We start from the raw sequence: 115343 nt of genomic DNA on the forward strand, positions 1-115343 counted from the left end.
GATCTGCTCTTCCGTAAAACGCTGCCTCTTCATCGTCCGTCTCCCTTCCATAGGGCCGGACTCTAAATCCTTCTGGACGAAAATCTCAGTGGCACGTCAGCTGCTATCCTTCATCCTCGCGGCATGGGCGACCTACTACAAGCCCGTGGCGGCCTTCTATTGGCTTCCAACCCGCGCATGGGAACTGATGCTCGGCGCCTTGCTCGCGCTCGGCGTCGTCAAGCCTGCAAGGCGCCAATGGGCGGCAGAATGCGCGGCGGCGATCGGCATTGCGCTCATTCTTTTTGCGGCTCTTTCCTATGGAAAGACGACGCCCTTTCCGGGGCTCAGCGCGCTGCCGCCGACGCTGGGCGCGGCGCTTATTCTATATACGGGGCAGGAAGGGCGCATGACGTTGGTCGGACGCCTGCTCGGCCTATGGCCGCTTCATTTTGTTGGACTTATTTCCTATTCGCTCTATCTGTGGCATTGGCCCCTCATCGTCTTTGGAAAATTCTATTTTGGCGAAGAGGCCGGCAGCGTCGTCATGTCCAGCATCGTTATTGCCAGCTTCGTGCCCGCGGCGCTGTCGTGGCGCTTTATCGAGCAGCCATTCCGTGTGAAACGCGCGAGTCTCGCACGAGGTCGAATCTTCGTGCTTTCGGGGAGCGCCATCGCGGTTGCGGTTGTTTGTTCCATGGGCATTGTGGAGACGGCCGGCTTTCCCGCGCGCTTCCCTGCGGCGGTATTGAGTGTGCTGGACAGGCACCAATATGAAGAGGCTCGATATGGCGAATGTCACCTCGCTTCCGAGCGGCATCTGACGGCGCGGAACCTGTGCCTGAGAGGTGCTGAAGGGCAGAAGGCGAGCTTCGTGTTGATCGGCGACAGTCACGCGGCGGCATTGGCAGGTGGGATATTCAAGGCGGCAAGAGAGGTTGGACTTGCCGGTTATCAGTTGTCGGATTCGGGCTGGCGGCCGACCTTTCCATACATTCGTCTTTCACGGGACTGGCAGGATCGCTGGATGAACGACCAGCTCACGGAAATGCTGGAAAATCCGGCGATCTCGCGTGTGCTGATCGTTGTGAACTGGGGTTCCGCAATCGGCCAGCGCTACCTTGCGAGTGGAAAAGTCGTTGAGGGAACCAGGGCAGTTCCGGCGGGAATTGTGGCGCTCGTGCAGCGTTACCCGCAAAAGCACTTCATCCTGCTCGAAGATACGCCTGCCGCGCGCAGCTTTGGTGTCCGCAATCTTGCCTATTCCATGTTGTTCCACCGCACTTTCGATCCCAGAATTCCCGCAGACGATTATCGAAGGGAGCGGGACGCGCTGCACGAGGCACTTCGCCCGGTAAGCCGGCAGTCAAATGTTTCATGGGTGAGCATTTCCGATGCACTGTGTGATGAGCGGTATTGTTACGGCCAGCGTAACGGCCGGACGATCTACTACGATCTTGACCATCTGACGACGCAGTTTGCGGAGGAACATGCGAGCACTCTTGGCCGCTTGTTTCAGAATGTAAAAGTGGCTCGGTAGACGAACATCCAGTGGCGAGCTGCGGAGACCTTTGCCGTCGCTAACAGTCGAAGGCGTATGTTAGACTTGAAAAAACGCCTGCTTTTAGGAATTTACCTGTTGTCGCGGAGATGGCGATGATCGTTATGATGATCTGTCATTACGATGACAGCAACCCGAGCGGCGGGCTGGAGAAACAGGCGCGGATGCTTGCGCAGTCGCTGCGCGCAGCTGGCGAGGACATCGTGGTGCTCGGCAGTACCCGTAAATTCTCGCGCACCGGATGGTCGGACGACGAGGGTGTGCCCGTCCGTCTTTTCTGGACCTACACGACGCCCCAGATTTCCGGGCGATACCTGCCGGCGGCGCTTCTCTGGGCGGCGCAGTTGCTTTTCTGGGTATTTCGCAATCGCGCCCGGATCGACCTCATCCATGTCCATCAGCTGCGCATTCATGCCTTCGTCGCGGCCCTCGCGCGAAAGTTCTGGGGCATTCCGAACATATTGAAGTCCGCTACCGGCGGGTCAGGGGCGGATATTCGCGTCATCGGCACAAGGAAATATTTCGGCGCTGCCGGGCGGCGCTTCGTTATCGCGCATGGTGATCGCTTCGTCGCCACCACGCGCTCAATCGAAGAAGACCTGACTCGATGGGGCGTCCCTGCGGAAAAGATCGCCGTCATCCCGAATGGATTGAGGATCGGTCCGGCGGAGGCGGGCGATGCGCCGGAGGCGAGGGCGCACCGTTTCCTCTTTCTCGGGCGCCTCGATGCGGACAAGAACGTGGCGGCGTTGGCCGCCGCGGCGGCGGACATGCCACCAGAGGCGAAGTTCCAGCTCGACTTTTATGGCGCGGGCAATCTCGAGGCGGAGGTCGAGGCGATATCGCGCCGCGATCCGGCGGGGCGTGTCCGCCTCCACGGGTGGCACTCCGATCCCGACGATATTCTCGGTCGCTACGGATACCTTTTGCTTCCGTCGAATGCGGAGGGCCTTTCCAACGCCATGCTCGAAGCCATGGTTCGCGGCGTGGTGCCCGTCACCACGCGTGTAAGCGGATGCGTCGATCACATCACGCCGAATGAAAACGGCCTTTTCCTGGAGGGAACGGACCGCGCGAGCCTTCATGCCGGCCTGTCGATTATAACGTCCCTCCCCACGCAGGAGTGGTCGAGGCTCTCGTCCGCGACGAGCGATTATGCAACGCGGCATTTTGATATTCTGGCGGTGAGGGACCGCTACCTTGCGCTTTATGCCGAACTGGCGGCGCAGCCGATTCGTTTGAGACCGGTATGAAAATCTGTATCTCCACCTATACGTTTCTTCCCGAGATCGGTGGCGTCGCCACCACCGAATCCGTTCTTGCTGCGGGCTTTGTCCGTGCGGGACATGACGTGACTGTCGTCACCACCGCGCCCGGCCCGGCGACGGGATATGACTATCGTGTCCTGCGTAATCCGGGTTCGTTGGAGTTAACGCGGATCTATGCCGAGGCGGATATCCTCATCCTAGCGAACCTGTCGCTAAAGCTCTTCTATCCGCTGCTCTTCATGCGCAGACCGTTTGGGCTGCGGCATCATTCGGAGAGCGCGGCTCATCTTTCCCGCTCATGGTTCTCTGTCGATCTTTTGCGCCGCTGGATCATGCGCCGAGCCGTCAACTTCGTGACGAGCGCCTTCATCGGCCGCAAGATCGGTGTGCCGCATCATGTGGTACATCCCTTCGCCAATCCCGAACACATCACATCGGCTATGGTCATGCCCGTCGAGGCGCGCCGGGATGCGGTGTTTGTCGGCCGTCTCGAGGAGGAGAAGGGCATTCTCTATTTGCTCGACCGCTGGTCTCTGGTGCGCGAGGCGCTGGGGATCGAGGAACTGTGGATTGTCGGCGACGGCTCTCTGCGCCCTGAAATCGAGGCGCGCATCGCGGCAGGGCGGGTGCCGGGCGTAAGCTACCTCGGTCGGCTGAACCTGGAGGAGACGGCAAAGGAAATGGGCCGTGCCGCTTATTCCTTTGTGCCGTCGCTCTGGGAGGAGCCCTTTGGCGCGGTCGCCATAGAATCGTTGGCTGCCGGGGCGCTGGTCATATTGTCCGACCGCGGAGGCCTGCCAGAGACGACAGGCGATCTCGGTTTTGCCTTCGCGCCCGACGACTCGGGGAGCTTCGAGGCGGCCCTGGGGAGAGCGCGCCATTTCCGGGAAGATCTCCTTGTTTCTGCGGAGGCGCGGGCAGCCTATGCCGATGCCACCGCTCGCCGGCTCGCTAAATTCGCGCCGGAAGAGGCAGTGAGGAAAATAATCGGCGCATTTTGAATGCGATTCCTGCCGCTCGGAATAGACGAATTGCCAGGACGCTACAGATAATTGATATGTTTCCTATAGTATAATTATATGGAAAAAGTTCGGCTCGATCGATCCATCTGCGGGCAAGCGGAGCCTATGTCCAAGATTGTTCACATCATTACCCGCTTCGTTAACGGCGGGGCGGACGAGAACACGCTGCTGACCTGCAATGCGCAGGCTGCGTCGGGTCATGATGTGTCGCTGGTCTATGGTGCCGACAATACGAATCGGATGGTCGCGCAGCTCGATGCAAGAGTGCGCAGAGTTTGTCTTCCCTCACTTGTTCGCGAGATTGCGCTGGCGAAGGATGTGACCACGCTTTTCAGACTGGCGCGTCTCATGCGTCGCTTGCGGCCGGATGTCGTACATACGCATACGAGCAAGGCCGGCATTATCGGACGCGTGGCGGCGCTGGCCTCGCCCGGCGCCGTAATCGTGCATGGGGTTCATATTCTGCCTTTCACCGCGAAGAGGGGCGCGCAAAGGCTCATCTATCTCGGCCTCGAAAAACTCATGGCCCTGACGACGCATGCTTTCATCAATGTGAGCGACGGTATGCGCGATGAGTGTCTCGCCCACGGTATCGGTAGGCCCGAACGCCATTGGGTAATCGAGAGCGGAATGGATGTGGCGAAGTTTCGTGGCGCTTTGCCCGCCGGTGATATTCTTTCCGGCATTTCGGCGGCTGATGTGCCCATTCGCGTCGGCTATGTGGCGGCACTCGAGAGGCGCAAGCGTCACCGCGAATTGCTGGAAGCGGTCGTGCCGCTTCTGAAGCGCCACATGGCCATGCAGCTGGTTCTCGCCGGCGAAGGCCCTGAGAGGCAGGCGCTGGAGACGGCGGCCCGGGAAGCGGGCGTCGAGGCGCAGGTTCGTCTGCTGGGCTTCCGCGACGACGTCGAGGCCGTGCTCGCGGCCTGTGACGTCTGCGTCTTCGTCTCCGAGCGCGAAGGGTTGCCGCGCGCGCTTGTTCAATATGCGCTGGCCGGCAAGCCGATCGTCGCGACGCGGTTGCCGGGCATTGAGCGTGTTTTGCAACATGACCGTAACGGCTATCTTGTCGATACGGATTCATTCGACGAATTCACGCGCCGCCTCGAGGCCCTGATCGTCGATCCGGAATTGCGCGAAACGATGGCGGCGAGGAGCATGGTCATTGATCTTTCCGATTGGGATGCGGCTCGCATGACGGAACGGATCGATGGCGTCTATGAGGCGCTGCTTGCCAGACGCTCGCTGGCGGGTGGTCGGGCCGCATGGCGCAGCAGGCGGGGCAGACTCATATGACCTATCTTCTGCCGCTCGGGCTTCTGACGCTTTTTACGGCTCTCAAATTTCATGTGGGCGTCGTCCAGCTTCGGCCTTTTGACGCCGTCGTGGTGCTCATGATCGGCTGGGTGCTTGTAAACGGGGCATCATTCGGCCAAAAGCGGATGGTCGGGTTTCTCATGCTCCTGCCGTTCTTCCTGTGGCATGTATTGTCGGCGTTACTCGGTGGCGCCGACAACGGCTTGCGTGAGGGACTGCAGGTTTCGTTGATGATCGCCTTCGCGACCACGATCGTGCTGAGCCTCGACCTGATCGACTACAAGACGGCTGCGCGGGTGATGATCGCCGGCCTAGTCGTCGTTCTCGCCTACAACGTCATTTGGCATGTCTCGCAGGGCATGTGGGTTGGGTGGAAGAGGCTCAACAATCCAAAGGCCGTATTCGGCTTTCTGCCCATGGCGCTGGGCTGCCTCATGCTCTTCGCGGCGCCAGCGCAGCGCCGCCTTTATTGGCTCGTCTGGATTGGGCTGCTTGTCATCATCGTTCTATCGACCGAGCGTAAGGCTCTCATCATTTATGGCGTCATCACAGCAATGTTGCTTGCGCGCGGCCGGATGCTGGCGGCGCTTCCATTGGTCGGCGTCGGCATCATCGGCCTCTTCATCGTCATTAATCTGTTCGCAGCGGAGAGTTTTACCCGGCAGCTTCGGACATTGACAGACCCTATCGAGTCGGCGGGATCGGCGGCGATGGTTGCTCGAGGCGTGACGCCGGAGTCGCTCAGCAATGCCCAACGGAAGTTTGCCTTCAACGTCGCGACCACATATTTCAGTCAGTCGCCGCTGATCGGCATCGGTACAAATGAATATGCGAACCGGGTGAGGGAACAGTACGGTTATCTTCCGGAATATATGTTGCTCGGCATTCACGGAGAGTTTCTACGCGTCGCCGCTGAAAATGGCCTTGTCGGCCTTATCTTCTATGCGGCGATCTGGCTCTCCTCCGTTGTTCGGCTGCGTCGGGTGCTCCTCTTTTTTCTGCGTCGCCGTCAGATCACAAGGCCGCAAGCCGCTGTCACTCCCTTCCTGCTGCTGACCGCGCCCTTGATGTATCTCGGCCTTGACGCTTCCGGTACGCCTTCCTTCGCGGTGCTGGTTATCGTCTCGCTGATGCCCGAGCTCACTTATAGCGCGTTGAGGCAGCGTGCGACGGCCATGGAGGCGGCGCGGGAACGCAGGCGCCGCTCGGATGTGAATTTCGGCTCCGATCAGCTTGTGGCAGGTTAGGCATGCGCGTCTCGGTGATCATGACCTGCCACAATGAGGAGCGCTTCATCGAACAGGCGATCCGCAGCGTTGTGGCGCAGACGGCCTGTGACGGCGTCCTCGAAATTGCGGTCGTCAACGACGGATCGACAGACGGCTCGGCAGCGCTTCTGCTTCGTCTTGCGAGCGAAATCCCCGGACTGAAGATAATCGAGTCGAATGGCGTCGGGCTTCCCGCGGCGCGGAATCGCGCGATCCGGGAGACGACCGGAGACCTCATTGCGATCCTCGATGGCGACGATTTCTGGGCGCCGGAGAAGCTCGAGCGCCAGTGTTCCGCCTTCGATGCCGACGAGCGAGTTGGCCTTGTCTACAGCGACTACGTGGATTTCACACGCGATGATCTCGCAGACGCACAGCCAATCCGCGTACGCAGGTATGGCGTCGCAACGCGGGATACGCTTGCCGAATACTTTGTTAACGACGGACCGATTGTTCCCTCGACCACCATTATTCGGCGTACCGCTCTCGATGAGGTTGGGCTCTTTGATGAAGAGATACGCCTCGGCGAGGATACGGAGATGTTTCTGCGTCTCGCTGAAAAATGGAAATTCGTGCATGTGCCCGGCGATCTCTGCTTCAAGCGGCGTCACGGTTCCAATCTCACCAGGCGGCTCGACGCACTGCTGCCCATCGCAGAGCGGATGACGGAACGCTTTGTGGCGCGAAACCCGCGTCTCGCCCCGCTCGCGGCCCGGCGGATGGCGCGCCGCTATGCGCGAACCGGAAATGATTGTGTACAGAATGGAGAGCGGCCGAATGGTGTGCGCCTTCTCTTCAAAGCAATCCAGTCCGATCCATTTTTCTGGCGGCCATACGCCTATCTTGCATTTGCTCTCGTGCCGCATCGTCTGAGCGAATCTCTTCGGCGCTTGGCAAAGGCTCTTTTTCACCGCCGCATTCCGACCAAGGCCGACTCCGTTCTCTAGTCTCGTGATGACCTCATCTTCAACGGGTAGTTTCAATGCTGGTTGCCCTCGCCGACATAGAGATCATGCTGCGCAAGCCGGGCGCGCCATGGCTGCATGTCGCGCTCAGGCGCAAAGACGGCGTTGTTTCGGAGGTGACCGCGGGCGACGAGCAATTCCCGGTCGTGCATGGTCAGCCGGTCCTCATTGATTTTTCCGATAGTGTCGTGCGGCCCGAATGGTTCGCGACGGCGCAAGATACCTATTCGTTGGTAGGCGCCCGAAGGGGATTTCTGCGCGGGCTGAAGGGCCGCCTGTTCGGAACGGCCGATATCAGCACGAGCAATTTCTTTCTCCTGCGCGAGCATCTGAAGGCATTGCCGGTCAAACGCCCTCTGGTGCTTATGGTCGGCGCGGCGACGAAGGGCATGGGAACGGATCTGCTCTATAATGACGAGGCGATTGCCCAGGTGGCCTTCGATGTCTATCCCTCGCCGCTCACGAACTTCGTCGCGGATGGTCACAAGATTCCCCTCGCAGATGAGAGTGTCGACGCCGTTTGCATTCAGGCAGTTCTGGAGCATGTGCTCGATCCTCGCCAGGTGGCGATGGAGGTCGCTCGTGTGCTGAAGCCGGGCGGGCTCGTCTATGCGGAGACGCCCTTCATGCAACAGGTCCACGAGGGGGCGTATGACTTCACGCGCTTCAGTGAAGTCGGACACAGGTGGCTCTGGCGCGATTTCGAGACCGTCAAGCGCGGCGCGCTTGGTGGGCCCGGCCTGTCGCTCTATTGGGCTGTGAAATATTTCCTGCGCGGTCTGACGCGCAGCAAGGCATTGGCCGATATCGCCAGCATTCCGTTCGGCATCTTCTCGTTGTTCGATCGTTTCGTGCCGGAGCCGCACAGGGTGGACGGCGCGAGCGGCACTTATTTTATGGGGCGCAAGAGCGGTCGAAGCCTGACGGTTGGCGAGATTGTCGGCGAATACCGGGGCGCGCAACGATGAGGCCTCTCAAGTATATCGTGGATCACGCGAGGCGATACTGGCTGGAGACTGTGACATTTGCCGTCGCCAACGCCTTTCTTGTCGGCGTGCTTGGCGTCAATTCGCATCATGTCGGGCTGGAGGCATGGGCGATGAAGGCGGCCGAGCTTGCCGCCTTTACGTTGCCGCCAAGCAACTTCTATCCGATCGGCCCGGCCCTGCTCTATCTGCCATTCCAGATGCTCGGCATAAAGGCCGTCTGGGCGCTGTTCTTCTATTTCAACATCGGGCTCTTCTTCTATGCGCGGATTTGCCGGGGCATCGACAACAGGCTCGTCGGACGGATGGCTCTCCTTGCCGTTCTGCTCAATCCCTATTTTTACTGGATCGTGAAATCCTCGCAGGATGTCGTGCTTCAGTTTGCGGTCCTAACCGCGGCGCTGAGCTTCCTGATCGAGGGGCGCCTTGTCGTCTATAGTCTTGTCGCACTGCTCGGCTCCGTCGTTCGTTCGACGGATATATTTGTTTTTGCCGGACTTGCCTTTCTCATGTATCTGCGCGAACGCCGCGCGATATGGGCGCTTTTTCCGGCGCTGTATATCGTCGTCGCGGTTTTCAATTTTGCGCAGTATGGAAGCGTCTCACCGTCGCTCAATGGTGGCTACAACATCTTTCTCGGTCAGCACCCGCTTTATGCCGTCGCCCATCCTCATTACGACATAGATTACTTCTTCGAGCATGAGGGCCACAGCGACCCGAGAGTTCTCTTTGGCATTCCGCGGACGACGGAGAACGAGGGACAGGTGGACGTCAGATATCGCGATCTCGGCTTTTCTTTCCTGCGCGAGAACCCGCAGCGCTTTCTCTACACATCCGCGATCAAGCTGGAGAACTGGCTGTTCAACTTCGAGAAGGTGCCGAACCTGTCCGGAAAATTTTATCTCACGAAGGATCAGAGGGGAATCGTCGTGGAGTCCGTGCGGAGCAATATGCTCGCCGCCGATGCCGCCTATATTGCCTACAAGATCATCTACAATCTGCTCTTCGCGGTCGCCTTGTTCCTCGCTGCGCTGGCGCCTCGATATGCGCTGGGAAATCGCTACCTGCCGCTGCTATTGCCGATGTTTTTTGTTGCGCCGGTTATCCTCCTGACCTTTCCCGATACGCGGTTCAAGATTGTTTATGAAATGCTGGCCCTTCCGGCCATTCTGGTCTTTGCGGCCGAGGCCGGGAGCCGATTGACGGCGCCGCGGACCCCGGCGCAGGTCTGACCCCGATGGCACGCATCCTTTATGTGATCAATGGTTTCGATCGGGGTGGCGCGGAGCACGGGCTGCTCACCCTGATCCGGGGCGGATTTTTCTCGGGCCATGATTTGACCGTCCTTGGCTTCTGCCGGGGGCGGGGGGCATTGGCCGATGAGATTGGCAAAGAGCTCGGGCCGTCGAAGCTCGAGATCGTAACGCCGTCTGAAACGCTGACATTGCGTGGCTGCGCTGTGGGGGCACTCGCACTGTGGCGAAGACTCCGCCGGGAGAGGCCGGACATGGTGGTCCTGTCGCTGAAGCAGGCGAATGTGATCGGGCGCGCCGTGCTCTGCGCCTTTCCCGGTATTCGTTGCGTCTCCTTCGAACATATTGCGCGATATCGCGCGCGCCGCGCGGAGCGGATCTACCGTTATCTCCTGTGGCTCTTCTCGTTCCGCGTGAATGAAATCTGGGCCGATTGCGAAGAGACGTTGCAGGAGACCGGGCGCTATTTCATGCCCCGCCGCCGCAGGTCTGCCGTCGTTCCGCTCTTTCAGGCTGGCGATGGCGTGACAAAAACTGACTATCGGATCGGGGGGCCGATCCGTCTCGTCGGCGCCGGACGGCTCGTCGGCCGCAAGAATTTTGCGCTGGTCATCGATGCGGTCGCCCGTCTGCGCGACGAGGGGCTGGATGTGCGCCTCGATATCTATGGCGACGGTCCCGAGGGCGAGGTGCTGGCGAGCAAGATCGCGGGCGCGCGCCTTAGCGAAGCGGTCAGGCTCCGCGGCTATGTGAGCGACTGGTTTTCCGAAGCGACGGAATATGACGCGTTCGTGAATATGAGCGACACGGAGGGATTCTGCATCGTCGTCGCGGAAGCCATGTCAGTCGGTCTGCCTATCATCGCGACCAATGTGGGTGGAATTCGCGACTATGGCGTCGATGGTGTTAATATGTTGAAGCTTGATGTTGTCGATCCGGGACTTCTCGCGGCATCCATTCGGCAGCTTGCGGTGGACGAGATACTCAGACGGCGATTGGGCGAGGCCGGTCGGCTTGCCATACGGCGCGATTATTCGGAGGGGGCGGTGCGAGCACGTGGCGTACAGCTCATCAATATGGGAAGCGGCCTGGAAAAGGTGTGCTGACGGTAGTGCGTAACATCGGCGTGAGTGAGCGTCATGCTATGTTTTCTGGCCAGACGTTAGATGGTGGAGGTATCCGCGGATGATTGCGGTCGAGGCACAGGAGGGCGAGCGCATCAGGGTCGGCAAGGTTGTGCCGCGATTCCTTGTCCCGATGCTACGTCCGGAATGGGACATCCTGAGCATTGGCTGCGGCGCCGGTAACGATGTCCTTGAACTTCGGCGGCGGGGGTACGCGGCATGGGGCCTCGATCCCTCGCGGCTCACGCTGCAAGGTTTGCCGGAGGATCAGCGTGAGTATTTTCGTGCAGGCACGATGGAGGATCTGCCGTTTGGCGACCGGACGTTCGATTTCGCCTACGCACTTGATGTAATCGAGCATGTTGGTTGTATAGATTTCAAGACGATGCTTTGCGACGACGCTTGGGAGATCCGGCGTCAGTTCCTTGCGAGTTGCATGAGGGCGATTAAGCCAGGTGGCGTGCTTCTCCTCACCTCCTCGAACAAGCTATGCCCCGTCGACGTAGGGCACTGGCACAGGTATCACTGGCTTGGTCGGGTTCTGCAGAAGAAGGGGCGCAATAAGTTTGGCATTTCTCTACCGTGGAGCCGCCGCAACTTCCTTCTCTCGTTTCGCGACATCAAGCGCCTTGCCACGGAGGTTCTGGGCGAGGGTAGATTCACCATCGACTATGTCAAGACGGCGACTTATCCTGGCGTTTCGGAGCGTAGTGGTCTCCTGTCGCGATTGATCGCCGGCGCGCTCCGGTTGTCCGACCATCCTCTGCTAATCGGTTCGCCGCTCGCGCCCGTCCTGATTGTCCGAATCCGGAAGATCTCTGCGGCCTGAGCGGTCGTCTCTAAACGTCTACCGCCCGATGCTCACATAGGTGAAGCCCTGCCGCGCGACTTCTGCCGGATCGTAGATGTTGCGCAGGTCGACGAGGATCGGCGTCTTGAGCGACTGCTTCAGGCGCTGCAGGTCGAGCGCGCGATAGACGTTCCATTCCGTGATGATGACGACGGCGTCGGCGCCCTGGCTTGCCGCATAAGGTCCGTCGCAATAGGAAACCGTCTCCGGCAGCAGGTGCTTTGCTTCCTTCATGCCCTGCGGATCATGCGCGCGAACATTTGCACCCTTGGCGATGAGGCCTGGCACGATGTCGAGCGAGGGCGCGTCGCGCATGTCGTCGGTCTCGGGCTTGAAGGTGAGGCCTAGCACGGCGATGGTCTTGCCTTCGACCGAGCCGCCGCAGGCGTCGATCACCTTGTCGACCATCTTCAGCTTGCGCCGGGTGTTGACCTCGACAACCGTCTCCACAATGTGGACCGGTGCGTCGAATTGCTGGGCGGTGCGAACAAGCGCGAGCGTGTCCTTCGGGAAGCAGGAGCCGCCATAGCCGGGGCCTGCGTGAAGGAACTTCTTGCCGATGCGTCCGTCGAGCCCAATGCCGCGTGACACGTCCTGCACGTTCGCGCCGGTCTTTTCGCAAAGATCGGCGATCTCGTTGATGAAGGTGATCTTGGTCGCGAGAAAGGCGTTGGCCGCGTATTTGATCAGCTCCGACGTGCGGCGGTTCGTGAAGAGAATGGGTGTCTCGTTCAGGTAGAGCGGACGGTAGAGCTTGCGCATCACTTCCCGGGCGCGCTCCTCCTCGGCGCCGACGACGACGCGGTCGGGACGCTTGAAGTCGTCGATCGCGGCACCTTCGCGCAGGAATTCAGGGTTCGAGGCGACGGAGAAATCGCCATCCGGGCGAACGCGGCGGACGATGCGTTCGACTTCATCGGCGGTACCGACCGGCACGGTGGATTTTGTGACGATGACCGTATAGCCCGTCATGGCGCGGGCGATGTCCTCGGCCGCCGCGTAGACATAGGAGAGGTCGGCATGGCCGTCGCCGCGCCGCGTCGGCGTGCCCACGGCAATGAACACGGCATCGGCGCCAGCGACGCCTTCGGCGATGTCGGTGCTGAAGGACAGGCGGCCCGCGAAGCGATTGCCATTCACGAGAACGTCGAGCCCGGGTTCATAGATCGGAATTTCACCCCGGTTCAGGGCTTCGATCTTTGCCGCATTGGTGTCGATGCACACGACCTGGTGACCGAAGTCGGCAAAACAGGCACCCGAAACCAAACCGACATATCCGGCCCCGATCATCGCCACTTTCATAACGCGCCTTGTCCTTTCATCTTCCGTTTCGGATGGAACCCTTGGGTTCGTCTCCGTCTCTCTGCTGCGCGATCCCCGGCATTGTCGCCGCTATCGGACCAAAATCAGCAGTCGCGCCGCCGCCGGGCATATTGCCATGCCTTTGCGGTCAGGCGAATGTACAAATCGCTATCGCCGCTGTCATGAATTTGTCCGACGGGTCATGTAGTTCGCTCAGGTGCGGTCGACCAGCGGCAGATATTGGTAACTCAATACCGCCCATGATCGGGGTAAACTCGGTTCACGATGGATATCTATTGGGGGAAGCATGACGATCTTGGTTACGGGGGCCGCCGGTTTCATCGGTAGTCATGTCTGCAGGCTTCTGCTCGATCGTGGCGAGGAAATCGTGGGCATTGACGATCTCAATGCCTATTACGATCCGAAGCTCAAGGACGCGCGCCTTGAGCGGCTCGTTGGGTCAAAAGGCTTCGCCTTTCTCAAGGGCGACATTGCGGACACGGCGGCGCTCGCCGAGGCGGTTGGCGGGCGGAACATCTCCAAGGTGGTCCATCTTGCCGCACAAGCTGGTGTGCGCTATTCGCTCGAAAACCCGCGTGCCTATATCCGTTCGAACATTGCCGGCCAGCTCGAAATTCTCGAACTCTGCCGCCATCTGAAATCTTTCGAGCACCTGGTCTATGCCTCATCGAGTTCGGTTTATGGCGGGAATGAGAAGGTCCCATTCCATGAAAGTGACCCCGTCGACACGCCGGTGTCACTTTATGCGGCGACGAAGAAAGCCGATGAATTGATGGGACATGCCTATTCCCATCTCTTCGGCATTCCACAGACAGGCCTGCGCTATTTTACGGTCTACGGCCCGTGGGGGCGGCCGGATATGGCCTATTGGAAATTCACCAGGTCGATCCTCGAAGGCAAACCCATCGAGGTCTTCAACAATGGCGATATGTGGCGCGACTTCACCTATATCGACGACATTGTGCAGGGAACGGTGGCCGTTCTGGATCGCCCGCCGTCGGGTGAGGGCGTGCCGCACAGGGTCTACAATATCGGCAACAACAAGCCGGAAAACCTGTCGCGCTTCATCGATATTCTGGAAGAGATCATCGGCGCGAAGGCGGTGCGTGTCATGTCGCCCATGCAGCCCGGCGATGTGGTTCGCACCTATGCCGATATATCTGCGCTGGAGCGCGATTTTTCCTTCAAGCCGAGCACATCGCTTCAGGTAGGCTTGAGCCGGTTCGTCGAGTGGTACCGGGGCTATTTCAAGATCTGACCCCGCCCACGATCAAGGCCCTCCGCTCTTCCCGGAGAGGCAGGCGGAGACGCAATCCTTGTGCTATTTGTCAGGGCCAACGCCTGACCGAACTTCGCCTTGTGAAGGGATGATGAGATGAGCTTCCGGACCTATTGCCTCGACAGTGCCAGATTGCTGGAAGCAACGGCGACCCACGTCAGCGATGCGCGGGTCGAGGCAGCCATCGACGCAATGGTTGCGGCCCTTACGGCGAACAAGGCCCTTCTCGTCTGCGGCAATGGGGGTTCGGCTTCCGACGCCATGCACATTACGGGCGAGCTGGTCGGCCGCTTTCTGAAGGAGCGCCGGGCGCTCAAGGCGATCTGCCTCAGCTCGAATCCGGCAGTTCTGACCGCCTGGGCCAATGATTACAGCTATGAGACGGTTTTTTCGCGTCAGGTCGAAGCCTTCGGCGAGCCGGGCGGCGTTCTCCTCGGCCTTTCGACCTCCGGCAATTCGATGAACGTTGTGAAGGCCTTCGAGGAGGCGCGGAGGATCGGCATGACGAGCATCGCCATGACCGGGCAGGGGGGCGGCAAGCTTGCGGCCCAGGCCGACATTCTTCTCGATGTGCCTTCGCGCTCGACGCCCGCCATTCAGCAGGCGCATATCTGCCTTTATCACTATCTCTGCGAAATGGTGGAAGCACGCTGCGCCAACTGAACGCGCTCAGACGCCGGATGCGTAAACGTCTTTCGCCCGCCAGTGGTGCAGATAATTGTTGCCTGTCGAGACGCCGAGTTCGGAAATCGTTCCGGCCTTCGTCTTGCGCTTGACGGCGACCAGTTTGCCGTCGACTGCCTTGCAATGGACCTTGGGTTCGCCGGGGGCAGGCGAATCCATCCATAGGGCACGGCCCGTCAATATGTCTTCCGGCTCACAAGTGAGAGCGACGGCCTTTCCGAACAGCGTTGGCCCCGTGGGGCAAAACGATGTTGGGCCATAATAGTTTTTTCGAACATTGGCGCATACGAGCTCGATCGCCCTTGCCAGCGCCTTGTGCCCCGGGGGAGCGGCAATGATGCCGTTGCTCACATCCCAGGGCGTGGTCGCCATGAGGCCAGGAAAGACCAGAAGTCTCTTTCCGTCGAATGGCAAGGGATTGACGAAAAAGAATGAAAGATCGGCATAGATGCCGCCATGTTCGTGGAGCATGCAGTAGCGCGCCAGATCGGCCTTGAAGGCATAGGGCTTGAGGCTGTCGAATGCGGAGAGCACCTCGCGGCCGAACCGGGAAGACAGGAGTTCGCGAGCGATCTCGGTGTTGAAGAGCGAGTGCGCAAATTCCGGATGATGTTTCCGGAACGACGCGATGTTTGCCCGTATGGGTTCGGGCAGGGTCCGGTTTGCCGCGTCGTTGGCGGTGATGAGGATGCTCGCAAGGATCATGGTACCAGCCACTCCTGCCTGCACTCGGGGTATTTTCTGCCCTGATGTCGCTCGTTGGCCGTGTGCGGACCCAAGAGAACACCCCAAAAATCATGCGCCTTAAGGGTATGAACGGGCTTCACAAAGAGATATTTTCCGCCACAACCACTTTTGAAGTCAGAGGCTGAACAGTGTCACCCCTTTCGTCCAGTGCCGGCAACCCCTCCGCTCGCGTGGCCCTTATCACGGGCATCACCGGCCAGGACGGGGCCTATCTCGCGCGACTTCTTCTCGACAAGGGCTATGTGGTCCATGGTGTGAAGCGGCGGTCGTCGTCCTTCAATACGGCGCGCATCGACGATCTCTATCAAGACCCGCATATCGAGAGCGCGCGTCTCTTTCTCCACTATGGCGACCTGACGGACTCGACCAATCTCATCCGCATCGTCCAGGAGACGAAGCCCGACGAGATCTACAATCTCGCGGCTCAAAGCCATGTTCAGGTGAGCTTCGAGACGCCGGAATACACCGCCAATTCTGATGCCCTCGGAACGCTGCGCCTGCTTGAAGCGGTCCGTATCCTCGGCATGGAAAAGTCGACGCGCTTCTATCAGGCGTCGACCTCCGAGCTTTACGGGCTGGTACAGGAGACGCCGCAAAACGAGCGCACGCCCTTTTATCCGCGCTCACCCTATGCGGCAGCCAAGCTCTATGCCTATTGGATCACGGTGAACTACCGCGAGGCATATGACATGCACGCCTCGAACGGCATCCTCTTCAATCATGAAGGACCGACGCGCGGCGAAACCTTCGTTACGCGCAAGATCACACGCGCCGTGGCGGCCATCGAGCTGGGTCTTCAGGACACGCTTTATCTGGGCAATCTCGACGCGCGGCGTGACTGGGGTCATGCGCGCGATTATGTCGATGGCATGTGGCGTATTGTCCAGCAGGATGTGCCTGACGATTATGTGCTCGCCACGGGTGAAACCCATTCGGTGCGGGAGTTTGTGGAACTGGCCTTCGCGGAAACGGGCCGCAAGATCGCCTGGAAGGGTGAGGGCGTGGACGAGCAGGGCGTCGATGCGGGCAGCGGCAAGGTGCTGGTCAAGATCGACCCGCGCTACTTCCGTCCCACCGAAGTCGATTTGCTGCTTGGCGATCCGCGCAAGGCGCATCAAAAGCTCGGTTGGACCCACACCACGACCTTTGCGGAGCTGGTCGCTGAAATGGTCGCGTCGGACCTGAATGTTGTTGCTAGCGAAGAGAGCCGGAAAGGCCGACATGACTGAGCGGAAGAGCTACGCGCTTGAAGGCAAGAAGGTCTTTGTAGCGGGCCATCGCGGCATGGTCGGTTCGGCCATTCTGCGTCGGCTCGTCAGAGAATCCTGCGAAGTTTTGACGGTAGGGCGCGAAACCGTTGATCTGCGACGACAGGCCGAGGTCGAGGACTGGATGGCGGCATCGAAGCCGCAGGCGGTCTTCGTTCCGGCGGCGACGGTCGGCGGCATTCTCGCCAACGATACGCGGCCTGCCGAGTTTCTCTATGACAACCTGATGATCGAGGCGAACATCATCAATGCGGCCTGGCGCGTTGGCGTCGAGAAGCTGCTGTTCCTCGGCTCCTCCTGCATCTACCCGAAGCTCGCGCCGCAGCCGCTGCGCGAGGACTCACTGCTGACGGGGCCACTCGAACCCACGAACCAGTGGTATGCGGTGGCGAAGATCGCAGGCATCAAATTGTGTCAGGCTTATCGCCGCCAATATGGCTGCGATTTCATCTCGGCCATGCCTACCAATCTTTATGGCATCGGCGACAATTTCGATCTGCAATCCTCGCATGTCATGCCCGCGCTGATGGCGAAGATGCATGCCGCGAAGCTGGCGGGTGCATCTTCGGTCACCATCTGGGGGACCGGAACTCCGCGGCGCGAGTTTCTCTATGTAGAGGATTGCGCCGACGCGCTTGTCTTTCTGATGAAGAACTATTCCGAAGAAGAACATGTGAATGTCGGCTCCGGTGCGGATCTGACGATCCGCGAACTCGCGGAGATCATTCGGCGGATCGTGGGGTTCGAAGGTGAGATCGTGACTGACCCAAGCAAGCCGGACGGGACGCCGCGCAAGCTGCTTGATGTGTCGCGGCTTGCGAGCTGGGGTTGGCATCCAGGCGTTTCACTGGAGCAGGGGATTGCGGAGGTTTATCGCTGGTACTGCGAAACGCGAGAGACGGCTGGTGCGTAGAGGCACGCAGAAAGCCGCTACAGGGTTGGGGAGTGATGGTCTTGTCTTCCGTTGATCGGCAGGAAAGCCGGAAGAGACCGCCCGTTGCCATGATCACCGGCATCACGGGGCAGGATGGCGGATATCTTGCCGAGCTGCTGCTGCGAAAGGGCTATGTGGTGCATGGCCTGGGCCGCGATGTCGCGAAGATGGAGAGTGGCCGCCTCGCGGACATGGCGAGCAGAAATCCCGGCCTGTCTCTCCACGCATTCGACATGGTGCAGGGCGGCCGGATTCACGAGCTTGTTGAACAGATCGAGCCCGACGAAATCTATAATCTCGCCGCTCAAAGTCATGTCCAGAAGAGCTTCGAAGAGCCCGACTATACGATCGACGTCAACGCGACGGGAACCGTTCGGCTGCTGAACGCAATCGTCAAGCTGGGCATGGAGCGATCCACGCGCTTCTATCAGGCATCCAGCTCCGAGATGTTTGGTCATGCGACGGTTGGCGGTATGCAGAGCGAGGAGACGCCCTTCCATCCGCTGAACCCCTATGCAGTCGCCAAACATGCGGCTTTCGAAGCGACAAACAATTTCCGCGAGGCCTATGGGCTTCATGCGTCGAACGGCATTCTCTTCAACCATGAAAGCCCCTTTCGCGCGCCAACCTTCGTGACGCGCAAGATCTCCCTGGCCGTTGCCGCCGTCCATTTCGGTAGCGAGGAATGCCTGAAGCTCGGCAATCTCGATACGAGGCGCGACTGGGGCCATGCGCGCGACTATGTTGAAGGCATGTGGCTCATGCTGCAGCAGCCGGAACCGGGCGATTATGTTCTGGCAACCGGGGTCAATCGTTCCGTCCGCGAATTTGTGGAGATCGCTTTTCGTGAGATCGGGCGGGAAGTCGAATGGCGGGGCAGTGGCATCGGCGAAGAGGGCTTTGATGTTGCCTCGGGCCGACGTCTCGTTGCCGTCGATCCAAAGTTCTTTCGCCCGACCGATGTGAACGCGACACTTGGCAATGCGTCCAGGGCTCGGGCAGTCCTCGGCTGGACGGCGCGGACGAGCTTCGATCAGCTGGTGCGCGAGATGGTGGAGGCGGATATTCGCCGCATCGAGAGCTCAACTCGTTCCGGCGCTTCGCATTCAGTCTAGAGCCTTCCTCCGTCAGAAGATCATTTCGCCGTTTCAACTGTCTCCTTCGCCTCTCAGGTCCGGGCTTGCACGGGTTCCGATCCTATTCGGAGCAACTTGGAGAGGTGCGGGCACATGAAAGGTGGCATCGTCTCGCCGTATGCGACGAATTGTGCAACGCACAAAACTTTACTTGCGTTTTCTGGTTCTAAATGCCCCAATTCACCATGAGAGGTGGAGTGTTCCGGCGGGGCCAAGCGCCGACTTTTACGCTGATTCTGCGTGAAAAATAGGGCGGGGAACGGAGGCGGGAGGAGGCGATTGACCATGGATGGTAAGGCATGGACGGGCGGTGACATTTCGGGCCGCACATCTGTCGACCGTTCATCGTCCAACCGGGCAGAGCGAGCCCGGCGCACGTCCCGGCGCACGTCTATGAGCCCGTTCATTCATTCCAAGCGCGTCATCGCCGATTGCGTCGCTGCGTTCGATCTCTTCGCGGTCGTCGCGGCCTCGGCCATCGCCAAATGGGCTTACGTCGACCTGTTTCTCGGAAGTGACCAGCATATCGACATCTATCTCGCGGCGGGGCTGATCGGCGCGGCGATCGCCTTCATGTCGCTCAGAAATCAAAATTTCTATACCTTCGATATGCTGGCAAGTATGCGGGGACAGATCCGCCGCATTCTGGTCGGGCTTGCGATGACAGCACTGATCCTTATCGGCGCGGCCTACGCTTTCAAGATTTCCGCGCATTTTTCCCGGGGATGGTTCATCAGCTGGTTCGCGCTCTCGGCCGTTCTCCTTTTCTCGGGACATTTCGTTGTCGTGCGGCTGTTGCGTCGCTGGATGCGGGCTGGATTTTTCGGGCGCAACATCGCCATCTATGGGGGGGGTGAGATAGCGCGACGCCTGATCGAGCGGCTTACCTTCAAGAAGGATGGCCCTCGTCTTGTCGGCGTTTTCGACGATTTTCCGGCTGAGGGGGCGTCGCGCATCGTTATAGCGGGCGGACTTTCCGACCTCATCAGTCTCGCCCAGGCCGAGCGCGTGGATGAAGTGGTGATCGCCATTCCGCTTTCACAAGATCGTCGTATTGGCAGGCTCGTCGAAGAGCTTGCGGTCCTTCCAGCTGATATCCGCCTATGCCCGGATTTGACGGCCTTCCGCATGCGGCCGGTTGGGATCGTCAACTATGACGGAGTGCCGGTTCTGGAAATCGCCCGGCGACCGCTCGATCATTGGGGACCTGTCATCAAGGCGTTTGAAGACCGCGTGCTCGCTGCGCTTTTGCTCCTCATGGTCGCTCCGGTCCTGCTTCTTGTCGCCGCCGCAATCCGGCTCGATAGCGAGGGGCCGGTTCTGTTCCGGCAGCGCCGCCATGGCTTCAATCATCAGGTCATTACGGTATTGAAGTTCCGCACCATGCGGGTTGCTGAGGATGGGCCCATGGTGCAACAGGCCCGGCAGAACGACGCACGCGTGACGCGCGTCGGCCGGTTCCTCCGGCGTACGAGCCTCGATGAGCTGCCCCAGCTCATCAATGTTCTCCGGGGCGACATGTCGCTTGTGGGCCCCCGGCCTCATGCGCTCGCCCATAACGAGCATTTCTCAAGTCTCGTCGAGCATTATGCCAGGCGGCACAGGATGAAGCCCGGCATCACCGGCTGGGCGCAGGTTAACGGATTGCGCGGAGAAACCGATACGCCGGAGAAGATGCGCAGGCGTATCGAGCATGATCTTTACTATATCGAGAATTGGTCCCTCTGGTTCGACATCAGAATTCTGGCATTGACCCCGTTTCTTGGGCTATTCCACAAGAACGCCTATTGAAGTGCCGCGAGCCGAAGTGCGTGGCTGATCCGGAGTCGTTGGGATGAGTGTATTGGTGACGGGCGGCGCCGGCTATATCGGCAGTCACGCGGTGATTGACCTGCTGTCGGCGGGCGAAGAGGTCCTCGTTCTCGATGACCTGTCGACAGGTTTCGACTGGGCCGTGCAGGTGCCGGAGAATCTTTACGTCGGCGACATAGCGGACGAAACGCTGCTTGCCCGTATTATTGCCGAGCGTAAGGTCGAGGCGGTGATCCATTTTGCCGGCTCGGTCGTCGTACCGGAGTCGGTGGTCAACCCGCTCAAATATTATCTGAACAACACCGCCAAATCACGAAGCCTGATTGAGGCTTGCGTGAAGGGGGGGGTGAAGCATTTCATCTTTTCCTCGACCGCCGCCGTTTACGGAATGACGGGCGAGGCTGCCGTCAGCGAAGATGTGCCGCTCAACCCGATCTCGCCCTATGGCGTCTCGAAGCTCATGACCGAATGGATGCTGCGCGATACCGCCGCAGCCCATGAGCTGACCTATGTCGCGCTTCGCTATTTCAACGTCGCGGGCGGCGATCCCAAGGGCCGCATCGGCCAGTCAACCACCAATGCGACGCATCTCATCAAGGTCGCCTGCCAGACCGCGCTCGGTCAGCGGCCCTATATCGATGTGTTCGGCGAGGACTACCCGACAAAGGATGGAACCTGCATACGCGATTACATCCATGTGAGCGACCTTGCCGCCGCTCATACCTCGGCCCTGATCTACCTCAGAAACGGGGGTTCGAGCCTCGTCGCGAATTGCGGCTATGGCCACGGTTTCTCGGTGCGTGAGGTGCTGCGCTCGGTCGAGCGGGCGGCGGGACATTCGATCGAGATTCGTCAGGCACCGCGACGGTTGGGCGATCCTGCCTCGGTCGTCTCCAACCCGGCCCGCATCAAGGAAGCGCTGGGCTGGACGCCCAATTACGACGACCTCGACATGATCGTCAGCCACGCGCTCGCCTGGGAGACGAAGCTGCGGGAGCGAAACCGCTAGGCAATTTGCCGGGAGAGCTTCGCTCCGCGCAGCACTCCTCGTCAGAAGTTGGCGATGAAGGTCAGCCGGGCTTCGTTGTCGTGATAGTCGCGCGTGTCGTCGTTTGAGCGGTTCATCCGGTAGGTATAGTCGAGCTTGATGTCCGACTGGAACATGAGCGTGTCCTTGAAAACCAGGGACATGCCGGGCTCCAGATGGTTATCGGTCCGCGTATCGCCGTCCACCAGATGCTCCGAATAGTAGCGCTGCCAGCCGGTGAGGTTCGGGCCGACGATGATGTCGTCGGCGACGGGGATGTAATAGGCGATCTCCGCGCCCCATTCGCGATAGCGACCGGGCTGAATTTCTTCCTGTGAAATGTCCGTCACCGAGCCGTCGATGCCGCTCCACTTCAACCAGGGCGCAATGGAGATGACATCCGTCTCGGTCAGGACGGCGGGAATGGCAATCCTGCCTCTGGCCTCAGCGTAATAGCCGCTATCTGCCGTGAAATAGGGGCCGTAGCTGCGCGCGCCGCCGCGGATGCGCAGCGACTGATAGGCGCCGGCAAAGCTGCCTTCGAAGGTCGCGCCGATATTCGCTTCACGGTAGTAAAGCTTGTTCGACAGATTGGCGGCCGCGACGCCGACTGCCGTATGGACGGAGAGGCCAGGCGTCAGGTCGAAGACGGGACCTGTTGCGACACTGATGTGCTGATAGCTCAGGTCGCTGTGGTTGTTAACCAGGTCGAGCCCGATGGCGCCAAGCGTACGCCAGCCGAAGGTGCCGGCCGACCGGTCGTCACGGACGGCGAGGTTCGCGAAGATGCTGGGCGCGCTCTTCGCATCGCTCGACACGTTGGCGGGATTGGACTCCCAGGCCGTTCCGACCTCGAGCTTGAACTGGGTCGACGAAGGCTGGAGGATGCGACGCAGCCGCTGCAGACCTACACGCGCTTCGGCATTGTCCGGGTCGTTCAGGAGGATACGTTCATAGGCGGCCAGCGCGAGGCGCGGCTTGCCCTGCTGCTCCGCCAGTTTGGCGTATTGCAGATTTTTTGCCGCGTCCGTCGGATTGTTCAAGACCAGTTCGTAAGCGGAGGAAAGCTCATCCGCCCGCGCGCTGGTAAGGGCGCCGCCTGCCAGAACCAGAGCGCAAGCTGAAGCCAGGTAAAGTCGATTGAACACGGTTTGTAGCCCCACCTTCGATGTCCCCACGCCACACCTCTAATGGTTTTTGTGCGGAAAATACACGAAAAAAAGTGCCTCAATTTTGTGCGGGGTCGCTGGAATAAAACGCTCCATTTTTCGGTGGCGAAGGACGCGTAGCAACTTGAGAAAATTTATGGGTCGATCCGCTTAATGACGGCTTGTCATCCGGGGTGCGCCAATGAAATAGTGGCCCCGTCCCTGTGGGGCATTGGCATTGGGGCAATGTTGGGGACGGCGATCGCGCAAGCGGTGGCGGATAGGGGCGGGCATCAAGTCCGGCTACAGATGAAATATATGAACAGAGCGCTTTTCGCGGCAGGGTTAACGGCACAGGCGCTAGCGGTTATGCCGGCCTATGCCGATGCGCGAATTGGTGTCGCAGCTGCCGTTGCCTCGAAGGCGGAGGCAATCATCAACGGGAAGTCGAGCGCGCTGGTCGCGGGCAGCCAGCTTGTCACCAATGAGACGGTCCGTACCGGCACCAGCGACACGGCGCAGCTGCTCTTCCTCGATCAGACAAGTCTCAGCGTCGGCCCCAAATCGGAAGTAACTCTCGACAAATTTGTCTACGACCCCAATCGGAGCAAGGGCGATGTCGTGCTTCAGGCGACGAAGGGGGCGTTTCGTTTCGTTTCCGGCACACAGGATCCGCATAGCTATGCGCTCAACACGCCCGTCGCTTCGATCGGTGTGCGTGGCACGATCATCGACTTTCTCGTTCAGGGCGACCAGTTGGTCGTGATCCTCGTCGAGGGCTGGTCCGAGATCACATTGCCGGGCGGCCGGATTGTCAGGCTGACGACACCGGGCACCGCGATCCATATCTCCAAGGACGGCTCCGTTCAGGGCCCCAAGACCTGGGACGGCACCTACCGCAACATCGTGCAGGCCGCGTCGTTCCCGCTTTATGGCCACCGCTTCTCAAGCGAGAAGCCGGACTTTGACGGCGGCGACAGCAGCCATATCGACCTCACCGAAGAAACGATCACCCATACGATCGAACTCTATACCCCTCCGAACCCGTGCGAATATGAATGCGGGTGCGGCGAGGGTAACATCTACGGCGAATAACAAGCCGCGCTCTCCGCGCTGCCGCTCGGTGGCCGCGTGTTTCTTTCAGGGGGTGCTATCCTGCCCCGGCCGCCTTGTGCTCCATGATTGAGCGACGGCAATGCCGAGCATGAAGGCGTAGAGCATCGCTACGGCCGGGATTTGCAAGCTGAAATCGACAAGGGCGTGAAGCCCGACCAGCACCGTCGCAGCGACGCCGATGCCTGCGATGGCCCAGTCGCGCTTGCGCATCTGTACGCCGCGCAGGGCAATGCCCGCCAGGAGCAGGATTGCGGCATTCAATGCGATGGCCGCAGGGATGCCGAGTTCGAGCGCATTCTCTAGATAAGTATTATGTGCCTTGTCCCAGACGGGCTCGAGCTGCGGCGTCTTCGGCTGGAAGGCGGAAATGACATCGGGGAATGTCCCGAAGCCGCTTCCCGCCCAGGGCGACGCTTCGATCGCGTCGAGCGTCAGCAGGTAGATCTCTTCGCGGTTCCCGAGTTCCGCGCCACCGGCTTCATAGCGGTCGACGACCTTGCCACCGCCTGCGAGGAAGATGATGGTGAAGAAAGCCGCGCCAAGTGCCAGCGCCGGAAGAATGGTTCGCCGTGAGAGCATTCCCCGCGCATGGGCGAGAGCGAGCACAAGAAGGCCTGCGAGGCTCGAAATGAAACCGCCTCTCGATCCTGTGAGGAGCAGCGCGAGCGCCACGGCCAGAACGGACCCCGCGAGCCAGACCGTCGCGCCGGAACTCAGGCTTTCAAGGATCAGCACCGTCTTCTGGCGCCATTGCCGCTTTACGCCCAACACCGGCTCGATGCGTTTGAGGAAGAGCGAAAAACCCGCAAGCAGGCAAAGCCCCATGAAGGTTGCGAAGGAGTTGCGATTGACGAAGGTGCTCGCAAGTGCGTCGTGATAAGCCCATTTGCGGTAGAAGAGAATCCAGTCGTTACCCGTGACCCAGACGATGAGGCCATAAAGGGCATAGGCCGCTCCGATGGCGGCGACTGCGCCGAGCGAGAAATAGGCGCGCTCCGCCTTCGCATTGAGCTGAAGCGAAAGCCAGAAGACGGCTCCATATGAGAGAAGGTGCATGAGCCCCGTCAGGGTTGCATCCGGATTGACAGATATCCCGCCAGGTAGCGCTGTACCGAGCGCCGCGCTCGCTTCCGCCCATATGGGGTCGGCCCAGAGGCCGGGCAGCCATTGGAAGGCAATCCAGAGGCAAACGCCAAGATAGAGCGCAAACGGGCCAGCGATTTTCGAAGGGCTTATTGTAACGGACGCCCCGCGCCAGACCGCGAGCGACCAGCCGATCAACAGGAGCCCCGCGCCAAGCGCGAGCAGGGCGGCGGGCAGCGGCCTGTTGCTCGCAAGCGGCAAGGGCGCGAGCGCGACAAGGGCGAGCAGGCCTGCATTAACCCAGGCGAGCCCCGCGTTGGTTGCTTCCGGTTTCAAATCACAGCCCCCGTCGAAACATTCAGCCTGGCGGTCGAGAAGCGGGGCCGAGTGTGCAGCAAAGGCGGCGGCGGTCATGTGTGTCCGCCGCCCCCTGCCGGTCACCGTTTGATGATCTGTTCGGCGATCGGACGGAATTTCGGCGCGATGTCCGGACGGTCGAGCGCGAGAACCAGATTGGCGGTCAGATAACCGATCTTGTCGCCGCAGTCATAGGTCGTGCCGGTGAAGCGATAGGCGAAGAAATCCTGTTCGGAGCAAAGTGAGATCATGCTGTCGGTGAGCTGGATCTCGCCACCGGCGCCGGGCTTCTGTTTGGCAAGCTTATCGAAGATTTCGGGCTGGAGGATGTAGCGGCCGGAAATGATGAGATCCGACGGCGCGTCCTCGACCTTCGGCTTTTCCACCATGCCGGTGATGCGATGCGTGGCGGCATCGAAGCTCTCGCCGAGCGCCACGACGCCATAGCGGTTCACATGCTCATGCGGCACTTCCTCCACCGCGACGATGTTGCCGCCATGTCTTTCGTAGACGTCAACCATCTGGGCGAAGCAACCGGGCTTGCCATGGATCAGCATGTCGGGCAGTGCCAGCGCGAAAGGCTCATCGCCGATCACATCGCGCGCGCACCACACCGCATGGCCGAGACCGAGCGGTTCCTGCTGGCGCACGAAGCTTGCTGTGCCTGCCGCCGGGCGGCTCGTCGTCAGCATTTCGAATTCGGCCGTCTTGCCGCGCGCTTTAAGCGTCGCTTCGAGTTCATAGGCGAGGTCGAAATGATCCTCGATCGCGCCCTTGCCACGGCCGGTGATGAAAACGAAGTGCTCAATGCCAGCCTCGATCGCTTCCTCGACCGCGTATTGAATGACGGGCTTGTCGACGACGGTCAGCATTTCCTTCGGGATGACCTTGGTCGCGGGCAAAAAGCGCGTGCCGAGTCCGGCAACGGGAAAAACGACTTTACGCAGTTTCTTGGGGGCCATGCTGACGCCGATCCTTTCGCGCTCTCTATCCCTGGACGCCGGTCGGAGCTGAAACGCGCCGCTGGCCGGTCGTCGATGTTTTGCATCAATGCCGTCCGCCCTGCAAGGAATCGGCGAGCGGAACCGCGGCATTTTCCATGAGCGGTGCCCCGCTGGCGAGGCCCCACCTCTCCCGGATTTATCCATCGGGGATGATGCCGTGCGCGGCAAAACTGCTAAACTGACAAAAAGCCGCGACCGGGCGGCCGTGTCCTGCGGCGCGGGCCATTAACCCTGGCGGCGACGGGCGTCGGTCGGTCTTGTCGTGAGACCTCGGAGGATATGCTAGGTTCCGGCGCCAATTAACGAGGGTCGATGTGACGATATATCCGGTCATCCTGTCCGGCGGGGTGGGGTCGAGGCTCTGGCCGACCTCCCGCGCGCTCTATCCCAAGCAGCTGCTTCCGCTGGTGTCCGAGCGGGCCATGCTGCTGGAAACGGCCTTGCGCGTGACCGATCCGGAATTGTTCGCCCCCGCCATCATCGTTTCCAACGACGAACACCGGTTCATTATCGCCCAGCAGATGCGCGATGCGGGGCTTACGCCGCTTGCCCATCTGCTCGAACCGCAGGGCCGCAACACGGCGCCCGCTGCCGCTGCCGCTGCCGCCTATGTGCAGACCCACGACCCGCGGGGCATTCTGCTCCTGCTTCCTGCCGATCATCATATTCGTGATGTGGCGGCCTTCCACGAGGCCATCAAGCGGGGTGCGGAACTCGCGCGGGCTGGCAAACTCGTCACTTTCGGCATCGTGCCTTCGGCGCCTGAAACCGGCTATGGCTACATCAAGCGCGGTGCGGCGCTGGGCGAAGGCGCCTTCGCCGTCGAGCGATTCGTCGAGAAACCCAATCTCGAAACGGCGAAGACCTATCTCGATCAGGGCGGCTATGACTGGAACGCGGGCATCTTCATGTTTCGCGCCGACCGCATCCTCGATGAGATGCGCGTTCATTGCCACGCCATCGCGTCGCTCGCGACGGAGGCCGTGCACAAGGCGAGCCGCGACCTCGATTTCGTGCGCTTGCAGCCCGAAGCCTTCAACGCCTGTCCGTCGGACTCGATCGACTATGCCGTCATGGAGCATACGCGCGATGCCGTCGTCGTGCCGGTCGAAATGGGCTGGAGCGATATCGGCAGCTGGTCGGCGCTCTGGGAGATCGGCGAGAAGGACAAGGACGGCAATGTCCTGTCCGGTGACGTTCTGACGCTCGATACGAAGAACTGTTTCGTGCGGGCTGAGACGGGCCTCGTCGCCACGCTCGGTGTCGAAAACCTGATCGTGGTGGAGACGGGCGACGTTCTCTTCATCGCCTCGAAGGATCGCGTTCAGGACGTGAAGAAAATTGTCGAGCGCATTGCCGCCGAGGGACGCACCGAGCATCAGGCGCATAATCGCGTCTACAGGCCCTGGGGATTCTATGAAGCGCTTGATTCCGGCGAGCGCCATCAGGTCAAGCATCTGATGGTCCATCCCGGTGCGGCGCTGTCGCTCCAGATGCATCATCATCGTGCGGAGCATTGGGTCGTTGTGAGCGGCGAGGCGCGCGTCACTGTCGGCGACGAGATCCGGATTTTGCGCGAGAACGAGTCGACCTATATCCCCGTCGGCGTGAAGCATCGGCTCGAAAATCCGGGCGGCGAACCCCTCAGCATCATCGAAGTGCAGTCGGGCGACTATCTCGGCGAAGACGACATCGTGCGCTATGACGATGTTTATGGGCGCAGCTCCAAGGCCTCGGCCGCGGAATAGAACGACCGGGCAGGGCATGACGGGCAAGCAGCATCTGACGGGCAAGGTTGAGGCGCTCGAAGGGACGAAAATCCTTTGCGTTGGCGATGTCATGCTCGATCGCTATGTCTATGGCGATGTCGAGCGCATCTCGCCGGAGGCGCCGATCCCCGTGCTTCGTGTGAAGGACGAACGCTCGATGCTGGGCGGTGCGGGCAATGTCGCGCGGAACCTTGCGGCGCTCGGCGCGCATGTGGCTTTTGCCTCTGTCGTTGGCGCCGATGAGGTCGGTGAAGAGATAGAGCGGATGCTTGGAAACGTGCCGCATCTGCAGGCGAGCCTCGTGGTGGAGCCGCTGCGCCGTTCGACTGTCAAGACGCGCTTCGTGGCCATGGGCCAGCAGGTTCTGCGAGCTGACCATGAAACCAGTGCCGCGCTTACATCCGCGGCACAGACCGAGTTCATTGACCGTGTCCGGGGCCTCGTTCCCGATGTGCAGGTCGTTGTGCTTTCCGACTATGGCAAGGGCGTTCTGACACCTGAAGTCTGCCGCGCCATCATAGATGTGGCGCGCGCTGCGGGCGTTCCCGTCGTCGTCGATCCCAAGGGGCGCGACTACAGCCTCTATCGCGGCGCAAGTGTCGTGACGCCGAACCGCAAGGAACTTGCCGAGGCGACCGGAGAGAATGCGAGCGGCGACGAGGCCATCGTGGCGCTGGCACGAAAGCTGATTGGCGAAGCCGGTATCGACGCCATGATCGTGACGCGGAGCCAGGAAGGCATGAGCGTCGTAATGGCGTCGGGCGAGGTCGCGCATCTGCCGGCGGAGGCGCGCGAAGTCTTCGACGTGTCAGGCGCGGGCGATACGGTTATCTCGACGCTGGCGGCGTCGCTGGCGGGCGGGCTTTCGCTCGTTGAGGCGGCGAGCCTCGCCAATACGGCGGCGGGCATTGTCGTCGGCAAGGTGGGCACGGCAGTCGTCTATCTGGACGAGCTCGCCGCGAAGCTGCGCGAGAACGAACTTTCGTCGATCGAAAGCAAGGTTGCGACCTTGCAGGCGGCGCAGGACGTCGCGGCCTCCTGGCGCGCCAGGGGGCTCACGGTCGGCTTCACCAATGGCTGCTTCGATCTTCTGCATCCGGGCCATGTGGCGCTGCTTGCGCAATCGCGCGCGCTGTGCGACCGGCTGATCGTTGGGCTGAACAGCGACGCATCCGTGTCGCGGCTCAAGGGACCGACGCGGCCTGTCCAGCCCGACATCGCGCGGGCGACGGTGCTCGCCTCGCTCGCAAGCGTCGATCTCGTCGTGATCTTCGAGGAAGACACGCCGGAAAACCTGATCCGCAGCCTTCGCCCCGATGTTCTCATCAAGGGCGGGGACTACACGGTCGAAACGATCGTTGGCGCCGATTTCGTGCAGTCTCACGGCGGCAAAGTCGCCATCATCGATCTCGTGCCGGGCTTCAGCACGACGAAGACGGTCGAAAAGCTCAGCCGATAATGGCGGCCTTCGGCCCCCAATCTTCCGGAGTGTCCGCCGAGCGCATGGTCGGCTCCCAGGCGATAAGGTCGTATTCAGCGACGCCTTCCGTGATGAAAGGATCTGCCGCGGCCAGGGCGCGCGCTTCTTCCAGCGTTTCTGCCTTGATGAGAATGACACCGCCGATACGCGGATCGTGGCGCCTAGCCATCAGGAAATGGCCCGAGGCAAAGCCGCGCTTGAGCCAGTCGCGGTGCGGTTCGAGCTGCGCATCGACCTCTTCGACGGGGCGGACATATTTCAGTATATCGAGAAAGAGCATGTGATCCTCCTGGCGGTTAATCTTTCCTACCGCATCGGGGCCTTTCGCGCAGCAAGGCTTGCGGCATGGGAAAAAAATGCGGCAAGCTGGCCTTCTTACCCGGGTGGGGGCTTGGGGAGGGCGTGAACATGGCCGATCGCGGCTCGGCGAAAATCGGGGTCTGCTACTACCCGGAACATTGGCCCGAGGATATGTGGGCCGATGACGCGCGGCGCATGCACAAGGGGGGCATCCGCCGGGTTCGTATCGGCGAGTTCGCCTGGAGCCGGCTGGAGCCGGAGTTCGGCCGTTCCGATTTCGGCTGGCTCGCACGCGCCATCGACACGCTTCATGCCGAAGACCTTGGTGTCATTCTCGGAACGCCGACGGCGACGCCGCCCAAATGGCTGGTCGATCGGATGCCGGACATGTTCGCCATCGATCTTCATGGAAGGCCGCGCGGCTTCGGCTCGCGCCGGCATTACTGCTTTTCCCATGCGGGCTACCGGCGCGAGTGCGCGCGCATCGTAACGGCGCTGGGCGCGGCCTTCGGTCAGCATCCTGGCGTCGTCGGCTGGCAGATCGACAATGAATATGGTTGCCATGATACCGTGCGCTCCTACTCAGAATCCGCGCTACTCGGCTTTCGCCATTGGCTGAAAGAGCGCTACGGCACCGTCGCCGCGCTCAACGAGGCATGGGGCAATGTCTTCTGGAGCATGGAGTATCGGAACTTCGAAGAGATCGACCTTCCGGTCGGCGCCGTCACCGAGACCAATCCCGCGCATCGCACTGATTTCGACCGCTACTCCTCCGATCAGGTGCGCGAGTTAAACCGTGTGCAGACGGATATCCTGCGCGTCCTCTCGCCGGGGCGCGACATCGTTCACAATTTCATGACCTTCCATTCCGACTTCGATCACTACGATGTGATGGAAGATCTGGATGTTGCGACGTGGGATTCCTATCCGCTCGGAAGTCTCGACGTCTTTCCTGCAGATCCCGCACACAAGGCCGCTTTCGCCCGCACTGGCGATCCCGACATGCAGGCGTTTCACCACGATCTCTATCGCGGCGCCGGGCGAGGGCGTTTCGGCATCATGGAGCAGCAGCCCGGTCCGGTGAACTGGGCCGACTACAACGCCGATCCATTGCCCGGCCTCGTGCGGCTCTGGGGCCTGGAAGGCATCGCGCATGGCGCGGAACTCGTTTCCTATTTCCGCTGGCGACAGACGCCCTTCGCGCAGGAACAGTTCCATGCAGGGCTCATCCTCCCGAACAACGAGACGGACCGCGCCTATGCGGAGGTGCAGCAGCTCGCCCGCGATCTCATCAAACTGGGTGACCTTGGTGCGACAGCGCCCGCAAAGGTCGCCATCGTCAATTCCTATGAGGCGCGATGGTTTCTCGCCATCCAGCCGCAGGGAAAGAACTTCTCCTATGTCGAGCAGATCTTTTCGATCTACCGGGCGCTGCGCGCCATGGGGCTCGACATCGACATCGTTGGTCCCGAGGCCAATCTTTCCGGCTATGCGCTCGCCGTCCTGCCATCCATGCCCTATGTGCCGCCGCTTCTTGCAGCGTCGCTCGAAGGTTTCGAGGGGCAGTTGCTCGTCATGCCGCGCACCGGCAGCCGCACGGCATCGCATCGCATACCAACGAATCTCGCACCGGGTCCGCTCGCTGGCCTGCTCGGCATCAAGGTCACGCGCGTCGAAAGTTTCCGTCCGCATTCCGCGATCCGGCTCGTCTTCGAGGGCGAGCATTGCACTTTCGACCGCTGGCGCGAATTCGTGACCGTGACCGAGGCGGACATCGTGGCGCGGGTCGACGATGGTCGCCCGGCGCTGACGCGCAAGGGCAATGCCTGGTACCTCGCCGGATGGCCCGACGCGACGTTGCTTGCGTTGATTCTCCGTCGCCTCGCTGGCGAGGCGGGACTTGCACTCGAAAGCTTTGCGCCCGGTCTGCGCACACGTCGGCGTGGGCACTGGTGCTTCCTCTTCAACTATGGGCCGGAGGTTGCCGACATATCGGGGATCGTGCGGGGCGAGCTCGTTATCGGCGAGCATGTGCTGCCCGTGGGCGGCGCTGCCGTTTGGCGCGAAGGGCCGGGAAATTAACAAAGAGCCGCGGCCTGTTCTGCTAATCCATGCGGGCTCATGCTAATCTCGCCCGAGTTTTCGCGCAGGAGCCTTCGATACCGATGTCCCGTTCCTTTCGTTTTCCCCGTTTCGGCCTCCGCTCCGGCAGCCTAATCGTTCTGGGCGGGCTCGTTCTTGCCGGCTGCGCGGATGCGCGCACCCATGTCCGCGTGCCCGAGACGCGCATGCCGATGTCGCCGCCGGTCAACGCCAATAGCGAGCGTTTTGCCGACTGGCTGACGGCCTTTCGCCTCGACGCGATGAAAGCGGGGATCAGCGCAGCGACCTTCGACCGGGCCATGCGGGGCGTGACGCCAGATCCGGATGTGATGGAGGCCGACCAGAACCAGCCGGAATTCGTGAAGCCCGTTTGGGAATATCTGCGCGGCGCGCTGTCCGACAAGCGCGTGGCTCGCGGAAAGGCGCTGCTTGCCGAAAATCGCACGCTCTTCGACCGCATTGAAAAGACCTATGGCGTCGACCGCCATTTCGTCGCCGCCATCTGGGGGCTCGAGTCGAATTTCGGCGATCACATGGGGACGCAAAGCGTAGTCCGCTCGCTTGCGACGCTCGGCTTTGAAGGGCGCCGGCCGGATTTCGGCCGTACACAGCTCATCGCGGCGCTGCAGATCGTTCAGGCGGGCGACATTCCGCCGGAGGAAATGGTCGGCTCATGGGCAGGCGCCATGGGCCAGACTCAATTCATTCCGACAACCTATCTCGCCCATGCGATCGACTTCGATGGCGATGGGCGGCGCGACATATGGCGCTCGACCGCCGATACACTGGCCTCTACTGCGCATTATCTTCAGGTCTCGAAGTGGCAGACGGGCGGACATTGGGGCTTCGAAGTCGCAATGCCGAAGCATTTCGACTATGCGCTGGCCGACATGTCGCTGACGAAGACGGTGGCGGAGTGGAAAAAGCTCGGGCTGAAGCGTGCCGACGGCCGCGCCTTCCCGGCCACCGACGTGGAAGAAAAGGCGTCGCTGCTGCTGCCTGCCGGATACAAGGGGCCTGCCTTCCTTGTTCTGAACAATTTCCGCTCGATCCTCGTCTACAATGCTTCGACTTCCTATGCGCTGGCAGTCTCGCTGCTGGCCGATCGGTTTGTGGGGCGGGGCGAGATCAAGGGCGGCTGGCCCTATGACGAGCGGCCGCTCACCCGCTCCGAGCGCGAGGAGTTGCAAGCGCTTCTCACTGCCAAAGGTTATGACCATGGCAAGCCGGATGGCATCATCGGCTACAACACGCGCAAGGCGATCCGTGCCTATCAGCAATCGGTCGGCCTGCCGCCGGATGGCTACCCGACGGCATCCCTGCTCGAAAGGATGAGGGCAAACTGAGGCGATACAGACGCCGCAGTTTGGATATACTGCCGGCCCATGAACCTGCGCCAGATCAGATATTTCATCGCTGCCGCGGAGACGGAGTCCGTCTCCCGCGCCGCGCAGGAACTCGGCATATCCCAATCGGCTATCACCTCGGCGATCCAGGCGCTCGAATATGAGACTGGGGCGAGCCTTTTCGTGCGCCACGCCAAGGGTGTGCGCCTGACCCATGAGGGGCACCAGCTCGTGCTCCATGCGCGGCGCATCATGGCCGCGGTGGCGGATGCACGCCGCGCCGTCAGCGTCCGGCCCGAGGCTACGACCGGCGATCTCAATGTGGGCGTAACCCATATGGTGTCGGGCTATTACCTCGCCGATCTGCTTGCGCGCTTTCGCCGAGTCTTTCCGCAGGTCGATGTCCGCGTGGTGGAAGACGAGCGCACTTATCTCGAACACCTGCTCGTCAATGGCGAACTCGATGTCGGGCTGCTGCTGGTGTCGAACCTTCAGGACCGGCAAGCGCTCGAATCCGAAGTGCTGATCCGTTCGCCCTGGCGCATCTGGTTGCCTGCGGGCCATGCGCTTCTTTCACAGAATGTGCTGACGCTGGCCGACCTTGCCGCCGAGCCGCTCATCATGCTTTCCGTCGACGAACTGATCGAAACGACAACCGCCTATTGGCGCGAGGAGGGGCTCTCGCCCAACATCGTGCTCAAGACCGCGTCGGTGGAAGCGGTGCGTAGCCTCGTCGGCATGGGCGTTGGTCTCGCGACCTTGCCCGACATGGCCTATCGCCCCTGGTCGCTCGAAGGCGACAGGCTCGAAGCGCGCGAGCTTGCGAATCCCATTCCCACCGTCGATGTCGGCCTCGCCTGGCGTCGCGGTGCGCCCTTGCGCCCGACCGCGAGCCAGTTCCTCGACATGTGCCGCGAATACAGCCCGCCGAACACGCGCCGCCGCCTTCCTGGCAACTGACCCCCAATCCGGCCCGAACCCGGCTTGCCGCCCCCTCCTCGTTGAGGGGGGCCTCTCGTCGCGTCGCACCTAAAGGCCGATTTGATGGCGCAGATATCTGATTTTCAGAATGAGTGACGCGGATTTTCCGATTTTCAATTCCCATATTGCTGCCCTAACATTTTTGTGGCGTCGGGACGAGTGTTCGCCCGGTCGCTCCGGGGCTTTATTAAGGCTTTGATATCGAAGGATTTTCCTTCGAAAAAGGCGGATTTGAAACCTGCAATGCCGGGTAGGCGGGTGAAACCGCCGCGGTGGGGAGGGCAGCTACCATGCAGACCAAGCTTTTCATTGATGGCCAGTTCGTCGTTGGCGCGGGTGCCGAGGAAGAAATCCTCAATCCGGCGACAGGCGCACTGATCGCGAAGATTCCCTCCGCCTCCAAGGAGCAGATCGACCAGGCGGTCGCCGCCGCGACCCGGGCCTTCAAGACCTGGGGCCGGACGACGCCTGCGGAGCGCTCGGGCATGCTGCTGAAGCTCGCCGACCGGATCGAGGCGGAGGCGGAAGCCTTTGCGAAGCTCGAAAGCCTCAATTGCGGCAAGCCCTATCCCCGTGCCCTTGAAGACGAAATCCCGGCCATCGCCGATTGCTTCCGCTTTTTCGCGGGCGCGGCGCGCTGCATGTCGGGAAGTGCTGCGGGCGAATATCTCGCAGGCTATACCAGCATGATCCGCCGCGATCCCGTGGGCGTCGTCGCCTCGATCGCGCCCTGGAACTATCCATTGATGATGGTCGCCTGGAAGATCGCGCCCGCGCTCGCCGCCGGTAACGTCGTGGTGCTGAAGCCTTCCGAGCAGACGCCGCTGACGGCGTTGAAGCTTGCCGAGATCATGGCCGATATTTTTCCGGCCGGCGTCTGGAACCTCGTGCTCGGCCGCGGCGAGAATGTCGGCGCGCCGCTCGTTTCGCATCCGGGCGTCCATATGACTTCGCTTACCGGCGACATCGCGACGGGCCGCAAGGTGCTTGAGGCTGCGACCGGCACGTTGAAGCGCACCCATCTTGAGCTTGGCGGCAAGGCGCCCGTCATCGTTTTCGACGACGCCGACATCGCATCCGTCGTCGAGGGTGTCCGCACGTTCGGCTATTACAATGCCGGTCAGGATTGCACCGCCGCCTGCCGCATCTATGCGGCGCCCAAGGTTTACGAGAAGCTCGCCGCCGATCTCGCCAGCGCTGTTTCGACTATCAAACTCGGCACGCCCGAGGTTGACGGCGTCGAACTCGGGCCGCTTATCAGCGAGCGGCAGCGCGCGCGCGTGTCGAGTTTCGTGGAACGCGCCCGTGCGCAGAAGCATGTCGAAATCCTCACCGGTGGAAATCCCGGCGCGGGCAATGGCTTCTTCTACGAGCCGACCGTCGTCGCCGGCGCCTTGCAGGAAGACGAGATCGTTCAGCGCGAAGTCTTCGGCCCCGTCGTTTCGATCACACGCTTCACGGATGTCGAGCAGGCCATCGACTGGGCGAATGACAGCCAGTACGGGCTCGCTTCGTCTGTCTGGACACAAAATATTTCAAAAGCCATGCAGGCCGCCGCGCGGCTTCAATATGGCTGTACATGGATCAACACGCATTTCATGCTGGCAAGCGAAATGCCGCATGGCGGCATGAAGTCGTCGGGCTATGGCAAGGATCTCTCCGCCTATGCGCTCGAAGACTATTCGGTTGCTCGCCATGTGATGGTGAAGCTTTGATCCGCATCGCAACGGGAGAGGGAAGCCGTTGAACGGGATCGTGCAGCAGCAAGTTGGAACTGAAGAGGCGGGCCTTGCCGAGGAGCCGGTGATCGTCCGCGTTTCCGGCGTAAAGAAGAAGTATCGCGACGTTACCGCCGTTGATCACGTCGATCTCGAGGTCCGGCGCGGTGAGTTCTATACGCTGCTCGGCCCGTCCGGTTCCGGCAAGACGACGACGCTGCGCTTGATTGCCGGTTTCGAGAAGCCCGATCAGGGGCTCATCGAATTGAACGGCGCGGATGTCACGAAGCTTCCGCCCTACGACCGCGACATCAACACGGTTTTTCAGGACTACGCGCTTTTCCCGCATATGAGCGTTGCGGAAAATGTCGCCTATGGCCTGCAGACAAAGGGTGTTCCGAAAGACGAATGCAAGGAGCGCGTGATTGAAGCGCTTCGCATGGTGCGGCTGCAGAATTTCGGCGAGCGCAAGCCCGCCGAGCTTTCGGGCGGCCAGCGTCAGCGCGTCGGTCTTGCGCGCGCGATCGTCAATCGTCCGAAGGTGCTGCTGCTCGACGAGCCGCTCGGCGCGCTCGATCTGAAGCTGCGTCAGGAAATGCAGTCCGAGCTCAAGCGCATTCAGGCGGAAGTGAAGATCACCTTCCTCTATGTGACGCACGATCAGGAAGAAGCGCTCACCATGAGCGACCGCATCGCGATCTTCAATCATGGGCGCATCGTGCAGATCGGCACGCCGACTGATGTCTATGAGAAGCCGGCCGATGCCTTCATCGCGAGTTTCGTCGGGACGTCGAATATTCTTCACCGGCATGGCAAGCGCTTCGTGCTGCGTCCTGAAAAGATTCGCATCGCGCCTCTCGGCCAGCTTTTCGACGAGGCGGGCCTTCATGTCGAAGATGGGCGCATTCTCGAAGCGATCTATGTCGGCATGTTCACGCGCTATGTGGTGGCGCTGGCCGACGGCACGGAAGTGACCGCCGTGCGGCAGAATTTCGACCGTACTACAGCCCGCTTCCGCGACGCGGCGGGCACGACCGTTCAAGTGGCGTGGCGTCCGGACAATCTGTTCGAGCTTCAGTGAAACCGTTTCAGGAATGGAGGGCTGCAAGATGATGAATTTGACACGGACCTTGGCCGCGGGCATCAGCCTCGGCACAGCGATCGCGTTTTCCGCCTCGGCATTCGCCGCGCCGGCAGCGCCGAACTATCCGCAGACAATCGGTAAGGGCGAGGGTGCTCTCAACATCGTCGCCTGGGAAGGCTATGCCGAAGATTCGTGGATCAAGCCGTTCGAGAAAGAGACCGGCTGTGTGGTCAACCGCAAATATGCGGGCTCGTCCGACGAGATGGTGACGCTGATGCGCCAGGGTGGCGGCGGCGAATATGATCTCGTCTCGGCTTCGGGCGATGCGAGCCTTCGCCTCATCTATGGCGGCACGGTGCAGCCGATCGACGTCAAGCTCATTCCGGACTTCGAGAACTTCGTGCCGGATCTGAAAGCGCCGCCGCACAACACGGTGAAGGGCCTCCATTACGGTCTCTCCTATGAATGGGGTCCGAACGTCCTGCTCTATAACACCGACAAGATCGCGGCCGCGCCGACGAGCTGGAGTGCGATCTATGATGAGCAGTACAAGGGTAAGGTGACGGTTCCCGACAATCCGATCCAGATCGCCGACGCGGCGCTCTATCTTGCGGTGAAGGATCCAAGCCTCGGCATCAAGGACCCCTACGAGCTCACCGAGAAGCAGCTCGACGCGGTGGTCGCGCTTCTGAAGCAGCAGCGTTCGCTGGTGAAGAAGTACTGGGCGCTCGCCTCCGATGAGATCGAGCTCTTCAAGAATGGCGACGTCGTCATCGGCGCGGCATGGCCCTATCAGACGATCACGCTGAAGGCAGCCGGCGCCAAGGTGGCTGACACCATTCCCACCGAGGGCGCGACAGGTTGGGCTGACAGCTGGATGCTTTCCGCAAAGACGAAGCATCCGAACTGCGCCTACAAGTTCATGGCCTATGTCTCGACCCCGGCTGTGCAGGCACAGCAGGCTCTCTACTTCGGCGAGACGCCCGCGAATATGAAGGCCTGCGAGGAGATGGACAAGGCGGAGGCAGGTTCCTGCGCCAAGTATCACCTCGACGAGGCGACGACCTACATCAAGAAGATCAAGTTCTGGAAGACGCCGCAGAAGACCTGCAGCGACGGCTCCCAAACCTGCACGGACTACAGCGTCTGGCAGCGCAAGTGGCAAGAGGTCAAGGGTTGAACGACCGTCCACATACGGTGTCTGTTTCTACGTCGGACCGCCTTTCGGCGGTGCTCTCCGGGGCGGTCCGTCGCGTGTCCGTAATTCTGTGGCGGAAGCCCGGCCTCAGCGCCGGGCTTCTGCTCGCACCTCCGCTTGGCTGGTTTCTGCTTATCTATATCGCGGCGCTGGCCGCGCTCTTCATCTCGGCGTTCTGGACGACGGACAGCTTCACCGGCGAGATCGACCGGACATGGACGCTGTCGAACTTCCAGGCGATCTTCGGCAGCGAGACCTATCGCCTGATCGCACTGCGCACGATCTTCATGGCGGCCGCGGTGACGATCACCGATGTCATCCTCGCCTTTCCTTTCGCCTATTTCATGGTGCGGCTTGCGAGCCAGCGGCAGCGCGTGGCGCTTTTCACGCTGGTCCTGGTGCCGCTCTGGTCGAGCTATCTCGCACGCGTCTATGCATGGCGCCTGATCTTTGCCCATGAAGGTGTGCTCAACTGGGTTCTGCACGGGCTCGGTTTTCAGAGCATCGAGATCGGTTACACGAACTGGGCGATGTGGATCGTCTTCTCCTATATCTGGCTGCCTTTCATGATCATGCCGATCTATGCGGCGCTGGAACGCATTCCCTATTCGCTCTTCGAAGCCTCGCTCGATCTGGGCGCGAAGGCATGGCGCACTTTCTTCAAGGTGATCCTGCCGCTTGCCATGCCCGGCGTCGTCGCGGGTTCGATCTTCAGCTTTTCGCTGACGCTGGGCGACTACATCACGCCGGTGCTGGTCGGTGGGCCGGGCTCGGATTTCATCGGCAATGTCGTCTATGCGAATGTCGGCATTGCGAACAACGTGCCATTCGCCGCTGCCTATGCGTCGATCCCGCTTGTCGTCATGGGGCTTTATCTCATGGCCGCGCGGCGCAGCGGCGCCTTCGACGTGATGTGAGGAGGAAGGACGCATGGAAACGAAATTCGCCAGGATCGCACTCGCGGCATGGGTCATTTTCGTGCTGGCCTTTCTCTTCGTGCCGATCATTCTGATCTTCGTCTATGCGTTCAACGCCTCGAACATCCAGAGCTGGCCGATCCCCGGCCTGTCGCTGCGCTGGTTCGTCTCGGCGTGGGGAAATCAGGAAATCAGGACGGCGCTTGGCCTCTCGCTCAAGGCGGGCGTGCTGGCCACATCAATTGCCGTCTTCCTCGGCTCCTCGGCGGCCTTCGCCGTTCACCGTTTCGATTTCTTCGGCAAGGAGACAGTGTCCTTCATGGTTGTGCTGCCGATCGCGCTGCCCGGCATCATCACCGGCATGGCGCTCAATTCCTTTTTCGTCTTCTGGGGGCTTGGGCTCTCCTTCTGGACGATCGTGATCGGCCACGCGACCTTCTGCATCGTGATCGTTTACAACAACGTCATCGCGCGACTGCGGCGCGTCCCGCGTTCGCTTGAAGAAGCATCGATGGACCTCGGCGCCGATGCCTGGCAGACCTTCCGCCGCATCACGCTGCCGATGATTTCGACCTCGCTCGTCGCCGGTGCGCTTCTGGCCTTCGCGCTTTCCTTCGATGAAGTGATCGTTACGACATTCACGGCAGGCGCGCAGAACACTCTACCGCTCTGGATCTTCGGCGCGATCCGCCTCGGACAGCGCCTGCCCGAGGTCAATGTCGTTGTGCTTTTCGTGATGTCGCTGACTTTCCTGCCGGTTCTTCTCGCCTACAAGCTGACGAACCAGGCCGGCCCGATGGTCAAATAGTCGCCGAACTTATCCCCGCTCCTCGCGCATCCCCCATATTTCGCATGAGGCAAATGCGAAAGGAGGCCGGCCGTGTCCGTGGCGTCGAGATCGAGCGATATTCCAATTCAAGGGGAGGCGAGCTACGCACCCGATGAAGGCCGCTTCCGGACGAAGACTGGCTGGTGGCAGCCGAACGCGGCGCTGGCGGCTGATTTCTACAATGCGCGCTATGCCCGCAACGGTGTCGATCTGACGCTTGGCGATGCGCTGGCGACCGTCCGTTCATCTGCGCATTTTCTCGCAGGCCCCGATGGCGTCTATCAGTCATTCGCGACAAACACGCTCGCCCGGATCACCGCCGTCGGCGCCTATATCGGCAGGCAGGTGACGAACAAGTGCACCAACTACAACGCAAACCCGGCCAGCACCGCAGGCGTGACGAAGTACGGCACTGGTTCGGTGCTGTCGATCGTCGACGACCAGGCCGCGCTGGCTGCCGCCGGGTTGCAGAACATCGCGACGAGCGGAAAGGTCTACAAGCTGGACAACAGCGCCGGTGCCTCCGAAGGCGGCGTGATGTTCAGCGGCTCTGCCGGCAACGTCAACAAGCACACTGCCAGCGTCTATATGCGCACGGTTGGCGGCACCGCATGCGTCGCCATCAACAGTTCCATTGCGAGTGCCTTTGACACCTATGCCGCTTATTCGCGTGTCGCCGTCACCGGCACGCCCGTGGATACGGGGCGCGGCGCGCAGATCAAGGTTGCCGCAGGCGGGACCGCTTACTTCATTCTCAACCAGCTTGAAGAAAACACCTTCACCACGCCGCCGATCGCAACGGCGGGTGCAGCCGCAACGCGCTATGCGAGCGACGTTCAGGCGGCGAGCATGGGTTGGTTCAACGCGGCGGGACTCGCGAGCGGCGGGGCCGCGCTTATCGTCCCGAATTACGCGAGCGTCGGGCATGGCGTGAGCCGCACGCTCTTCGAGCTCAGCGACGGCACGGCGAACAATCTGGTGCGGGCTCATGTCGATGCGTCCGACAAGCCCGCGCTGGTCATCGTCGCGGGTGGCGTGACGCAGATCGACACTGCATTGTCCGCCGCGGTCGCGCTGGGCCGCAAACCGCTTGCGTTCGGCTGGGGCGCGGGCGGGGGCTATGTCGTAGACAGGACAGGAAATGTCGCGAGCTTTGGCGCAATCACTCTGCCGGGCGGCCTTTCGGTGTTGAGGCTCGGCTCGTCGGTTGCGGGCAATTATCTCAACGCGAAGCTTGAGCAAATTCACATCTGCGGCACGATTCAACAGACCGATGGCCAGACATGGGCGGTGACGGCATGAGTGCGATCAACACCTATCTCATTCGCGCGGCGAGCCCGGAAGAGCTTCATGCAGCGCTTGTCGCAGCCAGCGTCGGCAAAGCCCGTGCCTTCGCATGGGATGCCGACCGCTTCGACGATGCGCGCGTCCGGCTGCCCTATCCGGAAACGTCGCCGGGCGCGACGGACCCCGAAACGGGCGCGGCGACTGAGGCTCCCACCGGAATGTGGCTTTGCGAGGTCGTTCTCGTAAACGAGGAGGACGCGGCTCTGGTGGCGATGCAGGGGTAAGGGCATTGCAAGTGAGCTTACATGCATAATAGAGGGTGTCATTCCGACGGTGCGGTTCTGCTGTGTGAGCCAAATACATGGCGTTGCTCTCGTCCTGCGCCCCGCTCCCGGCATGCGCCTTGCAGGTCAAGCATGTCACGCCTATCGTTTCGTATAAGAACGAATATGGAGCGGGCTATGTCGTTAATGATGACTCTGAGAACGCAATATCTCCTTGTCGTATTTTTTCTGCTCTTTGCGTTTTATGTCGTCGGTAGCTCTTATGTCGGAATCAATGGAACCCATGATGGGCGGCAAGCCGACGTTTATGCGCAAATATTGGGTTTCTATGGGTACAAGGATTATCCGCCTCTAGAGGATTTTCGCGGACATATTGCCATCTACGATATTCCAATCTATGCCTTCGTGGTTGCAAAGCTTGCGCTCATTACAGGATCCGAGCCGCTAGTTGCCGCGAAATGCTTCAATCTTGGTTGGTTTCTTCTCTTGCTTTGGGGAGGGTGCTCGATTGCCGAGGGGTTTAAGTCGGGGGCGGGGGTCTATTTAGTCTTCCTGCTATGCACCTCCCCTGTCTTTCTTCATTATTTCTCGGCGCCAATGCCGGACGACATGGCGCTGGCACTGGCCGTGGCGGCATCGGCGATCTTGCTCAAAGCGGAGCAAACGAGAGCGACGCTTGTTGGGTCGGCGCTGCTCTTCCTCGCTGCCCTCATCAAGTCTCCGATCCCGTTTGTCTTCGTCGTCTTTTTCGCAGTTCAATCGCTGTTGAATCGTGACGGTCATCGGAACGCTTATGCCAACGCCAAGATGCTTATCCCCTTGGTGGTTGCTCTTGCTGGTGCGCTTCTGGCTGAGAAAATACGGAAATATGTGCTCGAAACGGATGTTGGAGGCTTTGCGCAAGACCCGACGTGGTATTTCGGCACCATCCATCAGAGGCTGTCGTTGGATTTTTGGTTGAAGATTCCCAAGCGCTTCGTGAAGTCGAATCCCTTGGTTGTCGTGCTCGCTTTCCCTGCTGCCTACTACTGCCTACGGACTGCGCCGAGGGAATATGCTGCTCTTGGGGTAGCCTTCCTCACCGGTTGGCTCGTCTTCGCGAACGTTTATCTCATCCACGATTATTACGAGATGCCGGTCGACGTTGTGGCTTATGTGTTGTTGGCTATAGGCGCCCAGACGACTTACGCTGCGTTCGTGGATGTGCGATGGGCGGAATCTGTCCTGCTTGTCAGAAACATCGGATTGGCGGTCATTGCGCTGCTCTGCATCATTTACATGCCCAAGCAGAGCAGTCTCTCAACAGTGTCGATCTATGACAGCATGACTTTTGCGCTTCGTGATGAGCGCAAGTTTCTCTGGGTGAACGATGATCACTACAGCGCCCCTGAGATTGGCGGTCGTGTAGGAACGCAGTTTGAACAGATGAGTCACGCTGCTATCGAGAAGAGCTGCGCGAGCGTTGTGGCGGCACATCGCGCTATTCTGGTGAGGGGGCATTCCGACTGTCTGACGTCGTACAAAGCCTCGGCCTCTACCTATATCGAGGATGGTGGTTTCCAGTTTTATCTGCGGAAGGACCGGTAACGCTTGAGCGAGACCGCTCGCGACGACTTGTGGAGGATCGCGAGCAGTCTGTTGTGTCGTGGTTCAAGCTGCCAGCGGATAGAGCGGCACATGACCGATGCCGTCGTAAAGATCGAAGCCCCGTGCGAGCCATTCGTTGAGCGGATCGCTCTTTTCGAGAATGGGCAGGGTGCAGATTGCGCCCGCCCAGAGAAAGCCGCCAAGCGCGATGTAATCGGCGTAGTTGGGTTGGTCGCCGCCGAGGAACGGTGCATTGGCGAGCGCCGCACGCATTGGACGCATCGCGTGGCGCAGTTCCGGGAGCTTCTGCTCGCGGCCTTCGACAAATTGCTCCAGCGTTTTTCCGCCAAGGCGCTTTTCGCGGCTTTCGCGGAAATAGGGCTGGTCCTCTGGCCGCGCATGATTATGGATGTCGAGCACGCAGATCTGGAACATCCGGTTCATCACTTCGAGGCCGAACCAGCCATCGAAGAACCGCACCATTGCGCGCTCCTGCGGGGAGGAGAAGAGGGGCCGCGCGGCATAGGTCTCGTCGAGATGATCGGCAATCGTCCAGCTGTCGCAGACGGTCTTGTCGCCATCCTCGATGATCGGCACGGTCTTGAACTTGCCGCCGCAGAGCTTCGGAATACCGATGAAACCGACAGGCGCCGTTTCATAAGCAAGGCCCTTATGCGCTAGCGCATATTTGATGCGCCAGACAAAGGGGCTGAGCGCGCGGCCATCCTTGTTGACGAGTTCATGCAGGCGGATGGTCATGGTCGGTTCTCCCTCGCGCTTCAGGCCAGAGCCTTCATATAGGTGCCCATGTCGAAATAGTCGCGCCAGGCCTTGATCTTGCCGTTCTCGATTTCAAAGACACCGCAGCAGGGAAGGTCTACCGGCTTGCCGCCGACCTTGAAATGATCGACGCGCTCGGCAAAGACGAGATTGCCGGCCGAGGCGATGTTGAGAATGTCCCACTTCACGTCGCTCCATCCATTGAGGAAAGCGCCGATGAAGGCGGTGAGGCCAGCGCGCCCCTGCACAGGGTCGATCATCATGTTGTGATAGATGCCGTCTTCGGTGAAGTAATCGACGATGGCATCGACGTCGAGGCGTGGCCACGCGTCGACGAAATTGCGGATGAGTTCTTCGTGTCTGTTCATGTGTCCCTCCCGAAACGAAAACGGGGCGGCCTGAGCCGCCCCGCTGTTGTGTTGGCCTTTAGAGGCTCTGGAACTTCTTGCCTTCGGCGACGAGCTTTTCCAGAAGGGCGGAGGGCTTGAAGTCGTCGCCCATCTGCGCCTGGAATTCCTTCATCTTCGCCAGCACCTTGTCGAGGCCGACGGTGTCGCCATAGAACATCGGGCCGCCGCGATAGACCGGCCAGCCATAACCGTTGATCCAGACGATATCGATGTCGGACGCGCGGATGGCCTTGCCCTCTTCGAGGATCTTCGCGCCTTCATTGATCATCGGATAGACGCAACGCTCGAGGATCTCCTGATCGGAAATCGTGCGGCGGTTGATACCCTGCTTCGCGGCGAAGTCGAGAATGATCTTCTCGACGACGGGCGACGGCTTCGCGTTGCGGTTCTCGTCATAGTCGTAGAAGCCGGAGCCCGTCTTCTGGCCGCGGCGATCCATCTCGCAGAGCACTTCGCGAATGGTCGAGCCGGTCGACTTCTCCTTCGACCAGCCGATGTCGAGACCGGCGAGGTCCGACATGGCGAACGGGCCCATGGGGAAGCCGAAGTCATAGAGAACGCGGTCCACATCCCAGGGCATCGCGCCTTCGAGGATAAGCTTCTGCGCTTCGCGCTGGCGCTGCGCGAGGATGCGGTTGCCGACGAAGCCGGGGCAGACGCCAACGAGTGCGGCGATCTTGCCGATCTTCTTGGCGATCTGCATCGAGGTCGCGATGACCGGTTTCGAGGTCTTGTCGGCGCGGACGACTTCGAGGAGCCTCATGACGTTTGCGGGCGAGAAGAAGTGGAGGCCGATGACGGCTTCGGGGCGTTTCACCGCGGTCGCGATCTCGTCAATGTTGAGCGCCGAGGTGTTGGTCGCGAGGATCGCACCCTGCTTCACGATCCGGTCGAGCTTGCCGAAGATGTCTTTCTTGATCTCCATGTTCTCGAAGACGGCTTCGATCACGAGGTCGCTGTCGGCGAGGTCTTCGAGCGCGAGAGTACCGGTGAGGAGCGCCATGCGCTTCTCGACGTCGTCCTGCGTCAGACGGCCCTTCTTCGCGGTGTTCTCGTAGTTCTTGCGAATCGTGGCGATGCCGCGATCAAGCGCTTCCTGCTTCGTCTCGACGATGGTGACGGGAATGCCCGCATTGAGGAAGTTCATCGAGATGCCGCCGCCCATGGTGCCGGCGCCGATGACGCCGACCCTGGCGACGGGGATCGTCGGCGTGTCGGCGGGAACGTCCGGCAGCTTCCAGACCTGACGTTCGGCAAAGAAGACATGGCGCTGGGCCGCGGACTGCGTGCCGGTGACGAGTTCGCGGAAAAGCTTCTGCTCGACCTTGATGCCGTCATCGAAAGGAAGGTTCACGGCCGCTTCGATGCACTGAATATTGTATTCCGGCGCGAGGAAGCCGCGGAACTTGCGGGCATTGGCCTTGCGGAAATTCGCGAAGATTTCCGGATGGCCGCGATCGGCTTCAACCTTGTCGTTGAGGTCTCGGACCTTCTTCAGCGGGCGCTTCTCGGCAACGATCTTGTTGGCAAAGGCGATGGCGCCCTCACGGAGCTTGCCTTCCTCGACCAGCTCATCGACGAGGCCCATTTCCTTGCAGGCCTTGGCACCGACATGGGTGCCGACCGTCACCATCTCGACGGCCTTCTGGGCACCGACGATGCGGGGAAGACGTTGTGTGCCGCCCGCGCCCGGCAGCAGGCCGAGATTGACCTCGGGAAGGCCGCACTTCGCCGAGGGGACGGCGACGCGGTAATGGCAGGTGAGGGCGACTTCGAGGCCGCCGCCGAGCGCCGTGCCGTGGATTGCGGCGATGACGGGCTTCGGTGCGTTCTCGATCATGGCCTGTGCGTCGAAGAGGCTCGGGCCCGAGGGCGCCTTGCCGAATTCGGTGATGTCGGCGCCGGCGATGAAGGTCTTGCCGTCGCAGATCAGGACGATGGCCTTGACGGCGGGATTGTCGATCGCTGCCTTGATGCCGTCATTGATGGCCGTGCGGACGGGGGCCGAAAGGGCGTTCACGGGCGGGGAATTCAGCGTCAGGACGCCGACATCTCCCTCGATGGTCAGATCGCCGACTTCGTTGATGGCTGTCATGGAGCTCTCCCTGGGACGTTTCTGGTGGTTGCTTCTGCGAGCAGATTTTCGGATGTGGTACCCTATAGCCCAATGACGGGGGGATAAAGCGGCAAGGGTGGGACTGACTGTGAGAGGCACGTTAGAAAATGCACAGGGTAGACCCCGGAGTGGCGCAGGCCGCCCAAGGACCAATGCCACGCCGCCCTCGGACGACGCGCGGCGCGACATCATAGAGGCCGCCGCGCGGCTATTCCGGGCCAAGGGTATCGCCGGGGCGTCGGTGCGCGAAATCGCGGCGGAGGCGGGGCTCCAGAAGGCCTCGCTCTACTACTACTTCGGATCGAAGGAAGAGATCGTCCACGCGATGATCGAGGGGGTGCTGACGCCTGCGCTGGCCATGCAGAGGCGCCTCGGGCGGGCGGCGCTGTCCGAGGCGGCGCGGCTCTATGCCTATCTGCGCTTCGACGTCGAGCAGCTCTGCGCGGCGCCCTACGACTGCACCTGGCTCATCAATCACGGCGACCTGAACGATCCACAGATGACGGCCTTCTGGGCGGACCGGAACAAGCTCGTCGCCTGGATCGAAGCCCGGCTGAAGCGGGGGGTGGACGCTGGGGAATTCCACGCCTGCGACAGGAATATGGTGGCAAAGGCCATGATTGCGGCGACCGAATATTCGGTCACATGGGCCGAGCGACAGGACGCGGCCCGCATTGTGGCGACGGCGGAGGAAGTTGCCTCGCTGCTCGTCCGGGGTGTGCTTGCGCCGGGCAGGAACCTCAACGCGCTGCGGCGGGAGGCCGCGGCCTTCAATCATCCGGTATAAGCCGTCCGCATTGACAGGTTGGGTTGGCCTCCCCATTATTTCGACCGATCGGTCGAAATAATGGGGAGGGAGCCATGCCGTCGAAAAATATCGAGGAGGCGCTGCTGGCCGGGCAGGCATCGGTGCTGAAGCCGCTTGCGGAAGCCTCGACGCTGCCGCCCGAGTTCTACACTTCGTCCGGGATATTCGAGGCCGAGATGGAGCGCGTTATGCGCCGCAACTGGTATTCGGTCGGCCATGTGGCGGAGATCCCCAATCCCGGCGACTACTTCCGTTTCGACCTTGCGGGCGAGCCGCTCGTGATCGTGCGCGGACGCGACGGCGCGGTGCGGGCGCTATCCGCCGTTTGCCGCCACCGCTGGATGATGGTGGCGGAGGGTGCGGGCAATGCCGGCACCTTCTCCTGCCCCTATCACAAATGGACCTATGCGCTCGACGGATCGCTGATGGCCGCGCCGTTGATGGACAAAGCAGCTGATTTCGACCGCAAGAATTGCTCGCTCCCCAATTTCGGCTGCGAGGTCTGGCAAGGCATCATCTTCGTCAATCTCGATGGCAAGGCCGCGCCTCTTGCGCCCCAGCTTCAGCCGCTCGCGGAGGAATTGGCGCCCTGGAAAATGGACGAAATGGAGATCGTCGGCCGCGTGGAATTCGATCAGGCGTTCAACTGGAAGACGCTGGTCGACAATTTCATGGAGGCCTATCACCACTTCGCCATCCATCCCGAGACCTTCGAACGCGACTATCCGGGCGCGGATACGAGCGTCGACACGGCAGCGGGGGCCTATGCGGTGCTTCGCATTCCGCACAGGGGAGACGAGCTTTCGGCGACGCTCTTCCCGCCGCTCGATGGCATTCCCGACAAGGCGCGGCGGGGCTTCTCCGTCTTCAATGTGTTCCCTGCGCATATTTTCGCGGTGCTGGCGGATTCGCTCATCTACTACCGGATGGAGCTGAAGAGCGTCGAAGAGTTCAAGCTCACGGCGTATCTGCTCGTCCATCCGAAATCGCTCGATGTGCCGGATGCCGAAGTGCTGAAGGATATTTTCCGGCAGGCGACTTTCGCGATCCATATGGAGGACATTGCGGCTTGCGAGGGCACGCAGAAGGGACTGCGTAGCCGGACGGCGGGGCCTGCGCGGTTGAGCCATCTCGAAGCGGCGATCCATCAGCATCAGATATGGCTGCTCGATCAACTGGCTCGCGGCTGAGCCCCTTTCCCTCGCGTCAGCCATCGGCGCAGGACGACTTGCATGCTTTCGGCTTGTCCTTGCTTTGCTGCCTTGTGGTAGGCTTGCCACCAACAGGAAACGCAAAAAGGGAAGGGGGCTGTTCGCCCCCTGGACAGTGTTGAACAAGGTAGTTCCAGACGTGAACGGCGATGCGCCGTCGCAGATCGCGGCCATTCGGCAGGGTTTCGAGCGCAGCGGCTATATCTGCAACAACCAGATCGCGACCTCGATCTTCCTCGCCGAGCGGTTGCAGAAGCCGCTGCTCGTCGAGGGCCCCCCCGGCGTCGGCAAGACCGAACTCGCCAAGGCGACGGCGGAGCTTCTCGGCAAGCCGCTGATCCGGCTGCAGTGCTATGAAGGTCTCGACGAGGCGAAGGCCCTTTATGAGTGGAAATATGGCAAGCAGCTTCTCTATACGCAGGTGCTGAAGGAGAAGCTCGGCGACCTCATGTCCGGCGCGCAGGGGCTGAAAGAGTCCATCTCGCGTCTGCACGAGTTCGACGACACGTTTTTCAACGAAGAGTTTCTGGAGCCGCGGCCGCTGCTGAAGGCCTTGTGGCAGCCGGGCGGCGCGGTGCTTCTCATCGACGAGCTCGACAAGTCGGATGACGAGTTCGAAGCTTTCCTGCTCGAAATTCTCTCCGACTATCAGATCTCGATTCCGGAACTTGGTACGATCAAGGCGCGGACGACGCCCATCGTCTTCCTGACCTCGAATAATTCGCGCGAGATCGGCGACGCGCTGAAGCGGCGCTGCCTGCATCTCTATATTCCGTTCCCGGACACGGAACTCGAACAGCGCATCATCCGCGCCCGCGTGCCGGAAGTGGAAGAACGTCTGCGCAATCAGCTCGTCGCCTTCGTGCAGGGCCTGCGCGCACTCGACCTCAAGAAGCTGCCGGCGGTGAGCGAGACGATCGACTGGGCGCGCACGCTGGTTCTGCTTCATGCGCGCGAACTCGATGCCGAACTCGTGCGCGACACGCTCAATGTGCTGCTGAAGTTCCAGGACGACATCGAGAATGTCGATTCCGAGATCAATGCGTTGACGACAAAGGCGCTGGCCGCGAGCTGACATGACCGAAGTCCTCGGCGATTTCATACGCGCGCTCAGGGCGGCCGATGTCCGGGTTTCGACCTCGGAATCGATCGATGCCGGGCGCGTGGTCGATCTCGTCGGGCTCGGCGAGCGCGAGATTTTGCGCCATGCGCTGAGCCAGGTGCTGGCGAAGACCGAGGACGAGAAGCAGGCTTTCCGCGACACGTTCGACCGCTACTTCGCCTTCGACCAATTCAAGGCGAAGTCCGAAACCTCGACGCAGCAACAGGGCGATGCGGAGCGGGAGCCGAATGCCGGTGAGACGCAAAACGGTTCGGGCGGAATGCCGGGGCCGGGCGGTGGCGGCACGGAAGGCCAGCCTTCGGGTGGGGCGCCCGCGCCGCAAGACCTCGTCGCCATGCTCGAAGGTGGCGATCAGGCCGCGCTGCAAATGGCGCTTGCCGAAGCGGCACGTCAGGCGCAGCTCAACCGCATCAGGCTTTTCACGCAGCGCGGCATGTATACGCGCCGCATGATGGAGATCATGGGGCTCGACGCGCTGAACGATGAGATCGAGCGGCGCGAGAGCGGCGATCCCAAGGGCGCCGAGCGTCTGAGCGATGCCCGCGACGCGCTGCGCGAGCAGGTGCGCGACTATGTGGAGAAGCAGCTCGAAATCTTCACCGCCAATGCCGGACGGCAATTGCGCGAGGAAGTGCTCTCGCAGGTTCGCCTCAGCAATGTCGACCGCAGCGACATGAAGATCATGCGGGCGCTGGTGGCGAAGATGGCCAAGCGCCTCGTCGCGCTCCATTCCCGCCGCAAGAAGGTGGAAAAGCGTGGCCAGCTCGACATGCGCCGCACCATCCGCGCCAATGTCGAGTTCGACGGGCTGTTCTTCCACACCATCTGGAAGCAGCAGAAGATCGACCGTCCCAAGGTCATGGCGATCTGCGACGTCTCGGGTTCGGTGGCGCAGGTGGCGCGGTTTCTGCTGATGTTCCTTTACAGCCTTCAGGAAGTGCTGCCGCGTGTGCGCTCTTTCGCATTCTCCGGCCAGCTCGGAGAAACGACGGAACTGTTCGAGCGCGAACGCGATATCGAAAAGGCGCTCGCCCGTGCGCTGATGGAGCATGGCGGGGGCTCGACCGACTACGGCCAGGCATTCCTCGATTTCGAACGGCTGGCGCTTGACGATGTGGACCACCGCACGACGGTCCTCATTCTCGGCGATGCACGGTCGAACTATGGCAATCCGCGCGGCGACATTCTGAAGAAAATCCATGCCCGCGCCCGCCGCGTTATCTGGCTGAACCCGGAGCCCAGGTCGCTATGGAACTCGGGCGACAGCGAGATGAAGCGCCTCGCTCCCTATTGCGACACGGCCAAGACCTGTGCCTCGCTGAAGGACCTCGAACGGGTCATTTCCGAGCTTCTGCGCCACGCCACCTGAGCGCCGCCGTCCGGCTGGACTGACTGTCCCGTTATGGTGCATATTTCACCGCCCGGACGGGCATGGGGCCTGCACGGGGCATCCATCTTTCCAATTTCCGGACGCGGGCGCTTGTTGTTGCCCCACGTCTCAGGCATTTGCGTATCGGGGGCAGGGTGGCTCGTTCCATCGCCAGTGGCTTATGTCTCGCGCTGATGCTCGGCGCGGGCTTTGCGCTGCCTGCACATGCCGAGCCGCGTCCGATCTCGCCGGTTCCGCCGGCCGACGCTTCCGTCACCAGCGCCGCGCTCACCGTCCCCCTGCGTAGCGAGTTGCCCGCGAAGCCGGAGGCAGGACCGGAGCAACCGCATTACAACGTGGTGATCTTCGGCGACTCGCTCGGCGATGGCGTGTGGGCGGGGCTCTATCACGTGTTCCACAAGGACAAGCGCTTCAGCGTCATCCGAAAGTCGCGCGTCGCCACGGGCTTTGTGCGCAAGGATTATTACGACTGGAACGACGCCGTGCGCGAAGCCGCCGCCGATACCAAGATCGACATCGCCGTTGTTGTCATGGGCACCAACGACCGTCAGACGATCATCGAGGGTAATGAGCGCCACGCTCTGTTCGAGCCGAAATGGCGCGAGGTCTATCAGGCGCGGGTGGATGATTTCACCGCGACGCTGAAGGCGGCGGGCGCGCGCATCTACTGGGTCGGCCTTCCCGTCATGCGCAGCCCCGGCTTCGAGGCCGACATGGAGACTTTCTCCTCGATCTTTGAAGGGCGGGCAAAAGCCAATGGCGTCGCCTTCATCCCGACCCATCAACTTGCCGCCGACAAGGATGGCAACTATCAGGCCTTTGGCACTGACGCAGCAGGCAAGAAGCGACAGCTGCGCACTGAAGACGGCATTCACTTCACGATGGCCGGATATGAGCTTCTCGCCCGGGGGATCGCGCAAGCTATCCGCACCGATGTCGATAAGGGGCTGGTGACGGCGCAGTCGACAGCGCCGGCGGCGGGCGCGGTTACCTCGGCGGCCCTGACCAGCGCGGGCAGCGAGACTCTACGCGGCAGCACGGATGCGGGCGGGCAGCCGAGCAGGGTCGCCGATATCCGACCCGGCCGCAGCGACGATTGGCGCTGGACCGGTGCCTCGCGGTGATCGCCTGAGCCCTGCGATACGCGGCGCGAAGTTCGCGATCGGCGCGCTTGTCGTTTTCGTTTCCGCCTGTGCGGCGGAGCCGCATTGCGCCGAGCGGCCCGCGTCGGCGGGGCTTGCCGATTTCCACGCGGCGCTCGGCGATCTCGAGGCGGGCAAACGCCGCACGATCAATATTCTCCATCTGGGCGACAGCCATATCGCGCTCGATCATCTGACGGGTGTGCTGCGCGGGGACTGGACGCGCACCTATGGCGATGCGGGGCGCGGCCTGCCGCCGGGCAATCCCTATCGTTACTATGCGCCGCAGGGCTACAAGGTCTCCATGACCGGGCCCTGGGTGGCGGCGTCGAGCCTCAAGGCCGGCGCAACGGGCCCCTTCGGCATTTCGGGCTACCGGATTTCCGCAACAAGCGCGGCGGCACGAACCTCGATCGAGAAAGAGGGCGGGGCCTTCGACGAAGTGGAGATCGAGGCGATGGGCGGGCCCTCCACCGGCTCGCTGATGGTCGCGCTCGACGGCGCCGTCTCGTTGCGCCTCTCCACGCGCGCGCCTCGGACGGGCCTTGTGCGGCTCCGTGTGCCCGCGGCCTCGGCGCATCGCGTGGAAATCCGCCCGGCGGGCGATGGCGAGATCGCGCTTCTTGGCTGGGCGCTCATCACGGGGCGCCCCGGTATTCGCTATGACAGCTATGGGATCAGCGGCGCGACGCTCGATGTCGTCGGTCATTGGGATCAAGGCGTGGTGGACGCGCAGATCGCGGCGCTCAGGCCAGATCTCGTCATTCTCGGCTACGGCACGAATGAGGGCTTCAATGATCGGCTTGATCTCCATGCCTATGCGGCAAAGCTCGGAACCTTGATCGCTCGTTTGAAACGCTTGTCGCCACATGCATCCATCGCCGTGCTCGGCCCGCTCGATGGCGCGCGCAAGGCAAAGTCCGGAGAAGCTGCGACATGCGGAGGCGGCTGGACCACGCCGCCGAAACTTGCCGCCTTGCGCGACGTACAAAAATCCGTGGCGGCGAAACAGGACGCCTTCTATTTCGATCTTTCGGGCGTCATGGATGGCGCATGCGGCATTGCGCGTTGGGCGGACGCACATCCCCCACTCGCCTGGCCGGACCGCGTTCATCTCCGTACGGACGGTGCGCGCCGCGCGGGAGCGGCCTTGCTCCGCGCGTTGATGCCGCACACGAAAACATGCGGCCAGCGCTGAACAAAAGTTTCAAACAATCGTGCAGAAAAAGATTGTTTAACTGTTTGTTTTTCCTCGCGACGGATTTGATTTTTCGCACCGTTTGAGTGGGGTCAATTCCTCACAGGGGGTCGGTCGCCTTGCCTTATTCACCCGTCCATGTGCGGCGCTCGCAGCGCCGCGCAACGAAGCTTTGCGCGCTCATTCTGCCGCTCTCTCTCTGGAGCGGGCTTGCGGGTGCGGATACGACGATTTCCTCGTCGACCACCGCGCAAACGACTTCGGCGGACGGCGATATAACCGTGACGGGGACGCTCTCCGTCGGCGCAGACACGGCGGTGACAATCGACAGCGACAATTCCTTCACGAATGAAGGATCGACCCTCGCGGCGAGCGCTGGCGGCATCGGCGTCAGCGTCACCACCGCGACCACCGGCTCCATCGCGAATACGGGCACGCTCAGGACCGGTACGGCAGCGTCGTCAGACACGGCGGATGACGGCGTGATTGGCGGTCCGGCAATCGAGGTTTATCAGAGCCTTGGCGGCGGCATTTCCAACGCCGCGGGCTATACGATCACCACCTATGGAAACAATACGATCTTTGTCGGTACCGATGCGACAAGTCCCGCCAATATCACGATCGGCAATGTCGGCACGGATGCCGAAGCCTATGGGATCTATAACGCCGGATATATCTATACCTACGGCAGCAATTCGGGCGAGGCGACCACCGCGATCCGTGTCGAGGCGGATAGCGGATATACGTCGGATCTGACAGGGGGCATCTCCAATGCCGGGACGAGTTCGATCATTCTCTCCCGCGCTATCGACGCCGATGCGACGGGCATCAGCATTGGCTCCGGCGGTATTGTCGACGAGATCGTCAACGAAGGTACGCTTGAGGCGTTGACGCTCGGCACCACGGGCGGCAAGGCGGTCGCGATTTCCGTCGAGGCGGGCGGCACACTGAACGGCATCACGAATTCGGGCACGATCGAGGCGTCCGCAAGTACCGTGGGCGACGCCGTCGCGATTGTCGATGCGTCTGGCACGCTTTCGAGCATCGTCAACTCGGGCACCATCGAGGCCATCGCGAACGATGGCGCGGCAACCGCAATCGATGTCTCGACATCGGCCTCGGCTTTCACCCTGACGAATAGCGGAACGATCACGGGTGCTATCTATCTCGGCAGCGGCGCCTCGACCATCACCTCCGATGACGGCACGATCACCGGCAATATCGACATTGCTTCAGGCGGTACGCTCGATATGAGCCTGTCGGGTGGCGCCGAGTTCACGGGCGGCACCAACACCGGCGCAACCGGCACTCTGGACGTGCAGGACGCGACTTTTCGCAGCGCGGGTTCGGGCTACTACGCGACGACGGCCGCCTTCGCGAGCGATTCCATCTTCGCCGTCACCTATGACGCAGTGGCCAACACGAGCGCGCTGCTGACGACGACGGGCACGACGAGCTTTGCCGCGGGCGCAACGGTGGATGTCACCTTCTCTTCCTATCTGAGCACGTCAGAAACCATCAATCTGGTCGATGCCGGGACGCTCTCACTGTCAGCTGGCGGCGTGGACGATCTCCTTATCGGTGGTGTGAGCGCAGGCTATAACGCGGTGCTGAGCACGAGCGGGAACGAGCTTTACATCACACTGGCGCGCAAGACGGCTGCGGAACTCGGCATCACCGGCAATGCGGCGACGATCTACAATGTCGCGCCGACGGCGTTTGCCCTGGACGACGAATTCGGCGCGGCTGTCGGCAATCTTTCGACGGTTGCGGCAATTCAGAAGCTCTACAAGGATCTGCTGCCCGATCTCAGCGGCGCGCGCGAGGAGCAGGCGCTGCGGGTGCAGGACATTTCTTCGGGCATCGTGTCGAGCCGTCTCGATCTTCTGCGCAGCGACGATCAGGATGGTCAGACGACAGGGTATCGCCGACGCCGGAATACCGGCCTTTGGGCGCAGGAGGCAGTCTCGGCCGAGTCGGGTGCCGGTGGAGAGAAGTCGGCCTCATATGATGGCACGCTTTACGCGCTTGCCGTCGGCTACGACACGCGCGACGGCGATGGCGACGTCTCGGGCGCCTCCTTCACCTATGCGGCGATGCAGTATGGCGCGAGCGATCCCGCACACGACAACGTCAATCAGACCTATCTCCTCCAGCTTTATCACGCGCTGAACCGCGGAGCTTTCTACTGGGACGCGATGGGCAGCCTGGGTCTCGACAGCTACAAGGGATACAGGCAGGTGACGGCGGGCGACGTTACGCGCAATCCCTATGCGAACTGGATGGGCTATCAGGCCGGGTTGTCGACTCAGGTCGGCTACGATCTGGCGCTTGGGCCGATCTCGATCCGGCCGGCGCTCGGGGCTTCCTATACCTATCTGCGTCAGGCCTCATATACGGAGGAGGGCGGTGGAGATGGTGTCGACCTTGCCATCAATGCAAACAGCTTCCAGTCGTTTCGGACGACCGCGGAACTGCGCGTCAGCGGCAAGACGGGCGGCAATCCCGACATCGACCCCTATCTGCGCGGTGGCATCACGCATGAGTTTCTCGATGCGACGCCGGTGGCCGACGGTCATTTCGTTGCCGGGGGCGCCTTCTCGGTTGAGGGCGATGCTCTGGACAAGGACATACCTTTCGCAGGCCTGGGGCTCGGCATCGGAAGTGGCTATGCGCGGCTCAATTTCGACTATACGGGCCAGTTCGGCGACAAGCTGACCTCGCATCAGGCGACGGCGACTTTCGTCATGAAGTTCTGAGTGAGGCCTTTCGGGTGTTAACCATAAGTCCAGCCTTTCATTGAGATTTCACCAACACTGTCCAATATTGGGACGCGCCGTCGGGGCTTCCGGGCGGCGCGTCTAGGCCGACGCCAGGCGGCGTGTGGGGCAACATTGGGCGCTGGCGGGCATGCTGTTTCCGACCCTCGAGTTCGGGATCTTCTTTCTGATCGTCTTCACGGTCGGATGGGGCCTGCGCGCGGCCCCGGCCTTGCGCAAATATTTTCTCGTCGCGGCGAGCTATGTCTTTTACGGCTGGTGGGACTGGCGTTTCACGGGGCTGCTCTTCGCGACGACGCTCATCAATTATCTGGGTGGCCTCGCGCTCGGCAAGGCAGAGCGTGTTGGCTTCCGCAAATTCATCGTCGGCGTGACGGTGGCTGTCGATCTGGGCGTACTGGCCTTCTTCAAATATTACGGCTTTTTCCTTACCTCGCTTGACGAGTTGCTGACGACGTTCGGACTTCATCGCGATCTGCCGTTCCTCGAAATCATCCTGCCTATCGGCATTTCCTTCTTCACCTTCCAGGGCATCTCCTACGTCGTCGACGTCTATCGCGGGCATATCGCAGCCGAGAAATCGCTGCTCGACGTCATGCTCTTCAAATCCTTCTTTCCGCAGCTCGTCGCGGGACCGATCGTGCGCGCGGCGGATTTCATCCCGCAGCTTCACGCGCCCGCCCGGTTGACGCGCGACCATATCGCGGTGGGCACTGTGCTCATTCTGACGGGTCTCGCCAAGAAGATGGTGATCGCGAACTATCTCGCGACGGAGCTTGTCGATCCGGTGTTCTTCGATCCGACGGCGGTGGGCGCGCTCGACCTGCTCATCGGAATTTATGGCTACGCCGTGCAGATCTATTGCGACTTCTCGGGCTATAGCGACATTGCCATCGGCGTTGCGGCGCTGCTCGGCTATCGCTTCCGTGAGAATTTCGACCAGCCCTATCGCGCCTCAAGCCTGCAGGACTTCTGGCGGCGCTGGCATATCTCGCTGTCGAGCTGGCTGCGCGACTATCTCTATATTCCGCTGGGCGGCAGCCGCGGCAGCGAGGCGAAGACCTATCGCAATCTCCTCATCACCATGTTCCTTGGCGGCGTCTGGCACGGCGCGGCATGGACATTCGTGATCTGGGGTGCATTTCACGGCGCGATGCTCGGCATAGAGCGGTTCGTCCGCACCAAGCTCAATGAACTCGCGCCGCCACAGGCGGGCGACGAGGCGCAGATCCTGTCGCGGCTAGGTAACTTCGCGCAGCATATGGTTGGCGTCGTCTGGACATTCCATCTCGTCTGCTTTGCCTGGATATTCTTCCGTGCCGACAGCTTCGGTACGGCGCAGGATTATCTGAAGGGCTTTGCAGACTGGACGGGCAGCCATGACCATGTGACGCCGTTTCTTGTGGGACTGGTTGCGCTCGGGATGATCTTCCAGTTTACGCCGCGCAATCTGGGCCGCGAGCTTGCGCTGGCGATCCGTGTGCTCCCCTCGCCGTTGCTCGGGCTACTGTTGGGGGCGGGGATCCTGGTCATATGGGCGGTGGCGCCCGAGGGCGTCGCGCCCTTCATCTATTTCCAGTTTTGAGGGCACGCCCCATGCTTGATCTGCTCGACGACGGGAACGTAGACGACGACAGGCTGGAAGCCGTGCGCGTCGCCGACATGGAGCGCGATGAGGTGACGCGGCGGAGCGTCGCGCGTTTTGCCCGCGCCATGTGGATCGTGGTCGCGTTGCTGCTGCTCTTCAACAGCGGCCAGCTCATCACCGTGGTCAATGGTTTCGGTGTAGGGCCGGTGCAGGACGCTGCTGTGGCGCTTTCCACGACCTGGAACGAACAGATGGAGAAGAACGGGCTCGCGAAGCCCGTGGCTGTCATTCGCGCCTTTGTGGAGCGCCTGCGTGGCGCAGGCTGGAGCGAGGTGCATGACGGCGCAGTCGAATTGCGCGGCACCTATGGCGAGGCGAAGGGTTGACGCCATATAAAAAGGCCCCACCGTTTCCGGCGGGGCCTTCTGAAGTGCTGCGCGTTGGCCGCGCTTAGCGGGGGAGCGTCGTCTCGCCCATCAGGAAGAGATCAACCTCGCGTGCGGCCTGACGGCCTTCGCGGATCGCCCAGACGACAAGCGACTGGCCACGGCGCATGTCGCCCGCAGAGAAGATCTTGTCCTTCGCTGTCTTGTAGGTCGCCGTGTCGGCGGCCACGTTGCCGCGCTTGTCGAGATCGACGGCCAGTTCTTTCAGCATACCCTCATGCACCGGCGAGACGAAGCCCATGGCCAGCAGCACGAGATCGGCCTTGAGCTGGAACTCGCTGCCGGGGATCGCCTGCATCTTGTCGTCGAGACGCGCGCATTCGATTGCGGTCACCTGACCGGCTTCGCCGATGATGCGCTTCGTCATGACGGCGAAGTCGCGAACGGCGCCTTCGGCCTGGCTCGACGAGGTGCGCATCTTGAGCGGCCAGTCGGGCCAGGTGAGCAGCTTGTTTTCCTTCTCGGGCGGCGCGGGCATGATTTCGAGCTGCGTCACCGAGACGGCGCCCTGACGGAGCGAGGTGCCGATGCAGTCGGAGCCCGTGTCGCCGCCGCCGATGACGATGACATGCTTGCCATCGGCAAGGATCGGCTCGGCATTGAGGAGCGGCTCGTCGGATACGCGGCGGTTCTGTTGCGGCAGGAATTCCATCGCGAAGTGAACGCCACGAAGATCGCGGCCTTCAACCGGAAGATCGCGCGGCTGCTCGGCGCCGCCAGTGAGAACGACTGCGTCGAACTCGTTGACGAGGTCGGCGGCCTTCTTCGTCACGCCGACATGGACGCCGTAATGGAAGGTCACGCCTTCGCCTTCCATCTGCTGGACGCGACGGTCGATCAGATGCTTTTCCATCTTGAAGTCGGGAATGCCGTAGCGGAGCAATCCACCGGCCTTCGCGTTCTTCTCGAAGAGATGAACATCATGGCCGGCGCGGGCAAGCTGCTGCGAGCAGGCGAGGCCCGCCGGGCCCGAACCGATGACGGCGACCTTCTTGCCGGTCTTGCGCGCGGGCACGTCCGGCTTCAGCCAGCCTTGTTCCCAAGCGCGGTCGACGATGGCGCATTCGATCGTCTTGATGGTGACGGGCGCTTCCTGGAGGTTCAGCGTGCAGGACGCCTCGCAAGGGGCGGGGCAGACGCGGCCGGTGAACTCGGGGAAGTTGTTCGTCGAATGGAGGTTGCGCGAGGCCTCTTCCCAGTCGCCGTGATAGACCAGATCGTTCCAGTCGGGGATCTGGTTGTTCACGGGACAGCCATTGTGGCAGTAGGGAATGCCGCAATCCATGCAGCGTGAGGCCTGATCCTGCGTCGACTTTTCGCCGAGCGGGATCACGAACTCGTTGTAGTTGCGGACGCGGTCCGCCGCCGGAAGGTACTTGCGATCCTGCCGGTCGATTTCCAGGAATCCTGTGATCTTTCCCACGTTACTCTCCTGCCACGGCGATTGCCTCGGCGGCGCTTTCCTGCGCGCGCGCCATTTCCTTCAGGGCGCGCCGATACTCGACCGGCATGACCTTGCGGAACCTGGGCAGCATTGCGGCCCAATTGGCGAGAATGTCCTTCGCACGCGACGAATTGGTGTAGCGCGCATGGTTCTCGATGAGGTGGCGAAGGCGCTCGGCATCGAAACGGGTCATGTCCGACATCACATCGACGCGGCCATGGGCTTCGAGGTCGCCACCCTGGTGATGCACCTTCTCCAGCAGATCGTCTTCGGCCTCGATGGGTTCGAGTTCGACCATGGCCATGTTGCAACGCTTCTCGAACATGCCGTCCTCGTCGAGGACATAGGCAATACCGCCCGACATGCCGGCCGCGAAGTTGCGGCCGGTCTGGCCGAGAACAACGACAACGCCGCCGGTCATGTATTCGCAGCCATGATCGCCCGTGCCTTCGACGACGGCGATGGCGCCTGAGTTACGAACGGCGAAGCGTTCGCCAGCGACGCCGCGGAAGTAGCTCTCGCCGGAAATCGCGCCGTAGAGCACGGTATTGCCGACGATGATCGACTTCTCGGGAACGATATGCGTGTTCTTCGGCGGGTAGACGATGAGCCGTCCGCCCGAAAGACCCTTGCCCACATAGTCGTTGGCCTGGCCTTCAAGTTCGAGCGTGACACCCTTCGCGACCCAGGCGCCGAAGCTCTGGCCCGAGGTGCCGTTGAACTTCACATGGATCGTGTCGTCAGGCAGTCCGGCATGGCCATAGGCCTTGGCGACGACGCCGGAGAGCATGGCGCCCGCCGCGCGGTCGACATTGGTGATCGGCATTTCGATCTGAACGGGCTTCTTCGTCTCGATGGCGGACCTCGCCTCGGCGATGAGCTTGCGGTCGAGCACCGTCTCGATCTGGTGGTGCTGATTCTCGCTCTTGAAGATGCCCACTTCGCCATCGACCTTCGGCGCGTGGAAGAGGCGCGAAAAGTCGAGGCCATGCGCCTTCCAATGCTCGACGACCTTGCGCTTGTCGAGCATGTGGAGCTGGCCGATCATCTCGTTGAACGAGCGATAGCCGAGCGAGGCCATGTATTCGCGCACTTCTTCGGCGACGAAGAAGAAGTAGTTGATGACGTGTTCGGGTGTGCCGACAAAACGCTTCCTGAGTTCCGGGTCCTGCGTCGCGACGCCGACCGGGCAGGTGTTGAGGTGGCACTTGCGCATCATGATGCAGCCAGCCGCGATGAGCGGCGCGGTGGCGAAGCCGAATTCGTCGGCGCCGAGCAGCGCGCCGATGACGACGTCGCGGCCCGTGCGCAGACCGCCATCGACCTGAACGGTGATGCGGCTACGTAGACGGTTCAGCACCAGCGTCTGATGCGTTTCGGCAAGGCCGATTTCCCAGGGGGAACCGGCATGCTTGATCGAAGTGAGCGGGGAAGCGCCCGTGCCGCCCTCGAAGCCCGAGATGGTCACATGGTCGGCGCGCGCCTTCGAAACGCCGGCGGCAACCGTGCCGACGCCGATTTCGGAGACGAGCTTCACCGACACCTGACCGTCGGGGTTGACGTTCTTGAGGTCGTAGATGAGCTGGGCCAGGTCTTCGATCGAATAGATGTCGTGATGCGGGGGCGGGGAGATAAGGCCCACGCCCGGCGTCGAGTGGCGCACCTTGGCGATCGTCGCATCGACCTTGTGGCCGGGCAGCTGCCCGCCTTCGCCGGGCTTCGCGCCCTGCGCCATCTTGATCTGCATCATGTCCGAGTTGACGAGATACTCGGTGGTGACGCCGAAACGGCCGGACGCCACCTGCTTGATGGAGGAGCGCATCGAGTCGCCATTCGCCATCGGCACGAAGCGGTCGGATTCCTCGCCGCCTTCGCCCGTGTTCGAGCGTCCGCCGATGCGGTTCATGGCGATGGCAAGCGTCGTATGCGCCTCGCGGCTGATCGAGCCGTAGGACATGGCGCCCGTGGCGAAGCGCTTGACGATATCTGCAGCCGGCTCGACCTCATCGAGCGGCACGGGCTTGCGCCCATCCTGCTCCGCCGTCTTCACCTCGAAGAGCCCACGGATCGTCAGCAGGCGCTCGCTCTGGTCGTTGATGCGCCTTGCGAAGTCGCGATACTTGTCCTGGCTGTTGCCGCGCACGGCGTGCTGAAGATCACGCACGCTATCGGCGTTCCAGGCATGTTCCTCGCCACGCATGCGTTGGGCGTATTCGCCGCCGACCTCGAGCATGTTGCGGAGATAGGGTGTATCGCCGAAAGCCGCCTGATGCCGACGGAAGGTCTCTTCCGCGATCTCGTTGCAGCCGACGCCTTCGATGACCGTCTGCGTGCCGGTGAAATACTTCTTCACGAAGGCGGAGTTGAGGCCGACGCCGTCAAAAATCTGCGCGCCGCAATAGGACTGGTAGGTCGAGATGCCCATCTTGGACATGACCTTGAGCAGCCCCTTGTCGACCGCCTTGATGAAGCGCTTGTTGACTTCATAGGCCGTCAGCTTCTCGTCGAGATCGGGGAGCATGGCTTCCAGCGTCTCGAAGGCGAGGTAGGGGTTGATCGCCTCCGCGCCATAGCCCGCAAGGCAGGCGAAGTGATGCACCTCGCGCGCCTCGCCGGTCTCGACGACGAGACCGACCGAAGTGCGAAGACCCTTGCGGATCAGATGGTGATGAACGGCAGACGTCGCGAGCAGCGCCGGTATCGCCATCCGTTCAGCCGAAACCGTGCGGTCCGACAGGATGATGATGTTGAAGCCCTGTGTGACCGCCGCTTCCGCGCGTTCGCACAGCCGGTCGAGCATCTCTTCCATCGCCTGCGCGCCGCGTTCGGCCTTGTAGGTGATGTCAAGCGTCTCGGAGCGGAAGTGATTGTCCGGCACCGCGCCGATCTGGCGGATCTTCTCGAGGTCTTCGTTGGTCAGGATCGGCTGGCGCACTTCGAGGCGCTTCACCTTCGACATGCCCTTGAGATCGAGCAGGTTCGGGCGCGGGCCGATGAAGGATACCAGCGACATGACGAGTTCTTCGCGGATCGGGTCGATCGGCGGGTTCGTCACCTGAGCGAAGTTCTGCTGGAAGTAGCTATAAAGCGTCTTCGACTTCGATGAGAGCGCGGAGATGGGCGTGTCCGTGCCCATCGAACCGATTGCTTCCTGTCCCTCGATCGCCATGGGTGACATCAGGAACTTGATGTCTTCCTGCGTGTAGCCGAAGGCCTGCTGCCGATCGAGCAGGTTTGCGGCGTCCGATGCGGCGGGCGGCGCCTTCTTCACAGGCGCAGGCATGTCCTCGAGCACGATCTGCGTGCGGTCGAGCCATGTCTGATAGGGATGAAGCGTCGCGAGCTTCGCCTTGATCTCGTCATCGGCGATGATGCGATGCTCTTCGAGGTCGATGAGCAGCATCTTGCCGGGCTGGAGACGCCACTTCTCGACGATGCGCTCCTCGGGAACAGGCAGCACACCCATTTCCGACGCCATGATGACGTTGCCTTCGTCGGTGACGAGGTAACGCGCAGGGCGAAGGCCGTTGCGGTCCAGCGTCGCGCCGATCTGGCGACCGTCCGTAAAGGCGACGGCTGCAGGGCCGTCCCACGGCTCCATCAGGGCGGCGTGATATTCGTAGAAAGCGCGGCGATCCTCGTCCATGAGCGGGTTGCCCGCCCAGGCTTCGGGGATGAGCATCATCATCGCCTGAGACAGCGAATAGCCGCCCATGACGAGAAGTTCGAGCGCGTTGTCGAAATAGGCCGAGTCGGACTGGCCATCGACGGCGATCGGCCAGAGCTTCTTCAGGTCGTCGCCCAGAATCTCCGACTGCATGGAGGAATAGCGCGCCTGGATCCAGTTGACGTTGCCGCGCACCGTGTTGATCTCGCCATTGTGGCAGATCATGCGGAACGGATGCGCGAGGCGCCAGGTCGGGAAGGTATTGGTCGAGAAACGCTGATGGACGAGCGCGAGCGCCGTCTCCATGCGCGGGTCGGTGAGGTCCTTGTAATAGGAGCCGACCTGAGCCGCGAGCAGCATGCCCTTATAGACGACGGTGCGCGAGGACAGCGAAGGAATATAGAAATCCTTCGGCATCTCACGCTTCTCGTGGAAGAGCGTGTTGAAGATGCGCTTGCGGATCACGAAGAGCTTGCGCTCGAAATGGTTCTGATCCGTCGTCGACGGGCCCTTCGCGATGAAGACCTGACGATGCACGGGCTCGGTCGGCTTCACCGAATAGCCGAGATCCGTGTTGTCGACGGGCACTTCGCGCCAGCCGAGGAAAATCTGGCCTTCCTCCGAGATGACGAGCTCGGCGAGGTCCATCACGCGCTTACGCTCGGCCTCGTCCTGCGGCAGGAAGAAATGGCCGATGCCATATTCGCCTTCCTTGGGCAGCGTGAAACCGAGGCGCGCCGCTTCCTCGCGGAAGAAGGCGTCCGGAATCTGAATGAGGATGCCAGCGCCGTCACCCGCCTTCGGGTCGGCGCCGACCGCACCGCGATGCTCGAGATTCTCGAGAATGTGCAGGCCGTCCTCAATGATCTTGTGCGATTTTCGGTTGTGGATATTCGCTACGAAGCCGATGCCGCAGGCATCGCGTTCGTTCCGGGGGTCATAGAGACCCTGCGCGTCGGGTAGACCGCCCGCAGGAAGCGCCACCATGGCTTGCTTCTCCGTCATATCCAAAATCCTCACCTGTCTGTCCCCATGTGCGCCTGGAGGCAAACCGTTCCCGTTGCCGTTTACGTTCTGATGCCTGCCGATGGCCCTGAAGGGGCACCCGGAGGCCGCGGAACGCTTATCGGATCGCACGCCTAATTGCAAAATCGACCCGTGGGGCGCTTATTGCCCCGTCGCTCAGTTCGCCGACAGACTCTAACTATTTGAAATTAAAGGTAAATCGACGTCCGTTGCGGATGGGTCCGCTGCTTTTCGCGCGAATGCCCCCTCCTAAGGAGGCAAAACCCACTTCAGCGAGGGGATCATGCCCAATGCGCCCGATTGAATCAAGCAAATATGGCAGGATTGCTGACCTAAAAATGGCCCGCTCCGGTTTCCCATTCCGGCGTTGCAAAATCGCCTCGCCCCGACCCGTCGGGAGGGCAAATCCCGCAGCCCCGTGACAGCGCGGGCTGGCTGGCCTATTTCTGGGGCACTCTACGAAATTCGCGCTTTCATCCCGCCAGACGGCATCCTGTATCGAGGTCTGCACCCGTGATCTTCACCAGCGACAATGCGTTCGGCGTGGCGCCTGAAATTCTCGACGCCATCGCGCGCGCCAATATGGGCGCGGTGCCTTCATATGGCGAGGACGAGATCACGAAGCGGCTGCAGGGCCGCTTTGCTGAAATCTTCGAGCATGAGGTGGCGGTCTTCCCCGTGGCGACCGGAACGGCGGCGAATGCGCTGGCGCTTGCGACGCTGACGCCGCCCTATGGCGCGGTCCTCTGCCATGAACATGCTCATGTGCATGTCGATGAATGCGGCGCGCCCGAGATGTTCACCGGCGGCGCGAAGCTCGTCGGGGTCTCCGGCGCCGCCGCCAAGCTCGATCCACAGGCGCTCGAGGCGGCGCTGGCGACTATGCCTGCAGGCAACGTCCATAATGTGCAGCCGACTACCCTCACCGTCACGCAGTCGACCGAGTCGGGTACCGTCTACACACTCGGCGAGTTGCGCCGGCTGACGGGCATTGCCGAGGGGCGCGGCCTCGCCGTCCACATGGACGGCGCGCGCTTCGCCAATGCGCTGGTGTCTCTCGGCTGCTCGCCCGCGGAGATGACGTGGAAGGCTGGCATCGACGTTCTCTCTTTCGGTGCAACGAAGAATGGCGCGCTCGCGGCCGAGGCGGTCGTCTTCTTCGATCCGGCACGCGCGGTTGACTTTGCGTTCCGCCGCAAGCGGGCCGGGCATCTCTTCTCCAAGATGCGTTTCGTCTCTGCGCAGCTCGAAGCCTATCTGGACGATGACCTCTGGCTTCGCAATGCCGCACATGCCAACGCGCTTGCAAAGCGGCTTGCGGACGGTCTGGCGCTGGTCAATTCGGCGCGGTTGCAGGCGCCTGTCGACGCCAACGAACTCTTCGTGCGTTTGCCGCGCGGGACACTGAAGCGGCTTCGGGAAGCGGGCGCGGGGTTTCACCCCTGGCCCATGGAAGGCGACGACGCCGAGAACCGCACGATCAGGCTCGTCACCTCATTTGCCACGCGGGGTGAGGACGTCGATCGCCTCCTTCAGGTTGTGAGCAGTTGAGCGCGGCTCCAACCCTATCCTTTATCCTTCATTAAGCCTGTTCCCTCTAACCTCGCGGGGCCGGAATCTCTCCGGCGACATCCGGGGTCTGGCATGGCGAATCCGAACTCTGCGCAGAGCTATGAAGAGATGATCGCGCAGGCGGAAGCAGCGGTTGCAAGCCTGCGCGGCGCCTATCGGCAGCAGTTGACGGAAGATGTCGCTGCCCTCGTCGACATCTGGGCGAAACTCGAACCGGAAGCCCCCGACGCGACGCTCGATGAGGTTCACTCCCTCGCCCATAACGTCAAGGGGCAGGGCGGCTCGTTCGGCTATGACCTCGTCACCTCGATCGGCGCCTCGCTTTGCGACTATCTGCGCAGCGGCCACCGCGTGTCGGCCAGGGAACTGGATATCGTTCACGCGCATCTCAAGCTGCTGAAGCTTGTCAGTGACAATGATGTTTCGGGAACAGGTGGCGAGATGGGAGAGCGCATCGTCGAGAAGCTGCGTGCTCTGACGAGCTGAGCCGAATTTCAGTCGAACAGACCTTCGAGATCGTCCAATGCATTTTCCAGCAGGGCCGCTTGATCGGTCTTGTCCTTATTGTCGTTTGTTGATGCCGCTTCTGGCACCATTGTCGCCTTGACCTGCGCCGTTGGCATGACGCGGGCCATCTCCGCGACGAGAATGTCGATCTTGAACGGCTTGGCGACGAAGCCATCCATGCCGGCAGTGAGATAATTCTGACGATGCCCCTCCGTCGCATGGGCGGTCAGCGCGATAATGGGGACCGTCCGCCACGGCTCGTCGGCGGCGCGGATGATCTGGGTCGCGAGAATGCCGTCGACCTCCGGCATCTGAATATCCATCAGCACCAGATCGAAGCGTGCTGCCCGCAAGGCACGCACCGCTTCGGCGCCGTTATTCGCGATGGTGAGACGATGGCCCAGCCGCTCCATGACGGCGCTGACGAGCTTCTGATTGACGGCCTGATCCTCGGCGAGCAACACATCGAGGGGCGTCCCGGTCTTCTCGCTTTGCTGCAATTCGGCCTGTGCGGGCGCGGACGGGAAGGGGGCGGCAAGGCGGCGCTCGGCGTCTCGCCTCGACTGCGCGAGTTCCAGCGTGGCTTGCGCAAGCTTCGCGCGTTCCCGTTCGAGCTCCACCTGCGTTTCCTGCAATTCGGTGACGCGGGCCGCAAGTTCGATCTCGCTTTTGCGTAGCGCGTATTTTGCGTCCTTCACATGCGTGATGTCGGTCTCGACCACGATGAAGTGCTCGATCTTTCCATTATCGCCACGAACGGGGCGCGCCTCGATAGACGCCCAGTAGGCGCGGCCGGACCTGGTCTGATTCCGCATTTCGATGTTGCGCAATTCGCCGCGGCGCCGGCTCTCGCTCAGCGCCCTGACGGCGCCGACGGGCCATGTGCGGCCCGCCAGAACCTCGTCCGGCATTCGTCCCTCAACATCTTGCCGGTCGAAGCCGGTCAGTGCGACGAAGCCCGCATTGCACCAGGCGATCCGCCCGGTTGCGTCAGCGATGAGCATGCCGGCTTGCGTACTGTTCGCCACCAGCGCTAGCATCTTGTTGGTACGAAGGTTTTCTCCGAGTTTCGACCATGTGTCGTCGAAGACACGAGCAAGCGCGCCGATCTCGTTCTCCGGGATATCCGCTGGCGCTTCGAAGCGTTCTCCGGGGCGACTGCTCCCGATCGCACGGGCAAGCTCCGTGATCGGCCGCACGACGCCGTGGCGAACAAGCGCGTAAATCGCACCCAGAAGCAGGATCAGGGCGGCGAAGCGCCGCAACGCCGAATGCCAGAGCGTTTGGCTCATCTCGCCGCGCACGGAATCAAAATCGATGGCTGCTACCATGACGCTGCCAATGCGCGGCAGTGGTGCGACGCGGATCCAGAGAGGTTTGCCTCTATGAGATAGTTCGAAGCCGAGGACAGTCTGTTCATCGAAGCTGCGCGATAATGCTGCACGGACGGGGGGCTCGTTCAGCAGCGCGCCTTCGTTGGCGCCGCGCCCGGTATCCGAAATCGCGTGGCCTTGCGGATCGACGACATAGAGGCCGAGAAGATCGGGCAAGGCACGCGCCTTGCGATCGAGCCATTGTCTGGTGTGGTTAAGCGTGAAGGACGGATTGGTTTCTGCGATCAGGCTGAACCCGTCGGTTACTGCGGTGGCGCGGAGCGATACCCGGTCGCGCAACCGGTCCATGCCATCGCGATAGTCGAGTGCGATCTGGACGCCGGTCAGAAGGAAGCTGACGATCAGAAACTTGATCGCGAATTCGCGCGACAACCGTCCGGTGTGAGCGCCGGTGATGCTCATGCCGTCCCGCCGGGAATCAGGTTGGGGCAGAGCGGCGGCTCCGACCAAGCGGTCGGCCGGGAGTCCCGGTTATCTTTGTGCTCATCGAGCGGCATGCTCATCGGCCCCATTTATCAGAATATGCTTTTAGCGCCGGAGGGGTTAAGGCCTTGCTAAAACGAGAAGTTCTCGATTAACGATTTCTGAATGCGCCACCTTTTGCTGCGATGCGGCAAAAGGTGGCGCATACGACCTGTCGATCCTTCATACTGTTAGGCCAATATGTTCGAGACGGTAATTCGCTGATCCCTCACGCTCTTCCGATGGAGATCTCCCCCGCATGACGATCCGCAATCTCGACAAGATGTTCGCCCCACGGTCGGTCGCGCTGATCGGCGCAAGCGCCAGAGAGGGCAGCGTCGGGCTGGTGGTGCTCAAGAATCTGACCGGCGCGGGCTTTGCGGGCCGCGTCATGGCGGTGAACCCCAAAGCGGCGTCGATGAACGGAAGTCTTGGTGGCGTCGAGTTGGTGGCCGATGTGGCGAGTCTGCCCGAGGCTCCGGACCTTGCGGTCGTCGCGACACCGGCACAAACCGTTCCCGGGCTTATTTCCGAGTTGGGCGCCAAGGGAACGCGCGCCGCTGTGGTCATCACGGCGGGCTTCGCCGAGTTGGGCGAAGAGGGCAAGGCGCTTCAGATGAAGATTCTGGAAGCGGCCCGACCGACCCTCATGCGTATCGTCGGGCCGAACTGCCTCGGCATCATGGTGCCGGGCGTGGGGCTCAACGCTTCCTTCGCGCATCTGACGCCGCTCAAGGGCGATATCGCCTTTGTCTCGCAGTCGGGCGCGATCGTCACTGCTGTGCTCGACTGGGCGACGACGCGCGGCATCGGCTTTTCGCATGTCGTCTCCTTCGGCGGCATGTCGGATGTCGATTTCGGCGACATGCTCGACTACCTCGCGCAGGACCCGAAGACGCGCAGCATTCTTCTCTATATCGAGTCCGTGCGCGAGGCGCGGAAATTCATGTCAGCCGGGCGGCAAGCTGCGCGCTTGAAGCCGGTCATCGTCATCAAATCGGGAAAGCACGCAGCGGCAGCCAAGGCGGCGGCCTCGCATACGGGCGCGCTTGCCGGATCGGACGCGGTTTATGAAGCGGCCTTCCAGCGCGCCGGCATGCTGCGCGTGGACGGTCTCGACGATCTTTTCGAGGCGATTGAAACGCTTTCGACGCGGCCCGAGCGAAAGCCGCTCGCGGGCACCAAGCTCAGCATTCTGACGAATGGCGGTGGCGTGGGCGTGCTCGCGACGGACTTTCTGCTCGACCTCGGCGGGCGGCTCGCCGAGATCACGCCGGAAACGGTGGAAGCCCTCGATGCCGTGTTGCCGCGCACATGGAGCCACGGCAATCCCGTCGATATCATCGGCGATGCGCCTGCCGAGCGCTACACGGCGGCGATAGACCTGTTGCTCAAGGACAAGAATACCGACGCGCTGCTGGTGATGAATTGCCCGACGGCGGTTGTCGACAATGTCGCGGCGGCCCATGTGGTGGCTGACGCGGCGCTCAAGAGCGGTAAGCCCGTTTTTACGAGCTGGCTCGGCGATGCCGGCGCGCGGGCGGGGCGTGAAGTGTTCCTCAACCGCAGGGTGCCGACTTTCGACACGCCGAACCAGGCGATCACGGCCTTCATGCATCAGGTGCGCTATCAGCGGAACCAGCGGCTGCTGATGGAAATTCCGCCAGCCGGCCCGGCCTGGCCCGACCGCGATCTCACAACCGCGCGACGCATCGTCGATACGGTTCTCGCCGAGAAGCGCGAATGGCTGAATGAGATGGAGTCGAAGACGCTGCTCGCGGCATACGGCATTCCCGTGGTGGACACGCGGATCGTGCGCGATGCGGAGGAGGCGGCGCGTATCGCCACCGAGATCGGTTTTCCCGCCGCAGTCAAAATCCTCTCGCCGCAGATCACGCACAAGACCGATGTGGGCGGCGTTGCGCTGGGGCTTGAAAATGCCGATGCCGTGCGCGCCGCAGCGACGAAGATGCTTGCCGATGTCGCCAAGGCTGCGCCCCATGCGACGATCGAAGGCTTCACGGTGGAAGCCATGGTCAGCCGGCCGAGCGCCTTTGAACTCATTCTCGGCGTGGTGGACGACGCAACTTTCGGGCCGGTCATCCTTTTCGGGCAGGGCGGTACGGCGGTCGAGGTCATTCGCGACAAGGCGATGGCGCTTCCGCCGCTCAATCGGGTGCTGGCGGAAGATCTCATTCGCCGCACCCGCATTTCGCATCTGCTCGAAGGCTATCGCGACCGGCCGGGCGCCGACTTCGACGCGATCTCCGGGACGCTGATGGCGCTGGGCGATCTCGTCGCCGATCTGCCGGAAGTCTATGAGCTCGACATCAATCCGCTCTGGGCCGATCACAGCGGCGTCATCGCGGTCGACGCGCGGGTGCGTGTACGCCCGCCGCTTCTGGCCGGCACACGCCGCCTTGCCGTGCGCCCCTACCCTTCCAGTCTCGAAGGCGAGTTGCATGACCGCAAGGGCAACGTCTTTCCCATGCGCCCCGTGCGGCCCGAGGATACGGCGCTGATCGACGATCTTCTGGAGCACACGGACCCCGACGATCTGCGCATGCGCTTTCTCTCGCCGCTGCGCCGCCTGCCGCGGCAGCTCGCCGCGCGTCTGACGCAGATCGACTATGACCGCGAGATGGCTTTCGTCGTCTATACCGATGAAAGCCGGAAGGAACTGGCGGCGGTCGGACGCCTGTCGGAAGATCCCGACCGCGAGCGCGCCGAATATGCGATCCTGGTGCGGACGGACAAGCAGGGTATCGGTCTTGGCCATTCGCTCATGAAACATCTCATCGCCTATGCGGAATATCGCGGCGTCGGAGAAATCTTCGGCCATGTGCTGCGCGAAAACGGCCACATGCTCGATCTCTGCGAGGCCCTGGGCTTTGCGCGCGAGCGCCTGGAAGGCGAGCCGGGCGTGGTCGAAATGCGCCTCGCGCTTCCCAAGGCGAAATAGACACAAAAATGGGAGCGCCCGTTACAGGCGCTCCCGGTATTCGTCGGGCTGTGTCGTCGCTTATTCGGCGGCGGCGAGGTTACCCTCGATAGTCTTCTGCGTCGGCGCGACGGCCGAGATTTCAATCTGGCGCGGCTTCATCTGCTCGGGGATCTGGCGGACCAGATCGACATGCAGCAGCCCGTTTTCGAGATGCGCGCCCTTTACCTCCACATGATCGGCAAGCTGGAAGCGGCGTTCGAAGCTGCGTCCGGCAATGCCCTGATAGAGGTAGTTCGCGGCCTCGGGCTCGGTGCGCTTGCCCGAAATGGTGAGCACGTTCTGCTTCACCTCGATCGAGAGGTCTTTTTCGGCAAAGCCGGCAACCGCCATGGTGATGCGGTAATCGCTCTCGCCGAGCCGCTCGATGTTATAGGGCGGATAGGTCGGCTGGCTGGCGTCGCGCGTCACGGAGTCGAGCAGCGACTGGAGCTGGTCAAAACCGACCGTGGAACGATAGAGCGGGGAAAAATCGAAGGCTCGCATGATGTCACATCCTCTTGAAGCGATGGCAAATCCATGGGCGAAAGGCTTTCTCGCCGCCATCTGGCCGGCCTTGCCTTCCGTCCCCCGAACCCGCTTCGGCGGCGTTCGGTCATCCTGAGGTAGGAACGGCCATGTGCGGATTCAAGGCGGGGCTGGGCCACCCCGCTACGGCCGAAAGCCGCAGAATCGGGCCCGTTTCCTCCTTCGTTCGTGAACGCAGCCTGAATACACGGCCCAGCCTTCGTTCAGGCCGGGGAGTGCATTGTCTGTCTCAAGGATCGATGTCCGGTCCATTTGCCAAGGAGGCAGACGATGAAAAAGCTATTCGCCCTTGCCGGTCTCGCGACGGCTCTTTTCGCGGCGGTTCCCATGGCGGCGCAGGCCGACAGCTACCGCCATGTAGAGCGCGACGGTCCGCGCGGCGGTCATTACGAACGTGATGTCTATCGCGACAATGACCGGCATGGAGATCGCGACTGGGGCCGTCATGGCCCGGATCGTCGCGATTACCACCGCATGGAGCGACGCGACTTCGGCTATTGGCGTCCGCATCTGGAACGCGCCCGCTACCATCATTTCGGCCGTCCGGTTTTCTATGACGACTATTACCGCGTTCCCTGCCGCGACGAGCGGGGCCGCATGGTGATGCTGACGCTGAGCGCCTATACGGGAGCGGTGCTCTCCGTCAGCTTCCGCTAGGTGCTCGGCGGACGAAGGCCCCGCTTCGGCGGGGCCTTTTGTTTGCGGTCTTGCCGCAGGGGTGCCCAAGGTGCTGATATGGTTGCAATCAGAAACGGCAGGCGCGCCCCGCATGAAAGCCACATCCATCCCCGCCGACGCAGTAGCGGCCGCAGCCGAGATCACGCTACTTCTACGCCGCGTGCTGGAAGGCGAGAATCTGGGTGCCAAACTCAAATTCGATTACGGCGCGGCAGGTTGCGTTGTGGTGGATGGGCGCAAGGTGCCCAACGAAGTTCACAACCGCAACGAAGAAGCCGACTGCACGGTGCAGATAGACCCGCTTCTTCACCTGCGCATTCTGCATTCCGAAGTTGATCTGACGACGGCTTTCCGGCAAGGCAAGATGCGCGTCATGGGCGATGTGGGCGTCGCGGTGGGGCTCACCCCCATCGTCGCCAGAAAAAATCAGGCCTGATCTTGGTTGTGCGGTCTCCAGCTCCCATCGTCAAAATCCCCGAAAATCCGACGCCTAAAGGTGCCGATGCCTTCTGGATCGAGGCGGGCGATGGCACACGCCTGCGCGCGCTCACATGGACGCCGGAGGCGGCCGGCATCGCGCATCCGCGCGGCACTGTTTTCGTATTCAATGGGCGCACGGAATTTGCCGAGAAATATTTCGAGGTGATTGGCGAGCTGATCGCCCGCGACTTCGCTGTGGCGACGCTCGACTGGCGGGGACAGGGGCTTTCGGACCGTGCGCTGCCCGACCCGCGCAAGGGCTATGTTGGCGACTTCAACGAGTTCGACGGCGATCTGGCGAGTTTCATGGGCAAGGTCGCGCCCGACTTTCCCAGGCCCTGGATCGCGCTCGCGCATTCCATGGGCGGCAATATTCTGACGCGCGGCGTGCACGACCATCCGGAATGGTTTTCTGCTCTGGTGCTTTCCGCGCCCATGCTGGGTCTGCGCCTCGGCAGAGCAATGGGCATGATCCGGATGCTCGCTTTCGTGGCGACACGCCTCGGCTTTGGCGACCGATATGTGCCTGGCGGCAACGCAAAGGCCGCGCATGAACTTCCTTTCGAGGAAACGGTGCTGACGCATGACGCGCGGCGTTATGCGATTTATCAGGCGCTGACCCGGAAGGAGCCGAAGCTCGGCCTCGGTTCGGCAACCTTCGGCTGGCTTGCCGCTTCCTTCCGCTCCATCGAGCGCATCATGACGCAAGCATGGCTCGGCGCGATCAAGCTGCCGGTTCTGATTTCGGTTGCGGGGCACGACCAGTTGATCGAGCGCTCGTCGCTGGAGGCAGCAGCAAAGATGTTGCCCGATGCGCAACTCGTCGCAGTAGAAGGCGCCGATCACGAAGTGCTGATCGAGACCGACGATCTGAGGGCGCAATTCTGGCGCGCCTTCGATGCGTTCGTCAGCCGGTGTCTAGGCTGACGGAACCTTCGAGAGGATTTCCAGAGCCGCTGCATGAAGCTCCGGCGTCGCGGCAGCAACGACCGAGCCGCCCATTTGCGGGTCGCCGCCAGTCCAGCTCGTCACGATACCGCCCGCATGTTCGATCACGGGTATCAGCGCCTGAACGTCATAGGGCTGGAGGCTCGACTCGATAACGAGGTCGAGAGTGCCTGCGGCGAGCAGGCAGTAGAAATAGCAATCGCCGCCGAAGCGACGGAGACGCACCTTGCTACTGATCTCGCGGAAGGCGGATTTGCTCGCCTCGTCCCTGAACATCGCGGGGTCCGTGTTCCCAAGCAGTGCGTCCTCGAGCTTCGTGCAGCGGCTTGTCTTGAGGACACGGTGCTCATGGCGGCTGATGAGTTCGGAGCCACCAGGCCGGCCGAGGAAGCGCTCGCCAATATAGGGCTGGTCCATCAGGCCGATGACGGGCTTCGAGCCGTCATTGAGCGCGATCAGCGTTCCCCAGAGCGGGACGCCGGAGATGAAGGAGCGCGTGCCGTCGATCGGGTCGATGACCCAGGTGAGAGGGCTCGTGCCTTCTTCCTTGCCATGCTCTTCGCCATGGATGCCGTGGGTAGGGTAATGGCTCTTGATGAGCGCGCGGATCGCCTGTTCCGCGTCGCGGTCCGCCGCCGTCACCGGATCGAAGACGAATTCGCCGCGTTTGTTGTCGACCGAAAGGCCGGAGCGGAAATGTGGAAGCGTCACTTTCGCCGCCGCGTCGGCGAGACGCTGAGCAAAGGTTGAGAGTTCGTCGATTTCGGCAGGGGAAAGCATGGACGGCTCTTTGCTATGGGCAGAAGCTTATACCGCGTTTTGCGGCCGGTCAGAAGGAAGATGGATGCCGGATCAGGTCCGGCATGACGAGGTGATGGGGCCGCGTTCACCACACAACAACCGTCACCCCGGACTTGATCCGGGGTCCATCTCGTCGCGCGGCTAACCCAGCCGGTAAACGCGCTTCGCCGTGTCATGGAACAGGGCGGCCTTTTCCTCGGCGTCGAAACCCTGCGCGATCTTCTTGAAGGCGTTCCAGAGCACGGGCGCGGAGCAGGAAAGTTTGTCGACCGGGAAATTGCTTTCGAACATGCAGCGGTTGGGGCCGAAAGCATCGATGGTGTGGAGGTAATAATCGCCGGTTGCGGCGACGAGTTCATCGGAGGTCGGCGGCGTGTCGCGCTTGTGCCAGTCGAAGCCGTTCACCGCCATGTTGATGCCGCCGATCTTTGCCACGACATTCGGGCATTCGGAAAGCTCGACAATGTCGGTCATCCATTGCGCGAAGACTTCGGAGCGCCGGCCCGCATGCTTGCCGATGCCGAGCGGCCCGCCGAAATGATCGAGAATGATCGGCGTTTCCGGGAAGGCGCGGGCAAGCTCGGTCAGTTCGGGGATCTGGTGGTGATAGAGCCAGGCATCGAAGCTGAGACCGTATTTCGCGAGCCGCGCGAAGCCTTCGCGGAATTTCGGCAGACCGAAGAGACCCGGAGGCGGATTGGTATGCGTCGGGCGCACTTCCGGACTGTCATCAAAGGCCGAGGCATGGCGGATGCCGCGAAAGCGCCGGGGCGCGGCGGCGATATGCGCTTCGAGCACCTCGTCCACGGCGGTGCCGAGCGTGAGATCGGCAAAGCCGACAATGCCTGCACAAGCGCGCATCTCGCCATAAAGCCCGCTTGCCGATTGCGCCGCGATGCCGTTGATGAATTCCGTTTCGCCGACCGGCTTCAGATGTTCCGGCCCCTCGGCGCGGTACATGGCCGTGCATTCGACGAAGACGGTGGCGCGGATATTGTGGCCGGTATTCTGCGTGTCCGCATTCAGCTCATCCAGCATGTAGCGCGAACCGGGAAAATCCCAGAGATGATGGTGCGGGTCGATGATCGGCAGATCGGGCGCGATGATTTCTTCGCGGACTTTTCCCAGCCATTCGTCATTGGTCGCCATGGTTTCTCCTCCCCATTATTTTGGGAGAGAGTGGCATTGCCGCAGCGATGACACAACGGGGGCGCAGAAACGAAAAGGCCGCGTCCCGAGGGGCGCGGCCTTTGCAATCAATGGAAGCGCTGGCGCTTCAGGCGACCGAGCGCGCGTATTTCTTGCGGTCGTTCGGGTCGAGCCAGCGCTTGCGCAGACGGATCGACTTCGGCGTCACCTCGACCAGCTCGTCGGCTTCGATATAGGCGATCGCCTGTTCGAGCGTCAGCGGGCGGGGCGGCGTCAGGCGGACGGCTTCGTCCTTCGACGTCGTACGGATGTTGGTGAGCTGCTTGGCCCTCATCGGATTGACTTCGAGATCGTCGGGGCGGGCATTTTCGCCGATGATCATGCCGCGATAGACCTTGTCGCCGGGCGAGATGAAGAGCGTACCGCGCTCTTCGATGTACCAGAGGCCGTAGGGCACTGCCTCGCCGTCGCTGGTCGAAATCAGGACGCCATTGCGACGGCCTTCGATTTCGCCGCGATAGGGTTCATAGGCCTTGAAGAGGCGGTTCATGACGCCTGTGCCGCGCGTGTCGGTCAGGAATTCGCCGTGATAGCCGATGAGGCCGCGCGAGGGGCAATGGAAGATGATGCGCGTCTTGCCGGCGCCCGTGGAACGCATGTCGACGAGTTCGCCCTTGCGCTGCGACATCTTCTCGATGACGACGCCGGTGAATTCATCGTCGACGTCGATGGTCGCTTCCTCGATGGGTTCGAGGCGGTTGCCTTTCTCGTCTTCGCGATAGAGCACGCGGGGACGCGAGATGCCGAGTTCGAAGCCGTCGCGGCGCATGGTTTCGATGAGCACGCCGAGCTGCAATTCGCCGCGGCCCGCCACGTCGAAAGCGTCGCCGCCTTCGCTGTCGCTGACGCGGATGGCGACGTTGCTTTCAGCTTCGCGCATCAGGCGGTCGCGGATGACGCGCGACTGCACCTTGGTGCCTTCGCGGCCCGCGAGCGGACTGTCATTGATGGCGACGGTGATCGAAAGCGTCGGCGGGTCGATCGGAAGCGCCTTCAGGGGCTCGGTCACGGCGGCATCGGCGATTGTGTCGGCAACCGTGCCCTGTACGAGACCGGCGATAGCGACGATGTCGCCCGCGCTCGCTTCCTCGACCGGAATGCGCTGAATGCCGCGATAGGCAAGCACCTTGCTGATGCGGCCTTTTTCGACGATGCCTTCATCCTTGCGGAGAACCTGAACGGCCTGGTTCGCCTTGACCACACCCTTTTCGATCTTGCCGGTCAGAATACGGCCGAGATAGGGGTCGGCTTCGATGGTCGTAACGAGCATCGCGAAGGGTTCTTCCGGCGAGCCGTCATGGAGCGCCGTCGGCTCCGGGAAATGCGAGATGATCTTGGAGAAGAGCGGCTTCAGCCCGTGTTCCTTGGCGTCCGGCGCCGAGAGGTCTTCACACGCCCAACCCTGACGGGCCGAGGCGAAGATGCAGGGGAAGTCGAGCTGTTCGTCGGTCGCGCCGAGCGCGGCGAAGAGGTCGAAGGCTTCGATGTGGACTTCGTCGGGGCGGCCGTCGGGGCGGTCGACCTTGTTGATAAGCACGATGGGCTTCAGGCCGAGCGCCAGCGCCTTCGAGGTCACGAACTTGGTCTGGGGAAGGGGGCCTTCCGCCGCGTCGACCAGCAGCACGACGCCGTCGACCATCGAGAGGATGCGTTCCACCTCGCCGCCGAAGTCGGCATGGCCGGGCGTGTCGATGATGTTGATGCGCGTATGGACGCCGGCCTCGTCGACCCAATCGACGCTGGTGGGCTTCGCCAGAATGGTGATGCCGCGCTCGCGCTCGAGATCGTTCGAGTCCATGACGCGTTCGGCCACCTGCTGGTTATCGCGGAACGTGCCGGACTGGCGCAGAAGCTGATCTACGAGTGTGGTTTTCCCATGGTCGACATGGGCGATGATCGCAATATTACGAAGAGACATGAATTACCGCCGGGTTTTTCGGGGCCCGGCCGGACGGATGATCGCGCACGGGGGCAGCCAAATCTGGCCGCCTTATAGCCCGGAGAGGGGCCTCGCGACAAGGATTCCTTCGCAGATGCGGCAGGTGGGGGCGGCTGGGTCGTTTGGCAGCCAGACCCCGTTCCCGTCAGTCTGCGGCCGTTTGGCGGTCCAGAGTGGCCCTTATGATTGTCGATCCGCGCTCGATCATGGCTCCGATCGGCCCTGCCGCCTCGTCTGGCAGCAGGTCGGTGACCCAGACCAGACGGCAGCTTTGGGGGCCTTCGGGGAAGACCTGCATCGAAGCGTTGTGATGGGTCATGGTCTCGCTCCTGACGGCGTAGGCGAAACGGCGGGCCTCGTCGTCGAGATCGACAAACAGTTCCTGTACCACCAACCCTGTCTCGAAGGTTACGATCCGGCTGCCCTCTTCGAGCTTTGTATCGATGACGAAACCGCGCACAAAGCGGGTGTGGATCGCGCCGAGGTCGCGCACGACGTCCCAGACTTCGGCGGCTGGCGCGGCGATATCGATCTCCTTGCGTATCGAAGCCATGGTTCCCTCCTATTTTACGCAGACCGCTTCGACATTGTTGCCGTCGGGGTCGATGAGGAAGGCGGCATAGTAGCCGGCGGCGTAATCGGGGCGGAGACCCGGCGCGCCGTTGTCGCGTCCGCCCGCAGCGAGACCTTCTTTATGGAAGCGGTCGACTGCGGCTCGGCTCGGCGCGGAGAAGGCGATATGGACACCCTTGCCCCCCGCGCCTGGCGAGAGATAGAAGGCCGGGCTTTTGGGCCCGAAGCCGCGCCACGTTTCATCCTTGTAGCAGAGTGCGTGGCCCAGCGGCGTAAGCGCCGCCTCGAAGAACCGGGCGGCTCTGTCGAGGTCTTTCACCTTCAGCCCGATATGGTCGTACATGATGTCCTCCTGTGTCGCGCATGTCGGCTGCGTGTTGTCGGAGGTCATCTTGCAGCGGGCGACGTTAGCCGATCTTGGAGGATTTTGCGCTTGCCCTTGGCCGCTTGACGGAATCGGCGCGGCGACATGCCGGCGGCGCGGTGGAAGGTCCGCACGAAGTTGGACAGATCGCCGAAGCCCACATCAAAGGCGATGTTGGTGATCGAGCGGTCATCGTCGGCGAGAAGCTGCGCCGCATGGCGCAAACGCGAGCGCATGAGATATTGGTGGGGTGTCACGCCGAGAACCCGGGTGAAAAGCCGGAGAAAATGAAAGAGACTGAGGCCTGCCTCTCGCGCCGCGCTTTCGAGGTCGATCTGCCGATGCGAATATTCCTCGATCCACATTGCGGCGCGCACCGCGCGGGCTCTGTCGCGCATGCTGGCGCCCGCGATATTGCGCGGCCGTCCTGAAGCGATCTCGGCAAAGCGCGAAGCCAATATCAGGCCTGCCTCGTCCAGACCGATATCGTTTGCGGCATTGGCGGCGGCCTGCGCGAGTTCACCAAGAATCATCATATCGGGCAGGGGCGGCAGGCTGCTGACCCGGCGAATTTCGGGCTTTCCGCCGATGGCGTCCGCAAGTTCAGGTGCGAACTGAAAGGAAAGGCATTCGTCGCCGCAGATATGGTGATCATGCGTACAGACATATTCGTTACCCGGATGGCCGATGAGAACGGAGCCGGGCACCATTTCGAAGGACTGTCCGCGCGTCTGGTAGCCGAAGCTACCCCTGCGGACATAGGAGATCGAAAAGACATCATGCCATTCGACATAGGGTGTCTCGCCGGGCCGCGCGCTGCACCGGTAGTCGAGTGCCGAAATGGCACCGCTCTGCAAGACTGTCGCTGTCACCATGGGGGAAGTCTACCGCCACATTGTTGGGGGTGCCATGATGACATTGAGGGGATGGCCGAAATTGGAAAAAATTGCTCTCCGCTCCAGCCGCCGGGCTTAATCGCAAACGGCTTTTTGGGCCTCATCCATCAAGGCGGCAGTGTCGGCAACTTCCGCGAGCGCCAGATTGGAGAGGAACTGTCGGGTGCAGGCCTCCCAGGAAAAGTTCATTGCGAAGGCGCGGCAGTCCGCAGGCGCGATGCCCAGCGCCTTGCGGCAGGCGGCGGCCAGATCTTTATCGAGGACGCCGACTGGCGCATCGCCGATGACGTCGAGCGGGCCCTGCACCGGATAGGCCGCAACAGGCGTGCCGGAAGCCAGCGCCTCGATAAGGACGAGGCCGAACGTGTCGGTCTTGCTCGGGAAGACGAAGCAGTCGGCCGCCGCATAGGCCTTGGCGAGTTCCTCGCCGAAGAGCGTGCCCGCGAAATGCACTTCCGGATGGTGCTTGCGGAGCACATCGAGCCGTGGACCGTCGCCGACCACCATTTTGGAGCCCGGCAGGTCGAGATCGAGGAAGGCCTCAATATTCTTTTCGACGGCGACGCGCCCGACATAGAGATAGACGGGGCGCGGAAGGTCCAGGTAGTGCTCACCCGCGAGCTTGGGCCGGGGACGGAAAAGCTCTGTGTCGACGCCGCGCGACCAGATGACCGGCTTGCCGAAGCCGCGGGCTTCGAGCTCCGCCTGAAGCGAGGGCGTCGCCACCATCACGCTCGTCGCCTTGGCGTGGAACCAGCGCAGGAAGGCATAGCTCCAGCTGAGCGGAAAGCCGGTCCGCGCATAGAGATATTCGCCGAAGCGGGTATGGAACGAGGTCGAGAAGGGAAGGCCGCGCTTCACGCAATAATTGCGCGCCGCAAGGCCGAGCGGCCCTTCCGTCGCGATGTGAATGGCGTTGGGATTTGCCTCTTCGATGAGCCGGGCAAGACGGCGCGCGGGGAAAAGTGCGAGGCGGATTTCCGGATAGCTCGGCATCGGAATGGTCGGGAAGCGATCGGGCGTGATCGAGATGACCTCATGCCCCATTAATTCGAGATTGCGCTTCAACTCGCCTAGTGTGCGCACGACACCATTCACCTGCGGCGGCGCCGCGTCGGAGACGATGACGAGCTTCAGCTTGGCAGCGTCAAGTCCGAGCGCGGGATCTGAGACGCGATACGCCTTGCGCAGCCGGAGCGACCGGCTCAATTCGGAGATGGTGCCATAAGCCCGCATCAGGCGGCGTTCAACACGGCGGAAGCCTCGTCGTCGACTTCCGTTTCATGCACCGCGCCTCCATCCTGCTCCCAGGAGAAGCGGTGCCAGGTGACGATGCTCAGTATGCCTTCGTCGTCCTCGGTGAGTGCAGTGCAGCTTTCGACCCAGTCGCCGTCGTTGCAATAGAGCACGCCGTCCATCTCCCGGATTTCGGCATGGTGGATGTGGCCGCAGATCACGCCGTCGACGCCGCGCTCGCGGGCCGAGCGCGCGACCGCGACTTCGTAGCTCGAAATATATTCGACCGCGTTCTTGACCCTGTGCTTCAGATAGGACGAAAGCGACCAGTAGGGTAGGCCGAAGAGGCGCCGGATTTCATGCAGCCAGTTGTTGAACGCGAGCGCCACGCCATAGGCGCGGTCACCGAGATGGGCGAGCCATTTGGCATATTTGACAACGCTGTCGAACTGATCGCCATGAATGACGAGGAAGCGGCGTCCATCCGCCGTCTCGTGGATCATTTCGCCGATGACGTCGATGCCGCCGAAATTGAGGCCGGTATAGTCGCGCAGCGCCTCGTCGTGGTTGCCCGGCACATAGATGACGCTGGCGCCCTTGCGTGCCTTGCGCAGGATTTCCTGCACCACGGCATTGTGCGCTGCCGACCAGTACCATGAACGCTTCAGCCGCCAGCCGTCGATGATGTCGCCGACGAGATAGATCGTTTCGGCATCGTTGTGGCGCAGGAAGTCGAGCAGAAGATCGGCCTTGCAGCCCGGCGTGCCGAGATGGATGTCGGAGAGAAAGAGCGTGCGGTGCTTCTTGCGGTGCTTGGGGCGCGGGCCCGTCAGACGGTCGTCGAGACCACCGCGCCTTGCGCGCCGGCTCAGGTCACGCTTGCGGGGAACGCTCGTATCCGCGGGCAGGTCGGGCATGAAGGGCCCTTGTTTCGCCGTGCCGAAGGCGAGGGTTGTGCTGAGGCGGTTCCAGGCCGTGTCGAGCAACGTCTTGTCCTTATCCGCTTCGTCGACGCGCCACGCCCGGGGCCATGCGCCGATCTTCCGACTGAGAACCCGATGCGCCCCCCCGGGCCCGATACCGCCGGCGCTCGCCAGCTTGACCGTTAACCGCTATAAGCGGGGCATCCGATCTGTTTCCGCCGCTATATTCGGTGGTTGTGGATAAGATCTCATGACGGATTAAAGACGCTTCGATGACACCTGCGCCGGAGGATCCGTGCCTTTACGCCGCGCCTTTCATATCATTCTGAATCCAATTGCAGGTGCCCGGCGTTCAGCGTTGCTGAATGCGGTCGTCGAACGGTTGAAGAAGGGTGGCGCGGAGGTGACCGTTGAACTGACGGAGCGGCCTGGCCATGCGACGGAACTTGCGCGCCGTGCCGCTGAGAGGGGACGGGCGGATGTGATCGTCGCGGCCGGTGGCGACGGCACGATCAATGAGGTCGCGCGCGGGCTTCTTGGGCAAGGCGTGCCGCTTGCCATCATTCCGCTCGGCACGGCGAATGTGCTCGCCATCGAACTTTCGCTTCGCCCCCGCGCCGCCGAAATTGCCGACATGCTTCTCACGGGCCCTGCCCATCTCGTCGGCACGGGCCTTGTCGGCGGAGAGATATTTCTCCTCATGGTCGGCATCGGCTTCGATGGCGTGGTCGTCCACGACATCAATCCGACGCTGAAGAAGTTGTCAGGCAAAGGCGCCTTCGTCTGGGCGGGAATCAAGGCCTGGGCCAAGGGTCCCGGCCACGACATCCGTCTCATCGCCGATGGTCGCGAGAAGCGCGCGCAATGGGCCGTCGTCGTCAATGGCCGCTATTTCGCTGGTCCCTATGTGCTTTCGCGCGAGGGTGACATCTCGCAACCCGGCCTGATGCTCTATCTCTTCCGCAATGGCGGGCGCCTTGCGCTGATCCGCTATCTGATCGCGTTGGGCCTCGGCCGCGTGGCGAAATTGCCCGATGTCGAAATTCTGCCTGTGCGACAGGTGCGCTTCCTCGAACCTGAGGGCCTTGCCGTCGAGGTCGATGGCGACGCTCGCGGTGCATTGCCTCAGACGGTGGAGCAGGGGACGCGCTTTCTGCGCCTCGTCGTGCCCTCGGGCTGGAAAGCCTGACCCAATTTCAGGGCAGTCTCAGATCCGTGGAGGCGTCGGCGACAACGGTGTTCGGCGCCGGATCGATCACGCGCGGCGCTGGGCGATTGCCCTTGGAGTCGGCACCGGTCGCGAAATCATTATCGGCCACGGAAAGACGCAAACCGACTGTGGCCGAGGCGCCCTCGCGCAGATCGTGTTGCGGCTCCGCATCGAGCACCATCGGCGCAGGGCGCTGTTGCGGTTCCACGATGGCGACCTGAGCGACGGAGGGGGTGCTTGCCTGCGGCCGTTGCGCGGAGGCGATCTCCGCGGCTGCTTCGGCCTTCAACGCTTCCGTAAGCGCTGCGACGCGATCGCGCTCGTTCGCCCAGATGCGGATGACCTTGGCGAAATAGGGTTTGTTGCGAGAGGCCAATTCGGAATGGTAGTTGGCCACCGCCTTGGGCCAAGAATCCGTTTGTGTGTGCAGCCGCTTCAGGAACTTCGCCGCATAGGTCACGTTGGTCAGCGGCTCGAAAGCGTCATAGAGGTCGTCAAAGGCGTCAGGGTGGTAGCGCAAATTGACCTGCATGCAGCCCACATCGATGCTGCGGATGCCCGCGTTGAGAAGGCGCTTCGTGGCGGCGACAGCTTCTCTCTTCGTGTCGAAATAGAAAGACTGGCCTTCGGCATTGATCGTCCAGGGCCAGGGCCGCGTTTTGCGTGTTTCGGGATCGCGGCGGCCCGTCTCTGCCATGGAAACCGAGACGAGCAGCGCGCGCGGCATCTTCTGTGTCGCCTCGATGGCGATGGCTGCGCGCTCGCAATAGGCCCAGGGGGAGGGTGCGGCTTTGGGATCTGTGTCCCGGCTGCCCTGGGCATGGGCGAGCGTGGGGGCGAGCGTCGAGCCAAGCGAAAGCGCGGAGGCGAGCGCAACGGCCAATCCGGCGCGGATGGTTCCGGTCCTGGCGGCGTTTCTGGTCGTCCGTTTTTGTCGATGCATCCTATTCAGCCCCTGCGACCTTCCGCCGACACGCGCCCGAATGGCTGCGCCTCGCGGGAATGCGAGCGTTGCCATACTGCATTGGGGGCACTTAACGAAGCTTTGACGGAGAGGTTGAATCGGGCCCGTCCCCCAACTTTCGCTGCATTGCAATGGTGTGCCGACCTGCGACAAATCGCCTTTAATGACGGCAATTTAGCTAAAAAATGCCGCATGGGACGGCATGATAAATTTTCTCTCAAAACCCTTGTTTATTGTGCGCTGCAATGTATATTGTGCATTGCGTCATCGGTTGAGCTTTCTCCTGATGACGTAGCCCTTCCTGGGCGTTTCCTCCCTAAACTTGGGCCCTGGTTCGCCAGGGCCCCTTTTTTTGTCCTGAGCCATGTCTCTGGCGGGGCTTGGGAGGATATTCGACCCTTATTGAGCTGCGTGGCGCGCACCGCCGGCGAAGCCGGACCAGTCGAGGCCGGCGAGGCCCTCGACAAAGGCTGTCATGTCCGCCTTGAGCCTGGCAAGGCCCTGGCCGCGTTCGAGCCGCGTCTCGTTCATGTAGAGCGCCCGGTTGATCTCGATCTGGAGGGCGTGGAATCCAGCCTGTGGCCGGCCGTAATGCTCGGTGTTGAAGCCGCCCGCATAGGGGTTGTTGCGTGCGACACGGTAGCCGAGCCGCCGCAGCAGGCGTTCGGCCTCCTCGGTGATTTTGCTGGCGCAGGAGGTGCCGTAGCGGTCGCCCAGCACGATGTCAGGCCGGTTGCCGCCGCGGTCGTCTTCATTGGGGGCGCCGACCGAGGGCATGGAGTGACAGTCGATGAGCAGGGCACAGCCGAAGCGCCGCCGGGCCTCTTCCAGCAGGTCGCGCAGCGCCTCGTGGAAAGGCATGTAGAGCAACCGGATGCGCCGCTCGGCGTCGGCATAGGATAGCGGCGCGCGATAGATTTCCGTCGAATCGGCGACGACCCGGGCGATGGTGCCGAGCCCGCCCGCTACCCGGAGCGAGCGCGTATTCACATGCGGCGGCAGCGGATCGGCGAACATGGCCGGGTCGAGCTCATAGGGCTCGCGATTCGCGTCGAGATAGGCGCGGGGGAAGCGGGCGTGGAGAAGCGGCGCTCCAAGCGCCACCACGCCGCCGAAAACCTCTTCGATGAAGCTGTCTTCCGAGCGGCGGAGCGTCATGGCATCGAGATTCGAAGCTCTGACGAAGGCCTCCGTATAGACGCGGCCGCTATGGGGCGAGGAAAAGACGAAGGGGATGCGGGGCTCCGGCGGCCGTTCGAGCGAGATGGGCCGTTCGAAAAGCCCGGCTTCGTCCGCGGCGGACAGACCGGCCTGATCGTCATTGAGTTGCTGAGGATTGGTGGCCATGAGACTCAAGGATATTCACCTGCCCTGAAGGCTTTTCAAGGGCAGGCCGTCCCGGAGATACCGCCCGACCAAGAGCCCTTTATGCCGAAGAGACTAACATGCGGAGCCTGAGGCCTGCGAACAAGCCGCATTTTTGCCCCTGGGCGGCTCGGGGCAGAGACGGATATTCACGCGCTGTTTACCCCGGAAACCTAGAGTGCCGGACGACGGCTCGGGTAATTCCGAGATTAAACGGGCCGCGAAGTGGGCGGTGAAAAGGTGGATTTGGGCTAATGGCACGCATTCTGCTGGCGGAAGACGATGATTCCATGCGCCGGTTTCTGGCGAAGGCGCTCGAAAATGCCGGGCATGAGGTGATCGCCTATGGTCGCGGCGACCAGGCTCATGACAAGCTCAAGCACGACATCTTCGATATTCTTCTGACCGATATCGTCATGCCGGAGATGGACGGCATTGAGCTGGCGCGCCACGCCGCCGAACTCGATCCCACGATGAAAATCATGTTCATCACCGGTTTTGCCGCCGTTGCGCTCAATCCCGAGAATGCCGCCCCCAAGGATGCCAAGGTGCTTTCCAAGCCCTTCCACCTGAAGGATCTGGTCGCCGAGGTCGAGCGGTTGATGGCTGCGTAAGATTTCGCGACGCTTCGGTGAAATTCCCGGCGTCTTCCATCTTGTCTTTCGGCTGCATCCCCGATATACGGACTGCCTCTAACCGGGGCGCCGGGTTCGGCCCCGCCCCGTCCGCCATGGCAATGGGCGCGTAGCTCAGCGGGAGAGCACTACGTTGACATCGTAGGGGTCACAGGTTCAATCCCTGTCGCGCCCACCATTGCCGCCAATGACTTAGCAGACATGGCCTTTTCGCCCATACCCCGTCTGGGGTGCGACTGGGGCGCAACGGTCATGCGTCGCAGCGCGGCGTCGAGTACACCTGCCGCGCGCTTTTTGTGATCGGGGTGGTGATGGGCGTAGTGGCGTTCGACCATGCGCGTATCCGAGTGCCCGAGATATTGGGCAATATCCCAGAGCGATACACCTGCTTGCGCGAGCCAGGTCGCTGCTGTGTGTCGGAGCGTGTAGGGCACAACATCGGTCCCCAGACCCGCCAGCGTCGCGGCGTCGCGGAAGGCAGTGCGGACGCTTCCCACGGCATAGCCGCCATACGACACGACGAAGCCGGAGACAGGTCGCTTGCGCGCCCGCGCCCGCGCCGTCCGGGCCCGCCGCGCCTCTTCCTCGTGCTCGGCTTTGAGTTCATTCCAGAGTGAGCCGAGGAGAGGAACGATGGGCCGCGCCTTCGCGGTCTGGATCCTGCCGTTCGGGTTCAGATGGATGTGACCGCCCTCCCAGTCGATAGCATCCCAACGCAAATCGAGGATGGCGGCAGGCCGTGCGCCAGTCGCAACCGAAAGCAGGATGAAGAGGCGTAGGTGCCGCGTCTTCGTAGCGGCGAGGAGGCGACCGAACTCTTCTTCCGTCAGGTAGCGTTTCCGTCCCTCCGCAGAAGGGACATCATAGATTTTCGGCGCAGTAGGCATCCAGTCCGGATGGTCGCGGTGTGCCTTATTAAGCGCTGCGCGCAAGACGCTGAGGTCTCGGCTGATGGTGGCTGGGCGCACGCCTTCTTCCTCCCGCGCCCAAACAAATTCTTGCTGCGCGTCGAAGGAGAGGGCGCCTGCTGGCGTGGCCTCGCCGATAAGGCGTATGAGGTGCCGCGCGGAGATTCGCGCCTGCTCTTCTGACGGAATGCCTGCGACGGCCGCGACATAGGCGTCGAGGGCTTCGTCTATTGTCAGAGCGCCTGTGGCTTGCGCCGGCGGCAAAAGGCCTTCCGACCTGCGCCCGTCGAGGATGAAGCTTGCGAGGACCCTTTGAGCCTGAGCCTCATCGGTCGTCCGTGTTGAGCGAAGGACGGTCTTGCGGCGGAGAGGGTCGTAGGAAGCGACATACCAGACAGGGCTGTCGGGGCGCTTGGTGAGCCAGTAGCCTGAGCGTGATGATTTGGGCATGATTTCAGAGTGCTGTTAAGGAAGGATTCAACATGAGCGCGTGAGAACCGGCGGATGCCGCTGATGTCATGGTGTGCCAGAATCCCATGCCGCGCCAGTCGACGGATGACCTTCCTGTCAACGGCAAGCCAATCCGCGACCTCTTGCTCTGAAAGCAGAGAGGTGGGCGATTGGGGGGAGGCGTGGGTAGCGTGAACGATCATCCGCCGGATATGCGTTCAACCGCTCAAAACCGGATGAAAAAAGTTGTTAGGGGGGAGGTCGGGGTTGAGCTGTTTATTGGCCCCCAGCGCCATCCTTGCGCCCGCGCGAAGGTGTCCAGCGGCCCGGCCCACTCTGAAACTTCGACACGCTCAGCCTTTTTGTGAGGAGCCCGCGCGCGCCCTTTGAAAATACAGCATTGGTTTTGAACGGTGCCCATTGCCGCTGGTCTGCCGCCATCGCCCACACCTCGTTAGGATTGAGCGCGTAGATGCATCCGCCCGCTTCCCTGATTGTGATGATCGCGCCCTCATCCTCCAACAACCTGACAAGCGACCGGATCGTTCGCGTTGAGCAGCCCACGGCCTCGGCAAGGTCAGCCTGCCCGATGAGCACCGCCCCATTCGGTCCGGCATGCTCTCCGAGAAAGCCCCACAGTTTAAGGGCCTTGGGGCTACGGTCTGCGAGCTTCTGAATCCTCTGCCAGCCGGCCTTGAAGACTTTTTTGAAGCCGGAATCTTTTGCTGCGTCATGGTCCTTCAGCGCGGCGTCTACTGCTTCATAAACATCTGCAACGACTGCCGGTAGCGCTCCGCGCGGCAGGTCGTCGTCTTTGCGTTTTGCCATCACATCCCCCTGCTTTCTGGTCTCTCTAATGAGGACCTAGAAGCGGATTTTTTTTCCGCAAGGAGGAAGTAATCGGAAGTCTAGAATTTCCGCTCCATGGGAAGCCTAGGCTTTCCGGTAGGGGGGTTTTATATGTTTGTTTTTTCTCGTTCTTTTATTTCTGACTCTATTCTCCTTAAAGGGGCAGGTGGAGTAGGCAAGAAAACGCCCGGCAAAGCCGGGCGGGTTCCTTTCGAAAGGAAGAAGTTTCAGCGCTCTTCGTCGCCCAACTCGCCGCGTGCGCTCCGTTCGATTCCGCTGAGGAATCCGTCTAAGCTGCTCTGTGCCTTGTCGAGCATCCCGGCCTTCCTCGTCGGCAACCGTTGTCCGGTGCTCGGGGAAACTATTTTCGCGGTGTGCTTCATGTGCGACTGCGCTGCGGCACGGCGCGCAAGTGCCTCTAGCCCCTGTGGATCCTGTCGTGTCTGCGTTTTCTCGATTCCAGACATTTCTTCACCCTTTCGCTTTGTGGCTTCGTGTTCTCTCAACATAGGCGCGCGCGCCGCGCGCCGCCGCCGTCGGCGGCGATTTCTTTCGCCCGCCGCCGTTCGCTGCCCCCTGCGCTCGGCGGCGGCGCGTGCCGGACCGAGGTGTTCCTGCGGCTCGATGAAGCCGTTGGGGAGCCCCTCTGCCTCTAACCGCCTCTTCCAGCTTCTCATGTCGACTCGCGGTGCGGTGCTGGTCTGCGTCAGCGCTTCATCACAGCGAGCGGCCCACGCGACACGCCACGCCTCGACCTCGACGCCTCCAGTCCGTGGGTTGTCTAACTCCCGGGTTTTTTCTTTCAGTGCCAAGCCGTCGCTTCGTCTGGCGCTGACGATTACATGGGCGTGGAAGTTCCGCTCATCACCATGCGCGTCTGGGAGATGAAGCGCGTAGGCGCAAGCGACGCCGTGCCGCGCGCGCAGGTCTTCACACCATAAACGGACGACGCGCTCGCGCGTGTCCGCGTCTAGTTCATGCGGTAGGGCGACGATGATGCTGCGTCCCTCGCAAGCGTCTTTCCGCTTTTCAGACTTGCTCATTTCAGCAGCGAGACTTGCTGCGTCGCCTTTCCAGCCGACAACCCCGACCGCTTCGACATCATCGCGCTTGCGCCGATAGTCGTGCATGATTTCTGTGCGCGGATCCGCGATGCGCGCACGGCAGACATAAGCCATTCTCGCGCAAGCGGTCGCGCCGCGTCCGCGCGAGATTGTTGAGACTTTCAGATAGCCAATCGCCATGCCCTGCTTCCTTCCTTCGCGCCGCAGGTGCGGGGTGTCGGGGGCTTGCCCCTGACCGCGCGTTGTCCCGAAGGGGCAACGCATACTTGCGCCCTCGGGGTTTTTCCGTGCGCCCCTTGCCTCGCCCTCAATACGCACCTAGGTCGTCAACGCGGCGAAAACAAACGCGACGGAGGCCTCTCAAATGACCGCTGCGGCACCTTCTGGCTGGATTTGGGATTTCGAAAATGGTGTGTTCGTTTTGCGCGACCCGCGCGGTCGCCTGCGGATTTCATGCTGGCCTTGTTCAACGCAGCCGCCAGCCACCGGTGGTTGGTATTGGTTCATTCAAAACGGCTGTCGCGGCCGTGCGGAAACGCTTGAGCAAGCGTGTTTGGCGGCGATGGATTCAGCAGGATTTCGACCGACCGCGCGCGCGTCGCTTCTCGCGCTCGTATCAAATGCTATCGAATTCGCGACAGACTCAGACCTGATGGGGCCGCGATGATCATCCGCGATCGCGCGGGCGCGACCGCGCCCGAGTATGCCGTTCTTGTTAGTCTTCTCGCCGCCATCACGGCTGTTGTTGTCGTCGGCCTCGGCGTAAGGGTTGACGCAGTCTTCATGTTTGAAAACACAACCCTCTCTGCGCTGTCGGCGGCCGGCGCTCCGGCTCGCCAGCCAGCTCCAGTTCCTCCGGTGCTCCCGGTGGATGACGATGATGATGCACCACGCATGCCCGCGCGCGTCACGCTCGCACCTTTGCGCGACTTCGAACTCCCATCTTGGATTCAAACTGTCTGCCCCATCATGCCCGGCGGTTGCTCGCTGAGTGCGCCAGCCGCCGGCAGTGTTCCGATGCTAACGCGTGTGAGCGGCGGCACATCGCCATATAGCTTTACCGCCGCCGGCTTGCCGCCGGGCTATGCGCTCGACCTCGCCACGGGAGAAATCACGAAAAACAACTCTGTTGCGGTTGCTGGTATTTTCACTGTCACGCTGACAGTCCAGGACGTCGCTGGCGCTAGCGCTTCAAGTTCTTTCACGGCAACGTTCTACTGAGAGAGATTGAGCCATGGCTGGACACGACGCCCGTCTCGAAAAACTCAATGCCCGCCGCGCCGCGCTGGATCTGAAAATTAATCGGCTGGTGGCGGTAGAAAAAGAGCGCCGCCGGCGCGAAGACACAAGGATGAAAATCATTATCGGCGGCGCGCTTATCGCGCTCGCAAAAAGAGACGCCGTGAGCGTCAAGGCTCTAGCGGACCAGATGCGCCCCCTCATCGAGGAACGCGACCGCCCGGCGCTCACGGCACTGTTTCAGGCGGACGGATGGGCGTTACTTGAAGGGCTTGCCGCCAGACAAGAAGCCCGGAGGGCGCGAGATAATGGAACTCTCCAGCCCCAGATATCGACGAAGAGCGCTGAAACTTCATTTCCAGTCGTTACTGGAACTTCCGTCGTTTGAATGCTGCGACGTCGGTGGAGGTCAGCTTGAACCATTCGCCGTTCATCCGTCGGTCGGCAAAGCGCCGATGCCAATAAGCCTCGATGCCCGACGGGTCATCCGTCCGGATGGTATGTTCAAGCTTGAGTGGTTCCGGCTGGGCAACCCGAATTTCTTTCACGCGACGCTCAATCTCGTCGCTGCGCCCGATTTTGTAGTGAGGACCCGAGCGCAATAGATAGACTGAACCCTCGGATTTGGTTGTTTCCGAAGGGCTATCATCAGGGGTGTTTCTGCCATCCTTTGACAACATCTCGGCGACGTCGTCATACCCGGGATTCTGGGCCACCCACTTGGAGAGCCGTTCCAGCATTGCTGCCTTGGTTCGAAAATACCGCAGGGCCTTCTCGCCGCTTGGGCCATCGGGATGCTTTCTTGCATAAAGACGAAGCTCGGCGGCGCTCGGAATCTTGCCATATTCCCGCGTGGCCTCCGCAATCATCCTCAGGCGGGGGATTTCTCCAATCGCCCCGAACTTTTCGTTCGGCTTAAACCCTGCTTCGGCGATAGCATCTCCCCAGCGCGCCCAATAGACGCCGCGCCAAGCACCTTGACGGATTCCGGTTTCTCTCTCGAACAGCCTGCTGCCAGGCGGGATACCGGCATTGGCTGTTGTAATCCGGCATATCTCCGCCAAGATTCGCTCTTTCATTCTGTCCATGATCGTTGCTGTCGATTCCCAACGGAAAGGATGGCAGAAAGAGGACGTGCGACAAGCGGGAATCACAGTCTGGGGAGCGACTGGGGCGCAAAAAACCTACTTTTCACCGTTTCCGGACCAAGAGATAGGCAGATTTCCTTTGTTTCTCAAAGGCTTGGTTTTTCTTTGCGCTTCTTGACATCGTAGGGGTCACAGGTTCAATCCCTGTCGCGCCCACCATTGCCGGCCCCCTCCGGGGCGCTTCCTCGAAACAGACATATTCCCCCATCGAAGCGGCTCCGCGCAGGACCGCCGCCGAGGCAAGCGTTGTGTGAGCCTGTGTCCTTGGGTTGTCCCTTGCCAAATTGGTCGCCCTACGGAACTTTTCTTCTGTCCGGGCGCTATCCGGTCATGCACAGCCAATCGCACAGGCCCAAGCACAGGCCCAAGCACAGGCCCAAGCACAGGAAGGTATCCATCATGATGAAATCTCGACGGGCATTTCTCGCGCTGCTCCTTGCCGCCGGCATGGTTCTTTCGGTCGGTCTCACGGACCGCGCAAGGGCGGCAACGGCAGAGGATCTCAACAGGGATTCGACACAGGCGCTCAACAATCTCTACACCACAAATGCGACCGCAAAGGCGATCGGCAAGCAGGCCCGCGCCATTCTCGTCTTCCCGAATATCGTGAAGGCGGGTCTCGTTTTCGGCGGCGCTTATGGTGAAGGTGTGCTGCGCAAGAATGGCCGCGTCGTCGATTACTACAACTCCGTCACCGGCTCATGGGGCCTGCAGGCGGGCGCGCAGTCCTATGGCTACGTCGTCTTCCTGATGACGAAGAAGGCAGTCGATTATCTCGACAAGTCGTCGGGCTGGGAAATCGGCGTCGGTCCGACCGTGGTGGTTGTCGACGCGGGCGCGGCGAAGAATCTTTCAACCTCGACGCTGAAGGACGATGCCTATGCCTTCATCTTCAATCAGCAGGGATTGATGGCGGGCGTCAGCATCGAAGGATCGAAGATCTCCAAGATCAAGCGCTGAACCGACCGGACGAAGAAACGGCCCCGCGCTTCAGAGGCGTGGGGCCGCTTTATGTCGTCGGTAGTGATCGTCAGTGATGGTGATCCATCGTCATGCGCAGGAATTCCTCGCGCGTCTTCGGATCGTCGCGCACTGCGCCGATGAGATGGCTGGTGCTGAGCGTTGCTTCAGGTGAATTCACGCCGCGCATGGTCATGCAGGCATGTTCCGCCTGGATGACGACGCCGACGCCGCGCGGCTCGAGCACTTCGAAAATCGTGTGGGCGATTTCGGCGGTGAGCTTTTCCTGAATCTGGAAGCGACGTGCGAAGCCATGCACGACGCGGGCGAGCTTTGAAATGCCGACGACGCGGTTCGACGGCAGGTAGCCGACATGGGCATAGCCCGTTATCGGCAGCATGTGGTGCTCACAGAAGCTGACGACGCGAATGTTGCGCATCACGATCAACTCGTCATAGCCGCCGACTTCTTCGAAGACTCGCTTGAGATAGGCGCGCGGATCGACTTCATAACCGGCGAAGAGTTCGCGATATGAGCGCGCGACGCGGCCGGGCGTGTCGATCAACCCTTCGCGCGTAGGGTTTTCTCCTGCCCATCGCAGCATGGTGCGAACGGCCTCTTCGACCTCCGCCTGCGTAGGTTTTGCAACCTTTTGGGGCTTCTTCGTCTTTGCTTTCGCCATGATCCGCTTCTCTCCGGGGCCGTTCTGGCACGGCTCACTGCTCGTGGCACACTTGCTGATACCGTCAAGATTTATATCTGGATCACTGGTTTATCGAAATCGGATCACGAGGGCTACCCGCCAAGGTACCCGGCGACCGCATCAGTGGCATATTCCGAGCATCGCGGTGAGTGCCTTCGAGAGCTGGTCGATCCTGCTCTCGATCGGCAAGGTCGTCCCGCGAAGGATAAAAACGAGGCACAAGGGGAGAAGCAGGAGGAGCAGCGTCGGCCGAGGCCGTGGTTCGGAAGCGGGCGGCTCGACGCGGTAGAGAATGATGGGTGCCGCAAGCCCGATTAGCGCGCCGAGCAGGACTTCGGGTGCGCTGTGCATGTGAAGAAGGATGCGCGATGCGGCGATGCCGCCGCAGCCTGCGAGCGCGCCCGCGATGAAAAGCGCGCGTGTCCAGCGGGCGCGTGCGAGCTGCGCCCAGAGCGCGGCAAAGCCGCCATAGGCGGCAATCGCGGCGGTCGTGTGCCCGCTCGGACTTCTGATGTCTAGAGCGGGCAGAAGGTGCCCGCAGGAAATGAAGACAATCTTGGCGATGAGCGAGCCGCCCAGCGACGCGGCAAGCGCGATGCACCAGATGAGCGCCGCCCGCCGCGCCCTTGCCGCCGCCAGCACAATGGCGACGGTGATCGCGAAAGGCAGGATAACGGCCTGATCGCCGAAGGCCGTAATGAAATAGAGAAGCTGGGACAGGTGCATCGGCCCGCTATTGAGTGAGCGCAAGGAGAGGATGGGACATCTTGCCCCAAGAATCTAAACGCTTTCGTTCGCCTTCGCCGCGACTTGTTCGGGAATGGATATAGTCAGAAGAAACGCGCGATGCGGAACTGGAGATAGTTGTCGTCCGCGATGCTGTAGATCGGATCGCGGCGGGGAATGTTGCCGAAGAAATAGGCCTCGGCCGAGAGACGGTAATCGTCGCCGAGCCTGCGCTCGCCCTTGAAGCGAAAGCCCATCGCGCCGGTTTCGGCATCGACCACCGCGCCACCGAGAAAGCTTGTGGAGGCTTCGTCATTCGCCGTCCAGCGCAGCGCGAGGAAGCCGTCGTTTTCATAAGGATCGCGGGCCATCAGGCCGCGGCTGTCCAGCGCATATTCGGCGACGATGCCGACATCGCCCTCGGTGCCCAGGGCGCCATAGAAGGTGTATTCCACGCCCCCCGTCGCCGCCTCGTATTCACGGCCGAGTTCGCGCCGCCAATAGCCTTCGAGCTTGTAGAGCCACGCGCCCTTCGTCGCTTGTACGTCGAAGGAAGCCTGCTTCATCTGTGCATAGAAGGGCGCCAGCACCAGGTCGCCCTGTGCGCTGAGCGCGGGCGTCAGGATGGGGTCGCGGTTCGTGCCCTGGAAATAGCTGATGCCGAAGTCGATATCGCCAAGATGGTGCGAATAGCGGAACGCGCCATCGACATGGCGCTCCTTGCGCGAGCTTTCATAGCGCGTGAGCTCCATGTCGACGGGGATGTCGTAGGCAGGACGCCCGTTTGCGCCGGGAAAGTCGCGCTCGCGGAAATAGGGGAGCAGGAAAGCGTCGAAAGTACCGAAATCCTGCGTCGTGCGAACGCGCAGCATGGGCTGGCCCAGCCGTGTCTCCTGCTTCACCGGATCTTCGATGAGGTCTGTCTGGTTGATGACATCGACGAGATGTACGGCCTCCGTGACGCCCCAGAAGACCTTGTCGAAGCCGAGGCGGACTTCCCACTTGCCCATGACGAGGCCGTAGCGCGCCTCGCGCAGATCCCAATGGGTGCGGCGGCTGTCTCGCTGGTCGAGCCGCGCGAAAGGCGTGACGATGAGCGACTGGTCGCCATTGTCCCACATATATTTGCCGGTCAATTCGCCGGACACGGATATATCCGTGTCCTTTTGCCGGGTGCTGCTTGCGGACTGCGTGAAGAGGCGCAGCTCCGGCTCGATCGTTCCGCGCAGTCCGAGGTCATCGGCCTGCGCGAAGGTTGGTGCCAGCGCGACGATGACCGCGGCGAAGGCTGACCGGCTCGTCTTCGACATCAGCGCGCCCTTTCGAGGCTCGCCGTGGAAAAATCATCCTTCGTCAGGCCGGTGTGAAAGGCGTAGCTCTGCCAGACGAGGCGCGTCGACTTCTTCGTTTCATGGTTCGCCATGGCAAGTTCGCCAGGCCGCCAGAACTTGTTGTCGTAAAGCTTGTAGTCCTGATAGGTCAGCGTCTTGATGAGGCTGTCCTTGCGGTCATAGAAGTCGGTCTTCCGGAACAGATAATCGGTCGTGTCGATCCAGACGATCTGGCGGGTATAACCGGAATTCTCATATTGCGGCGTGCGCTCGACGACGTGGCAGGTTCGGTCGCCGCATGGCTCGTCTCTCAGCCATTTGTAGGTGAACTTGCCGACCTGCTGCGCGGAGAAATCCTCAAAGGCGAATTCGCTGCCGACAAAGGGGCCCGACTTGTTCGCCGACGAGATGCGCTTCACGCGCTTCACCGTCGGCAGATAGAGCCATTGCTCGTCGGCTTCCTTCACATGCGGATAGGTGAGGAGCGCGGTTCCCTCGATGTCGGCGGGCTTGTCGAAGGTCATCAGGCTCCAGTTGCCGTCGCCATCGGTGTTCTCGATCATCATGAAGCGGAGCGCCCGCTCGCTCGTCTCGCCTGATGCGTTGGTGAGTACCATCTTCATGTCGGCCTTGGCGTCGCCCCAGCCCCGGTCGCGCTTGCCGCTCTCCTCAGCGATGGCAAGCCCGCGCGCCGCCGGGTCGGACGGTGCGGGAAGGCCCGGCGCTTCCGCGCGGAGCGGCCCGGAGGAAATAATGGAAAGCGTGAAAATGGCGGCTGCGCAAAGTGCCGCCCGATATGTGCGTCCGGTCATGCCCATCCCCGGCCTTGAATCCCCCAATGAGCCGCGCAGCCTTGAGTGCCGCGCGACTCGCCCGTCCGCATGATGCAGGCTGAACTGGGTGTTTCAAAGTGAATTTGCCGAAGGGCGCCCGTCAGAAGGGGCGATCGCCATTCACCGTGACGCGCTCCATGTGACGCCGATGGCCCTGATAGTCGTTGAGCGCGAAGTGCTGGGTGCAGCGATTGTCCCAGAAGGCAATCGCGTTATTCGTCCAGCGGAAGCGGCAGGTGAAGCCCTCCTGCGTGCAATGTTCGAAGAGGAAGTCCAGGAGCGGCTTGCTCTCGCGCCGCGTCATGCCGACGAACTTCTCCGTGAAGGCAGGGTTGACGTAAAGCGCCTTGCGGCCCGTCTCGGGATGCGTGCGGACGACGGGGTGCTCGTAGGAGGGCACGTCATTGCCCGCGGTCGCGACTTCCATCGACTTGCGCTTCTGCGCCGAATGGCCCCGCTCGCTATATTCACCCTTGGCGGTGTGGACCGCGCGAAGCCCTTCGAGCATCGCCTTCATGCCGTCCGAAAGCGTCTCATAGGCGAGATACTGGTTGGCCCAGAGCGTATCGCCGCCATAGGACGGGACCTCTTTGGCGTAAAGGATGGAGCCGAGCGCCGGTTCATCAAGGAACGACATGTCGGAGTGCCAGCCGCCGCCGAAATTTACCTTGTCGTCCGGCTCCTTGACGATCTGCATGATCTCCGGGTGCCCGTCCATGCCCTTCACGTAAGGGTGGATGTTGAGCGTTCCGAAGCGCCGGCCGAAGGCCTTGTGCTGGTCATGGCTGATCCGCTGGTCGCGGAAGAAGATGACCTGATGGTCGAGAAAGGCCCGGTGGATATCGTCGAAGGTCTCATTGTCGAGTTCGCGCGCCAGGTCGACACCAACGATTTCCGCGCCGAGTGCGCCCGCGATGCGGTTCACCTCGATCTTGTTATAGGCCATGTTGTCCTTCCTCTTGGGCGGGGATTACTTCGTTCCGTAGAGCCGGTCCCCCGCATCGCCGAGCCCAGGAACGATATATCCATTCTCGTTGAGATGGCTATCGATGGAAGCCGTAAAAAGGGGCACGTCCGGATGGGCCGCGCGGAATTTCCGCACGCCTTCCGGCGCGGCCAGAAGGCAGACGAAGCGCACATCCTTGGCGCCGCGGCCTTTCAGCAGTTCGACGGCGGCGATCGCCGAATTGGCGGTGGCGAGCATCGGATCGACGACGATCACCGGCCGGTCGCCGAGATCGTCGGGCGCCTTGAAATAATATTCGACCGCCTGAAGCGTCTTGTGGTCGCGATAAAGGCCGATATGGGCGACGCGGGCGGAGGGGACGAGCTCGAGCATGCCCTCAAGGAGCCCGTTGCCCGCGCGCAGCACCGAGGCGAAGACAAGTTTCTTGCCTGCGAGCATCGGCGCTTCCATCTCGACCAGCGGCGTCTCGATGGCGCGGGTCGTAAGTTTGAGGTCGCGCGTGACTTCGTAGCAGAGCAGAACTGCGATCTCGCGCAGGAGCTGGCGGAAGCCGGCGGTCGATGTGTTCTTGTCGCGCATGATGCTGAGTTTGTGTTGAACCAGCGGATGCGTGATGACTGTGACGCCTTCCATTTTCTCTGCTCCTACGCACTTTTCGTCGCATGTCTTTCGCCCGTCAATGGCAGACAGTCTAGCGGAAAATGCCGAGTGCGAGGATTTGGCCGAGCTTTCAGTCGAGAGTGCCCGTTAGTGAGGCACGTTGCGAAATTTCTATCCAGTTGCCGTCCGGATCACGCACAAAAGAGATGCGGGCGACGCTACCGAGCGTCTGGGGCGCAAGCCCCTCTTTTCCGCCACGGGCGAGAATCCCCTCATGTTCCTCGTCGGTCTTGAGGACCTGAACGGTGATGTAGCGAAAGCCCGTGCCTTCCATGCTCGCGTCGGACGGAGCGTTCGGGTTGTTCTCGACGAGGATGACGCTATCGCCGCAGAGGAAACTGTCGCCGCCTGCTTCCGGCACATCGGGAAGCCCAAGCGCAACGGCGTAGAAACGCCGATGGGCAGAGGTGTCGCGCACACCGAGCTTCACGCCGATGCGGGTGATGCCGAAGGTGCCCGGTGGCACCAGCGTGACGAGGTTGCCGTCCGGATCGGTGAGACGCTTCAGGCCGAGAAGACCCTCGCGCGCAATCAGCAATTCGCGATAACCCGCAGGCGGGCGCTCGGCGATGGGGTCGCGGCTCGCATTGATCTTGAGGACGGAGCCCAGAAGATCATGGCGATGCTGCTGGCGACCACCGCCGAGCGGGAGCACATGATCGAAGGGAAGCCCGACTTCATTTTGATAGAAGGCGAGCATCGCTTCGAGATTGTTGGTGAAGAGGCCGACATCGATGCGCGGCTTTGCGAGATTCATGGCGGCCTCTTCTTTCTTTACGGGGCTTCGTTCGAGAAGACGATGGTGCCCGACGCGGCGAACATGCCACCGACGCCATGCGCGATGGAGATTTTCGCGCCCGGCACCTGTGCGGGCGCGATGCCCCGCATCTGCCGCACACTTTCCTGAAGGGCGTACATGCCGTACATGCCGGAATGCATGTAGGAGAGGCCACCGCCATTCGTGTTGAGGGGCAGCTTGCCGCCGGGTGCGGTGTTGCGTTCGCGGATGAAGGCGGCCGCCTCGCCGCGCCCGCAGAAGCCGAGGTCTTCAAGCCCATAAAGCGGCAGATGCGCGAAGGCGTCATAGATCATCAGATGATCGACGTCCTTATGCGTGATGCCCGCCTCCGCGAAAGCCTTTTTGCCGGAGACGCGGAAGGCCTTCGAGGTGGTGAAGTCCTCCATCTGGCTGATCAGCGGCGTCTCGCAAGATTCGCCCGTGCCGAGGATATAGACGGGCTTTTGCGGGAAGTCCTTCGCCCGGTCTGCGCTGGTGAGGATCAACGCACCGCCGCCATCGGTCACGAGGCAGCACATCAGAATCCGGAAGGGCCAGGCGATCATTTTCGAATTGAGAACGTCGTCGACGCTGATCGGATCGTGGAATGTCGCGCGCGGATTCTTCGCTGCCCATTCGCGCTGGATCACGGCGACCATTGCGAGGTCTTCCTCGGTGACGCCCACTTCCTTCATGTAGCGCAGCACGGGAATCGTGAACATGGTCGGCGGCGTCGTGACGCCATAGGGCACCTCGAACTGACCCATCTGGCTTGCCGGATCACGGCTGAACTTGCGAGCGCCGACACGCGAGCGACCGGATTCGGCATGCGTAATGAGAACCGTGTTGCAGAGGCCTTCATTGATCGCCGCCGCCGCGTGGCGGACATGCAGCATGAAGGAACAACCGCCGACGCTGGTGCCGTCGACCCATGTCGGCGTGATGCCGAGATATTGCGCGATTTCGACGGGGCTGTCGCCCGCCGTCGCGATGCCATCAATGTCCTTCGCGGTGAGCCCCGCGTCGCGCATCGCGTTCAATGCCGCATCTGCATGAAGCATGAGCTGCGAGGTACCGAGAATCTTGCCCATCTCGGTCGTTTCGGCTGCGCCGACGACCGCCACTGTTTTCTGCTTCATCGTCCTATCCCTTCGCCGGCTTGAACTTAGGCAGGCTGATCTCGTCGCTCGCCTTCTCGAAAATGACTTCGAGCGGCATGTCGAGTTGGAGCGCCTCCGGCGTCTGCGGGCATTCGATGATATTCGTCATCATGCGCGGGCCTTCTTCCAGGGTCACCACCGCGATCGAATGTGGTTCGGTGCCGAAGTCCGGCCTTGGACGATGATTGATGATGTAGCTGTAAAGTGTCGCCTTGCCCGAGGCCCTGAAGTTCTCGACCTTGCGCGAGGAGCAGGCCGGGCAGAAGGGCCGGGGCGGGAAATAGGTATGTGTGCAGTCGGTGCAGCGTTGAAGCCGAAGCTCGCCTGCCTTGCATCCGTCCCAGAAATGCTGGGTTTCGGGCGTGGGCAGGGGAAGCGGGCGCGGATATTCCGCCATGAAGAACCTCCCTTTTGTGATTATCTCATTGTGGTGAGGATAGACGCGCCGGCAGACCGGGCCAAGGTAATCGGATGAACATCCATCTGATCGTATTTGAGCGGCTTGAAGCTTTGGCCGGAAGGGCTATATGTCGGATATGAGCATCATGCGCCTCGCCAGTTCCATTGCCCTTGCCTTCGCCCTTGCGGGCGTTGCGAGCGCCCATGCCGCAGGGGTAGCCACGCCTGCGGCCTCCACGACCGCTGCCGACATGGGCGGACAGGTGGTGATGAGCAATCTTGCAGGCGGCATGGCAGATCCCGTCCCGCTCTTTGCAAGCCCCTCGGGGCCGGTTCTTTTCGTCATCGGCATGCCCGAGGCGGCGGAGCCCGCAGAGGCCGCACCGCACAGGGCGGCGCCCGCGAAGACCCTCACCACCACCCATATCGGCCAGCGCTGATTATTCCCGATTCCGATTATTCAAATCCGTGGAAGGCCGCGAAGCTCGACAGAGGTTCACGTTCCGAGACGAGCGTGTTGACCGGCGCCGTCTCGTCGGCATAGCCGAGCGACATGCCGCAGACGATGTATTCATCCTCCGGAATGTTGAGCACGCGACGAGTCACGGTCCAGTAATTGTTCCACGCGCCTTGCGCGCAGCTGTCGAGCCCGCGCGACTTCGCGACCAGCATCAGCGTCTGCATGTAGATGCCGATATCGACGAAGCCCATGTAGCCGAGATCCTTGTCGACCGAGAAGATGAGGCCGATCGGCGCGTCGAAGAACATGTAATTGCGGCCCCACTGACGCCAGTTCGCTGACTCGTCGCCCTTGGGAATGCCGAGCAGCGAATACATGTCCTTGCCGAGTTTCCTCATGCGCGAGAGGAAAGGCTCCTTGCGCTTGGAGAGGCGCGGAAATTCCGATCCTGAATCGTCCGGCCCGGTTTCGCGGTGGGCCAGCACCTCCGCCACCAGACGGCGGCGCGCCTCGCCCGTGACGACATGTACTTTCCATGGCTGAACGTTGGTGCCGGAAGGCGCGAGCGAAGCGGTTTCGAGAATTTCATTCACAAGGTCGAGCGGGATCGGATCGGGCCTGAAGGCGCGAATGGATTTACGCGCCCTGAGCGCGTCGTCGATATGCATGGAAAACTGCCTCAAAGTCCGAGCACGGCTTTCGCCATGATGTTGCGCTGGATTTCGTTCGTGCCCGCATAGATCGAGCCGGCGCGATCGTTCAGATATTTCGCGGTGACGGGCCAGCTGTGCTGTGGCCCCACCGGGGATGCGTTGCCCTTGGGCGGCACGAAGCCGGGCACGGGGCCGCCGGGATGCGTTGCATGGGGCTGATAGGGCAGGGCGTAATGCGCGATGGTTTCGAGCGCCAGTTCCGTCAGGTGCTGGGAGACTTCCGTGCCGCGCGTCTTGAGAAGCGAGGATTCCGGGCCCGGCGCGCCGCCCTGCGACAGCGCCGACATGATGCGGTGTTCGGTGAATTCAAGCGCCGTGATCTCGACTTCGGCGCTGGCGAGTTTGCCCGCGAAAGACGGATTGTCGATGAGCCGCGCGCTATCCGATCCGCGTTCCTCCGCCGCCATCGCGCGAATGCGCTTCAACCGCGCATGAAGACCGGGCGCATAGGCATGGCCGCCGCGCTCGAACTCCATCAGATATTTCGCCACCGTCCAGCCCTGTCCGACCTTGCCGACGACATTCGCCTTGGGAACCTTCACGTCAGTGAAGAAGACCTGGTTCTGGATGTGCTCGCCTGACAGCATGATCAGCGGCTCGACCTTCACGCCGGGCGTGTCCATGTCGATCAGCAGGAAGGTGATGCCGCGCTGGGGAATGTCTTCCTTCGATGTGCGGACGAGGTTGAAGATGCGGTTGGCGTAATTCGCATGCGTCGTCCATATCTTCGAACCGTTGCAGAGGAAATGGTCGCCCATGTCCACGGCGCTCATCTGCAGGCTGGCGAGATCGGAGCCTGATCCGGGTTCCGAATAACCCTGACACCAGAAATCCTCGCCCGAGAGAATGCGGGGCAGGTAATACGCTTTCTGCTCCGGTGCGCCGTGGCCGATCAATACGGGGCCGCACATGCCGACGCCCATCGGCGACAGGGGCGGAGCGCCCGCAGTCGCAAATTCGCTGGCAAAAATGTAATGCTGCATGACCGTCCAGTCGCAGCCGCCATATTCGACCGGCCAGGCGGGGGCCACCCAGCCCTTTTCATAAAGCGCCCTGTGCCAGCGCATGGTCGTGTCGTAATCGGCATAGACGCTGGTCATCAGCTTGCCCGTCTCGCGCAGGTCGGGCGTCAGCTTTTCGTCGAGAAAGCGGCGTACTTCGTCGCGGAACGCAGAATCCCGCGCGCTGAGTGATAAGTCCATGAGTCCCCTCCCCGGGTATCGAATGTCTTTTGCCGGAGGTTAGGGCAGACGGGCAGGATGACAAGCGGCGATCCGTCAGTCCGGCACACAAAAAGTTGAACGCACCCATTGGCGCCGCTCCGCAATTCACGTAAATGAGGCTGATATCCCAAAGGCCCGGCAGAGGCCCCCATGACGACAGAGGAAACCGCCGCGACGGCAAAGCCGCTCCCGGCCAGTTCGGCAGCATCATTCTCGGATGGCAGCGTCACCACGCCCGCGGAACGAAAACGCGCCTTTCAGATACTTTTCCTTTGTCAGCTCGCAGGCGGCATGGGGCAAACGCTCGTCTATGCCGTCATGCCACCCATCGCGCGGCGCCTGGGCATGAGCGAATTCGAGACGACGATGATCTATTCGCTGTCGTCTTTCCTCTGGATCGTGACCAGCCCCTTCTGGGGGCGGCGCAGCGATGTTGTCGGCCGCAAGCCGATCATGATGATCGGTCTTCTCGCCTTCGCGATCTCGACGACCATCTTCGCCACGCTGGTGCTCGTCGGGCTGCAGGGCTGGATTCACGTCAGCCTGCTTTTTCCAATGCTGCTGGTTGCCCGGTCGATCTTCGGCGGTCTGGGTTCCGGCAACGGCTCCGCCGCGCAGGCCTATGTCGCCGACCGCACCACGCGGTCGGAACGCGCCTCGGGCGTCGCCTCGCTCGGCGCGGCCTTCGGCATCGGTACGGCCATCGGTCCTGGCGTCGCCGCTGCCTTCGCCGTCATCCATGTCGTCGCGCCGTTCTATGCCGTGGCCATACTCGGCTTCGTCAGCGCCGGACTCATCTGGGTCTATCTGCCCGAACGCATGCGGCCCACAAACCGCGTGTCGGAACGGCAGGGGCGAAAAACGGGGCTGAGATGGTACGACCGGCGCGCGCTGCCCTGGGTTGCGATCAGCATCACGCTGAGCTTCGCCCAGTCGATCGTGATGCAGCTCTGCGCTTTCTATTTCATCGACATGCTGCATCTAAAGCTCGATGACGCGACGCAGATGGTCAGCGTCGGTCTCATGGCCATGGCGATTGCGGCGCTCTTCGCGCAGATCGGCTTGATCCAGCGCTTCAATCTTTCCATTCAGTGGCTGTTGCGCTGGGGCGCGATCATTACGATTTTTTCCTTCATCGGACTGATCGCGGGCTTTTCCTACGGAATTCTCGTAACCGCCTTGACGCTGTCCGGCCTCGGCTTCGGCCTCCTTCGTCCCGGCCTTCAGGCGGGCGCCTCTCTCTCCGTGTCGCATCGCGATCAGGGCGCTATGGCTGGATTCATCGCGGGCACATCCGCGACGGGCATGATCCTCACGCCCTTCATCTTCCTGAACTCGTTCATTGAATACAACGTCTATGAGCGCATGCACCAGGCGCCCTTCATTGTCGGCGCACTGCTCGTAGCAGGTATTCTCGCCTTCGCGCTCTTCCATCCCTCAATGCGCGACATGCAGCAATCGGCGGACGATCACGAAGATGAAGAAGAGGGCATCGGCATTCAGTAGCGCGCGTGCGGGAATCCACGAGCGCCAGATCGATATATTCCTGCTATTGTAATTTCATATTGAAATGCGATTGCGAGAGTCGATGTGGCGTTTGACGATTTGTTGATGCGGATTTCCAATAAAGCATTGCGCGATGTGGCGATCCATTGGAACGAGGCGCGTGGGCAGCGCAGAATGCCGGGATGGTCGGACATAAGTCCGCGCGCGATTGCTCGGCATCTGCCGCTGATCTGGTCGTGGAAATACGACGCTCTTGCAGATGTTTTTATCGGACGTTTGGCCGGCGAAGAGATCGTTCAGGCCTTCGGCGAGAACCTGCGGGGCAAGACCGGCGAGGAGTTTTTCAAGAATCGCGGCGGCGAAGTCCTTCTTGCCCGTCATCGGCGCGTCGTGACGGAACCCGCCATCTATCATGGTCAAGGCGCCGTCTTCGCCCATGCGCGCCGGATCGTCATGGGGGAACGGATCATTCTGCCGCTCGCCGAGGACGGTGAAGAAGGCGACGGCATTCTCGGCGTAACCATCTATAACTTCACGGACGCCGGGGATGATGGCGGAACCTCCCGCGAAGACTACGCCGCCGAGAAGGGGGAGTTCATCCCCCTTTGACCCGGCTCCGTTGCCCTATCAGCGTTTGACGGGGCCGAGCGATCCTTGTGCTTCCCATAGCGCCATCATGGCAGCGACGCCGCTCGCAAAGGCGTGGGGCTGGTCGAGCATGATGTGGTGCTGCGCGCCCGGAATGGCAAAGACCGGCTTTTCCGGTGCCAGTTCGCGCAGGAAGGCGATACTCTCCGGATCGTAATCCTTGCTTTCGAGGCCGAACATTGTCGCGGCGGGGCAGGCGAGGTTCTTGTAGATATCCGAATGATCGTCGCCCATGCGCAAGCCGTTGAACATTTCGGCATCGAACTTCCACGTCCAGCCGGCCTCGGTGGAGGGGCGGCGTCCGGGATTCTCGCCGATCTTCACCTCGCGGAGGCTCAGGCCGCCGATATAGTCAACGATGAAGCCGTTGGCGCAGGGTTGAAGCGGAGCAAGGCGGAACCGCGCCTTCGCGGTCTCGTAATCGGGATAGATGCGCGTCGGCCTGCGGAGCGGATCGTTGAGGAACCATTCGCGCACCGGTGAACGCACAGTGAAATCGGCGAGAAGGAGTCCGCCGAGCTTCTCGCTGTAATGCTTGCCGGCAATCAGGGTGACGAAGCCGCCGAAGGAATGGCCGACCACGACGGGCTTCGGTCCCAGCCCGGCATTGAGCGCTACCTGGCCGATCTCATGCGCGAAGCTCTCGCGCGAATAGATTGTGCGCCAGTCGCTATCGCCCATGCCGCCGAGGTCCATGGCGGCGACGTTGTAGCGGTCGGTCAGCAACGGCGCGATGAAGGAGAACCATTCGGCATGAGCGCCATTGCCGTGCACGAAGAGAATGCCCGGCCGGTTCGGATCGTCATTGCCCCAGCGCAGGTAGTGGATGCTCGCGCCGTCGACGGTCAGCCGCCGGCTTTCGCGGGGCGCGGCCAGCGCTTCGCGGAACCAGAGCGGTTGGTGACGGATGACGTCTTCCTCCGGGATGGACCGGACGGCGGGGTCAGTCAGATAGGTGTTGGGCTTTTCGAACGCCATGGGAACCGGATATGCTTGGCGGGTGCCAAAGTGACGCCCGCGCCATTTTCGAATTGATTCATGATCTAGCCCGATTTTCCGGCCGGGGAAAGCCGCAGGCTGGAGCCATTTTCGGGGCAAGGCTCACAGGAGCCGAAAGGCCCCAGCTTCCAGTTGACAGGAAAGGGGCGGGCCCTTAGGTTCCGCGCCAATCCAAGGGCGCTCCGGGGGACCGGAGGCGGGGCCATTGTTGGCCGATCGCACCGCCCCCATCCGAGACAAAGCGCCCGAAGGTTTATCATGAAGATCCGTAACTCATTGAGATCGCTGCGTAATCGCCACCGCGACAACCGTCTCGTCCGTCGCAAGGGCCGCATTTACATCATCAACAAGACGAATCCCCGCTACAAGGCCCGTCAGGGCTAATCGGGGAACGGCGCGCATGGGCCCGCTGGGCTTCGCGCTTGTTGTCGAACAAAGGCCGCGCCTCAGGGCGCGGCCTTTTCGTTTTGGGGACCACCGGTGAGCGGAATTGATACGGTTGTCTTCGATCTCGGCAATGTGTTCTTCCAATGGGATCCCCGGTACCTCTACCGGCAGGTCTTTGCCGACGAAGCCGAGATGGAGCATTTCCTTGCCCATGTCTGCACTCTCGATTGGCACCTCGCCCACGACTACGGGGTCCCCTTCGAACAGAATGCGGCAAGGCTCAAGGAGCACCATCCGGACCGAGCCGACCTCATCGATATGTGGCGAGCTCGCTTTCACGAGATGATTCCCGGCCGCGTTCCCGGCATGGAGCCCCTGGTCCGGTCGCTCAAGGCGCGGGGCCTCGGGCTTTACGGCCTCACCAACATGCCGACGCCTATCTTCGCGGAGTTGCGCCTTCGCTTTCCCGAGTTCGATCTGCTGGAGGAGACCGTTGTCTCCGGCGATGAGGGGGTGGTGAAGCCCGATCCGCGCATCTTCGAAATCCTGATCGAGCGGACGAGCCTCGTGCCCGAGAGGGCGCTCTTCATCGACGATTCGCGCCGCAATGTGGATACGGCGGCGAAGCTCGGCTTTCATACCCATCATTTCGAGAGTGCAGGGGGCCTGCATGCGGATCTCTCAGCGCGCGGACTCGTCGGCTGAAGGAAACAGGCTATAGTCGGTGCATCGTCGAAGCAGGGGAGACGGTGAGCGATGACAGCCAGGTTCATGATCTATGGAGCGACCGGGTATACGGGCAAGCTCGTCGCCCGCACGGCCAAAGCGCTCGGCATGCAGCCCTTGCTCGCGGGGCGCAATGAAGCGCGGCTCAAATCGGTCGCCGGCCAGCACGGTTTCGAATATCAGGCCTTCGGGCTCGACGACACGGCGGCGCTCACCTCCGCACTTTCGCAGGTCGATGCGGTGCTGCACATCGCCGGGCCCTTCGCGCACACCTCGAAGCCGATGCTCGATGCCTGCATCAAGACGAAAACCCATTATCTGGACATTACCGGCGAGATCGACGTGTTCGAAGCCTGCGCGGCACGCGACGCCGAGGCGCGGGAAGCGGGCATCATGGTTCTGCCCGGCGTCGGCTTCGACGTCGTGCCGAGCGATTGCCTTGCCGCGCATATGAAGGCGCGCATGCCCGATGCGGTGGAGCTGACGCTGGCAATTGCGGGCCTCGGCCACATGTCGCGCGGTACGGCGAAGACCGGCGTCGAGAGCATCGGCCTTGGAACGCGGGTTCGTCGCGAGGGCGAGATCGTCTCGGTTGCGAAGCCGCCGCGTCGCGACTTCGATTTCGGGCAGGGACCGAAACACGGTATCGCGATCGGTTGGGGCGACGTTTCGACCGCCTACCACTCGACCGGCATTTCGAACATCACCGTCTTTTTCGAGGCGAGCCCCCAGCTTGAGCAGATGGCGAATCTGGGCGGCTTCAAGCGCTGGCTTGCCAGTCGCGCCTTCATGCAGAAGCGGCTCAAGGCGCGGATCGATGCCCAGCCCGAAGGTCCCACCGATGCCGAGCGCCGCGCGGGCAACGCCGTTCTGCTCGGCGAGGCGGTGAACGCGGCGGGCGATCGGGTGGTTTCGAAGCTCCAGACGCCGGAAGGCTACACGCTCACCGCGATGACGAGCCTCGAAACCGTGCGGCGGGTGCTTGGCGGCCAGTTCCAGCCGGGCTTCCAGACGCCGTCGCGGGCCTATGGCGGCGACTACATTGCAGAATTCGATGGCTGCACCTTGCAGGATCTGAACAACTGAGCATTCCCGCCGAATGAGCCGCCTTTTCATCACAGCCGCTCTCGCCTCGCAGCTTGCGTTGTGCGGCTCCGCATGGGCGGCTAGCCTGCCCGGTGAGCAGTCGCCACCGCCGCAAGCGGAACGACCGGAGGCGCCGGATCGCGAAGCCGTTCTCAACACGCTTTTCGACAAGCTTGCCCATGCGAAGAGCGCCCCGGAGGCGCGCGGCATCGAAAGCGCGATCTTCGCCCTCTGGATGGAATCGGATAGTCCCAGCGTCGATCTGCTGATGGGCCGGGGCGTCGATGCCCTTCAATCGGGGGAGTTTGACCGCGCGCTTTTCTATTTCAACGAAGTCATTTCGCTCGCGCCCGATTATGTGGAGGGCTGGGACAAGCGCGCTGCCGTCTACATCCTGAAGGATGATTACGCTTCAGCACTGAAAGACATCGAACGCCTGCTGAAGATCGAACCGCGCCACTTCGGCGCCATGGGCGCGCTCGCCATTATTCTTGAAGATCTGGGCGACAAGAAAGGCGCGCTCGATCTCTATCGCCGCGCGCTGAAGATCGATCCGTGGCTCGATGGCGCGGCGGACGCGGAAAAGGCACTTGCTGTCGATGTCGAGGGTCGGGGGATCTGACGCATGATCCTTCTCGAAATCCTGCTCGGTCTGGTCGTCGCGCTTGGGCTTTATTCGGCTCTTTTCGCGGCGCGGGTCGAGCGGGCCTATCCACCGCGCGGTCGTTTTGTCGAGGTCGATGGAACGCGCATCCATTACGTCGAGGCCGGTCCTGCGGAGCCCCAAGGCGCGCCCATCGTTCTGGTGCATGGCGCGAGCGGGAATGCGGGCGACATGGTCGCGAGCCTGATGCCGGTGCTTTCGAAGCGCTACCGCGTCGTCGCCTTCGACAGGCCGGGGCATGGCTGGAGCGAGAGGCCATCAGAGGGCGATATCAGCGATCCCGCTGCGCAGGCGCGGCTCCTTCACGATGGGGCGACGAAGATCGGCCTCGATAGGCCGGTGCTCCTCGGTCATAGTTGGGGCGGGGCGGTGGCGACCGCCTGGGCACTCGACTTTCCCGACGATCTTTCTGGTCTTCTGGTGCTGGCGGGCGCGACCCATGTCTGGGAGGGCGATGTCGCCTGGTATCACCGGATTGTCGCCACGCCACTCATCGGCGCGGTCTTTCTTCGGTTGCTGACTGTGCCGGGTGGATTGCTTCTTTCAAGGGCGAGCGTCAGGGGCGTCTTCGCGCCCGATGCCGCGCCTGAAGGCTACGCGCAGCGCATCGGCCTTCCCTTGTTGTTCAGAGCTGGACATTTCCGCGCGAACAGCACGGATTCAGGCCGCTTGCGCGAGCATCTCGCCCGCCAGAGCCAGCGCTATGGAGAAATCCGTGTGCCGACGATCATCGTCACCGGAAATCGCGACAAGGTGGTCTGGGCAAAGCTCCATTCCTATGCGCTGCACGATCAGATCAATGGTTCCGAACTCATCAAGCTCGTCGGCGTCGGGCACATGCCGCATTACGTTCGACCCGATGTCGTGATCGACGCGCTGGAACGCCTCGCCCGACGCGAGCTCCCAAGGGCCGGAACGCATGTCGTGGAACCCGAAGCGCCGGTGGCGATTTTCTGAAAGCTTCTGCAGCCCGGCACTTACTCCGCCGAACCGCCCTTCCGTCCCACATAGGCGACGCGCAGCATGTTCGTCGCGCCCGGCGTTCCGAGCGGCAGGCCTGCGGTGACGATAATGCGCTGGCCGGGCTGTGCATAGCCTTCGCGGAAGGCAATGCGGCAGGCGCGTTCGGCCACATCGTCGAGATCCTTTGCGTCTTCGGTGAGGACGCAATGCAGGCCCCAGACAAGCGCGAGGCGGCGCGCCGTGGCGATGATCGGCGTGAGCACGATGATCGGGAAAAGCGGCCGCTCGCGCGCCGCGCGAAGACCCGTCGAGCCCGAATTGGTCCAGCAGACAATGGCGGCGGCCTTCAGCGTGTCGGCGACTGTGTGGGCAGCCGCGCTGATCGCGTCGGCGCCTGTCGCTTCGGGCTCGTTCTGCTGCGCATAGATGATGCCGGGATAAGTCGGGTCGGATTCAATCGACTCCGCGATCTTGTTCATGGTGCGCACGGCTTCGATCGGATACTGGCCCGCCGCGGATTCTGCCGAGAGCATGATCGCGTCGGCGCCTTCGAAGACGGCGGTGGCGACGTCGGAAACCTCGGCGCGCGTCGGCACGGGTGATGAGATCATGGATTCGAGCATCTGCGTCGCGACGACGACGGGCTTACCCGCGCGGCGCGCGGCCCGCGTGATGCGCTTCTGCCAGCCCGGCACCTGTTCCAAGGGCAGCTCCACGCCGAGATCGCCACGCGCGACCATGATCGCGTCGGAGATGTCGATGATTTCTTCGAGATGGACCAGCGCCTGCGGCTTCTCGATCTTGGCGAGAACGGCGGCACGGCCGCGCGCGATCTTGCGCGCCTCCGCCATGTCTTCAGGGCGCTGGATGAAGGAAAGCGCCACCCAGTCGACGCCGAGATTGAGCGCGGCTTCGAAGTCGGAGAGATCTTTTTCCGTGAGGGCCTTCACCGGCAGCACGGCTTCCGGCACGTTGACGCCCTTGCGGTTGGAAAGACGTCCGCCGACCACGACTTCCGTTTCCGCGAAGTCGGGGCCTGTCTTGATGACACGAAGACGGATCTTGCCGTCATCGAGCAGCAGGCTCTGGCCCGCAGTGACGGCAGCGAAGATTTCCGGATGCGGCAGCGGCGCGCGAAGCTTCGTGCCCGGTGTCTTGTCGAGATCGAGGCGGAACTTGTCGCCCGCCTCCAGCATCACGGCTCCGCCCTCGATCTCGCCGACGCGGAGCTTCGGGCCTTGCAGATCGGCGAGAATGCCGATCGGCCGCTCGACTTCGGTTTCGACCTCGCGGATGAGAGCGTGAACCTTGCGGAGATTTTCGTGGTTGAGGTGGCTCATGTTGAGCCGGAACACATCCGCGCCCGCGTCGAAAAGCGCGCGGATCATTTCTTTGGAGCTCGAAGCGGGCCCGAGGGTTGCGATGATCTTGACGTTGCGCCGACGTATCACTGGATGGCACTCCTCATGCTGGCTCGCCTTCCACAAGAATGGCGCGGAAGTCATTGATATTGGTGTAACTCGGGCCTGTGACGACAAGATCGCCGAGCGCGGCGAAAAATCCACCCGAATTGTGGCATTTGAGCGACGCAGCCGCATCAAGCCTGAGTGAAGCGGCGCGATCGAGTGTCGTGGGCAGGATCAGCGCGCCGGCGGGATCGTCCACCGAGCCACTGCCGCCGTCTATTCCGTCGGTGTCGCCGGCGATGGCCGCGATGCCCGGCGCAGATTGAAGAGCAAGGGCGAGAGCCAACGCATATTCCTGGTTCCGTCCGCCGCGTCCGCCTTCGACGCCTTTCGCGAAGGTTACCGTTGTCTCGCCGCCTGAAAGGATAGCGACGCGACGCCCGGCGGCTTTGGCTTCGAGCGCGAGCCTCGCATGGGCGGCCGCCACCTCGCGCGCCTCGCCTTCCACACGATCGCCGAGGTCGACGACCTCATAGCCTCCCACCGTCGCGATCTTCGCGGCGGCGCGGAGCGCGTAAGCGCCGCTCGCGACAAGTTGATAGGTGCTTCCGGCAAACAGCGCATCGCCCGGCTTGGGGCTTTCAGGCGCAGAGAGCAGCGCCGCGCGGACACGGCCCGCCACTTCGATCCTGTAGCGGTCGAGAATGGTGAGCGCCTCTTCGCGCGTTGTCGGATCGGGCACAGTGGGCCCCGATGCGATCACGCTGGGGTCGTCGCCCGCGACATCGGAGATGGCGAGGCTCACCATGCGGGCCGGGTGGATTGCTGCGGCGAGCCGCCCGCCCTTGATGTGCGACAGATGTTTGCGGACGCAGTTGATCTCGCCGATGGGGGCACCGGAGGCGAGGAGCGCACGAGTGAGCGCCTGCTTGTCAGCTAAGGTGACGCCTGTAATGGGCAAGGTCGCGAGCGCCGAGCCGCCGCCCGACAACAGAACGAGCGCGAGATCGTCGGGGCCGAGCGTTGCTGCCAGCGCGAGCAGCCGCTCGCTGGCTGCGACCCCGGCTGCGCCCGGCACGGGATGGCTCGCCTCAATAACCTCCATGTGAGCGGTCGGCCGCGTGTGCCCATAACGGGTGAGGGCGATGCCCTCAATGTGGGCTCCGGGCGTGGTGAGGGCGTAATGCGCCTCGGCGGCGGCGGCCATGGAGGCGGCGGCCTTGCCGATGGCAAAAATGACGAGACGGCCCTTCGGCGCGGGGGGCAGATGGGGGGCGAGGCAATGTTCGGGCAGCGCCGAGCGCATGGCCTCTGTGAAGAGGTCCATCAGAAATCGGCGCCGGCTCGTATCTTCGCTTGGCATCAGGGAGGTCATTCTCTGCATTTCGTCTCTTGGGTATAGTGCCGGGATGCAGTCTCAGACACGCGGCGGGACATCATCCCAAGGCGACCTCCTTCCTTTCGAGCTTATCAACCCTGAAGGCGATTCGGGGTTTCTCGTCCTGTGCGATCACGCGTCAAATGCGTTGCCACACGGTTATGGCACGCTGGGTCTGGCACCTGCGGAGTTCGAACGGCACATCGCTTATGACATCGGCGCGGCGAACGTGGCGCGGGCGCTTGCCGAGGCGCTTGAGTGTCCGGCGGTGCTGGCGCGGTTTTCGCGCCTCCTCATCGACCTCAATCGCGGGCCCGACGATCCGACGCTTGTGATGAAGCTTTCCGACGGTGCCATCGTGCCGGGAAACCGCGACGTCGATCCGTTCCAGAACCGCGCCGAATATGAGCACCGGCTCGCGCAGTTCTATCGGCCCTATCATTCCGCCATCGAGGCGGTGCTGACGCGGGCCGGCGACGCGGTGCCCGCCATCGTCTCGATCCACAGTTTCACGCCGCATTGGCGGGGAAAGGCGCGGCCCTGGCATGCGGGCATCCTGTGGGACATGGATGACAGGATTCCCGCCGAGCTTTTGCGTTTGATGAGGCTGGAACCGGGCCTCGTCGTCGGCGACAATGAGCCCTATTCGGGCAGGCTCAAGGGTGATTGCCTCTACCGGCATGGAACCGCGAGGGGCTTGCCGCATGTGTTGATCGAAATTCGACAGGACCTCATTGCCGAGGCGGCCGGTCAGCGCGAATGGGCGGCGCGGATAGCGCAATGGCTACGCGAGGCTGAGGCGCTGCCAGGCTTGCGCGAAGTGCGGCGTTACGGCTCGCATGCGGATGCGCCGCGCAACAGATAAGACGAGGAGACGAAATTATGGACAAGACCACGCAGATCGAGCTTGAAGCAGCTGCCTTTCGTCGCCTCGTCGAGCATCTGCGGACCCGGACCGATGTGCAGAACATCGACCTGATGATCCATGGAGGCTTCTGCCGCAATTGCCTCGCCGATTGGCTGCGCGAAGCGGCGGACGCGAAGGGCATCGCGCTATCGAAGGATGATGCACGGACCTCGATTTATGGAATGCCTTTCCCCGAATGGAAGGCAAAATTTCAGGCGGAAGCAACGCCGGAGCAGCTCGCGGCTTTCGAGGCGGCGCAGAAGAAGAGCCACGGTTGAAGCGATATCCACAGCTTTCTCGGGCGGCGAACTTGCCGCGATGCCGTGTCGCCGGTACTGTTAATTCTTCACCATCGCAGAACTGAACTGGAGCGACGCATCATGGCGGACGGCAATACCCCTGTGAATTCGGGCGGCGTCGCGCATGACCAGCTGCGCACGATCATCGAGCGCATCGAGCGCCTTGAGGAAGAAAAGGCGGCGACATCCGCCGACATCAAGGAAGTTTACGCCGAAGCCAAGGCCAATGGGTTCGATACCAAGACGCTGCGCCAGGTGGTCCGCATTCGCAAACAGGACAAGGCCGAGCGGCAGGAGCAGGAAGCGATCCTTGAGGTCTATCTGCACGCGCTGGGCATGATCGAATAAGACGAACGGCACGGTTGCGCCGGGGGACGCAAAAGCCCGCCTCGAAAGAGGCGGGCTTTTGTCTGGAGGCAACTTGCGCTCCGGAAAAGAGTGGACCCCAACCTGGCACGGGGGGGCACGGGGGGACGATAAATGCCGGGCCGGGGTCCGTCGGCGCCCCGCTGCCTACGGCAGGCAAAGGCGCCAATTCCATATGAACAAAAACGCCGCCTTTGAGGCCGGGTTCCATGTTTCTGGAAAAAATTATCGACCCGCTGTGTTCAGATTCGGGACCATCACGGAAATCCCGCTGCGGTCGGGTGCGATGGTCTGGCGCCCGCCGAGTTGACGTACGAGTCCGTCGATCAGGCTGAGGCTGCCGCTGTCCGCGCCCGCCGGCTCCGGGAAGAGTGGGCGGGCGCCTTCAATGGTCAGCACGGCGCCCGCGCCACTTCCGCGAAGCGCGATGCGGATGTCGCTTGCGACGGGCGATCCGTCCCGGTGAAAAACAATCTCTCCAATAATCTCTGTAATGAGGAATGCGAGGGGCACCGCAAGGCTGGCTGAGGCCGTCAGCCTGTCCGCGGTGACGGAGAGCAAGGCGGGGGTCCCCGAATTACGCAGGCTTTGCTCGGTCGCGGCGCATAGATCATTCAGCAGCAGGTCGAGTTTGACGGAACTCAGATCGTCGCCCTGATAGATCGCACCATGAACGAGGCCAAGCGCCGTGACGCGGCGTTGTACCTCCGAGAATATGGCGCTCTCTGCCGCCGTTTCCGCTTTGCGGCTTTGAAGGCTCATCAGGCTGTTGACGATCTGGAGGTTGTTGCGCACGCGGTGATGTACTTCGCGCGTCAGCGCTTTTTGTCGGGCGACGGCCTTCATCAGCGCGGCGTCGCGCGCGGCCAGTGCGTCGGCCATGCGGTTGAAGCTCTCGGCCAGCGCACGGATTTCCTCCGGCAGCTCGCCGATATTGCGGATACGCGCCCGTTCATCGTTTTCGGAATAGGCAAGAATACCACGTCTTATCCGCCGCAGAGGCCGCGTGACCAGACGGCCGACGCCCCATCCCGTCGCGACCAGCGCCGCGAGCCACATGACAAGCGCTGTGGCGGCGTTGCTGAACAGCAGAAAGCGCGCCGCTTCGCCGATTGAGGCGGGTGAAAGCGAAGCGTCGCGGTAATAGCGATAGCCGAACCAGGCGTCGACAAGGGCAAGCGCGGCGAGGGGCAGAAGCGTGACGCTGAGCAGGAAAATGAGGCGGGCCC

106 protein-coding genes and 1 tRNA gene (1 of these 107 running past the window's edge) are annotated in these 115343 nt (G+C 61.9%); 64 read left to right on the forward strand and 43 right to left on the reverse strand.

Features of this window, described 5'->3' with window-relative positions:
* Positions 1-88: 88 nt before the first annotated feature.
* The 10 genes from F2P47_RS06280 (at position 89) to F2P47_RS06325 (ending at position 11572) form a co-directional block, all read left to right on the forward strand.
* Complete coding sequence (locus F2P47_RS06280; protein WP_152215382.1) at positions 89-1519, forward strand: acyltransferase family protein; 1431 nt, start codon at positions 89-91, stop codon at positions 1517-1519.
* Positions 1520-1635: 116 nt separating this feature from the next.
* Positions 1636-2793 (forward strand): glycosyltransferase, encoded by a 1158-nt coding sequence (locus F2P47_RS06285; protein ID WP_185680980.1) that lies wholly within the window; start codon positions 1636-1638, stop codon positions 2791-2793.
* Positions 2790-3809, forward strand: a complete 1020-nt coding sequence (locus F2P47_RS06290) for a glycosyltransferase family 4 protein (protein ID WP_152215387.1) — start codon at positions 2790-2792, stop codon at positions 3807-3809. The genes F2P47_RS06285 and F2P47_RS06290 overlap by 4 nt, the downstream gene beginning before the upstream one ends.
* Positions 3810-3935: 126 nt before the next feature.
* Complete coding sequence (locus F2P47_RS06295) at positions 3936-5126, forward strand: glycosyltransferase (protein ID WP_185680981.1); 1191 nt, start codon at positions 3936-3938, stop codon at positions 5124-5126.
* Positions 5123-6394, forward strand: coding sequence for an O-antigen ligase family protein (locus tag F2P47_RS06300; protein WP_152215390.1), 1272 nt, complete (start codon positions 5123-5125; stop codon positions 6392-6394). Before F2P47_RS06295 ends, F2P47_RS06300 begins: the two co-directional genes overlap by 4 nt.
* 2 nt (positions 6395-6396) lie before the next feature.
* A complete protein-coding gene (locus F2P47_RS06305; RefSeq protein ID WP_152215392.1) occupies positions 6397-7362 on the forward strand; it encodes a glycosyltransferase family 2 protein in 966 nt (321 codons plus the stop codon).
* 35 nt (positions 7363-7397) lie between these two features.
* Positions 7398-8348, forward strand: a complete 951-nt coding sequence (locus tag F2P47_RS06310) for a class I SAM-dependent methyltransferase (RefSeq protein ID WP_152215393.1) — start codon at positions 7398-7400, stop codon at positions 8346-8348.
* Positions 8345-9598, forward strand: coding sequence for a hypothetical protein (locus F2P47_RS06315; RefSeq protein ID WP_152215395.1), 1254 nt, complete (start codon positions 8345-8347; stop codon positions 9596-9598). The genes F2P47_RS06310 and F2P47_RS06315 overlap by 4 nt, the downstream gene beginning before the upstream one ends.
* Before the next feature lie 5 nt (positions 9599-9603).
* Positions 9604-10725, forward strand: coding sequence for a glycosyltransferase (locus F2P47_RS06320; protein ID WP_152215397.1), 1122 nt, complete (start codon positions 9604-9606; stop codon positions 10723-10725).
* A gap of 79 nt (positions 10726-10804) precedes the next feature.
* A complete protein-coding gene (locus F2P47_RS06325) occupies positions 10805-11572 on the forward strand; it encodes a class I SAM-dependent methyltransferase (RefSeq protein WP_152215399.1) in 768 nt (255 codons plus the stop codon).
* Positions 11573-11590: 18 nt separating this feature from the next.
* On the opposite strand, the gene F2P47_RS06330 is transcribed toward F2P47_RS06325, so the two are convergent.
* Positions 11591-12895, reverse strand: a complete 1305-nt coding sequence (locus F2P47_RS06330; protein ID WP_152215401.1) for a UDP-glucose dehydrogenase family protein — start codon at positions 12893-12895, stop codon at positions 11591-11593.
* A 307-nt stretch (positions 12896-13202) separates the two neighbouring features.
* Here F2P47_RS06330 and F2P47_RS06335 point away from each other — a divergent pair, with 307 nt between their 5' ends.
* On the forward strand, positions 13203-14174 hold the full coding sequence (locus tag F2P47_RS06335; protein ID WP_152215403.1) for an NAD-dependent epimerase/dehydratase family protein: 972 nt from the start codon (positions 13203-13205) through the stop codon (positions 14172-14174).
* A 117-nt stretch (positions 14175-14291) separates the two neighbouring features.
* On the forward strand, positions 14292-14858 hold the full coding sequence (locus tag F2P47_RS06340; RefSeq protein WP_152215405.1) for a D-sedoheptulose-7-phosphate isomerase: 567 nt from the start codon (positions 14292-14294) through the stop codon (positions 14856-14858).
* A 6-nt stretch (positions 14859-14864) separates the two neighbouring features.
* Here the strand turns inward: F2P47_RS06340 and F2P47_RS06345 are convergent, their stop codons facing one another.
* A complete protein-coding gene (locus F2P47_RS06345; RefSeq protein WP_152215406.1) occupies positions 14865-15584 on the reverse strand; it encodes a glycosyltransferase family 32 protein in 720 nt (239 codons plus the stop codon).
* Between the two features lie 170 nt (positions 15585-15754).
* On the opposite strand from F2P47_RS06345, the gene gmd (F2P47_RS06350) reads away from it, so the two are divergent.
* The 5 genes from gmd (F2P47_RS06350) (at position 15755) to galE (ending at position 21785) form a co-directional block, all read left to right on the forward strand.
* A complete protein-coding gene (gene gmd, locus F2P47_RS06350; RefSeq protein ID WP_152215408.1) occupies positions 15755-16855 on the forward strand; it encodes a GDP-mannose 4,6-dehydratase in 1101 nt (366 codons plus the stop codon).
* Complete coding sequence (fcl, locus tag F2P47_RS06355) at positions 16848-17807, forward strand: GDP-L-fucose synthase (RefSeq protein ID WP_152215410.1); 960 nt, start codon at positions 16848-16850, stop codon at positions 17805-17807. Before gmd (F2P47_RS06350) ends, fcl begins: the two co-directional genes overlap by 8 nt.
* An 89-nt stretch (positions 17808-17896) precedes the next feature.
* Positions 17897-18943 carry a GDP-mannose 4,6-dehydratase gene (gene gmd / locus F2P47_RS06360; protein WP_246176773.1) on the forward strand — a complete coding sequence of 349 codons (1047 nt, stop codon included), beginning with the start codon at positions 17897-17899 and terminating at the stop codon, positions 18941-18943.
* A 306-nt stretch (positions 18944-19249) separates the two neighbouring features.
* Positions 19250-20755, forward strand: a complete 1506-nt coding sequence (locus tag F2P47_RS06365) for an undecaprenyl-phosphate glucose phosphotransferase (protein ID WP_185680982.1) — start codon at positions 19250-19252, stop codon at positions 20753-20755.
* Between the two features lie 43 nt (positions 20756-20798).
* The gene (gene galE, locus F2P47_RS06370) at positions 20799-21785 is read left to right on the forward strand and encodes a UDP-glucose 4-epimerase GalE (protein WP_152215414.1); all 987 of its coding nucleotides are present in this window, start codon (positions 20799-20801) and stop codon (positions 21783-21785) included.
* 41 nt (positions 21786-21826) lie between these two features.
* Here galE and F2P47_RS06375 read toward each other — a convergent pair whose 3' ends face one another.
* On the reverse strand, positions 21827-22951 hold the full coding sequence (locus tag F2P47_RS06375) for a tetratricopeptide repeat protein (RefSeq protein WP_152215416.1): 1125 nt from the start codon (positions 22949-22951) through the stop codon (positions 21827-21829).
* A gap of 318 nt (positions 22952-23269) precedes the next feature.
* Between F2P47_RS06375 and F2P47_RS06380 the strand changes: the two genes are divergently transcribed.
* On the forward strand, positions 23270-24046 hold the full coding sequence (locus F2P47_RS06380; RefSeq protein WP_185680983.1) for a FecR family protein: 777 nt from the start codon (positions 23270-23272) through the stop codon (positions 24044-24046).
* 45 nt (positions 24047-24091) lie between these two features.
* Here the strand turns inward: F2P47_RS06380 and F2P47_RS06385 are convergent, their stop codons facing one another.
* Both F2P47_RS06385 and galU read right to left on the reverse strand, forming a co-directional pair.
* Positions 24092-25486, reverse strand: a complete 1395-nt coding sequence (locus tag F2P47_RS06385) for an O-antigen ligase family protein (protein ID WP_185680984.1) — start codon at positions 25484-25486, stop codon at positions 24092-24094.
* Between the two features lie 101 nt (positions 25487-25587).
* Entirely contained in the window at positions 25588-26469 is an 882-nt protein-coding gene (galU, locus tag F2P47_RS06390; RefSeq protein WP_152215421.1) for a UTP--glucose-1-phosphate uridylyltransferase GalU, read from the reverse strand.
* Positions 26470-26825: 356 nt separating this feature from the next.
* Between galU and F2P47_RS06395 the strand changes: the two genes are divergently transcribed.
* A complete protein-coding gene (locus F2P47_RS06395; protein ID WP_152215423.1) occupies positions 26826-28259 on the forward strand; it encodes a mannose-1-phosphate guanylyltransferase/mannose-6-phosphate isomerase in 1434 nt (477 codons plus the stop codon).
* 16 nt (positions 28260-28275) lie between these two features.
* On the forward strand, positions 28276-29739 hold the full coding sequence (gene rfaE1, locus F2P47_RS06400; RefSeq protein ID WP_152215425.1) for a D-glycero-beta-D-manno-heptose-7-phosphate kinase: 1464 nt from the start codon (positions 28276-28278) through the stop codon (positions 29737-29739).
* On the opposite strand, the gene F2P47_RS06405 is transcribed toward rfaE1, so the two are convergent.
* Positions 29729-30040, reverse strand: a complete 312-nt coding sequence (locus tag F2P47_RS06405; RefSeq protein ID WP_152215426.1) for a YciI family protein — start codon at positions 30038-30040, stop codon at positions 29729-29731. The genes rfaE1 and F2P47_RS06405 overlap by 11 nt on opposite strands.
* A 128-nt stretch (positions 30041-30168) precedes the next feature.
* Here F2P47_RS06405 and F2P47_RS06410 point away from each other — a divergent pair, with 128 nt between their 5' ends.
* The 11 genes from F2P47_RS06410 (at position 30169) to F2P47_RS06460 (ending at position 43394) form a co-directional block, all read left to right on the forward strand.
* On the forward strand, positions 30169-32142 hold the full coding sequence (locus tag F2P47_RS06410; protein WP_152215428.1) for a beta-galactosidase: 1974 nt from the start codon (positions 30169-30171) through the stop codon (positions 32140-32142).
* Positions 32143-32225: 83 nt separating this feature from the next.
* On the forward strand, positions 32226-33509 hold the full coding sequence (locus tag F2P47_RS06415; RefSeq protein ID WP_152215430.1) for a lytic murein transglycosylase: 1284 nt from the start codon (positions 32226-32228) through the stop codon (positions 33507-33509).
* 39 nt (positions 33510-33548) lie between these two features.
* Positions 33549-34469 carry a LysR family transcriptional regulator gene (locus F2P47_RS06420; RefSeq protein ID WP_152215432.1) on the forward strand — a complete coding sequence of 307 codons (921 nt, stop codon included), beginning with the start codon at positions 33549-33551 and terminating at the stop codon, positions 34467-34469.
* Between the two features lie 311 nt (positions 34470-34780).
* Entirely contained in the window at positions 34781-36205 is a 1425-nt protein-coding gene (locus F2P47_RS06425; protein ID WP_152215434.1) for a gamma-aminobutyraldehyde dehydrogenase, read from the forward strand.
* Between the two features lie 40 nt (positions 36206-36245).
* Entirely contained in the window at positions 36246-37289 is a 1044-nt protein-coding gene (locus F2P47_RS06430) for an ABC transporter ATP-binding protein (protein WP_422561558.1), read from the forward strand.
* Between the two features lie 28 nt (positions 37290-37317).
* The gene (locus F2P47_RS06435; RefSeq protein ID WP_204886560.1) at positions 37318-38472 is read left to right on the forward strand and encodes an ABC transporter substrate-binding protein; all 1155 of its coding nucleotides are present in this window, start codon (positions 37318-37320) and stop codon (positions 38470-38472) included.
* 74 nt (positions 38473-38546) lie between these two features.
* The gene (locus F2P47_RS06440; protein ID WP_204886561.1) at positions 38547-39407 is read left to right on the forward strand and encodes an ABC transporter permease; all 861 of its coding nucleotides are present in this window, start codon (positions 38547-38549) and stop codon (positions 39405-39407) included.
* 13 nt (positions 39408-39420) lie between these two features.
* Positions 39421-40215, forward strand: coding sequence for an ABC transporter permease (locus F2P47_RS06445; RefSeq protein WP_152215438.1), 795 nt, complete (start codon positions 39421-39423; stop codon positions 40213-40215).
* A 72-nt stretch (positions 40216-40287) separates the two neighbouring features.
* Positions 40288-41538 carry a hypothetical protein gene (locus F2P47_RS06450; protein WP_152215440.1) on the forward strand — a complete coding sequence of 417 codons (1251 nt, stop codon included), beginning with the start codon at positions 40288-40290 and terminating at the stop codon, positions 41536-41538.
* Entirely contained in the window at positions 41535-41807 is a 273-nt protein-coding gene (locus F2P47_RS06455; protein WP_152215442.1) for a hypothetical protein, read from the forward strand. Before F2P47_RS06450 ends, F2P47_RS06455 begins: the two co-directional genes overlap by 4 nt.
* A 177-nt stretch (positions 41808-41984) precedes the next feature.
* The gene (locus tag F2P47_RS06460; protein WP_152215444.1) at positions 41985-43394 is read left to right on the forward strand and encodes a hypothetical protein; all 1410 of its coding nucleotides are present in this window, start codon (positions 41985-41987) and stop codon (positions 43392-43394) included.
* A gap of 63 nt (positions 43395-43457) precedes the next feature.
* On the opposite strand, the gene F2P47_RS06465 is transcribed toward F2P47_RS06460, so the two are convergent.
* The 3 genes from F2P47_RS06465 to F2P47_RS06475 are packed head-to-tail and all read right to left on the reverse strand — an operon-like array spanning position 43458 to position 46670.
* Positions 43458-44153, reverse strand: coding sequence for a glutathione S-transferase family protein (locus F2P47_RS06465; protein WP_152215446.1), 696 nt, complete (start codon positions 44151-44153; stop codon positions 43458-43460).
* A gap of 20 nt (positions 44154-44173) precedes the next feature.
* A complete protein-coding gene (locus F2P47_RS06470; RefSeq protein WP_152215448.1) occupies positions 44174-44542 on the reverse strand; it encodes a limonene-1,2-epoxide hydrolase family protein in 369 nt (122 codons plus the stop codon).
* A gap of 58 nt (positions 44543-44600) precedes the next feature.
* Positions 44601-46670: a 3-hydroxyacyl-CoA dehydrogenase NAD-binding domain-containing protein gene (locus F2P47_RS06475; protein ID WP_425500030.1), complete on the reverse strand. Its 2070-nt coding sequence runs from the start codon at positions 46668-46670 to the stop codon at positions 44601-44603.
* 118 nt (positions 46671-46788) lie between these two features.
* Here F2P47_RS06475 and F2P47_RS06480 point away from each other — a divergent pair, with 118 nt between their 5' ends.
* From F2P47_RS06480 to F2P47_RS06520, 9 genes are all read left to right on the forward strand, one after another.
* Entirely contained in the window at positions 46789-47487 is a 699-nt protein-coding gene (locus tag F2P47_RS06480; protein WP_185680985.1) for a TetR/AcrR family transcriptional regulator, read from the forward strand.
* A 74-nt stretch (positions 47488-47561) separates the two neighbouring features.
* Positions 47562-48698 carry an aromatic ring-hydroxylating oxygenase subunit alpha gene (locus F2P47_RS06485; protein WP_152215454.1) on the forward strand — a complete coding sequence of 379 codons (1137 nt, stop codon included), beginning with the start codon at positions 47562-47564 and terminating at the stop codon, positions 48696-48698.
* Between the two features lie 160 nt (positions 48699-48858).
* A complete protein-coding gene (locus tag F2P47_RS06490) occupies positions 48859-49794 on the forward strand; it encodes an AAA family ATPase (protein ID WP_246176787.1) in 936 nt (311 codons plus the stop codon).
* A gap of 1 nt (position 49795) precedes the next feature.
* Positions 49796-51211, forward strand: a complete 1416-nt coding sequence (locus F2P47_RS06495) for a vWA domain-containing protein (RefSeq protein WP_152215459.1) — start codon at positions 49796-49798, stop codon at positions 51209-51211.
* 155 nt (positions 51212-51366) lie between these two features.
* Positions 51367-52356 (forward strand): SGNH/GDSL hydrolase family protein, encoded by a 990-nt coding sequence (locus F2P47_RS06500; RefSeq protein ID WP_185680986.1) that lies wholly within the window; start codon positions 51367-51369, stop codon positions 52354-52356.
* On the forward strand, positions 52343-53572 hold the full coding sequence (locus tag F2P47_RS06505) for a GDSL-type esterase/lipase family protein (RefSeq protein WP_185680987.1): 1230 nt from the start codon (positions 52343-52345) through the stop codon (positions 53570-53572). The genes F2P47_RS06500 and F2P47_RS06505 overlap by 14 nt, the downstream gene beginning before the upstream one ends.
* 119 nt (positions 53573-53691) lie before the next feature.
* Complete coding sequence (locus F2P47_RS06510; RefSeq protein ID WP_152215466.1) at positions 53692-56331, forward strand: autotransporter outer membrane beta-barrel domain-containing protein; 2640 nt, start codon at positions 53692-53694, stop codon at positions 56329-56331.
* A 151-nt stretch (positions 56332-56482) separates the two neighbouring features.
* A complete protein-coding gene (locus F2P47_RS06515; protein WP_152215468.1) occupies positions 56483-57937 on the forward strand; it encodes an MBOAT family O-acyltransferase in 1455 nt (484 codons plus the stop codon).
* A gap of 11 nt (positions 57938-57948) precedes the next feature.
* Positions 57949-58326 (forward strand): hypothetical protein, encoded by a 378-nt coding sequence (locus F2P47_RS06520; protein ID WP_152215470.1) that lies wholly within the window; start codon positions 57949-57951, stop codon positions 58324-58326.
* Positions 58327-58390: 64 nt separating this feature from the next.
* On the opposite strand, the gene F2P47_RS06525 is transcribed toward F2P47_RS06520, so the two are convergent.
* Positions 58391-59809, reverse strand: coding sequence for a glutamate synthase subunit beta (locus F2P47_RS06525; RefSeq protein ID WP_152215472.1), 1419 nt, complete (start codon positions 59807-59809; stop codon positions 58391-58393).
* Position 59810: 1 nt separating this feature from the next.
* The gene (gene gltB, locus F2P47_RS06530) at positions 59811-64502 is read right to left on the reverse strand and encodes a glutamate synthase large subunit (RefSeq protein WP_246176776.1); all 4692 of its coding nucleotides are present in this window, start codon (positions 64500-64502) and stop codon (positions 59811-59813) included.
* Between the two features lie 534 nt (positions 64503-65036).
* On the opposite strand from gltB, the gene F2P47_RS06535 reads away from it, so the two are divergent.
* Positions 65037-66074, forward strand: a complete 1038-nt coding sequence (locus tag F2P47_RS06535) for a threonine aldolase family protein (protein ID WP_152215474.1) — start codon at positions 65037-65039, stop codon at positions 66072-66074.
* A gap of 93 nt (positions 66075-66167) precedes the next feature.
* The gene (locus tag F2P47_RS06540; RefSeq protein WP_152215476.1) at positions 66168-66581 is read left to right on the forward strand and encodes an Hpt domain-containing protein; all 414 of its coding nucleotides are present in this window, start codon (positions 66168-66170) and stop codon (positions 66579-66581) included.
* Between the two features lie 8 nt (positions 66582-66589).
* On the opposite strand, the gene F2P47_RS06545 is transcribed toward F2P47_RS06540, so the two are convergent.
* Complete coding sequence (locus F2P47_RS06545) at positions 66590-68398, reverse strand: response regulator (protein WP_152215478.1); 1809 nt, start codon at positions 68396-68398, stop codon at positions 66590-66592.
* A 319-nt stretch (positions 68399-68717) separates the two neighbouring features.
* Between F2P47_RS06545 and F2P47_RS06550 the strand changes: the two genes are divergently transcribed.
* On the forward strand, positions 68718-71420 hold the full coding sequence (locus F2P47_RS06550) for a bifunctional acetate--CoA ligase family protein/GNAT family N-acetyltransferase (protein WP_152215481.1): 2703 nt from the start codon (positions 68718-68720) through the stop codon (positions 71418-71420).
* 60 nt (positions 71421-71480) lie between these two features.
* On the opposite strand, the gene F2P47_RS06555 is transcribed toward F2P47_RS06550, so the two are convergent.
* A complete protein-coding gene (locus F2P47_RS06555) occupies positions 71481-71945 on the reverse strand; it encodes an Hsp20 family protein (RefSeq protein ID WP_152215483.1) in 465 nt (154 codons plus the stop codon).
* A 312-nt stretch (positions 71946-72257) separates the two neighbouring features.
* Here F2P47_RS06555 and F2P47_RS06560 point away from each other — a divergent pair, with 312 nt between their 5' ends.
* The 3 genes from F2P47_RS06560 (at position 72258) to F2P47_RS06570 (ending at position 74072) form a co-directional block, all read left to right on the forward strand.
* The gene (locus F2P47_RS06560) at positions 72258-72644 is read left to right on the forward strand and encodes a hypothetical protein (RefSeq protein ID WP_152215485.1); all 387 of its coding nucleotides are present in this window, start codon (positions 72258-72260) and stop codon (positions 72642-72644) included.
* A gap of 112 nt (positions 72645-72756) precedes the next feature.
* Positions 72757-73101, forward strand: coding sequence for an SCP2 sterol-binding domain-containing protein (locus F2P47_RS06565; protein ID WP_152215487.1), 345 nt, complete (start codon positions 72757-72759; stop codon positions 73099-73101).
* Positions 73102-73109: 8 nt separating this feature from the next.
* The gene (locus F2P47_RS06570) at positions 73110-74072 is read left to right on the forward strand and encodes an alpha/beta fold hydrolase (protein ID WP_185680988.1); all 963 of its coding nucleotides are present in this window, start codon (positions 73110-73112) and stop codon (positions 74070-74072) included.
* Here F2P47_RS06570 and hisN read toward each other — a convergent pair.
* The 8 genes from hisN to F2P47_RS06610 form a co-directional block, all read right to left on the reverse strand.
* On the reverse strand, positions 74064-74873 hold the full coding sequence (gene hisN, locus F2P47_RS06575; RefSeq protein WP_152215491.1) for a histidinol-phosphatase: 810 nt from the start codon (positions 74871-74873) through the stop codon (positions 74064-74066). The genes F2P47_RS06570 and hisN overlap by 9 nt on opposite strands.
* 162 nt (positions 74874-75035) lie before the next feature.
* The gene (locus tag F2P47_RS06580) at positions 75036-76043 is read right to left on the reverse strand and encodes an amidohydrolase family protein (protein ID WP_152215492.1); all 1008 of its coding nucleotides are present in this window, start codon (positions 76041-76043) and stop codon (positions 75036-75038) included.
* A gap of 127 nt (positions 76044-76170) precedes the next feature.
* Positions 76171-78021, reverse strand: coding sequence for a translational GTPase TypA (gene typA, locus F2P47_RS06585; protein ID WP_152215494.1), 1851 nt, complete (start codon positions 78019-78021; stop codon positions 76171-76173).
* A 166-nt stretch (positions 78022-78187) separates the two neighbouring features.
* A complete protein-coding gene (locus tag F2P47_RS06590) occupies positions 78188-78595 on the reverse strand; it encodes an SRPBCC family protein (RefSeq protein ID WP_152215497.1) in 408 nt (135 codons plus the stop codon).
* A gap of 9 nt (positions 78596-78604) precedes the next feature.
* Positions 78605-78958: a VOC family protein gene (locus tag F2P47_RS06595; protein WP_152215499.1), complete on the reverse strand. Its 354-nt coding sequence runs from the start codon at positions 78956-78958 to the stop codon at positions 78605-78607.
* Positions 78959-79002: 44 nt separating this feature from the next.
* Complete coding sequence (locus F2P47_RS06600) at positions 79003-79854, reverse strand: helix-turn-helix transcriptional regulator (RefSeq protein ID WP_185680989.1); 852 nt, start codon at positions 79852-79854, stop codon at positions 79003-79005.
* 96 nt (positions 79855-79950) lie between these two features.
* A complete protein-coding gene (locus F2P47_RS06605) occupies positions 79951-81111 on the reverse strand; it encodes a glycosyltransferase family 4 protein (RefSeq protein ID WP_204886563.1) in 1161 nt (386 codons plus the stop codon).
* The gene (locus F2P47_RS06610) at positions 81111-82097 is read right to left on the reverse strand and encodes a UDP-2,3-diacylglucosamine diphosphatase (protein WP_246176778.1); all 987 of its coding nucleotides are present in this window, start codon (positions 82095-82097) and stop codon (positions 81111-81113) included. Before F2P47_RS06610 ends, F2P47_RS06605 begins: the two co-directional genes overlap by 1 nt.
* A gap of 232 nt (positions 82098-82329) precedes the next feature.
* Here F2P47_RS06610 and F2P47_RS06615 point away from each other — a divergent pair, with 232 nt between their 5' ends.
* Positions 82330-83223 carry a diacylglycerol/lipid kinase family protein gene (locus F2P47_RS06615; RefSeq protein ID WP_152215501.1) on the forward strand — a complete coding sequence of 298 codons (894 nt, stop codon included), beginning with the start codon at positions 82330-82332 and terminating at the stop codon, positions 83221-83223.
* A gap of 7 nt (positions 83224-83230) precedes the next feature.
* Here the strand turns inward: F2P47_RS06615 and F2P47_RS06620 are convergent, their stop codons facing one another.
* Together F2P47_RS06620 and F2P47_RS06625 are read right to left on the reverse strand one after the other, a co-directional pair.
* A complete protein-coding gene (locus F2P47_RS06620; protein WP_152215503.1) occupies positions 83231-84187 on the reverse strand; it encodes a transglycosylase SLT domain-containing protein in 957 nt (318 codons plus the stop codon).
* A gap of 420 nt (positions 84188-84607) precedes the next feature.
* Positions 84608-85555, reverse strand: a complete 948-nt coding sequence (locus F2P47_RS06625; RefSeq protein WP_152215505.1) for an N-formylglutamate amidohydrolase — start codon at positions 85553-85555, stop codon at positions 84608-84610.
* Between the two features lie 272 nt (positions 85556-85827).
* On the opposite strand from F2P47_RS06625, the gene cpdR reads away from it, so the two are divergent.
* Together cpdR and F2P47_RS06635 are read left to right on the forward strand one after the other, a co-directional pair.
* Positions 85828-86187 (forward strand): cell cycle two-component system response regulator CpdR, encoded by a 360-nt coding sequence (cpdR, locus tag F2P47_RS06630; RefSeq protein ID WP_152215507.1) that lies wholly within the window; start codon positions 85828-85830, stop codon positions 86185-86187.
* A gap of 124 nt (positions 86188-86311) precedes the next feature.
* Positions 86312-86386, forward strand: a tRNA-Val gene (locus F2P47_RS06635).
* On the opposite strand, the gene F2P47_RS18105 is transcribed toward F2P47_RS06635, so the two are convergent.
* From F2P47_RS18105 to F2P47_RS06655, 4 genes are all read right to left on the reverse strand, one after another.
* Positions 86337-87095, reverse strand: coding sequence for a site-specific integrase (locus F2P47_RS18105; protein WP_425500031.1), 759 nt, complete (start codon positions 87093-87095; stop codon positions 86337-86339). The two genes, F2P47_RS06635 and F2P47_RS18105, sit on opposite strands and share 50 nt — an antisense overlap.
* A 254-nt stretch (positions 87096-87349) precedes the next feature.
* Positions 87350-87769, reverse strand: a complete 420-nt coding sequence (locus F2P47_RS18110; RefSeq protein WP_152215510.1) for a helix-turn-helix domain-containing protein — start codon at positions 87767-87769, stop codon at positions 87350-87352.
* Between the two features lie 73 nt (positions 87770-87842).
* Complete coding sequence (locus tag F2P47_RS06650) at positions 87843-88394, reverse strand: helix-turn-helix domain-containing protein (RefSeq protein WP_152215513.1); 552 nt, start codon at positions 88392-88394, stop codon at positions 87843-87845.
* Positions 88395-88642: 248 nt separating this feature from the next.
* On the reverse strand, positions 88643-89659 hold the full coding sequence (locus F2P47_RS06655) for a MobA/MobL family protein (protein ID WP_185680990.1): 1017 nt from the start codon (positions 89657-89659) through the stop codon (positions 88643-88645).
* Between the two features lie 184 nt (positions 89660-89843).
* Between F2P47_RS06655 and F2P47_RS06660 the strand changes: the two genes are divergently transcribed.
* From F2P47_RS06660 to F2P47_RS06670, 3 genes are read left to right on the forward strand one after another with little or no spacing between them, the layout of a single operon-like run.
* Positions 89844-90146: a hypothetical protein gene (locus F2P47_RS06660; RefSeq protein ID WP_152215517.1), complete on the forward strand. Its 303-nt coding sequence runs from the start codon at positions 89844-89846 to the stop codon at positions 90144-90146.
* Positions 90143-90700 carry an Ig domain-containing protein gene (locus tag F2P47_RS06665; protein WP_152215518.1) on the forward strand — a complete coding sequence of 186 codons (558 nt, stop codon included), beginning with the start codon at positions 90143-90145 and terminating at the stop codon, positions 90698-90700. Before F2P47_RS06660 ends, F2P47_RS06665 begins: the two co-directional genes overlap by 4 nt.
* A gap of 13 nt (positions 90701-90713) precedes the next feature.
* Entirely contained in the window at positions 90714-91106 is a 393-nt protein-coding gene (locus F2P47_RS06670) for a hypothetical protein (protein WP_152215520.1), read from the forward strand.
* On the opposite strand, the gene F2P47_RS06675 is transcribed toward F2P47_RS06670, so the two are convergent.
* Positions 91084-91806: a GIY-YIG nuclease family protein gene (locus F2P47_RS06675; protein WP_246176780.1), complete on the reverse strand. Its 723-nt coding sequence runs from the start codon at positions 91804-91806 to the stop codon at positions 91084-91086. The genes F2P47_RS06670 and F2P47_RS06675 overlap by 23 nt on opposite strands.
* Positions 91807-92265: 459 nt before the next feature.
* Here F2P47_RS06675 and F2P47_RS06680 point away from each other — a divergent pair, with 459 nt between their 5' ends.
* Positions 92266-92826 (forward strand): lipid-binding SYLF domain-containing protein, encoded by a 561-nt coding sequence (locus F2P47_RS06680; RefSeq protein WP_152215522.1) that lies wholly within the window; start codon positions 92266-92268, stop codon positions 92824-92826.
* 70 nt (positions 92827-92896) lie between these two features.
* Here F2P47_RS06680 and folE read toward each other — a convergent pair whose 3' ends face one another.
* From folE to F2P47_RS06725, 9 genes are all read right to left on the reverse strand, one after another.
* Complete coding sequence (folE, locus tag F2P47_RS06685; RefSeq protein ID WP_152215524.1) at positions 92897-93508, reverse strand: GTP cyclohydrolase I FolE; 612 nt, start codon at positions 93506-93508, stop codon at positions 92897-92899.
* A gap of 141 nt (positions 93509-93649) precedes the next feature.
* The gene (locus F2P47_RS06690; RefSeq protein ID WP_152215526.1) at positions 93650-94255 is read right to left on the reverse strand and encodes a phosphatase PAP2 family protein; all 606 of its coding nucleotides are present in this window, start codon (positions 94253-94255) and stop codon (positions 93650-93652) included.
* A gap of 104 nt (positions 94256-94359) precedes the next feature.
* Positions 94360-95565, reverse strand: coding sequence for a hypothetical protein (locus tag F2P47_RS06695; RefSeq protein WP_152215528.1), 1206 nt, complete (start codon positions 95563-95565; stop codon positions 94360-94362).
* Complete coding sequence (locus tag F2P47_RS06700; protein ID WP_152215530.1) at positions 95565-96398, reverse strand: outer membrane lipoprotein-sorting protein; 834 nt, start codon at positions 96396-96398, stop codon at positions 95565-95567. Before F2P47_RS06700 ends, F2P47_RS06695 begins: the two co-directional genes overlap by 1 nt.
* Before the next feature lie 121 nt (positions 96399-96519).
* The gene (locus tag F2P47_RS06705) at positions 96520-97365 is read right to left on the reverse strand and encodes a TauD/TfdA dioxygenase family protein (RefSeq protein ID WP_152215532.1); all 846 of its coding nucleotides are present in this window, start codon (positions 97363-97365) and stop codon (positions 96520-96522) included.
* Between the two features lie 24 nt (positions 97366-97389).
* Positions 97390-98019: a uracil phosphoribosyltransferase gene (gene upp, locus F2P47_RS06710; RefSeq protein ID WP_152215533.1), complete on the reverse strand. Its 630-nt coding sequence runs from the start codon at positions 98017-98019 to the stop codon at positions 97390-97392.
* A 97-nt stretch (positions 98020-98116) separates the two neighbouring features.
* Entirely contained in the window at positions 98117-98803 is a 687-nt protein-coding gene (locus F2P47_RS06715) for a VOC family protein (protein WP_152215536.1), read from the reverse strand.
* A 17-nt stretch (positions 98804-98820) separates the two neighbouring features.
* Positions 98821-99963, reverse strand: a complete 1143-nt coding sequence (locus F2P47_RS06720; protein ID WP_152215538.1) for a thiolase C-terminal domain-containing protein — start codon at positions 99961-99963, stop codon at positions 98821-98823.
* Between the two features lie 4 nt (positions 99964-99967).
* Entirely contained in the window at positions 99968-100381 is a 414-nt protein-coding gene (locus F2P47_RS06725) for a Zn-ribbon domain-containing OB-fold protein (protein ID WP_152215540.1), read from the reverse strand.
* A 130-nt stretch (positions 100382-100511) separates the two neighbouring features.
* Between F2P47_RS06725 and F2P47_RS06730 the strand changes: the two genes are divergently transcribed.
* On the forward strand, positions 100512-100823 hold the full coding sequence (locus F2P47_RS06730; RefSeq protein ID WP_152215543.1) for a hypothetical protein: 312 nt from the start codon (positions 100512-100514) through the stop codon (positions 100821-100823).
* A gap of 16 nt (positions 100824-100839) precedes the next feature.
* Here F2P47_RS06730 and F2P47_RS06735 read toward each other — a convergent pair whose 3' ends face one another.
* Complete coding sequence (locus F2P47_RS06735; protein WP_152215546.1) at positions 100840-101511, reverse strand: nitroreductase; 672 nt, start codon at positions 101509-101511, stop codon at positions 100840-100842.
* Between the two features lie 11 nt (positions 101512-101522).
* On the reverse strand, positions 101523-102758 hold the full coding sequence (locus F2P47_RS06740) for an acyl-CoA dehydrogenase family protein (RefSeq protein ID WP_152215548.1): 1236 nt from the start codon (positions 102756-102758) through the stop codon (positions 101523-101525).
* Positions 102759-102929: 171 nt separating this feature from the next.
* Between F2P47_RS06740 and F2P47_RS06745 the strand changes: the two genes are divergently transcribed.
* Both F2P47_RS06745 and F2P47_RS06750 read left to right on the forward strand, forming a co-directional pair.
* Positions 102930-104285 (forward strand): MFS transporter, encoded by a 1356-nt coding sequence (locus F2P47_RS06745; RefSeq protein ID WP_152215550.1) that lies wholly within the window; start codon positions 102930-102932, stop codon positions 104283-104285.
* Between the two features lie 105 nt (positions 104286-104390).
* On the forward strand, positions 104391-104894 hold the full coding sequence (locus F2P47_RS06750; RefSeq protein ID WP_152215552.1) for a PAS domain-containing protein: 504 nt from the start codon (positions 104391-104393) through the stop codon (positions 104892-104894).
* 18 nt (positions 104895-104912) lie between these two features.
* Here the strand turns inward: F2P47_RS06750 and F2P47_RS06755 are convergent, their stop codons facing one another.
* On the reverse strand, positions 104913-105911 hold the full coding sequence (locus F2P47_RS06755; protein ID WP_152215555.1) for an alpha/beta fold hydrolase: 999 nt from the start codon (positions 105909-105911) through the stop codon (positions 104913-104915).
* A gap of 279 nt (positions 105912-106190) precedes the next feature.
* On the opposite strand from F2P47_RS06755, the gene ykgO reads away from it, so the two are divergent.
* The 5 genes from ykgO to F2P47_RS06780 all read left to right on the forward strand — a co-directional run bounded on the left by ykgO (position 106191) and on the right by F2P47_RS06780 (position 109752).
* Positions 106191-106316 carry a type B 50S ribosomal protein L36 gene (gene ykgO, locus F2P47_RS06760; protein WP_152215558.1) on the forward strand — a complete coding sequence of 42 codons (126 nt, stop codon included), beginning with the start codon at positions 106191-106193 and terminating at the stop codon, positions 106314-106316.
* A gap of 96 nt (positions 106317-106412) precedes the next feature.
* Entirely contained in the window at positions 106413-107024 is a 612-nt protein-coding gene (locus F2P47_RS06765; protein WP_152215560.1) for an HAD family hydrolase, read from the forward strand.
* Positions 107025-107075: 51 nt separating this feature from the next.
* The gene (locus tag F2P47_RS06770) at positions 107076-108131 is read left to right on the forward strand and encodes a saccharopine dehydrogenase family protein (protein ID WP_152215562.1); all 1056 of its coding nucleotides are present in this window, start codon (positions 107076-107078) and stop codon (positions 108129-108131) included.
* Positions 108132-108144: 13 nt separating this feature from the next.
* The gene (locus F2P47_RS06775; protein WP_152215564.1) at positions 108145-108753 is read left to right on the forward strand and encodes a tetratricopeptide repeat protein; all 609 of its coding nucleotides are present in this window, start codon (positions 108145-108147) and stop codon (positions 108751-108753) included.
* Positions 108754-108756: 3 nt separating this feature from the next.
* Positions 108757-109752: an alpha/beta fold hydrolase gene (locus F2P47_RS06780; RefSeq protein ID WP_152215566.1), complete on the forward strand. Its 996-nt coding sequence runs from the start codon at positions 108757-108759 to the stop codon at positions 109750-109752.
* Between the two features lie 20 nt (positions 109753-109772).
* On the opposite strand, the gene pyk is transcribed toward F2P47_RS06780, so the two are convergent.
* Both pyk and F2P47_RS06790 read right to left on the reverse strand, forming a co-directional pair.
* Positions 109773-111263: a pyruvate kinase gene (pyk, locus tag F2P47_RS06785; RefSeq protein ID WP_425500029.1), complete on the reverse strand. Its 1491-nt coding sequence runs from the start codon at positions 111261-111263 to the stop codon at positions 109773-109775.
* Positions 111223-112491, reverse strand: coding sequence for a glycerate kinase type-2 family protein (locus tag F2P47_RS06790; protein WP_246176781.1), 1269 nt, complete (start codon positions 112489-112491; stop codon positions 111223-111225). Before F2P47_RS06790 ends, pyk begins: the two co-directional genes overlap by 41 nt.
* An 82-nt stretch (positions 112492-112573) precedes the next feature.
* Here F2P47_RS06790 and F2P47_RS06795 point away from each other — a divergent pair, with 82 nt between their 5' ends.
* The 3 genes from F2P47_RS06795 (at position 112574) to F2P47_RS06805 (ending at position 114096) form a co-directional block, all read left to right on the forward strand.
* Positions 112574-113407, forward strand: a complete 834-nt coding sequence (locus F2P47_RS06795; RefSeq protein ID WP_152215571.1) for an N-formylglutamate amidohydrolase — start codon at positions 112574-112576, stop codon at positions 113405-113407.
* Positions 113408-113424: 17 nt separating this feature from the next.
* Complete coding sequence (locus tag F2P47_RS06800) at positions 113425-113727, forward strand: DUF1244 domain-containing protein (RefSeq protein WP_152215573.1); 303 nt, start codon at positions 113425-113427, stop codon at positions 113725-113727.
* Between the two features lie 102 nt (positions 113728-113829).
* On the forward strand, positions 113830-114096 hold the full coding sequence (locus F2P47_RS06805; RefSeq protein WP_152215575.1) for a DUF2312 domain-containing protein: 267 nt from the start codon (positions 113830-113832) through the stop codon (positions 114094-114096).
* 243 nt (positions 114097-114339) lie between these two features.
* Here the strand turns inward: F2P47_RS06805 and F2P47_RS06810 are convergent, their stop codons facing one another.
* On the reverse strand, positions 114340-115343 hold the 3' portion of the coding sequence (locus F2P47_RS06810; protein ID WP_152215578.1) for a sensor histidine kinase. The gene runs 88 nt beyond the window's last position; 1004 of the gene's 1092 nt are visible here — the last part of the coding sequence; the start codon falls outside the window, past its right edge; its stop codon occupies positions 114340-114342.

Origin of the sequence: Parvibaculum sedimenti (genome assembly GCF_009184905.1) — a bacterium.
In the GTDB taxonomy this organism is placed as follows: Bacteria; Pseudomonadota; Alphaproteobacteria; order Parvibaculales; family Parvibaculaceae; genus Parvibaculum; species Parvibaculum sedimenti.

Coding starts and splice junctions, on each gene's coding strand:
- F2P47_RS06285 (WP_185680980.1), top strand. CDS start 1,636: ATGATCGTTATGATGATCTGTCATTACGATGACAGCAACCCGAGCGGC.
- F2P47_RS06290 (WP_152215387.1), top strand. CDS start 2,790: ATGAAAATCTGTATCTCCACCTATACGTTTCTTCCCGAGATCGGTGGC.
- F2P47_RS06295 (WP_185680981.1), top strand. CDS start 3,936: ATGTCCAAGATTGTTCACATCATTACCCGCTTCGTTAACGGCGGGGCG.
- F2P47_RS06300 (WP_152215390.1), top strand. CDS start 5,123: ATGACCTATCTTCTGCCGCTCGGGCTTCTGACGCTTTTTACGGCTCTC.
- F2P47_RS06305 (WP_152215392.1), top strand. CDS start 6,397: ATGCGCGTCTCGGTGATCATGACCTGCCACAATGAGGAGCGCTTCATC.
- F2P47_RS06310 (WP_152215393.1), top strand. CDS start 7,398: ATGCTGGTTGCCCTCGCCGACATAGAGATCATGCTGCGCAAGCCGGGC.
- F2P47_RS06315 (WP_152215395.1), top strand. CDS start 8,345: ATGAGGCCTCTCAAGTATATCGTGGATCACGCGAGGCGATACTGGCTG.
- F2P47_RS06320 (WP_152215397.1), top strand. CDS start 9,604: ATGGCACGCATCCTTTATGTGATCAATGGTTTCGATCGGGGTGGCGCG.
- F2P47_RS06325 (WP_152215399.1), top strand. CDS start 10,805: ATGATTGCGGTCGAGGCACAGGAGGGCGAGCGCATCAGGGTCGGCAAG.
- F2P47_RS06330 (WP_152215401.1), bottom strand. CDS start 12,895: ATGAAAGTGGCGATGATCGGGGCCGGATATGTCGGTTTGGTTTCGGGT.
- F2P47_RS06335 (WP_152215403.1), top strand. CDS start 13,203: ATGACGATCTTGGTTACGGGGGCCGCCGGTTTCATCGGTAGTCATGTC.
- F2P47_RS06340 (WP_152215405.1), top strand. CDS start 14,292: ATGAGCTTCCGGACCTATTGCCTCGACAGTGCCAGATTGCTGGAAGCA.
- F2P47_RS06345 (WP_152215406.1), bottom strand. CDS start 15,584: ATGATCCTTGCGAGCATCCTCATCACCGCCAACGACGCGGCAAACCGG.
- fcl (WP_152215410.1), top strand. CDS start 16,848: ATGACTGAGCGGAAGAGCTACGCGCTTGAAGGCAAGAAGGTCTTTGTA.
- gmd (WP_246176773.1), top strand. CDS start 17,897: ATGATCACCGGCATCACGGGGCAGGATGGCGGATATCTTGCCGAGCTG.
- F2P47_RS06365 (WP_185680982.1), top strand. CDS start 19,250: ATGGATGGTAAGGCATGGACGGGCGGTGACATTTCGGGCCGCACATCT.
- galE (WP_152215414.1), top strand. CDS start 20,799: ATGAGTGTATTGGTGACGGGCGGCGCCGGCTATATCGGCAGTCACGCG.
- F2P47_RS06380 (WP_185680983.1), top strand. CDS start 23,270: ATGAACAGAGCGCTTTTCGCGGCAGGGTTAACGGCACAGGCGCTAGCG.
- galU (WP_152215421.1), bottom strand. CDS start 26,469: ATGGCCCCCAAGAAACTGCGTAAAGTCGTTTTTCCCGTTGCCGGACTC.
- rfaE1 (WP_152215425.1), top strand. CDS start 28,276: ATGACGGGCAAGCAGCATCTGACGGGCAAGGTTGAGGCGCTCGAAGGG.
- F2P47_RS06405 (WP_152215426.1), bottom strand. CDS start 30,040: ATGCTCTTTCTCGATATACTGAAATATGTCCGCCCCGTCGAAGAGGTC.
- F2P47_RS06410 (WP_152215428.1), top strand. CDS start 30,169: ATGGCCGATCGCGGCTCGGCGAAAATCGGGGTCTGCTACTACCCGGAA.
- F2P47_RS06415 (WP_152215430.1), top strand. CDS start 32,226: ATGTCCCGTTCCTTTCGTTTTCCCCGTTTCGGCCTCCGCTCCGGCAGC.
- F2P47_RS06420 (WP_152215432.1), top strand. CDS start 33,549: ATGAACCTGCGCCAGATCAGATATTTCATCGCTGCCGCGGAGACGGAG.
- F2P47_RS06425 (WP_152215434.1), top strand. CDS start 34,781: ATGCAGACCAAGCTTTTCATTGATGGCCAGTTCGTCGTTGGCGCGGGT.
- F2P47_RS06435 (WP_204886560.1), top strand. CDS start 37,318: ATGATGAATTTGACACGGACCTTGGCCGCGGGCATCAGCCTCGGCACA.
- F2P47_RS06445 (WP_152215438.1), top strand. CDS start 39,421: ATGGAAACGAAATTCGCCAGGATCGCACTCGCGGCATGGGTCATTTTC.
- F2P47_RS06455 (WP_152215442.1), top strand. CDS start 41,535: ATGAGTGCGATCAACACCTATCTCATTCGCGCGGCGAGCCCGGAAGAG.
- F2P47_RS06460 (WP_152215444.1), top strand. CDS start 41,985: ATGTCGTTAATGATGACTCTGAGAACGCAATATCTCCTTGTCGTATTT.
- F2P47_RS06465 (WP_152215446.1), bottom strand. CDS start 44,153: ATGACCATCCGCCTGCATGAACTCGTCAACAAGGATGGCCGCGCGCTC.
- F2P47_RS06470 (WP_152215448.1), bottom strand. CDS start 44,542: ATGAACAGACACGAAGAACTCATCCGCAATTTCGTCGACGCGTGGCCA.
- F2P47_RS06485 (WP_152215454.1), top strand. CDS start 47,562: ATGCCGTCGAAAAATATCGAGGAGGCGCTGCTGGCCGGGCAGGCATCG.
- F2P47_RS06495 (WP_152215459.1), top strand. CDS start 49,796: ATGACCGAAGTCCTCGGCGATTTCATACGCGCGCTCAGGGCGGCCGAT.
- F2P47_RS06515 (WP_152215468.1), top strand. CDS start 56,483: ATGCTGTTTCCGACCCTCGAGTTCGGGATCTTCTTTCTGATCGTCTTC.
- F2P47_RS06520 (WP_152215470.1), top strand. CDS start 57,949: ATGCTTGATCTGCTCGACGACGGGAACGTAGACGACGACAGGCTGGAA.
- gltB (WP_246176776.1), bottom strand. CDS start 64,502: ATGACGGAGAAGCAAGCCATGGTGGCGCTTCCTGCGGGCGGTCTACCC.
- F2P47_RS06540 (WP_152215476.1), top strand. CDS start 66,168: ATGGCGAATCCGAACTCTGCGCAGAGCTATGAAGAGATGATCGCGCAG.
- F2P47_RS06545 (WP_152215478.1), bottom strand. CDS start 68,398: ATGAGCATCACCGGCGCTCACACCGGACGGTTGTCGCGCGAATTCGCG.
- F2P47_RS06550 (WP_152215481.1), top strand. CDS start 68,718: ATGACGATCCGCAATCTCGACAAGATGTTCGCCCCACGGTCGGTCGCG.
- F2P47_RS06555 (WP_152215483.1), bottom strand. CDS start 71,945: ATGCGAGCCTTCGATTTTTCCCCGCTCTATCGTTCCACGGTCGGTTTT.
- F2P47_RS06560 (WP_152215485.1), top strand. CDS start 72,258: ATGAAAAAGCTATTCGCCCTTGCCGGTCTCGCGACGGCTCTTTTCGCG.
- F2P47_RS06565 (WP_152215487.1), top strand. CDS start 72,757: ATGAAAGCCACATCCATCCCCGCCGACGCAGTAGCGGCCGCAGCCGAG.
- hisN (WP_152215491.1), bottom strand. CDS start 74,873: ATGCTTTCCCCTGCCGAAATCGACGAACTCTCAACCTTTGCTCAGCGT.
- F2P47_RS06580 (WP_152215492.1), bottom strand. CDS start 76,043: ATGGCGACCAATGACGAATGGCTGGGAAAAGTCCGCGAAGAAATCATC.
- typA (WP_152215494.1), bottom strand. CDS start 78,021: ATGTCTCTTCGTAATATTGCGATCATCGCCCATGTCGACCATGGGAAA.
- F2P47_RS06590 (WP_152215497.1), bottom strand. CDS start 78,595: ATGGCTTCGATACGCAAGGAGATCGATATCGCCGCGCCAGCCGCCGAA.
- F2P47_RS06595 (WP_152215499.1), bottom strand. CDS start 78,958: ATGTACGACCATATCGGGCTGAAGGTGAAAGACCTCGACAGAGCCGCC.
- F2P47_RS06600 (WP_185680989.1), bottom strand. CDS start 79,854: ATGGTGACAGCGACAGTCTTGCAGAGCGGTGCCATTTCGGCACTCGAC.
- F2P47_RS06605 (WP_204886563.1), bottom strand. CDS start 81,111: ATGCGGGCTTATGGCACCATCTCCGAATTGAGCCGGTCGCTCCGGCTG.
- F2P47_RS06620 (WP_152215503.1), bottom strand. CDS start 84,187: ATGCATCGACAAAAACGGACGACCAGAAACGCCGCCAGGACCGGAACC.
- F2P47_RS06625 (WP_152215505.1), bottom strand. CDS start 85,555: ATGGCCACCAATCCTCAGCAACTCAATGACGATCAGGCCGGTCTGTCC.
- cpdR (WP_152215507.1), top strand. CDS start 85,828: ATGGCACGCATTCTGCTGGCGGAAGACGATGATTCCATGCGCCGGTTT.
- F2P47_RS18105 (WP_425500031.1), bottom strand. CDS start 87,095: ATGCCTACTGCGCCGAAAATCTATGATGTCCCTTCTGCGGAGGGACGG.
- F2P47_RS18110 (WP_152215510.1), bottom strand. CDS start 87,769: ATGATCGTTCACGCTACCCACGCCTCCCCCCAATCGCCCACCTCTCTG.
- F2P47_RS06650 (WP_152215513.1), bottom strand. CDS start 88,394: ATGGCAAAACGCAAAGACGACGACCTGCCGCGCGGAGCGCTACCGGCA.
- F2P47_RS06655 (WP_185680990.1), bottom strand. CDS start 89,659: ATGGCGATTGGCTATCTGAAAGTCTCAACAATCTCGCGCGGACGCGGC.
- F2P47_RS06660 (WP_152215517.1), top strand. CDS start 89,844: ATGACCGCTGCGGCACCTTCTGGCTGGATTTGGGATTTCGAAAATGGT.
- F2P47_RS06665 (WP_152215518.1), top strand. CDS start 90,143: ATGATCATCCGCGATCGCGCGGGCGCGACCGCGCCCGAGTATGCCGTT.
- F2P47_RS06670 (WP_152215520.1), top strand. CDS start 90,714: ATGGCTGGACACGACGCCCGTCTCGAAAAACTCAATGCCCGCCGCGCC.
- F2P47_RS06675 (WP_246176780.1), bottom strand. CDS start 91,806: ATGGACAGAATGAAAGAGCGAATCTTGGCGGAGATATGCCGGATTACA.
- F2P47_RS06680 (WP_152215522.1), top strand. CDS start 92,266: ATGATGAAATCTCGACGGGCATTTCTCGCGCTGCTCCTTGCCGCCGGC.
- folE (WP_152215524.1), bottom strand. CDS start 93,508: ATGGCGAAAGCAAAGACGAAGAAGCCCCAAAAGGTTGCAAAACCTACG.
- F2P47_RS06690 (WP_152215526.1), bottom strand. CDS start 94,255: ATGCACCTGTCCCAGCTTCTCTATTTCATTACGGCCTTCGGCGATCAG.
- F2P47_RS06695 (WP_152215528.1), bottom strand. CDS start 95,565: ATGTCGAAGACGAGCCGGTCAGCCTTCGCCGCGGTCATCGTCGCGCTG.
- F2P47_RS06700 (WP_152215530.1), bottom strand. CDS start 96,398: ATGACCGGACGCACATATCGGGCGGCACTTTGCGCAGCCGCCATTTTC.
- F2P47_RS06705 (WP_152215532.1), bottom strand. CDS start 97,365: ATGGCCTATAACAAGATCGAGGTGAACCGCATCGCGGGCGCACTCGGC.
- upp (WP_152215533.1), bottom strand. CDS start 98,019: ATGGAAGGCGTCACAGTCATCACGCATCCGCTGGTTCAACACAAACTC.
- F2P47_RS06715 (WP_152215536.1), bottom strand. CDS start 98,803: ATGAATCTCGCAAAGCCGCGCATCGATGTCGGCCTCTTCACCAACAAT.
- F2P47_RS06720 (WP_152215538.1), bottom strand. CDS start 99,963: ATGAAGCAGAAAACAGTGGCGGTCGTCGGCGCAGCCGAAACGACCGAG.
- F2P47_RS06725 (WP_152215540.1), bottom strand. CDS start 100,381: ATGGCGGAATATCCGCGCCCGCTTCCCCTGCCCACGCCCGAAACCCAG.
- F2P47_RS06730 (WP_152215543.1), top strand. CDS start 100,512: ATGTCGGATATGAGCATCATGCGCCTCGCCAGTTCCATTGCCCTTGCC.
- F2P47_RS06735 (WP_152215546.1), bottom strand. CDS start 101,511: ATGCATATCGACGACGCGCTCAGGGCGCGTAAATCCATTCGCGCCTTC.
- F2P47_RS06740 (WP_152215548.1), bottom strand. CDS start 102,758: ATGGACTTATCACTCAGCGCGCGGGATTCTGCGTTCCGCGACGAAGTA.
- F2P47_RS06745 (WP_152215550.1), top strand. CDS start 102,930: ATGACGACAGAGGAAACCGCCGCGACGGCAAAGCCGCTCCCGGCCAGT.
- F2P47_RS06750 (WP_152215552.1), top strand. CDS start 104,391: ATGCGGATTTCCAATAAAGCATTGCGCGATGTGGCGATCCATTGGAAC.
- F2P47_RS06755 (WP_152215555.1), bottom strand. CDS start 105,911: ATGGCGTTCGAAAAGCCCAACACCTATCTGACTGACCCCGCCGTCCGG.
- ykgO (WP_152215558.1), top strand. CDS start 106,191: ATGAAGATCCGTAACTCATTGAGATCGCTGCGTAATCGCCACCGCGAC.
- F2P47_RS06770 (WP_152215562.1), top strand. CDS start 107,076: ATGACAGCCAGGTTCATGATCTATGGAGCGACCGGGTATACGGGCAAG.
- F2P47_RS06775 (WP_152215564.1), top strand. CDS start 108,145: ATGAGCCGCCTTTTCATCACAGCCGCTCTCGCCTCGCAGCTTGCGTTG.
- F2P47_RS06780 (WP_152215566.1), top strand. CDS start 108,757: ATGATCCTTCTCGAAATCCTGCTCGGTCTGGTCGTCGCGCTTGGGCTT.
- pyk (WP_425500029.1), bottom strand. CDS start 111,263: ATGACTTCCGCGCCATTCTTGTGGAAGGCGAGCCAGCATGAGGAGTGC.
- F2P47_RS06790 (WP_246176781.1), bottom strand. CDS start 112,491: ATGGACCTCTTCACAGAGGCCATGCGCTCGGCGCTGCCCGAACATTGC.
- F2P47_RS06795 (WP_152215571.1), top strand. CDS start 112,574: ATGCAGTCTCAGACACGCGGCGGGACATCATCCCAAGGCGACCTCCTT.
- F2P47_RS06800 (WP_152215573.1), top strand. CDS start 113,425: ATGGACAAGACCACGCAGATCGAGCTTGAAGCAGCTGCCTTTCGTCGC.
- F2P47_RS06805 (WP_152215575.1), top strand. CDS start 113,830: ATGGCGGACGGCAATACCCCTGTGAATTCGGGCGGCGTCGCGCATGAC.